The following is a 112971-nucleotide window of genomic DNA, read 5'->3' as shown; positions in this document are numbered from 1 at the left end:
GGCCTCGCCGACGCCCCGCAAAGCGGCATCGATTACCTGACCGCCGCCGGCTGCATCCTGGGCGATGACGGCCGCATCCGGTTCCCCCGCGCGCTGGTCGAGGACACCATTGCCAAGGCAAACCGCTCCGTGACGCTGTACAGCCGCGACGGAAAGACCGACCTGCAGCTGTCCGGCGGCCGGGTGCACTATGGCACCGCCGGCGCCGCAGTCAGCATGGTGGACGTGCATGGCCGCGTGTACCGCGATTCCACCGTTCAGGATCTGCATGACGCCGCCCGGATCTGCGACCAGCTGGACAACATCCACTTTGTCCAGCGCCCGATGGTCTGCCGCGACATTCCCGACAACCTGGAGATGGACCTGAACTCCATCTACGCGACCACCGCCGGCACCACCAAACATGTCGGCGTGTCCTTCACTGAGCCTGACTTCGTGAAGCCCGGCCTGGAGCTTCTGCACATGATTGCCGGCGGCGAGGACAAATGGCGCGAACGGCCGTTTGTGTCGAACTCCAACTGCTTCGTCGTTCCGCCGATGAAATTTGCAACCGAGTCTTGCGAAGTGATGGAGGAATGCATCAAGGGCGGCATGCCGGTGCTGCTGCTGTCGGCAGGCATGGCGGGTGCGACGGCGCCGTCGACCATCGCCGGCGCGATCACCCAGGCGGTTGCTGAATGCCTCGCCGGGCTGGTTTACGTAAACGCCGTAAAGCCCGGTGCGCCCGCAATTTTCGGCACCTGGCCTTTTGGCCTAGACCTGCGCACAGGAGCGATGACCGTTGGCTCCGGCGAGCAGGCGCTGCTGTCCGCAGGCTGCGCCCAGATGCACAAGTTCTACGACCTGCCCGGCGGCGCTGCTGCTGGCGCTTCGGATTCCAAATTGCCGGATATGCAGGCCGGCTGGGAACAGATGTGCTCTGCGGTTATGGCGGGCCTGTCCGGGCTTAACATGGTCTATGAGGCCGCGGGGATGCATGCTTCGCTTCTGGGCTTCTGCCTGGAATCTCTGATCCTGGACAACGACCTTCTGGGCCAGGCGCAGCGCTGTGTCCGCGGCATCGAAGTGAATGACGAAACCCTGGCCCTGGACCAGATGCGCGCCACATGCATGGGCGGACCCGGCCACTACCTGGGCACCGATCAGACCCTCAGCCGGATGCAGGTGGACTATGTCTACCCGGCCCTCGGCGACCGCACCTCCCCGAAGGAATGGGTTGAGCGCGACAAGCCCGATCTGATTGCCAAGGCTACCGCGAAGAAAGAGGAAATCCTGTCCCAGCGGGCCGCCGCGCGGTTTGATGCCGCGACCGACATGGCCATCCGGGAAAAGTTCAACATCCACTTGCCGGCCTGATACCGGCAGATGCACCACCGAAGCGGGCCGGAATTTCCGGCCCGATTTCTTTTTCCCCTGGGACCTGCTTTCTTGTTGGGCCTCCAACGGCCCCCGCAAACAAATCCTGAAAATTTTCTTAACCTGCACCTTGCGCCAACCGAACTCACAGGTTAACGTATTGTAAAGCATCAATAATTGCAGGCACTCCAGATCAAATCGACCCACCAGTTTGCGGTTTTGCGCGCGCACTTTCGCAAAACACGCTTTGCGTATCCGCAATAGGATGCGGGTCAGAACCTCACGCAGCAGTTCAGCTTTGCAGGAATGCAGAGCTCAGTCCTAAATAACGGGCGATTTCCAGATCTTGCGATTTCGCACTGCGATCTTCAAAAACCTTCGATCGAACATGAAAACCGGCAAAATGGACTGAAGCCGTTAACCAATCACGGCAAGGCGGAGGCAGGCCGGGCTGAGGAAACAAAGCCTTCAGGCGAAACCACGTTAACGAGACAGCCAGGCTCCGGCAGCGATTTCAGAAGCAGGCGCAGGTTCCAATCCTTTGCGAAAATAACTCCCTGCCCAACACGTGCAATTTTGCAAAACAATTTTGCGAAACTGCAGCGCGGGACACTTTTCCCGCGCTGCCGCTTTCAAATCAGAAGAACGCCTGCAAACCAGTTTGGGCGCGGCCCAGGATCAGCGCATGGACGTCGTGTGTGCCCTCGTAGGTGTTCACGGTCTCCAGGTTCACCATGTGCCGGATAACATTGAACTCCAGGCTGATACCGTTGCCGCCGTGCATGTCGCGGGCCATCCGGGCAATCTCCAGTGCCTTGCCGCAGTTGTTGCGCTTGATGATCGAGATCATCTCCGGCGCCGCATTGGCCTCATCCATCAGGCGGCCGACGCGCAGAGACGCCTGCAGACCCAGGGTGATTTCAGTCTGCATGTTTGCCAGCTTCAGCTGGAACAGTTGGGTGTTTGCCAGCGGTCGGCCGAATTGGGTGCGGTCCAGCCCGTACTGCCGCGCCGCGTGCCAGCAGGCCTCGGCGGCCCCCATGGCGCCCCAGCTGATGCCGTAGCGGGCTCGGTTCAAACAGCCGAACGGGCCTTTCAGCCCCTGCACGTGCGGCAGCAGCGCATCTTCGCCAACCTCGACGCCATCCATCACAATCTCACCGGTGATCGAGGCCCGCAGGGAGGCCTTGTTTTCAATCTTCGGCGCGCTCAGGCCTTTCAGGCCCTTGTCCAGCACAAAGCCACGGATCTTGCCGCCATGCGCTTCGGACTTGGCCCAAACCACAAACACATCAGCGATCGGCGCGTTGGAGATCCACATCTTGGAACCCGTAAGCCTATATCCGCCCTCAGTTTTTTCAGCGCGTGTCTTCATGCTGGCAGGGTCGGAGCCGGCATCTGGTTCGGTCAGGCCGAAGCAGCCGATCCATTCGCCGGTGGCCAGTTTCGGCAGGTATTTCTGGCGCTGCTCCTCACTGCCGTATGCATAGATGGGATACATCACCAGCGAGCTTTGCACCGACATCATCGACCGGTATCCGCTGTCGACACGCTCTACTTCACGTGCCACCAGACCGTAGGAGACATAGCCGCCGCCAAGCCCGCCGTATTCCTCCGGAATGGTGGTGCCGAGGAGGCCCATCTCGCCCATTTCGCGGAAGATCTCAGGATCAGTTTCCTCGTTCTCATAAGCACTTAGCACGCGCGGCTGAAGTTTTTCCTGCGCGTAGGCCCGGGCCGAGGCGGAGATCATCCGCTCGTCCTCGGTAAGCTGGTCCTCCAGACGCAGCGCGTCTTCCCAGTTGAAACGGCCCAGATCCGGGGCATCCTTGGCGCGCAGGGCGGGTTTGTCGGTCATCTTGTCACCTCAGTGGTTCGCGATTTGGGCAAACCCTAACGGGAGGTGAACGGAAAAAACAGCGAGACTTTCGCAACTATCCATGACAAACACTCATACATGACCGTGCCACGCAAGTTCCTTCCCTCGATTTCCTCGCTGCGCGCGCTGGAAGCGCTCGACCGGCTCGGCAGCGCCTCGGCCGCCGCCGATGAACTGGCGCTGACGCAGGGCGCCGTCAGCCGCCAGTTGCAAACGCTGGAACGGCAATTGGGGATGGACCTGGTGCAGCGCGACCAGAAGCGGCTGACCCTGACAACAGAAGCGCAGAACTACGCGGCTGAGATCCGCCAGGCATTGAACCAGATCGTGCAATCCACCCTGCGGTTGCAGGCCGCACCGCTGGCCGGGACGCTCAACCTGGCGATCCTGCCGGCCTTCGGGATGCGCTGGCTGATGCCGCGGCTGCCGGAATTTGCCCGGCAGCACCCCGATGTGACCATCAATATGGCCACCCGGCTGGAACCATTCAATTTTGCCACCGAACCCTTTGACGCAGCGATACATTTTGGAGATGCATCCTGGCCCGGCACCCAGTCTCTGCTGCTGAAGCACGAACAGCTGCTGCCCGTCTGCGCGCCGCAGCTGCTGGAGGGGCGGACGGTCAATCAACCGAAGGACATCCTGAAGCTGCCGCTGCTGCATATCCAGACCCGGACAACAGCCTGGAAGGACTGGTTTGAACAGCAAGGCATAGCGGCTGGCGCAAATCTCGGCGGGACAATCTATGATCAATTCGCAACCATCACCCAGGCAGCGATGCACGGGCTGGGTGTCGCCTTGATGCCGGATTACCTGGTGGAGCAGGATCTGGCGACGGGCCGCCTGGTGGCGCTTCATCCGGAGCCGGTGGAGACCGCAGGCGCCTATTACCTGGTCTGGCCGGAGCGGAAATCAGACGCCCCGGCACTGGTGAAGTTCCGCAGCTGGCTGGCGGGAAAAGCGCAGCCGGAAGACCCGCTGCCGCGGTGAAACACAGGGGGTGGCATGCGTGCACCCCCTGTACACCCTTAGTGCACCCCCTGGTGCCGTTTCAGCCCAGGCTTCAGCCCAAGGCGTAGCCTGCGCCGCGCACAGTGCGGACCGGATCGTCGCCGCCATGCTGGGTCAGCGCCTTGCGCAAGCGGCCGATATGGACGTCGACGGTTCGGGTATCGACATAGATGTCGCGGCCCCACACCCGGTCCAGCAGCTGCTCCCGGCTCCAGACCCGGCCCGGCTTCTCGATGAAGGTGGACAGCAGGCGGAACTCCGTCGGACCCAGCTTCAGCTGGTTACCGGCCCGGCTGACCTTGTGGGTTTCCGCATCCAAGACGATGTCGTCATACTCCAGCCGCACACCGACAGTGGAGGGCCGGACCCGGCGCAGCTGGCTGCGCACGCGTGCCATCAGCTCCACCACCGAATACGGTTTCACCACATAATCATCAGCGCCGGTTTCCAGGCCGCGCACCTTGTCCACTTCCTCGGACCTTGCTGACAGCATGATCACCGGAATATTGCGGGTCTCAGCGCGGGTCTTGAGACGGCGGCAGACCTCGATGCCGCTGAGGTTGGGCATCATCCAGTCGAGGATAATGATATCGGGCATATCCTCTTCCACCACCAGCAGCGCTTCTTCGCCATCCTTGGCCTTGAGCACGCGGAAGCCGTCAGCTTCGAGATTGTAGGCCAGCACCTCCCGCTGGGCCATTTCGTCTTCTACAACCAGAACGGTGGGCTGGTCGGCAGCCATCGGTCAGATCTCCTGCGGTGTGGTCGAGGTGATGTCGGCTTTCTTGCGGTCTTCCTCCGGCTTTTCGCCGGTGACCAGATAGATCACCTGCTCGGCGATCGCGGTCACGTGGTCGCCCATGCGTTCGGTGTTTTTTGCTATGAAATGCAAATGCATACAGGCCGAAATGTTGCGCGGGTCTTCCATCATGTGGGTCAGGAACTCGCGGAACAGGGCATTGTACATCTGGTCCACGTCGCGGTCGCGGGCAATCACGTCAGCCGCCAGTTCAGCGTCACGCTGGATGTAGGAGTCCAGCGCGTCTTTCAGCATCCGCTCCACCTCGCGCGCCATGCGGCGCAGGGCGGCGGCGCCTTCGCTGGTGTTCGGCCCCTGCGCCAGCACAGTGGTGCGCTTTGCCATGTTTTTCGCATAATCGCCAATACGTTCCAGGTTGCCGGCAATCTTCATCACCGACAGCACCAGCCGCAGGTCGGAAGCGGTCGGCGACCGCAGGGCGATCAGCCGGGCGGTTTCCTCGTTGATCAGCTCTTCCAGCCCGTCGATGGCCTTGTCCCCCTGGCGCACGGTCAGCGCCAGCTCCTCGTCGCGGGTCTCCAGCGCGCGGGCGGCTTCGCGGATCGCGTCCTCGACCAGGCCGCCCATTTTCATGATCCGTGCCTGAATTGCCTCCAGATCACGGTCGAAAGCAGATGCAATATGCTGTGCTACCATTTTGATTTTCCTTGAAATCAGCCGATCCGGCCGGTGATGTAGCTTTCAGTGCGGGGATCTTCGGGGTTGGTGAAGATCTGACCGGTCGGACCGAATTCAACCAGATTGCCAAGATGGAAGAAGGCGGTTTTCTGGCTGACCCGCGCGGCCTGCTGCATCGAGTGGGTAACGATCACCACAGAATACTGGCTGCGCAGTTCGTCGATCAGCTCCTCCACCTGCGCGGTGGCGATCGGGTCAAGCGCCGAGCAGGGTTCGTCCATCAGCAGCACCTCAGGCTCCGTCGCGACGGCGCGGGCGATGCACAGGCGCTGCTGCTGGCCGCCGGAAAGACCGGTGCCGGGGGCGTCGAGACGGTCTTTCACCTCATCCCAGATGGCGCCGCGGCGCAGGGATTTCTCCACGATTTCATCGAGTTCCGCCTTGTTCTTGGCCAGGCCGTGAATGCGCGGGCCATAGGCCACGTTGTCATAAATCGACTTGGGGAACGGGTTCGGCTTCTGGAACACCATGCCGACTTTGGCGCGCAGCTGCACCGGGTCGACGCGCTTGTCGTAGATGTCCTCGCCATCCAGCAGGATGTCGCCCTTCACGCGGCAGATGTCGATGGTGTCGTTCATCCGGTTCAGGCAGCGCAGGAAAGTCGACTTGCCGCAGCCCGAAGGGCCGATGAAAGCGGTGACGGTCTTGTCCTCGATCTCGACGTTCACGTCTTTGATCGCGTGGCTGTCGCCGTAGTAGACGTTCACGTCCTTGGCGGCGATTTTGATGTTCTGGGTTTCCACGGTCTTATCCATCACGGTCATGTCGTTCATTGCACTATGCCCCTTTTACCAGCGGCGTTCAAAGCGGCGGCGCAGGATCACCGCGAGGGTGTTCATGGTCACCAGGAAGAGAAGAAGGATGATGATGCCGCCCCAGGCGCGTTCATAGAACGCCGGGTCGGCGCGTTTGGCCCATTCGTAGATCTGCGCGGGCATCGCCGAGTTTGGCGCCAGCAGGCCGTCGGCCAGGGTTTCCGGCGCGTTGGAGGCGATGAAGCCGACCATGCCGATCAGAAGCAGCGGTGCGGTTTCCCCCAGCGCCTGCGCCAGGCCGATGATGGTGCCGGTCAGGATGCCCGGCGCGGCCAGCGGCAGCACATGGTGGAACACTGCCTGCATTTTCGACGCACCGACACCCAGAGCGGCGTCGCGGATCGACGGCGGCACCGATTTCAGAGAGGCGCGGGTGGAGATGATGATGGTCGGCAGCGTCATCAGAGTCAGCACCAGGCCGCCCACCAGCGGAGCCGAGGTCGGCAGGTGCATGTAGTTGATGAAGACGGCCAGGCCGAGGATGCCGAACACGATCGACGGCACCGCCGCCAGGTTGGAGATGTTCACCTCGATCAGGTCGGTGAGCCAGTTCTGCGGCGCGAACTCCTCGAGGTAGATTGAGGCGGCGACGCCGATCGGCAGCGCAAGCGCCAGCACCACGAACATCATGAACAGCGAACCCAGCATGGAGACGCCGATGCCGGCGGCTTCGGGGCGGGCGTCAGACGCGTCGGCGCCGGTGATGAAGTCGAGGTTGAAGGTCTTTTCCAGCATCCCGGCAGCGGCCAAAGCGTCAACAAGATCAAGCTGTTCGGGCGAGATGTTCTTGTCATTGACGATGCTGTCGCGGGTGACGCGGCCCTTCATGTAGCCATCGACACGGCCGGAGGCGAGGAAGCGGAACTCCACCGTCTGGCCGATCTGGTCCGGGTTGGCGATCACGTAGTCGCGCAGCTGGGCGGCGACGTCCTTGGACAGGATACCGGCCAGTTCCTTGGACTTGAGGCTGGTCTCGATGCCCAGTTGCTCAACTGCGGCTTCCATCGCACCCTTGATGATCGGGGCATAGCCGAAGGTGGTGACCTTTTTGATGTCCTCGATATTGCGTTCGCCCTTCTTGTCGAGCTTTGCTTCCAGCAGCTCCACGTTCAGGGTCACAAAGGTCTGCTGAAAGGCACCGGTGCCCTTGCCGACAATCGTGGTTACCAGGATCATCAGCATCACCAGACCCGCGGTGATGGCGGCGATGCCATAGGCCTTGAACCGGGTTTCGGCGGCATTGCGTTTCTTGGTGCGCGGCGATTTTTCCAGCAGCGAGCCGCCGTGTTTGCGGGGCGCAGTGCCTGCGGGGTTTTGGCTCAGGTCAGTCATTACTCATACTGCTCCCGGTATTTGCGCACGATGTAGAGCGCCAGGACGTTCAGGCCGAGGGTCAGGACAAACAGGGTCAGGCCCAGGGCAAAGGCAACCAGCGTTTCGGGGCTGGCAAAGTCGGTGTCGCCGGTCAGCTGGCTGACGATGCGGGTGGTGATGGTGGTCATCGATTCCAGCGGGTTGGCGGAGAACTTGGCAATCGCCCCTGCCCCCATCACCACGATCATGGTTTCGCCGATGGCACGCGAGGCTGCCAGAAGCACCGCGCCGACAATGCCCGGCAGCGCGGCCGGCATCACCACCTGGCGCACGGTTTCGGACTTGGTGGCGCCGAGGCCCAGCGAGCCGTCGCGCATCGCCTGCGGCACCGCGTTGATGATGTCGTCGGACAGCGAAGAGACGAAGGGGATCAGCATGATGCCCATCACCAGGCCTGCGGTCAGCACCGACGTGGCGCCCGCCATCCACTCGACGCCCAATAGGCCGCCTTTGCCAAAGAGGTCCGCCAGCGCGGGGCCAACGGTCAGCAGCGCAAACAGGCCGTAGACGATGGTGGGGATGCCCGCGAGGATCTCCAGCAGCGGCTTGGCAAAGGAGCGCACGGCGCCGCTGGCGTATTCCGACAGGTAGATGGCGGCAAACAAGCCGACCGGAACCGCAACCGCCAGCGCGATGAAGGAGATGTAAAGCGTGCCCCAAAGCAGCGGCAGGATCGACAGTTCGCTGCCGCCGCGGAAGTTGGGTGCCCAGGTGGAGCCGAAGAAGAAATCGGTCCAGGAATGCAGGCCGAAGAAGTTCTTGGTTTCAAACAGCATCGACAGCACGATGCCGATGGTGGTCAGGATCGCCAGCGAGGCGGCCAGGATCAGCAGCGCCAGCACCGCGCGCTCCACCACGTTGCGGGCGCGGAAATCCTTGTGGGTGCGGCCGTAGGCCCAGGCGAAGCCGCCAAGCGCCAGCAGCGCCACAACCACGGTCATCGCGGTCCGTCCGGTGTTCGAGAGGTTGCGGTAGGCCTGTGCGGCGTTCAGCACTTCCGGACGCACGTCGTCGCCCAGGGCCACGCCCACCTCGCCCATCAGGGCGCGGACGTCCTGCCCGCTGTCAGCGACGTTGCGGGCCTCGCGTGCGGTCAGCAGCCCCTGCTCCACTGCCAGGTCCAGCCCCTCGGCCACCCGGCGCACGTCGCTCATCACCAGACCGATGGTAGAGCTTTCCGGAACCGCCTCAGCCGGGATCATGCCGGAGACGCGGCTCTCGATGAACATGGGCTGGGCCAGAAGCCAGATTGCCAGCGCCCCGATGGCCGGAACAAAGACTGCCAGGGAAACGTGGTAGCCGTAATAGGCGGGAAGCGAATGAAGGTTTTTGACGTCACCCGCAGCTGAGGCTACCGCGCGGCGGCGGCCGCCGAAATAGCCTGCGGCGGAAAGCGCAAGCAGGAGGGCAACGAGCCAGAAAGTGGGCATGAAAAGCTCCGGTTTTGGCGGTGGTGTTTTGGCTGCGGCAGCCCTGCCGCGGAAAGTAAGCGCCGGGGCGGAGGATGGCTCCGCCCCGGCAAGGATCAGATCACAGGCGGGGCAGCTTAGGAGTTGCCGCCCATCACGGCCTCATTGGCAACCGCTTCCTGGGTGTCCGCCAGTTCCGGGTCGGCAACCAGTCCGTATTCGGCCAGCGGGCCGTCTTCGCCGGCAACTTCGTCTGCGACGAAGAACTCAGCGTATTCCTTCAGGCCCGGGATCACGCCGATGTGGGCTTTCTTCACGTAGAAGAACAGCGGGCGGGAGACCGGGTATTCGCCGGTCGCGATGCTCTCGGTCGAAGGCACCACGCCGGACATGGTTGCAACCTGCAGCTTGTCGGTGTTGTTTTCGTAGAAGGCCAGGCCAAAGACGCCGATGCCGTCCTGGTTGCTTTCGATGCGGGCCAGGGTCTCGGTGTAGTCGCCGTCGATGTCGACCGACTTGCCGTCGGTGCGCAGGGCGATGCAGGCTTTCTCGGCCGCTTTCTCGTCGCCGCCGTTGGCTTCCTTGAAGGCTTCAAAGGCGCCGGTTTCCTCGCAGCCTGCCAGGATCACCTTGTCTTCGAACACTTCACGGGTGCCGTGCTTGGTGCCCGGAACGAAAGCCTGGATGTCCACGGCCGGGAAGCCGGCGTTCACGTCGGCCCAGGTGGTGTTCGGGTTGTCCGCCAGCTGGCCGTCGACCAGAACCTTGTCGGACAGCGCCAGGAACCAGTCGGCCGGGGTGAATTCGAAGGAGTTGGCGCTGCTGTCGGAGGCAAACACGATGCCGTCATAGCCGATGCGGACTTCAATGATGTCGGTCACGCCGTTTTCGGCGCAAGCGGCGATTTCCTTGTCCTTGATCTTGCGCGAGGCATTGGCGACGTCGATGGTGTTTTCACCGACGCCTTCGCAGAAGCGCTTGAGGCCAGCGGAGGAGCCGCCGGATTCCACAACCGGGGTCGGGAAATCGAAGTTCTCGCCAAAGGCTTCTGCCACGATGGAGGCGTAGGGCAGAACGGTGGACGAACCGGCAACCTGAACCTGGTCACGCGCGACTGCTGCGGTTGCGGAAACGGCGGCGATTGCCAGGGTGGAAGCGGTCAGTTTCACAAAGGACATTTGTGTCTCCAAGAGTTTCAAAGTTCGATCACCCCCTCGATGATCTTGCCGCCTCTCCTATGGGGTGCTGATGAGGCTTTTGTGACAGGTGTGTAACAGCTGTATGACAAACGCGGTTTTTCCGGAAAAAATTCTGATACAAACCGAAACGCCGCCGCCGGGCGACCGGCAGCGGCGCATGTCATTTCAGCACCGCAGCCCGTGCGGGCGACGAAGCCGCGCTATTCCGGCAGAATGACTGTAAAAACAGCGCCTTTGCCCACATCACTTTCCACCCGCAGCCGCCCGCGGTGGCGGTTGATAATGTGTTTGACAATGGCTAGGCCCAGCCCGGTGCCGCCCATCTCGCGCGAGCGATGGCTGTCGGCCCGGTAGAAACGCTCTGTCAGCCGCGGCAAGTGGACCGGGTCGATCCCCGGCCCGTTGTCAATCACCTGCACGCGGGCGGCGGGCGCACGGACCGCCGGATCGCGCTCGGAATGGGTCAGCACGACACGCACATGATCGCCGCCGTATTTCACCGCGTTCTCCACCAGGTTTGTGAACACCTGCTGCAACTGATCCGGATCGCCGGTGACACTGACCGGTTCCTCAGGGGCTTCCAGCGCCATCGTGGCGCCGCGGGCCTCTGCCACCGGCGCCAGTGTTTTGAGGGTGGAAGCCAGATGGCCGGTCAGATCCACTTTTTCCTTGGGCCGCACCCGCTCTTCGCTTTCCACCCGGTTCAGCGACAGCAGGTCTCCGACCAGGCGGTTCATGCGGCTGGCCTCGCCCTCCATGATCGTCAGGAACCGGTCGCGGGCGGCTGCATCGTCCCTTGCCGGACCGCGCAGGGTTTCGATGAACCCGATCAGCGCGGTCAGCGGCGTGCGCAGCTCGTGGCTGACGTTGCCGACGAAATCGCGGCGCATCTGGCTGGCCTGCTCGCGTTCGGTGGTGTCATCGAAACAGGCCAGAACCGCTCCGCCGCCAACCGCGCCAATGCCGGGCACATAGCGGAGGGTAACCGTATAGGTGGTGTCCTGGGCGCCGTCGTTGGAGAGGTGCCGCGCGGTGCGGGAGTCCTTGTCTTGCAGGCAGGCCTCGATGGCGGTGGCAACGCTGGGCTGGCGCAGGATGGTGGCGAAGTGGCGGCCCTTGACACCCTGCCCCAGCAGCGCATCGGCGGCGCTGTTCACGGCTATGAAACGTTCGGTCTGGTCCACCAGAACCGCAGGCAGCGGGATCGCGGCCAGGAAACCTTCTATCAGCTCGGTCGTCATCTGTTCCCCGCGGTTGAGAGTCCGGCCTGCCTACCGCCGCTCTGTAAAACTGCTATGGCAGCAGCCGTTGAAGCAGCACAAAACCGCGCTGCCTGCGGCGCCGGTTACAGCGGTTTCAATTCCTCCCGGAAGCGGCGCATGTTGTCCTGATAGAGAAGCGCGCTTTGCGTGAGCTTTTCAGCCAGCGCCGCGTCCACTTCGCGCACCACCTTGCCGGGGCTGCCCATCACCAGGGAGTTGTCGGGGATTTCCTTGTTCTCGGTGATCAGGGCGCCGGCGCCGATCAGGCAGTTCTTGCCGATCTTTGCACCGTTCAGGATGGTTGCACCCATGCCGACCAGGGTGTTTTCGCCGATGGTGCAGCCGTGCAGCATTGCCTTGTGGCCGATGGTGCAGTTCCTGCCGATGGTCAGCGGATAGCCCGCATCAATATGCATCACCACGTTTTCCTGCACGTTGGTGCCTTCGCAGATGCGGATTTCCTCGTGGTCGGCGCGGATGGTGACGCCGAACCAGACAGAGGAGCCCGCCTCCATCACCACTTTGCCGATCAGGTTGGCATCGGGCGCCACCCAGGTGTCTTCGTGGATCTGCGGCTGGTGCGCGCCAAGGGCGTAAAGGGTCATGACTGTTCCTCGAACTGGGTTTGCAGAGCGCGCACATGCTCCTGCAGCTTGGGCTGCTGGATGCGGCGCATGCGCTCGGCCTCGACGATGGTTTTCAGCTTGGCCTCGGTCTCGTCCAGGTCGTCGTTGACCAGAACATAGTCATAATAGCCCCAGTGGCTGATCTCGTCCCAGCTTTTCATCATCCGCTTGGAGATCACCTCGTCGCTGTCCTGGGCGCGGGTTTCCAGGCGGCGGCGCAGTTCGGTGATCGACGGCGGCAGGATGAAGATCGACAGCGCGTGCTTGCCCAGGTCGGAGTTGCGGATCTGGATCTCGCCCTGCCAGTCGACGTCGAACAGCACGTCCTGGCCGGCCTCTATGGTGTCCTTCACCGGGCCTGCGGGCGAGCCGTAGAAATTGCCGAAGACGTGGGCGTGCTCCAGCATCTGCCCTTCGGCGACCTGCTGTTTGAAGGCGTCCTCGGACATGAAGTAGTACTCGCGCCCGTGCTCCTCTCCCGGGCGCGGCGCACGGGTGGTGGCGGAGACCGAGAACTTGAGCCCCGGGTCCCAGGCCATCAGGCGGCGTGCCAGGGTGGATTTGCCGGCGCCCGAAGGCGATGAGAGGATGATCAAAAGGCCGCGGCGGTCCGCCATCTGGGCACTCCTTTTCTTATTCTATGTTCTGCACCTGCTCGCGCATCTGGTCGATCACGGTTTTCAGCTCTAGCCCCACCGCCGTCAAGCCAGCATGCTGCGCCTTGGAGCAGAGGGTGTTTGCCTCGCGGTTGAACTCCTGCATCAGGAAGTCGAGCTTGCGGCCCACCGCTCCGCCTTTCTGCAGCAGATCGCGGGCGGCGGATACATGGGCGCCGAGACGGTCCAGTTCCTCGGTCACATCCGCCTTGACAGCAATCAGTGCCAGCTCCTGCGCTACCCTGTCCGGGTCGGCGCCATCAGTGTTGTCCATCACCCGCGCCAGGTTGGCTGTCAGCGTATCGGCCATTTTCACCCTGCGCTCTTCGGCGCGCTCCGCCGCCTGGCCGGTCAGCGCCGCCACCTGTTCAAGCTGGGTGTTAAGAATTACGGCAAGCGCGGCGCCTTCCGCCTCGCGCATCTGAACGAATTCCGCCACAAGGGTTTCCAGTTCCTTGCTGAGCGCGGCGACCAGAGGCGCCGGGTCATCATCGCCCGCGGACTGTTCCAGCACGCCCTTGAAGGACAGAAGTTCGGCCGCAGAAGCCGGACGCACCTCCACCCGGTTCTGCTTGGCGATCGACTGCGCTTCCCCCAGCGCCTTGACCACCGATTTCAGAACTGCGCTATTGACTTGCACTTGCCCGGCGCTGTCCTCGGTGCGGGTGATCCGCAGGGTCAGCGAGACATTGCCCCGTGCCAGTGCCTTGGAAAGGACAGAACGGGTTTGATTTTCCAGGCCTTCCAGCCAATCCGGCACCCTGAGCCGGATATCCAGCCCCTTGGCATTCACCGACCTGAGCTCCCAGCTCCAGCTGTGCTGATCGGAGCTGCCCTGCGCCGAGGCAAAGGCGGTCATGCTGCGGATGGTCATAGGAAGGCCCCCTGTACGCTGGTGATTGATCTGCTCTACTGTCTTGAAAGTACAGGGCGCAAGCGCAATTGCAAAAAACGGGGGCAAGCAAGGGCGTTAACCATTGCTTTAAGATTTAGTCCAAATTTGAATTAGATTGTGTCATCTTAACTTCAGGGTAACCATACCGGCCTTAAGTCTTAAGGCAGCGAAGAGCTGCGCAGGACCACGGGATGTCCGGTGTTGCAGGGGAAATTGAGATGATTTTTGGCAGCCGCAGTGGAGATGGCCTGTCTGACGGACAGGGAAACGTCGTGTCCATGAACCGTTTCCGCAAGGGCGGCGCGCTGTCGCCGCTGCGCCAGGCGGAGGCTTACTGGACTGCGCTGCGCCGGGGCGACGATGTGCCGAGCCGGTCGCAGATCGACCCGCGCGGGCTGGAAAACATCCTGAGCAACACCTTCATTCTGGAACGGATCGCGCCGGGCATCGCCCGTTTCCGCCTTGCCGGATCGCTGGTCAACGAAATGGCCGGCATGGAAGTGCGTGGGATGCCGGTGACGGCGTTTTTCACCACCGATGCACGCAAGCAGCTGAGCAATGCAATGGAGCATATGTTCGACACGCCCGCGGTAGTGGAACTGGAGCTGCAGATAGAGGCGCCGCGTCTGAGTGCGCCGCGCGAAGCCCGCATGCTGCTGCTGCCGCTACGCAGTGATCTGGGCGATATCAGCCGGGTGCTGGGGGTTCTGGTGGCGGACGAGGCCGCTTCTGTCACGTCGCAGCGGTTCTCGATCACCTCGATTGAAATGCGTGCCGTTGGCAAGCCTTCGGGCGCCGCGGAGTTCAAGGCCAAGCCGCGGGCAGATGCCAATGAGGACCGCGCGGATGTGAACCAGCCCAATCCCGGTTTTGCCGAGGTTCAGGCCCGTTTCAAGCCGGAGCGGTCGCTGCTGGAAGAGGCCAAGGCGCTGCTGGACCGCAGCCGGGCTGGTAAACCAGCCGAACCGGCGGACCCTGCCCCTGCCAAGCACAAAGGCGCGCCGCATCTGCGGCTGGTGGTCAGCCGCGACTGATCCAGGCCCGGCACTGGAAGATTTCTGAATTCAAGTACAAGGTCATAGCTGCTTGAATTGACTGCGCCCCGGAGGAGAACCTCCGGGGCGCCTTTTTTCTGGCATGTGCAGAACGCAGCCTGCTGTGCGTCAGCCGGCCTGACGGGCGCTTTGCTCTGCGCGCAGGGCGGACAGTTCTTCGGCCACCAGGAAGGCCAGTTCCAGCGACTGGCTGGCATTAAGGCGCGGGTCGCAAGCGGTGTGGTAACGGTCGCTCAGGTCTTCCTCTGTCACCGCGCGGACGCCGCCGGTGCATTCGGTCACGTCCTGGCCGGTCATCTCGAAATGCACGCCGCCGGGGATGGTGCCCTCGGCCTTGTGGACGCCGAAGAAATCGCGCACCTCGCGCAGCACGCTGTCGAAGGGCCGGGTCTTGTAGCCGGTGGAGGATTTGATGGTGTTGCCGTGCATCGGGTCGCAGACCCAGGTGACATTGGCACCTTCTTCCTTCACCGCCTTGACCAGACGCGGCAGGTGTTCGCCTGCCTTGCCGGCGCCGAAGCGGGCGATCAGGGTCAGCTTGCCCTCCTCGTTCTCCGGGTTCAGGCGCTCCATCAGCACCTTCAGGTCCTCGGCGGTGGTGGTCGGGCCGCATTTGAGACCGATCGGGTTCAGCACGCCGCGGCAGAATTCCACATGGGCGCCATCGGGCTGGCGGGTGCGGTCGCCGATCCAGATCATGTGGCCGGAGCCGGCCAGCCATTTGCCGGAGGTCGAATCGAGGCGGGTCAGCGCCTCTTCATACTCCAGCAGCAGGCCTTCGTGGCTGGTGTAGAATTCGACGGTGGAAAACTCATGGGTGGTGTCGGCGGTGATGCCGGCGGCGCCCATGAAGTCGATGGTGTCCTGAATGCGGGTTGCGATCTCGCTGTACTTCTGGACTTCCTGCTCATCGGTGAAGCCGAGGGTCCAGGAGTGCACCCGGCTCATGTCGGCAAAGCCGCCGGTGGAGAAGGCGCGCAGCAGGTTCAGGGTTGCGGCTGCCTGGGTATAGGCCTGCAGCATCTTCTGCGGGTTCGGGATGCGGGCGGCGGCGGTGAAGTCCAGCTCGTTGATGATGTCGCCGCGGTAGCTGGGCAGCTCCACGCCATCGATGGTTTCGGTCGGTGCGCTGCGCGGTTTGGCGAACTGGCCGGCCATGCGGCCCACCTTCACCACCGGCACCTTGGCGCCATAGGTCAGCACCATCGCCATCTGCAGCATCACCTTGAAGGTGTCACGGATCGCATCGGCGCTGAACTGGTCAAAGCTCTCGGCGCAGTCGCCGCCCTGCAGCAGGAAAGCTTCACCGCGGCCGGCGGCCCCCAGGTGCTGTTTCAGGCGGCGCGCCTCACCGGCAAAGACCAGCGGCGGATACTTGGACAGCTGAGCCTCGACAGCGTTCAGCGCTGCGGCATCGGTGTAATCCGGCATCTGCACCCGCGGCTTATTGCGCCAGTCCGATTTTTGCCATTCGCTCATGACTTTATCTCCGCATCAGAGGTCTTTAGAATATGTTGTGTGCTCTATACAAAATCCGCCGGGGGGAGACCAGTTTAGAATTGCGGAGACTTGACCCCGCGTCCAAGCTGTGAGCACGGTTTTCCGACTTGCCGCGGAGCGTGCTCCCGCGGCCCGACTTGTTTCTTGAAGGACGCCCGCCATGCAGACGCCACGCAAGCCTGCTGTTTCAGGAGTAGCCGCCGGCCAGCCGAAAAGGTTTGTCTTTGTACTCCTCGACAAATTCACCCTGCTTTGCTTTTCGGCCGCCATGGAGTCGCTCAGGATCGCGAACCGGATGGCTGGGAAAGAACTGTATACCTGGTCCGTGGTGGGCGAAGGCGGCGAAACGGTAACCTGCTCCGCGGGCACCGTATTTAAGCTCGATTCGGATTTGGATGAGCTCCAGCGCGACGACACCATCATGCTGTGCGGCGGCATCGATGTTCAGGACGCATCCACCAAGAAAATTCTGTCCTGGCTGCGCCGCGAGGCCCGCAAGGGGCTGATGGTCGGCGGCCTGTGCACCGCCTCCTACACGCTGGCCAAGGCGGGCCTGCTGGACGGCAAGCGGGCCACCATCCACTGGGAAAACGCCGACAGTTTCGGTGAAGAATTCGACGAGGTGGAACTGGCGAAATCGGTCTTTGTCATCGACGGCAACCGGCTGTCGACCGCAGGCGGCACGTCGTCCATCGACCTGATGCTCAAGCTGATTGCCAACGACCACGGCGAGGAACTGGCCAATTCGGTGGCGGACCAGCTGATCTATTCCTCGATCCGCACCGACCAGGACACCCAGCGGCTGTCGATCCCGACCCGCATCGGCGTGCGCCATCCCAAGCTGTCGATGGTGATCCAGATGATGGAGGCCAATATCGAGGAGCCGATCAGCCCGTCGATCCTGGCCCAGGATGTGGGCATGTCCACCCGCCAGCTGGAACGCCTGTTCCGCCGTTACCTGAACCGCTCGCCCAAACGCTATTACATGGAGCTGCGGCTGCAGAAGGCGCGCAACCTCCTGATGCAGACCGATATGAGCGTGATCAACGTGGCGCTGGCCTGCGGCTTTGCCTCGCCGTCGCATTTCTCCAAATGCTACCGCGCCCATTACGACACCACGCCGTACCGCGAGCGCGGCAGCAAGGCGGCGGCGTATAAAGCGTAGGCAAACGCCAGCTGGCCTGTTTCGGGAAGCGGTCAGAGCTTCCCGAAAACAACATCCGAGTTTGTGTTGAGATCGAATTTCAAAACCACGATGCTGTCGCCGCGGTCGTGAAGGAAGGCGTAATAGTAGCAGTAGTTCAACACTTCTTCATTCCAATAGACCCGAACCTCCTTCCTGAAACCGTTCATTAATTCCTGGCGCACCGCAACTCCGCTGCCGGTAAAGTCGCGCGGATAGATTGCCAGCAATTGCTGCTGCGCGCTTTGCAATTGTTCCGGCGTATATTCGTCCCGGCCGCCCAGCCGTGTAATCAGCTGTTTGAAGTCGCGTTCCTTGATGACCGTATCCACAAAGCGCTCATAGGCGTCATAAGACTTGAAGATACTGTCCTGTGCCAAGGCGAACCCAGGGCAGGCCGCCAGAAGGACCGCCGCGAGAAATTTCCTCATACCGATATTCCAATTCCTGCTGCAAACACTTGAAATTCAAGCCGAAGCTAGCGCTTCAGCGGGTTATCCGCAATATCGCGCCTTCGCCTTCGGACGCGAACCAGATACTGCCGTCCGGTGCCTCCTGCACATCGCGGATACGCCCGGTTTCACCGCTCCGCAGCTGTTCGGCCTCCCTCAGGGGGCCTCCCGAAAGCCGGGAAATGTAGTCGAACTTGAGGGAGCCGACAAAGATGTCGCCGCGCCACTCAGGCCACATCCTGCCGGAATAGATCATCATGCCGGAGGGCGCGATCGACGGGTCCCAGTACCATTCGGGTTGCTCCATACCGGGTTTTGCGGTTCCCTCGCCGATCCTCGCGCCGGAGTAGTGGCGCCCGTAAGAGATCACCGGCCAGCCATAATTGGCGCCCCTGTGCACCCGGTTCACCTCGTCACCGCCCCGGGCCCCGTGTTCGGCAACCCAGAGATTGCCTTGCAAATCAAGCGCCATGCCCTGCGGATTGCGATGGCCATAAGACCAGATCTCCGGCTGTGCGCCGGCTGTGCCGGCGAAGGGGTTGCCAGCGGGAATGGTCCCGTCGCGGTTGATCCGCACCACCGATCCCTGATGCAGACGCAGGTTCTGGGCGCTGGGCCGGTCGCCGCGCTCGCCCAGGGAAATGAACAAAGTGCCGTCCCGCGCTTCCACCACGCGGGAGCCGAAGTGGCGGCCGCCACTGGATCCGGGGGCGGCTTCGAACAGGATGCGCAGGTCCGTCAAAGCGGTATTGTCCCTGTTGAGACGGCCCGAAGCCAGCGCTGTCCCTGCGCCGCGCCCCTGCCGCTTGGAGAATGTCAGGAAGACCTCGCGGCTGGTCCGGAAATCCCGCGGCACCATCACATCCAGCAGGCCGCCCTGCCCCGCTGCGACAACGGCAGGTGTGCCCCTCACCTGATTCCTTTTTCCGCCCCGCACATAAAAGAGAACGCCATCACGTTCGGTCACCAGGAAGCCGCCGCCGGGCAGGAAATCAAAGGCCCAGGGCACATCGAACCCGCCGGCCATCTTTGTCACCCGCAGCTGGCCAAGGCTGCTGCCCAGGGTATCCGCTTGAACTGTCGCGGAAAACGGCAGCAGCAGAAACGTGGCCGTCAAAATGAGTAACCGATGCAACATTTCCGCTTCCCCTTTTGTTACTTTAAGCTTAAATTAAACCCAGCTCCGCAGCACATAACCTCAGAATAGCGGAGAATAACGGGACGGACTCTTTGCTATCTCACGCCTCAACAGGACTTTTCTTTTCCAGACGGCTTGCCTAGGGTCCGATGTGAACATTTTTGTTCCAACAATGGGAGTTCTCAAATGAAGAAACTGCTGATGGCCACAGCGGCCGCTGCGCTGACTGCTGGCACCGCATATGCCGGCGGCCATGCCAAGGAAGTGAAACTGGGCGTGCTGTTCGGCTTCACCGGCCCGATTGAATCGCTGGCCCCGGCCATGGGCGACGGCGCCGAGCTGGCCATGGAAGAAGTCACCAAGTCCGGCAAGCTGCTGGACAGCGCCACCGTGACCCCGGTCCGCGCTGACACCGGCTGCATCGACAACGGCCTGGCCGTGGCAAACGGCGAGAAGCTGGTGGCTGAAGGCGTGAACGGCATCATCGGCGGCGACTGCTCCGGCGTCACCGGCGCGATCCTGCAGAACGTGGCGATCCCGAACGGCATGGTGATGATCTCCCCGTCGGCGACCTCGCCGGGCCTGTCGACCATGGAAGACAACGGCCTGTTCTTCCGCACCTCGCCGTCGGACGCGCGTGAAGGCCAGGTGATGGCCGAGATCCTGAAGGAACGCGGCATCAACTCGATCGCCCTGACCTACACCAACAACGACTACGGCAAGGGCCTGGCGGACGCGATCCAGTCCTCGTTCGAGGAAGTCGGCGGCGAAGTCACCATCGTGACCGCGCATGAAGACGGCAAGGGCGACTACTCTGCAGAAGTCGGCGCGCTGGCATCGGCCGGCGGCGACGTGCTGGTGGTTGCGGGTTACCTGGACCAGGGCGGCCTGGGCATCATCCAGGGTTCGCTGGATTCCGGTGCGTTTGACACCTTCGGCCTGCCCGGCGGCATGATCGGCGACAGCCTGCCCGCAAACGTTGGCGCGGACCTCGATGGTTCCTTTGGCCAGATCGCAGGTTCCGACAGCAAGGGCGCGGAAATCTTTGCCGAAATGGCAAAAGAGCGCGGCTTTGACGGCACCTCGGCCTATGCGTCTGAATCCTATGACGCAGCGGCGCTGTTCCTGCTGGCAATGCAGGCTGCCAACTCCACCAACCCGGCGGACTACGTCGGCAAGATCCTGGACGTGGCAAACGCCCCGGGCGAGCCGATCAACCCGGGTGAGCTGGGCAAGGCACTGGAAATCCTCGCCGCCGGCGGTGAGATTGACTATCAGGGCGCAACCGGCGTTGAGCTGATCGGCCCGGGTGAGAGCGCAGGCTCTTACCGCGAGATCGAAGTGAAGGACGGCAAGAACGAAACCCTTCGCTTCCGCTGATAAGCATCTGAAAAGCAACCAAGATAGGTCAGCCCGGGTTCCGCCCGGGCTGTTCTAAATTAAAAACGCCGCGAAAACGCGGCAGGGGATGAAATGACATGATCGTCGTCGAGGACTTGCACAAGCACTTCGGCGGGTTCCACGCGGTTGACGGCGCCTCGCTGGAAATCGCCAAGGGGTCCATAACCGGTTTGATCGGCCCGAACGGGGCCGGAAAGACCACACTTTTCAACGTTATCGCTGGCGTGCTGGAGCCGACCTCAGGCCGGGTCACCATGGACGGTGAGGATATCACCGGCCTGCCGCCGCATGAGCTGTTCCACAAAGGGCTGCTGCGCACCTTCCAGATCGCGCATGAGTTCTCCTCAATGACCTGCCGGGAAAACCTGATGATGGTTCCCGGTGCGCAATCGGGGGAAACGCTGTGGAACACCTGGTTCGGCCGCAAGCGGATCGCCGACGAGGAACGCGCGCTGCGGGCCAAGGCCGATGAGGTGCTGGAGTTCCTGACCATCAGCCACATCGCGGACCTGAAGGCGGGCCAGGTCTCCGGCGGCCAGAAGAAGCTGCTGGAACTGGGCCGCACCATGATGGTGGACGCCAAGATCGTCTTCCTCGACGAGGTTGGCGCCGGCGTGAACCGCACCCTGCTCTATACCATCGCCGACGCCATCAAGCGCCTGAACGAGGAGCGCGGCTATACCTTTGTCGTGATCGAGCACGACATGGAATTCATCGGCCGCCTGTGCGACCCGGTGATCTGCATGGCCGAGGGCAAGAAGCTGGCCGAAGGCACTCTGGACGAGATCAAGGCAAACGAGCATGTGATCGAGGCCTACCTGGGCACCGGTCTGAAAAACAAGGATAAGCTGGAGGCGGACGCATGAGCGATAACCCCTACCAGAACGATCACGGCAACAAGGATGCCTCGATCACCAACACCAAGGGCATTGGCACGATGGAACCGGCTCATCTGAAAAGCGGCCCGACGCATAAGGTCGACGGCGGCCCGTTCCTGATCGGCGACACCATGACCGGCGGTTATGGCAAAGGACCGGACATCCTGCATGACTGCACCATTGCCGTCGACAAGGGCGAGATCGCGGTGATCGTCGGTCCCAACGGCGCCGGCAAGTCGACCGCGATGAAGGCGGTGTTCGGGATGCTGAACGTGCGCTCCGGCGCTGTGCGGCTGGACGGCGAGGACATCACCCAGCTCACCCCGCAGGACCGGGTGGTCAAGGGCATGGGGTTCGTGCCCCAGACCAGCAACATCTTCACCTCGATGACAGTGGAAGAGAACCTGGAGATGGGAGCGTTTATCCGCACCGATGATTTCCGCGACACGATGGAGCAGGTCTATGACCTGTTTCCGATCTTGCGCGACAAGCGCAACCAGCCTGCGGGCGAGCTGTCCGGCGGCCAGCGCCAGCAGGTGGCCGTGGGCCGCGCGCTGATGACCAAGCCGAAGGTTCTGATGCTGGACGAGCCGACGGCAGGCGTTTCCCCCATCGTGATGGATGAGCTGTTCGACCGCATCATCGAGGTCGCCCGCACCGGGCTGCCGATCCTGATGGTGGAGCAGAACGCCAAGCAAGCGCTTGAGATCGCGGACAAAGGCTATGTCCTGGTGCAGGGGCGCAATGCCTATACCGGCACCGGCAAGGAGCTGCTGGCCGATCCCGAAGTGCGCAAATCTTTCCTGGGGGGCTGACAGATGGATCTTCTCAACGCCCTCGTGGCGCTTACCAACTTTGTTATCGTCCCCGGGCTGGCCTATGGCAGCCAGCTGGCGCTTGGCGCGCTGGGGGTGACGCTGATCTACGGGATCCTGCGGTTCTCGAACTTTGCCCATGGCGACACCATGGCGTTTGGCGCGATGGTCACGATCCTGATCACCTGGGCTTTCCAGTCGATGGGGCTGAGCGCAGGCCCGCTGCCGACCGCCCTGCTGGCGCTGCCCTTTGGCATCCTGGGCACCATTGGCCTCGCGCTGCTGACCGACAAGACCGTTTACCGGTTCTACCGCCAGCAGAAGGCGAAGCCGGTGATCTTCGTCATGGTCTCGCTGGGTGTGATGTTCATGATGAATGGCATCGTGCGCTTCATCATCGGCCCCGGCGATCAGCGGTTTGCCGATGGCGAGCGCTTCATCATCAAGGCGCGCACCTTCAAGCAGATGACCGGCTTGGACGAAGGGCTGGCGATCAAGACCACCCAAGGCATCACCGTGATCACTGCGATCATCGTGGTGGCAGTTCTGTTCTGGTTCCTGAACAAGACCCGCACCGGCAAATCCATGCGCGCCTACTCGGACAACGAGGATCTGGCGCTGCTGTCGGGCATCAACCCGGAGCGGGTGGTGATGTACACTTGGATGATCGTGGCGGCGCTGGCGACCATTGCCGGGGTTCTCTATGGCCTCGACAAGTCGTTCAAGCCGTTCACCTATTTCCAGCTGCTGCTGCCGATCTTTGCCTCTGCCATCGTGGGCGGCCTCGGCAACCCGATCGGCGCCATTGCCGGCGGCTTCATCATCGCGTTTTCCGAGGTGACGATCACCTATGCCTGGAAGAAGGTGCTTACCTACGGCCTGCCGGAGAGCCTGGCGCCTGACGGGCTGGTTCAGCTCCTCAGCACCGACTACAAGTTCGCGGTCTCCTTCGCGATCCTGATTGTCGTCCTCCTGTTCAAGCCTACCGGCCTTTTCAAAGGGAAAGCGGTATGACCGAGACCATGAAACATACCCTTCTTTTCGTCTTTGTCGGCGTGATGATCCTGCTCGAGGGCGCCACTGACTTCCTGTTCTTCTCCGGTTCCTGGAACTCGGCGCTGGTGATCCTGAACATGGGGCTGATCTCGGCCATCATGGCGATCGGGGTGAACATCCAGTGGGGGTTTGCCGGGCTGTTCAACGTCGGCATCATGGGCTTTACCGCGCTTGGCGGTCTGGCCGTGGTTCTGGTGTCGACACCGGTGATCCCGGCGGCCTGGTCGTCGGGCGGCGTCAGCATCGTGATGGCCCTGGTTATGGGTGCGCTGACGGTCGTGTCGGCGGTGATGATCACCAAGTTCATGCCTGCCGGCAAACTGCGCACCGCTGTTCTGCTCGCCGTGCTGATCGTGGGATTCTTTGTCTACCGTGCGATCTTCGATCCGGCTGTTGGCTCGGTTGAGGCGATCAACCCGGCGCTTCAGGGCAATATCGGCGGCCTGGGCCTGCCGGTTCTGCTGGCCTGGCCTGCGGGCGGCCTGCTGGCGGCCGGCGCGGCCTGGCTGATCGGCAAGACTGCCCTGGGCCTGCGCTCGGACTATCTGGCAATTGCCACGCTGGGTATTGCCGAGATCATCATCGCGGTGCTCAAGAACGAGGACTGGCTGTCGCGCGGCGTGAAGAACGTAGTCGGCCTGCCCCGCCCGCTGCCCTATGAGGTGGATCTGCAAAACGATCCGTCCTTTGTGGAGCGTGCGGCCAGTTGGGGCATGGACCCGGTCACCGCTTCTACCGTCTATGTGAAGGCCGGTTATGCGCTGATGTTTACAGTAGTACTGCTGGCGCTCCTGTGGATGGCGCAGATGGCACTGAAAAGCCCCTGGGGCCGTATGATGCGCGCAATCCGCGATAATGAGGTTGCGGCAGAGGCGATGGGCAAGGATGTGACCCGCCGCCACCTGCAGATCTTCGTGCTGGGCTCTGCCATCTGCGGCATTGCCGGTGCAATGATGACCACGCTGGACAGCCAGATGACCCCGGGCACCTACAACCCGCTGCGGTTCACCTTCCTGATCTGGGTGATGGTGATCGTCGGCGGTTCCGGCAACAACTTCGGCGCGGTGCTGGGCGGCATGCTGATCTGGTTCTTCTGGATCAAGGTGGAGCCGATGGGCATCCTGCTGATGGAACTTGTCACCTCTGGCATGACAGAGGGCAGCGCCCTGAAGGCGCATCTGCTGGAGAGCGCCTCGCACATGCGGCTGTTCACCATGGGGCTGATATTGCTTCTGGTGCTGAGGTTCAGTCCGCGCGGGCTGATCCCCGAGAAATAAGCAGGCACGGGCCCTGTCTGGCGGATCACCAGGCAGGGCCCTGCTCTTTCATCAGAACCATTCCCGGCAATTCTGGTTTCCTGCTGCCTCGCAGCCATCCCGAAAACGGCGCCGCCTCAGCTTTTTCTCAAAAAGGGGAAACAGCTGCCTCAATTGTCTGCTTAACAGGGCAGAAACAACTAACGAGGCAGGCAGCCATGCATATGACTTTGAAGCTCTTCCTGGTATCCGCTGCCGCGGCCGCTTTGACCGGCTGCGTTTCACCGGAGCAGTTTGAAACCACTCCAGTGCAGGTCCAGAGCAGCAAGGGCATCGTGACCTGTCAGCTTTATACCAAGGACCGGGTTCTTTGGGACCGGGCCATCGACCGCCCCGCGGCCATGTCGGTGCAAGAGGCTGATGCGATCTGCAAACAGGAAGGGCAGCGCCAAAAGGACGGCGGCTGATCCCTCTTATGCGGGGTCCGGTTTCAGTCCTAGCGCCCCTTGAACAGGCTGCCGAGGATGCCCCGGACAATCCGGCGGCCGGTGGTGCCTTTCAGCTCCTTGATCACCGCTTCCGACATGGCAGAGGCAAAGGTGTCCTTTTGCCGGTAGGAACGGGACGTCGACCGGCTGACCCTTGAGCCGGAGTAACGCCGGGCGGCGTTAAACTCCCGCGCCATGGGCTGCGGTGCTTCTTCGGCAACTGTTTCAGCGGCCTCTGCCTCCTGTGCCGCAGCCTGTGTCCGCTGGGCCAGGATCTCATAGGCTGAGCGCCGGTCGACCGGGTTGTCGTATTTGCCGGCCATGTCGGAGGCTTTGAGCATCTCCTTGCGCTCGCCGTCACTAATCGGCCCCAGCTGGGTGCTTGGCGGCCGGATCAAAGTGCGCTCCACCACGCCAGGCACACCTTTTTTCTGCAGCATCGAAGTCACCGCTTCGCCGACGCCGACCTCCCGGATGGCGTCTTCAGTCGAGAACCTTGGGTTTTCCCGGTAGGTTTCGGCCGCCAGCCTCAGGTTCTTGCGGTCCTTGGCGGTAAAGGCGCGCAGCGCGTGCTGGATGCGGTTGCCCAGTTGGCCCAGAATGTCCTCCGGCACATCCGCCGGGTTCTGGGTGATGAAATAGATCCCCACCCCTTTGGAGCGGATCAGGCGCGCCACCTGCTCCACCTTGTCGGTCAGCGCCTTGGGCGCGTCTTCGAACAGCAGATGCGCCTCGTCGAAAAAGAAAACCAGCCGCGGCTTGTCCGGGTCGCCGACCTCCGGCAGTTCCTCAAAGAGTTCGCTGAGGAGCCAGAGAAGGAAAGTGGAATACAGTCCCGGTGCTGCCATCAGCTTGTCCGCGGCGAGGATGTTGATCATGCCCTTGCCCGCCGCATCGCAGCGCATCAGGTCGCTGAGCGCCAGCGCGGGCTCTCCGAACAGGCCCGCACCCCCCTGGTTTTCCAGCACCAGCAGGCGGCGCTGGATGGCACCGATCGACGCCGTCGACACATTGCCGTAGCGCAGCGACAGCTGGCTGCGGTTTTCGCCGATCCAGACCAGCAGCGCCTGCAGGTCCTTGAGATCGAGAAGCGGCAGCCCTTCCTCATCAGCGAGCCGGAAAGCGATGTTCAGAATACCCTCCTGCGCTTCGCTCAGTTCCAGCAGCCGCGCCAGCAGCAGCGGCCCCATTTCGGCAACGGTGGTGCGCACCGGGTGGCCCTGTTCGCCATATAGGTCCCAGAAGGTGACCGGGCAGACGTGGTAGGCGTAGTCCGAAAAGCCGATCTTGCCGGCGCGGGAGGTGAATGCCTCGTGCAGCTTGTGGGTTTCCGTGCCCGCCTTCGCCAGACCGGACAGATCGCCCTTCACATCCGCCAGGATGACCGGCACGCCCGCGTTCGAGAACCCCTCGGCCAGAATTTGCAGGGTGACGGTCTTGCCGGTGCCGGTGGCGCCGGCAATCAGACCATGGCGGTTGGCATATTTCAGGCTCAGCCCCTGCGGTTCGCCATACCCTTCGCCGCCGCCGCCGATGAAAAGACTTTCTGCCATAACTGCCCCGCCCGTTCTTTTCCTGTGGATAACAATACAAAGTTAACTATTGGATGCGATAGTCAATCTTGCCCGCCCCTGCACATGCGGTTGCCGTGGCGGACATTTCCTCCCTGTCAGACTGGGCCGTGCCTCGAGCACGGCCTTCTTTTTAGCGGTGACTGCCTGCAAAGCGCGCATCTTTCGCTGCCAGCTCACCCCTTAGCATGCAATTTTCATTAAAACCGGGCCGTCCGGTTTTTTTTTGAACTTCAATGTTGACCGATGGCCAACCCTTTCGTAACGTCCTACGCAATAACTAAGTCGGCCAGTCCGACGGGGAGATGCAAATACGAGAAAGGGGACCAGATGGTTCCCTTTTTTGTATTTTTTCAGCATCTTCCAAGACTGAGCTGCGTTGCGCGGATTTCCCCGCTGTCCCCTTGTTATGGACCTGACACTGCCCTGGCGGCGTGCTACACGCGTGAGCAGCGTCTTTAGAAAAATGAGGCATTCATGTTGAAGTCCCTGACCCCGATCACGCTTGCCGCGGTGCTGGCCTTGACCGCGCCGCTGGCGGCGCAGGAAGCTGCCACCGAAGAGGCCGGCGCCACCGAACCGGCCGCCGGGGCGGAACCCGCAGAGCAGGCAGAATCCACCGCGGACGAGTTGCTGGATCTGGGTGAGCCGGTCAATGACGGCCCCAAGCTGGGTGAGCGCTACTCCAAGGAAAAACACGGCGACTGGGATCTGGCTTGCATCAGGACCGAGGCCGAAACCGATCCTTGCTCGCTGCTGCAAATCCTGAAGGGGCCGCAAGGCAACCCGATGGCTGAGGTGTCGATGTTCCGCATTGACCAGCAAGGCGGCCAGGCAGTTGCCGGCGCCACCGTGATTGTGCCGCTGGAAACCCTGCTGCCCGCCGCGCTGACCATCTCGATCGATGGCGCGCCGGCCAAGCGCTACAACTATTCCTTCTGCAACCAGCTGGGCTGCGTGGCCCAGATCGGCCTGACCCAAGGCGACATTGACGCATTCAAAAAGGGCAAGGAAGCCGTTCTGTCGCTGCGCCCGGCTCCGGCACCGGATCAGATTGTGTCGATGAAGCTGTCGCTGAGCGGCTTCACTGCGGGCTATGACGTCGTGGACGTCGTCAAGCAGTAAGACCTGTCATCAGCCGAAGAAAACGCCGCGCGCCTCAGGGCCGCGGCGTTTTTTGTTTCCGGGCCGTCAAACCCTGCGCAGCGCCAGCACTGCGTTCAGCCCGCCAAAGGCAAAGGCATTGGACAAGGCGACGTCAACCTTCGCCTCGCGCGCCTCATTCGGAACCACATCCAGCGCGCATTCCGGATCCGGTTCGTCATAGCCGATGGTCGGGGCAATCACCCCGTCGCGCAGCGCCATGATGCAGGCCAAAAGCTCCACCGCGCCGGTGCCGCCGATCAGGTGGCCATGCATCGATTTGGTGGAGGAGATCATCAGATTGTCGGCGTGCGGCCCGAACACATCCGCAACCGCGGCGCATTCGGTCTTGTCATTGGCAGCGGTGCCGGTGCCGTGCGCATTGATGTAGCCGACCTCCGAGGGGTCGACTCTGGCGTCCTGCAGCGCGCCCGCGATGGCCCGCGCGGCCCCCTGCTTGCTGGGCATCACGATGTCGGCGGCATCCGATGACATGGCGAAGCCAGTGACTTCACAGAGGATTTCTGCGCCGCGTGACCTGGCGTGCTCATATTCCTCGAACACAAAGATGCCAGCACCTTCACCCTGCACCATGCCATTGCGGTTGGCGCTGAACGGGCGGCAGGCGTCCCTGGACATCACCCGCAGGCCTTCCCAGGCCTTGACCCCGCCGAAGCACAACATGGATTCCGAACCGCCCGTGATCATCACCGGGCTCATGCCCGAGCGCACCATCTGGAACGCCTGCGCCATTGCGTGATTGGAGGACGCACAGGCAGTGGAGACGGTGAAACTTGGCCCCTTGAGGTTGAACTGCATCGACACATGGCCGGCTGCTGCATTGTTCATCAGCTTCGGGACCACAAAGGGATGCACCCGGTTTTTGCCGTCCTCGTAGACGCTGCGGTAATTTTCATCCAGCGTCTGCATGCCGCCGCCGGAATTGCCGAGAACGACACCGGCCTTGGCCGACAGGTCGCCGTGGAATTCCAGGCCGGACTGACCGATGGCCTCCTTGGCTGCGGTCAGGGTGAACTGGGTGAAACGGTCATACAGGCTCAACTGCTGCCGGTTGAAACGGCCTTCTGCCTCGAACCCGCGAACCTGGCCGCCGATCTTGATCGCCAGCCGCTCCACATCGCGGAACTCCAGCTCACCGATCCCGCAGCGCCCTTCGCGCATGGCAATCAGCGTTTCGGGCACCGAATGGCCCAGCGCATTGATGGTTCCTGCCCCGGTGATGACAACGCGCTTCATACCGGCTTACGCTTTTTCCAGAACCAGCTTGTCGATCCCGGCGATGATGGCCGCGACGTTGGAAATGTCAAAATCGCTCTTCTCGGGTTCATTGGCGTTGAACGGAATCGAAATGTCGAACTCTTCCTCGATCGCAAAGATGCTTTCGACCAGGCCCAGGCTGTCGATGCCGAGGTCTTCCAATGTGCTGTCGAGGGTCACATCCGACGGTTCCAGAACCGCCTGTTCGGCAATGATTGCAATGACCTTGTCCTGCGTGCTCATGTAAGGATCCCCGATTTACTGCCTGAATCTGATGTAGGTATTCGACGGTTACTTGAAAACAGCCTTTTTTAACAATTCGATGTCACGCATCAAACGAGGCAGCCGGCGCTGTGCTTTGTACATCTCGGTGTGGGTTTCCATCTTGACTCCCGGGTAGCCCATGATGACGCGGCCTGCAGGCACGTTGGACAGGATCTTGGTGCCGCCGCCGGAAATCACACCGTCGCCGATGAAGATATTGTCGACCACCCCGGTTTGGCCGCCCAGAACCACGTTGTTGCCGATATCGACGGAACCAGACACGCCGGTCTGGCCGCAGAGCAGGCAGTCGTTGCCGACACGGGTGTTGTGGCCGACGTGCACAAGGTTGTCGAGCTTGCTGCCATTGCCGATCACGGTGTCACGGATGGTACCGTTGTCAATGGTGCAGTTGGAGCCGAGTTCGACGTCATCGCCGATGGTTACGGCGCCCAGAGAGTGGATACGGACCCAGGATTGCGCCTTGGCCTCGCCCTGATCACCCATGGTCTTGCGCGCATTTTCGGCGCCGGAGACCTCAGGTGTGACATAGGAAAAGCCATCGCCCCCGACGCGCGCGCCGGGCTGGGCGCGGAAACGGTTGCCGATGGTGGCGCGGGCGCCGATCGAAACCATTTCACGCAGTAGCGCATCCTCGCCGATCACAGCCTCGGCACCGACATAGCAATGCGGGCCTATCACCGAGCGGGCGCCGATTTTCGCGTTTGCGGCGACTACGGAGAGCGGCCCGACCGAAACGCCCTCGCCCAGTTCGGCGGTGGGGTCAATGACAGCGGACGGGTGGATGCCGTCACCGAACCCTTGGCCGCGGTCCAGCATAGCCGTCACACCCGACATGGTCATCCGCGGGCGCGGCGCAAAAATGACGGCCTTCAGGCCAAAGGATTCCCAGTCCGCACCATCCCACAGGATAGCAGCCTGCGCCTGGCCCTCTTTCAGGCCATCGGCGTATTTCGGCGCCATCGCCATGGCGATCTGGTTCGCACCGGCATCCTGCGGTTCGGCTGCGCCTGCGATTTGCAGGTCCAGGTCGCCCTGGGCCTCGGCACCAAGGGATTCAGCGATCTGGCGGATTGTGAACATGGCAGGCCCTTTCAGAATATCCTGTATGGGCCTGACATTTACCCCTGAAAACTGGGCAGCACCACCCCTGCCCGTTCCAGCGCGGCCCAGACCTTGGCGTCACGGCCATAGACATCGCGGCGGAACTCGGCACGGCCTTTGCCGGACACCACGGCGGTCCGGTAGATGATATGCACCGGTACTTTCTGCTCCAGTTCGACCTTGGTTTCCTTGCCCGACTTCAGGATGCGGTGGAAGAAATCCTTGGGGTTCTCGGTCTGCTTAGCCAGCAGCGCATAGGCAAACTCAAACGGCTGGGCCAGGCGGATGCAGCCATGCGAGAAGGCGCGCACTTCGCGGGCAAACAGGCTCTTCTGCGGGGTGTCGTGCAGATAGATGTTGTATTTGTTGGGGAACATGAACTTGACCAGACCCAGCGCATTGCTGCGGCTGGGGGGCTGACGCATGGAATAGGGGAAGTTCCGCGCGGTATACTGCGAGAAATCTGCCGAACTGCGGTTCACCACCCGGCCGCGCCGGTCGGTGATCTGGATGTGACCGACGGCGTTGGGGTTGCTCTGCAGCTTGGGCAGGTATTCCTTGGTGATGATCGAGCGCGGCACATACCAGCTCGGGTTGATCACCATATGCTCCATCTCGTCGGAGAATTCCGGGCTGCGGCGGTCGTGGGTGTTCTTGCCGATGACCGAGCGGGTCTCGAAGGTCACATCCCCGTTGTCGACGATCTTGGCGGTGAAGTCGGTCTGGTTGACCAGAATATGCCGCTCTCCGCGCTCTGGTGTCAGCCAGCGCTCCCGCTCCATCGCGATAATGACAGACTTCAGACGCGCGCTGACCGGCTTGTTGATCTCATCAATCGTGCCGGGGCCTGCCACGCCATCGGTTTCCAGGCCGTGATCGGACTGGAAGCTCTGCACCGCCTTTTCCAGCGCGGCATCGTAGGTTCGCGCGGCGCTGCGCGGCAGGTAGCCCATCAGCATCAGCCGGTTGCGCAGCGCAATGACGGCCTGGCCCTGATCGCCCCGTTCAAGCTTCTTGGCGTTCACAGCCGGCCCCCAGCCGCCTGCCGCCATCACCTGCTCCAGCCGCAGTTTCTCGCGCATCAGGCCGCGATACTGCGGCGATGCCGGAACCAGGCTGCGCATAAAGGCATAGGGCTGGGTGTCGCGGATCCCGGCCAGAAAGCTGGACCCGTCCACGGTATGTTTCTTGCGCACCATGCCGGCGTCGATCTGCGACGGCACCAGCAGCCCGGTCTGAAGATCGGTGGCGTATTCCACCAAGGCCTGGCTCAGCGCGGCCTCGACATTGCCGACGTCACGGGTGGTCTGCACGTCGCGCATTTGCTGCATCAGCGCGGCAACTTCGGCTGAACGGTCCGGCAGGCCATGGGCCTGGGTTTCATTCAAGGCCGCCAGCAATGCATTACGGCGCTGGCGCGACGCTTCATCCTGGCCGGTCCAGATCGCCTCATAGCCGTTTTCGCGGTAGAACTGCGCAACCGCCTCGCTGCCATAGGCCGCCTCAGCGACCGCTTGGCGGAAAGCTGCCGAAACTTCAGCCTGTGCTGAACCGGGAACAGCCCCGGCGGACAAGCCGCCCAGTGCCAAGGCGAACAGCCCGGCCTTGATCCCTGGCAAGAAGTTTCCTGCAGAAGCACGCGTCATAATTTCCGGTCCTTGCGCCGATTTTTGTCAATTCTGGCAGTGCCTACCTGAAATTCTGGTAAATGCCAGCCGCTGTTGTCCATTCACAATTGCGAAATGTCAGTTTTGATGCAGCAATGCCGCGTCTATGAAACCCGGCTGCAACAGTCGCGGGGAAAAGTTCCCTCCGCCTCCCCTAATGCGCAAAAAATCGCCGAAAACCGGTCTATCCGTTACAGCGCGGCAAAGAAATGTTGGATCAGGATTCTCACTGTGCCATACATGCCGCACGTTAACCTAAAGCGTTAGCGAGCCCGTAACATCGGGCGACTAGGCAGGACTAAAAGCGTACGGGACGGCGCAGTGACAATGGCAAAAACCACGGGCACGGGGATTTCCCGGCGTTCTCTTTTGGGTGTGTTTGCGGCAACCGCAGTGGCAGCAGCCCCGACTTTCTCCAATGCAGCAGGCTTCCTTCGCGGCGGCGGAGATATTCGTCGCATCCGCATGTATTCGGGGCGCACCGGTGAACGCCTGGACATGGTGTATTGGATCGACGGCGACTACATCAAAGATGCAGTCAAGGAAATCAATCACTTCATGCGTGACTGGCGCACTGATGAGGTCAAGAGCATCGACCTGCGCACCATCGACATCATGGCCGCCTCGCACAATCTGCTGGATGTGAACGAGCCCTACATGCTGCTGTCGGGATACCGCAGCCCGAAAACCAACGCCATGCTGCGCAGCCGTTCGCGCGGGGTCGCAAAAAACTCGCTGCACATGCGCGGCCAAGCCGCCGACCTTCGCCTGGCATCCCGGTCGGTATCCCAAATGGCGCAGGCTGCCGAAGCCTGCCACGCTGGCGGAGTTGGTAAATACCATCGTTCGAATTTTGTGCATATGGATTGCGGAGTCGTCCGCACATGGCGCGGCTGACGCTACCAACCATTGCAAGAACGCAAGCCTGCACACCCGGTGCAGGCTTTTTCGTTTCCAGGGCAACTGACTTGGTCTTCGATTTTCGCCCGCGGTCAGGAATTTGGAAACAGGCAGTTTTTCCCGTTGCAGAGGCAACCAAGCGCGGGTATACCCCGGCTTAACAACGCACCTGTAGCTCAGCTGGATAGAGCGCTGCCCTCCGAAGGCAGAGGCCAGAGGTTCGAATCCTCTCAGGTGCGCCATTCCCCCTTGTAAGTTACCCAAAAGACTTGCTGTTTTAAGGCTTCTTAAAGAGCGCCGTGTTAACAACACTGCCTATACTTCACGACGTGGATAGCGAGGCAGAATGGTACATTCCAACTCAATCTTTCGGGCAGCGGAGCCGACGGAACCCCGGCTTCGACTGAATTTGCCCTGCACTATCAACTTGTCCGGATCAGAGCTGGAAGCCACAGTTTACAACATCAGCTACAGCGGTTTTGCTGTGCGCCTTCCTGAAGGTCAGAACACCTTCGCCCTGGCGGAGTTGAAATCTGTCACAATTCAGGAAATCGGCGAGTTTGAAATTCACACCCGGTGGCGCAAGGATGTCAGGATTGGATTCAAGTTCCTAAGCAAGCGCAGCGCCCGTCCGGTACTGGATGCCTATTTTGCCCGGACCGGCGAGTACCCGACGTAATTTCACTGCTGAAGCCGCCCCCCGCCCGGCTGAAATCAACACTGAAGCGCGGCGGACAGGGCTGCCAATATTTCGCTTTGCCGCTTGGTTTTTCCCAGGCTTGGCGGCCAGGTCAGCCAGTATCCGTCGATCGTGTCCAATTCCGGTGCAGACAGACAGACCAATTGCCCGGTCTGCAGCAGATTGGTAGCCAGGGCGCGGGAGCCCAGAACAACCCCCATTCCCAGCCGCGCTGCCAGCAGCGCATGGGCCATGGAATCGGCAGAGACCGGCCCGAGTGCCGGCGCATCCTGCCCCGTTACGCGCGCCCATTCAGCCCAGCCCGGACGTTCTCCGCGCAATTCAATTGCCGGCAAGTTGCGCCAGTCGTCAGCGCAGTCCGGGGCAGCCATAGGCTGAAGCACTTCATTTGCCAGCAAGACACCGTCACGCCCTTGCCAGTTGCCGCGCCCGTAGCGAATGTGCAGTGCCCCATCCGCGGCATCGAAATCCTGCCGTTTGGGTACTGTTTCAATTACCAGCCGCAACTGCGCGTGACTTTCGGAAAACGCTGCAAGGCGCGGCAGTAAAAGCATTTCCAGATGCGAAGGCTGGGCTGCAATACGCAGTTCCCGCACACTGTGCCCGAACAGGTTTTCCGTTCCCTGCTCCAGCGCGCGCAGGGAATCATGCACCAGCGGCAGGTAGCTTTCCCCGTCCACTGTCAGCGACACACCTCGGGCGGACCGAATGAACAGTTGCCGTCCCAGCCATGCCTCCAGGTTGCGGATCCGCTGGCTGACCGCGGCCTGGGTAGCACCGAATTCCTCTGCTGCCGCGGTAAAACTGCCGTGGCGCCCCGCAGCTTCGAAGACCTTGAGCCAGTCCAGCGGCGGCAATCCCTGTTTGGTCACCTTCTTTGACATTAGAAAACCTAACTCTCAAACCCCGATTTCCGTCGTTCTCTTGATGGCTCAGCAGCAGTAGCAAGGCAAGAAAGAACCAGGCCAACCGGAGAAACCCCAATGCCCCGTTCCGTAACCGCCGACGCATCCGGCAGCTTTCTTACCCTGACATTCGAAGATGGCAGCGAGAGCCGCTTCCATGCAATCTGGCTGCGCGACAATGCACTGGACCCCGAAACCCGCGCCCCGGGCAACGGCCAGCGGCTGATTACCATCGGCGACATTCCCGCCGATACCCGGATCAGCACGGCGCTGGTGGAAGAGGGTTCCCTGAATGTCACTTTCGCACCGGAAGGCAAGACCGTCACCTACCCGGGCACGTGGTTGAAGACCTACGCCTATGACGTTGATCAATCACGCGAATTCGGCCGCATGGCGCCAGGCATTGAAACTTGGAACAGCAACCAGCCGGCGCCAACCTTCGACTGGGAGGAGGTACAAGCCTCCGCGCAGGCCAAGCGGGACTGGCTGGATGCCATTGCCCGCCTCGGTTTTGCAAAGCTGGTGAACGGCCCGGTCAAGGAAGGTGCTTTGATCGATTGTGCTGAGATGTTCGGCTTTGTGCGCGAAACCAATTATGGCAAGTATTTCGAGGTCCGCACCGAGGTGAACCCGACCAACCTGGCCTATACCGGCCTGGGCTTGCAGGCGCATACTGACAACCCCTACCGCGATCCGGTGCCGTCGCTGCAGATCCTGTACTGCCTGGAAAACTCTGCTGAAGGCGGTGAGAGCATCGTGGTGGACGGCTTCCGCGCTGCTGAGCGCCTGCGCGCTGAGAACCCGGAGGGGTTTGCGCTGCTGGCGGGCTATCCGGCCCGGTTTGAATACAAGGGCGCAGACGGGGTACATCTGCGTTCGCGCCGTCCGATGATTGAACTGGCGCCCGATGGCGAGATGATCGGGATGCGCTTCAACAACCGCTCCTCGGCGCCGTTTTCCGACATCCCGTTTGACAAGATGCAGGCCTATTACGCCGCCTACCGCCGGCTGGGCGAGTTCATCGACGATCCGGACATGGGGGTTTCCTTCAAGCTGGAGCCGGGCGAGAGCTTCATCGTCGACAACACCCGCGTGATGCACGCGCGCCTGGGCTACTCCGGTTCCGGCTCGCGCTGGCTGCAGGGCTGCTACGCCGACAAGGACGGACTGCTGTCGACCCTGAATGTGCTGAACGCGCAATTGGAGGGCTGATCATGAACAAGCCGGACGTCAGCAAGCTCAACCGCGACAATATCGTCGAATTCATCGGCGGCATCTTCGACCGCCGCGGCGACGAGGAATACCTGGGCGAGCCGGTCACCATGGCCGAACACATGCTGCAAGGCGCCACAATCGCCGAGCAGAACGGCCAGCCGGAAGAAATCATCGTGGGGGCGCTGCTCCACGATATCGGCCATTTCACCAGCGAATTCGGAACCTTCTCGATGGACGACACCGAGGACCGCTTTCACGAGGAAGCCGGGGCTGAAGTTCTGGAACAGTTCTTCCCCTCGGTGATCACCGACTGCGTGCGCTACCACGTGGCGGCCAAGCGCTACCTCTGCGCCACTAAACCGGAGTATTTCAACCGTTTGTCAGAGGCTTCCATCCATTCGCTGAACCTGCAGGGAGGCCCTATGAATGCCGAGGAGGTGGCGGAGTTCGAGAAGAACCCGAACCTCAAGCAAATCATCGCGGTGCGTTATCTGGATGAGGCCGGCAAGCGGGCGGACATGGAAACGCCGGACTACTGGCACTTTGCGCCGATGGTGCAGCGGATGGTCGACAATCACATGGGAGCCAAAGTATGAGCGCGCCTGAGTATATCTTTGAAGCTAGCTCAAAACCCTCGCTGCCCTGGCATGAGGTACCGTTGATCCGGGCGACCGAGGAAAGCGTCAAGGGCTATGGCTGCCTGGTTGAGGATCCCGAAAACTTCGAGATCGAAATCGTGCAGTGGCCCGCCCAGGGCTGGCGGCCGATCGACGAGGGCACCGGCGATGAAGCAGGCTGGGTTGAGGGCACCTTCCGCGGCGACTGGCGCGGCGATGTGCTCTATGGCGAGAACGAAGCGGTCAATGGCAACTATGTGCTGGGCTGGTCCACTGACCCGCAACAGGCCCAAGCGGAGCGCCAGACCGCGCCGCGGGATCAGGTGCTGCTGTGGCACATGAACTATCATCCAGACGGCGGACAGCTGTTCTATCCGCTGGACAACAAGCCCTTCATCATTCCCGCGGCGTTGCCCGGCGATGACCTGAAACCGGAAAAGGTAGTAGCCTTCTGGTGCGATGGCTCCAAGGGGCTCTACATCAACCCGAATATCTGGCACGAAGGGATTTTCCCGGCGGAGGACAGCCAGCGGTTCCTGGACCGCCAGGGCAAGGTGCACGCGCGGGTCAGCTGCGATGTCGGCAAGGAATTCGGTGTCTACCTGTCCTGCCCGCTGCGGCCGGATAAGATCCAAGGCTAAATCACCGCTCTGAAACGCAAAACGGCGCCTCGAAGGGCGCCGTTTTCATTTTTTCATTGGCTGGGATCACGCAAACAGTTCATGTGCCAGTTCCAGCGCGTTGATCAGCGTGTCGACCTCTTCCTTGGTGTTGTAGAGGCCAAAGGATGCGCGGCAGGTGGCAGAGACTCCCAGATGATCCATCAGCGGCCCGGCGCAGTGATGGCCAGCCCGCACCGCGACACCTTTCTTGTCAAGGATGGTGGAGATGTCATGCGCATGTGCAGCACCCTCCATGGTGAAGCTGAAAATCGCTGCCTTTCCAGGCGCTTGCCCCTGCACGTTGATCCAGTTCAACCCGGTCAGCCGCTCCATCGCATAGTCGCGGAGGCCGCCTTCATGCTTGGCGATGTTCTCCATTCCAAGCTCCATCATGTACTCCAGCGCCACACCCAGGCCGATGGTCTGCACGATGCCCGGCGTGCCGGCCTCGAACTTCATCGGCGGATCGTTGTAGATGACCTGCTCCTTGGAGACTTCTTTGATCATGTCTCCGCCGCCGATGAAGGGGCGCATCTCGGCCATGCGCTCAGGCTTGATGTAGATCGCGCCGGACGCGGAGGGGCCATAGAGCTTGTGGCCGGTGATCGCATAGAAATCGCAGCCGATGTCCTGCACATCGACCGGCATGTGCACCGCGCCTTGCGAACCATCAACCAGCACCGGAACGCCTTTGGCATGGGCGCCTTGGGTAATCGCCTTCACATCCACAACCGTGCCCAGCACATTGGAGCACTGGGTAACGGCCACCAGTTTGGTCTTGGGGCCAATCGCGTCGATCACCTTCTGCGGATCAAGGCTGCCGTCATCGGCCACATCGACCCATTTCAGCACCACGCCCTGGCGTTCGCGCAGGAAGTGCCAGGGCACGATGTTGGCGTGATGCTCCATCACCGACAGGACAATTTCGTCACCGGCCTCGAACCGCGGCATCGCCCAGCCGTAGGCAACCAGGTTGATGCCCTCTGTAGTGCCGGAGTTCAGCACGATGGTGTTTTCATCACCCGCGTTCAGGAACCGGGAAATGATACCGCGGACGGCCTCATATTTTTCGGTCGCCAAGTTAGAAAGAAAGTGCAAGCCGCGGTGAACGTTGGAATATTCCTCAGCATACGCTTTGGTCACCGCATCGATCACCGCCTGCGGCTTCTGAGCTGATGCGCCGTTGTCGAGATAGGTCAGCGGCTTGCCGTTTACTTCACGCGAGAGGATCGGGAAGTCGGCGCGGATTTTTTCCAGGTCATACATTGTCGGGAAGTCCCAGATTGGCTGGGCCGATCAGACCCACGATGAAGAGAAGGGCAAAGACCAGGATCATGCTGGCCATCAAAACCACCCCGAGCGAGCGCCAGACGGAGCCGAAGCGATGCGCCGCGTTGACGAAATGCAGGAGGATGAAGAACACAACGATATTGGCCGCTATATTAAGGAGCGCAGCCAGGGAAGGGATCACCAGGAAGACAACCACGATGGCACCGTTCAGGCCCGCCTGCAGCAGCTGCAGCCAGGTGACGAGCGCCAGCAGCGCGGGCAGGTTTCCCTGGCCGCCCAGCCAGCGGCCGGTGGAGGAGAGCATGGCGATGAAGCAGAGCTGCAGCACCAGCACCATGGCGAAATAGGCACCCGGCGTGAACCGCGGCAGCAGGACCTCCGGCGGCAGCGGAAACAGGATTTTCTGCAAGGTGTAGACGCAGGTGTTCAGCACCACGGACAGCAGGAAGGCGGTCCACAGGGCCTCCCTCGGCCAGTCCCGGGCCAGGATTTGCTGCGCCGCATCCCGCGGTGATCTCAGCGTCAGCAGGGCAAAGGAGGCCAGCGCATTCATGGCTTGGCCCAATAGCCCTGGACCATGCCGGATACCCAGAACCAGAAGAACACGGCGCACCAAAGTGCCCCCACCAGGTTCAATGCAGCGCCGGGGCCGATGAAACCGGCCACCAGACCGTTCAGCAGCATCAGCGGGCTGGCCGCCAGGAAAGCCCAGAACAAAGCCAGCCGCGCACGGTAGGCATCGCCCTGCCCGCCCATGGCGCGCGCAATCCAATGGGCAACCAGCGCCAACACATACAGCAGCAGCGGCGCGATGAAGACCAGCGCCAGCAGTGATCCGCCCAGCAGCATGTTCAGCTCCTGGCCGGTCAGATGCGCCTCGCGCGCCAGTTTCGGCATCTGCGCCACAAAGGTCAGCACGCAGCCTGCAATCAGGAACACCAGCAGCCGGTCCTCGCGGGCGCCCATGCTCAGAAGCCGCGCAAAAACCTTGCGCGGCCCCCTGTAGGTCGCCGGGATATCCGTGGTGACGGACATCAGCGGCGCCGGGCCAGCCAGCCTTCGAGGCGGGAGACGATGTCGGCCGCGATCTCGGGGTCCTCGATCTCGTCCACCGCTTCGGCCAGGAAGGCCAGCGTCATGAGGTCGGTCGCATCCGCCTTGTCCACACCGCGCGAACGCAGGTAGAACAGGCCTTCCTCGTCGATGGCGCCGGAGGTGGAACCGTGCGAGCAAGCCACGTCGTCGGCGTAGATCTCCAGCTCAGGCTTTGCCAGGAACTGGCTGTCGTCGTCCAGCAGCAGCGACTGGGAAATCTGATATCCGTCAGTCTTTTGCGCGCCTTCCTTCACCAGGATCTTGCCCTGGAACACGCCGGTGGCACCGTTGCGCAGCACCTTCTTGAACACCTGGCGGCTTTCGCAGTTCACCGCGTCATGGGTGATGAACACGGTGTCATCGTGATGGAAGTCGCCATCGCCAACACAAGCGCCTGCGATATGGGCCACGGCGTCATCGCCGGTCAGCTCGATCACCGCCTCGTTGCGGGTCAGCACGCCGTTCACGGTCAATGTGAAGGACTTGAACACAGATTCTGTGCCCAGACGGGCAAACAGATGAGTAGCCGCGCGGCGCTCGTGGTCGCGGCCCTGGGCGCGCACCAGGTGCATCTTGCCGCCATCGGCAATGTCGATCTCCATGCACTTGTTGAAGCGCGAAGCAGCCGGGCCGTTCTCCAGGACCGTCACCTCGGCATCGCTTTCCACGCGGATCACGTGATGCAGGATCGCGTCGGAGTTTTCGTCCGAATGCACATAGGTGAAGTTGATCGGCTTGGAGACCTTGCCGGTCACCCGGATCGCCACGCCATCGGTGGCAAAGGCGGTGTTCAGCGCCGCCAGCGGGCGTTCCACCGGGGTCTGGCCGCGCGCCTCGAGAACGCCATACAGGTCCTTGGCCCAGTGAATATCCTTGCAGCAGATATCCTCGATCCGGTCGATGGTCAGACCTTCGAGGTCCAGATCATCAGAGGCTTCGGCGTCAAACACGCCATCCACAAAGACGATATTCAGGCGCTCAAAGGCGTTGAACATCGGATCTTCTTCAGCATGGAACACAGCCGCCTTGGGTGCCTCGGCCTGCACCAGGGTGTCCGGCTTGGTGTATTTCCAGTATTCATCGCGGCGCGACGGCAGGCCCATGGTCTGCACCCGGGACAGCGCTGCCTGGCGGGCCGCCTTGAGGCAGCCGCTTTCCGGCAGGGTCAGCGCCATCAGCCGTGCTTGGGTTGCGCTTTGCTTGACTTCGGCCAGGGCCATTTACGCCTCCTCTGCCAGAATGCCGGCGTAGCCGTTGTTCTCGACTTCCAGCGCCAGCTCGGGGCCGCCGGTCTTGACGATGCGGCCGTTTGCCAGGATGTGCACCACGTCGGGTTTGATGTGGTCCAGAAGGCGCTGGTAGTGGGTAATCACCAGGAAACCGCGTCCCTCATCGCGCAGGGCGTTCACGCCTTCGGCCACCAGCTTCATCGCGTCAACGTCGAGGCCGGAGTCGGTCTCGTCCAGGATGCACAGCTTCGGCTCCAGCATCGCCATCTGCAGGATCTCGTTGCGCTTCTTCTCACCGCCGGAGAAACCGACGTTGACCGGGCGCTTCAGCATTTCGGCGTCGATCTTGAGGGTCTTCGCCTTGGCGCGCACTTCCTTCAGGAAGTCGGAGGCCGACAGCTCTTCCTCGCCGCGGGCCTTACGCTGTGCGTTCACCGCGGTGCGCAGGAAAGTCATGTTGCCAACGCCGGGGATTTCCACCGGGTACTGGAACGCCAGGAACATGCCCGCAGCGGCGCGCTCTTCCGGCTCCAGCTCCAGGACATCTTCACCTTCCAGGGTGGCAGAGCCTTCGGTCACTTCATAGCCGTCACGGCCCGACAGCACGTAGGACAGGGTGGATTTGCCCGAACCGTTCGGCCCCATGATGGCATGCACCTTGCCGGCTTCGACCTTCAGGTCGACGCCTTTCAGGATCTGCTTTTCCTCGTCTTCCAGTTTGACGTGCAGGTTTTTGATTTCGAGCATTTTTTCCTCGTCTCACATGTCTTGCAGGCCTGCGGCCCGCGATATTCCCGTGGCCCGTCGGGGCCGCTTCATTCCTATCCCAGCACCACTGCGGTACCGCTGGCCGAGACCATCAGCATGGACTGCCCGACCACTTCATAATCCAGATCAACGCCCACCACGGCGTTTGCGCCCTTGGCCCGGGCACGGTCTTCCAGCTCTGCCAGCGCGGTTTCGCGCGCGTCCTGCAGCTTGCTTTCATACGCGCCGGAGCGGCCGCCGACGATATCGGTGATCGAAGCAAAAACATCGCGCACCACATTGGCGCCCATGATCGCCTCGCCCACCACGATGCCCTTGTATTCGGCAATCTGGTAGCCTTCGACGCTGTTGGTCGTTGTGACGATCATGCTCTTGCCTCCTTGCGGTGATGCCCAAGGGCCTGCCATCAGCCGACAGACCCTTCCAGCGAAATCGCAACCAGTTGCTGGGCTTCCATGGCAAACTCCATCGGCAGCGCCTGAAGCACGTCCTTGCAGAAGCCGTTCACCACCAGGGCCACTGCCTCTTCCTCATCCATGCCGCGCTGGCGGCAGTAGAACAGCTGGTCGTCGTCCACCTTGGAGGTGGTTGCCTCATGCTCCACGCGGGAGGAGTTGTTCTTGACCTCGATGTAAGGAACCGTGTGGGCGCCGCATTTGTCGCCGATCAGCAGCGAGTCACACTGGGTGTAGTTGCGCGAGTTCTTCGCCTTGGGGTGCATCGACACCAGACCGCGGTAGGTGTTCTGCGCCTTGCCGGCAGAGATGCCCTTGGACACGATGCGGGACTTGGTGTTCTTGCCCAGATGCACCATCTTCGTGCCGGTGTCGGCCTGCTGATAGTTGTTGGTGATCGCAATCGAGTAGAATTCGCCCTGGCTGTCGTCGCCGCGCAGGATGCAGGACGGGTATTTCCAGGTCACGGCCGAGCCGGTCTCGACCTGCGTCCACATCACCTTGGCGCGGTCGCCGCGGCAGTCAGCGCGTTTGGTCACGAAGTTGTAGATGCCGCCTTTGCCGTTCTCATCGCCCGGATACCAGTTCTGGACGGTCGAGTACTTCACCTCGGCGTCTTCCTCGACGATGATCTCCACCACCGCTGCATGCAGCTGCGAGGTGTCGCGCTGCGGTGCGGTGCAGCCTTCCAGGTAGCTCACATAGGAGCCCTTGTCGGCGATGATCAACGTGCGCTCAAACTGGCCGGTGTTTTCCGCGTTGATGCGGAAATAGGTCGACAGTTCCATCGGGCACCGCACGCCCGGCGGCACATAGACGAACGAGCCATCGGAGAACACGGCGGAGTTCAGCGTCGCGTAGAAATTGTCAGACACCGGAACCACAGAGCCCAGGTATTTCTTCACCAGCTCCGGGTGCTCTTTGATGGCTTCCGAGATCGAGCAGAAGATGACACCCGCTTCTTTCAGCTCTTTCTGGAAGGTGGTGCCCACGGAGACGGAGTCGAACACCGCGTCCACGGCGACCTTGCGGCCTTCTTCCGGGGTCTCGCCTGCGCCTTCGACTCCAGCCAGAATCATCTGCTCTTTCAGAGGGATGCCGAGTTTTTCGTAGGTCGCCAGCAGCTTGGGGTCGACCTCGTCCAGCGACTTGGGCTTCACTTCCATCGACTTGGGCCGGGCATAGTAATACTGGTCCTGGAAGTCGATCTCCGGGTAGTCGACCATCGCCCAGTCGGGCTCTTCCTTCTGGAGCCAGCGTTCATAAGCCGCCAGCCGCCATTCGGTCATCCATTCCGGTTCTTCGTTTTTTTCCGAGATCAGCCGGACGATATCCGGGGTCAGCCCTTTGGGGGCGTATTCCATCTCGATATCGGTTTCCCAGCCGTATTTGTAAGCGCCGCCTACTTCGCGGACCGCGTCCACGGTTTCCTGGTCAACACCTTCCTTGACTTGGGTCTGGTCCAAAGCGGCCATTGTCTTCTCCTCACTCACGCCGCGCGGGCGCGATGTTTCTTTTCTTTTTGCAGCCACGCATCGGCAAAGCGCAGCACATCTTCTTCCGTCGTCTGGGGCCCCAGCGACACGCGCACCGCGCCCTGTGCCGTAACCTCGTCATATCCCATTGCGGTCAGCACCGCGCTGGCGCGCACCTTGCCGCTGGAACAGGCGCTGCCGGCGCTGATCGCGAAGCCCGCAAGGTCCATCTGCATGACCTGGGTTTCGCCCTTCCAGCCCGGCGTTGCAAAACACAGGGTGTTCGGCAGCCGCTTCTGATCCTTCCCGACAAAAATAGTATGGCTTACGCCAGACACAAGCGCCTTTTCTAGAATATTTCTAAGTTCTGCAACCCTGTCCCAGACACCATTTGCCAGATCTTTTGCAGCCGCTTCAGCTGCGGCGCCGAAGCCCGCGATTCCAATGACATTTTCGGTGCCGGACCGGCGTCCCATTTCCTGGCCGCCGCCCTTAATCTGGGCCGGCAGATCGGTGCCGCGTTTCATCACCACGGCGCCGATGCCCTTGGGGCCGCCCAGTTTGTGCGCCGAAATCAGCGCCATCTGGGCGCCAAGCCAGTTGAACGCCACCGGCAGTTTTCCAAAGGCCTGGGTCGCATCCGTCACCGCCAGCCCCTCCGGCAGCGTCTGCACGATGCCGGTTTCTGAATTTGCCAGCTGCAATGTGGACTGAGCGGGATCGCCGATCTGAACCGCACCGTCGCCTGTCACCGGCAGGTCCTCGGCAGTCCAGGCGCGCACGGCATCATGCTCCACCGGCGCGCCATGAAGGCCGCGGCCGGCCAGAGCCAGCGCCGCGCCTTCGGTGGACCCGGAAGTAAACACGATATCTGCCCCATCCGCGCCAAATGCCGCGGCCACCTGCGCCCGCGCCTTCTCGACAAGAGCCTTGGCGGCCCGGCCCTCAGCATGCACCGACGACGGATTGCCGCAGATCTCCATCGCCGCAATCATCGCTGCCGTCGCCTCAGGGCGCAGCAGAGCAGTGGCATTGTGGTCGAGGTAAACACGTTTCATAGAGTCATCTTTTCGCGGGCAACTGCCGCGTCATAAGGGGTTTTGTACAAATCTGCAAAGGCCTCGGCGTAATCCAGACGAAGCTGGTAACTGTAACCAGGCTGCAGGAAATACGGTGCCTGTCCTGCGGTGTCCTCAAACATCCGAATGAGTAAGTGACCGGGCACCTCGATGTGAGCTTTCGCCGGCCCAGCCAAGACGTTGTACATCCGGCCCCAAAAATGGCGCGACCGCTCCCATGCTTCCCGCGCCATGGCAGTCTTCCGAAACAGAAAAATGTAAACATCAACGGCCGTCATCCCGGCGAAGGCCAGACGCTCTATCCGGGCGCCCCGCCCGGCTTGATCGCTTCCTTTGACTTGGTACCGGTCCACAGACGCCACCGTCCCGAGCTTGGGTGCCAGCGCACCAAAGGCTTCGAAAGCTTCTTGGCTTTGTACGGACAGATCGATTCCATCCAATCCGCAGATAGCGGGATATTGGGAGAAATCCGGGTTCACTGTCAGTCGTCCACCACCGCAAACAGGCTGGGCACCGCCGGGCACGGCGCCAGGTCATTCTTAATCACATCCGACAGCCGGGTTTGGTGCAGGAATACATAGACATGCGCGCTCAGCCCCTCCCACAGGCGGTTGGTCAGCGATTGCGCGCGGCTGCCGGACAAGGCACCGGACGCCCCTGCCCCCTTGTGCATGGCATCTACCGTTTCATCGACCGCCGACAGCACGTCCACCACCCGCACCTCTGATGGCGGCATGGCAAGGCGGTAGCCGCCGCCAGGGCCGCGCACCGACTCGACCAGCCCGGCGCGGCGCAGTTTGACAAACAACTGCTCAAGGTAAGGGAGCGAGATGTCTTGACGCTTGGAAATGTCGCCCAGCGGCACCAGATCGCCCTGCGGCTGCAGCGCGATATCCGCCAGCGCAACCATCGCATAGCGCCCTTTGGTGGAAAGCTTCATATTTTACCCCTCGAAACCAGGGCGCGAGTGCGAAAACATTGACCTTCCCTCCGACTGTGCGTATCTCAGCCTGACGGTGTATGGCGAGGCCAGCGCCCGTGATTAGAACTGTTCTAAGATGCCTGACCGAACCCGTCAAGTATTCTGCCGGCAGACCCGACAACGAGAGTAGGATTTAAACCGCCCATGCCCGAGGTCATCTTTCCTGGACCCGAAGGCCGCCTCGAAGGCCGCTATCACCCGCAAAAAGAAAAAGACGCCCCGATCGCCATTGTGCTGCATCCGCATCCGCAATTCGGCGGCACCATGAACAACAAGGTGGTCTACAACCTCCATTATGCGTTCTACAACATGGGCTTCACGGTTCTGCGGTTCAACTTCCGCGGCGTCGGCCGCAGCCAGGGCGAATACGACCAGGGCGTGGGTGAGCTGTCGGATGCTGCCTCGGCACTGGATTACCTGCAGTCGATGAACTCCAACTCCAAGCATTGCTGGGTTGCGGGCTTCTCCTTCGGCGCCTGGATCGGCATGCAGCTCTTGATGCGCCGCCCGGAAATCACCGGCTTCATCTCGGTTGCGCCGCCGGCCAACATGTATGACTTCTCGTTCCTGGCGCCCTGCCCGTCCTCCGGACTGATCATCAACGGCACCGCCGACCGCGTGGCGCCGCCCGCGGACACCGCAAGCCTGGTCAGCAAGCTGCATGAGCAGAAGGGCATCACCATCACCCATACCGAGGTGGAGGGGGCGGACCACTTCTTCCAGGAGCCGCATATGGACACGATGATCGGCACCGTGACCGACTACGTGAAGCGCCGCCTGACGGAGAATACCCGCTGATGAGCAGCTCCATCGAAACGCTGGCCCAAAAACTGGCGGTCGATACTCTCAAGGTTCAGGACGCCAGCGGCGAAGAGCGGCTGTATGTGGAGGTGGGCCAGGTGCTTGGTGCCGCCTCCCAGTCGCTAGAAGAGGCGTTCCTGACTGAAATCCGCGTACGTCTGGCGGAACGCAAGGCGCGTGACTTTCTCAACAAGAAAGTCGCCGAGCTTCAGGCGCAGCTTGGCGCCAAAGGTGAGGCGTGAGCGCCCGCCTGGAGGCGCAGTTCGCCTTTCTGCTGGAAGCCGACAAGCTCCGCCGGGTTGAACGCCAGAACCTGATCCTCGATTGCAGCCGCTGCGAAAATTCGGCCGAGCACAGCTGGCACCTAGCGCTTTATGCGCTGGTTCTGGCCCCCTTCGCCGCGCCTGGCGTGGATGTGTTCCGCGCCATCCGGATGCTGCTGCTGCACGATCTGGTCGAGATCGACGCAGGCGACCATCCGATTACCGGTGAAGTCGACTGGGACGCGGTGGCACAGGCGGAACAGGCGGCTGCCCAGCGGCTGTTCGGGTTGCTGCCAGCGGATCAAGGCGCCGAGTTCCTGTCCTTGTGGCACGAGTTCGAAGCAGCCGAGAGCCCCGATGCGCAATTTGCCAAGCGGGTGGACCACTGCCAGCCGATCTTTCAGACGCTTTACGGAGCCCGGCCTCTGGACTGGCATATCGATGTTGTCCGGCAGAACCTGTTCGGCGGCCGCGCAGCCGCACTGGAACAGCACCTGCCGGAAGCCTTCCACCACGCCCTGTCGCTGCTGGGCGAGGACACCGGCTATGACTGCAGCCGCTTGACCGCCCGCCTGCCCTTCCTCAATGAGGCCGACAAGCTGAAGCTGGTCACCCGCGCCTCCAAGCTCGGCGACGGCTCACGGCATGAAAACTCGGCCGAGCACAGCTGGCATATAATGCTTTATGCCTGGGTGCTGTCAGAACACAGCACCGGGACAGTCGAGGTCGACCGGGTGTTGCAAATGTTGCTGCTGCATGACCTGGTGGAGATCGACGCTGGCGATGCACCGATCCACGGGGTGGTTGACCCCGCAGCCCTTGCCGCCTTGGCCGCCGAGGAACTTGCTGCCGCCGACCGCCTTTTCGGCTTGCTGCCTGCGGATCACGGCACGCCCATGCGGGCAATCTGGGAAGAGTTCGAGGCCGCGGAAAGCCCGGACGCCGTATTTGCCAAATCCATCGACCGGGTGCAGCCGGTGCTGTTGAATCTGCTGAACGGCGGCGGCAGCTGGGTCGATTATGACGTGAGCCTGCCGCAGCTGGACGCCCGCGTCGGCGGCAAGGTCAGCCGCGGCGCGCCAGAGGTCTGGACCTATGTCCGGGCGCAAGTCGAAACCTGGTTCCGCGAGGCCGGGCGCCTGTAAAGGACTGTGAGCCCCTCCGGCGGGGCTGCACATCACTCCAGAAACGGTTGAAACGGCTGGGTTTCCGCGCCTTCCGGCGTCAGCGTCAGAAATTCTCCCGGCTTCAGCACATTCCAGGCCTCTCCAGTGTCTTCCAGCGGCTCCGAGACCACCGCCCAGCCCCTCATGCTCTGGCTCCAGCGGTAGTAGAGCGACGGCGCAATGCTGTCAGAGGAATAGCGCGCGGCAAAGAGCGTCCTTCCATCCGACATCGCCGCCGAAAGCCGCATGTGCGGCGTAGTCCCGCGCGTCCGGGACAAACCCTCCATCCGGGCAACAGCCCGTTCCAGCGCCCCCTTGGGGTCTGCATCCAGGCCCTCGCGCAGGGCCAGCAGAAACAGTACTTCGCTGTCGGTGGCGCCCCTGCGGTGCTCATACAGTTCATCGGGAATGCACATGTCGGCGTGGCGGCGGAACTTCTCGAAACCGCCGACCTGACCGTTGTGCATGAAGCTCCACCTGCCGGCTGTAAAAGGATGGCAGTTGTTGCGGCTGGTGGCGGAACCGGTGGAGGCCCGCACATGCGCCAGGAACAGCCCGGATTGCACCTGATGCACCAGCGCCCGCAGGTTACAGTCCGACCAGGCCGGATAGACATCACGGTACAGCCCCGGCTCAGGCCGCTGGCCGTACCAGGCAATACCAAACCCGTCGCCATTTGTGGCGGTCTTGCATTCCACCGCTTTTTGGCTTTGCGCGATCAGCGAATGCGCCGGTGTTGATATGATGTCCTCCAAGAAGACGTCGGCACCCGTGTATGCAGCCCAGCGGCACATGCGGCAATCCCCATTCCATTTCCGGGAATCAGATCAGCGTTTCAATCCAGCCCCCATTATTGGGACAACCTCCTAGGAATTCACCAATACACAGTCCAGTGTGCCCGCGCACAATGACGTGTTCATTCGCCTCCGTTTGCGGAATCCAGCCTGCCTGTGCCGCATCGGGACTTCCCCGGACTGAATAGATCGGGTAGGCGGGAAGTCAGACCAGCGGGTTTGCCCGCGGCAAGCGCTTAAGGGAGGCTGAGATGCCGGTTCACTACGTCTACCTGATTATTGCGGTGGCAGCGGAAACCATCGGCACCACGGCACTGCAGGCCAGCCAGCAGTTCAGCAGGCTTGGCCCCTCGCTGATTGTCCTCGTCGCATATGCCTTCTCTTTCTACATGATGGGGCTGACCCTCAAATTCATGCCGGTGGGCATCGTCTACGCCATCTGGTCCGGCCTCGGGATCCTGCTGATCGCGGTGATCGCCTTCATCGTGTTCGGCCAGAAGCTGGACCTGCCTGCCATCCTCGGCATGGTGCTGATCATGTCGGGCATCGTCATAATCCACCTGTTTTCCAAGTCCTCGGGCCACTGATCCGCATTTGCGGGGCTCTCCAGCGGTTTTTCTCTGGCCTTTGTTCGGGGTTCGGGCTATGCGCGGCCCAACTTCCTTACAAAGGCGAACGTCATGGATATGCGCAACATTGCGATCATTGCTCACGTTGACCACGGCAAGACCACCCTGGTTGACGAGCTGCTGAAACAGTCCGGCGCCTTCCGCGAAAACCAGGCAGTGGCGGAACGCGCCATGGACAGCAACGATCTGGAGCGCGAGCGCGGTATCACCATTTTTGCCAAGCCGACCTCGGTCGAGTGGAACGGCACCCGCATCAACATCGTCGACACCCCCGGCCACGCCGACTTCGGCGGCGAGGTGGAGCGGATCCTGTCGATGGTGGACGGTGTGGTTTTGCTGGTGGACGCAGCCGAAGGCCCGATGCCGCAGACCAAGTTCGTGACCTCCAAGGCGCTGGCGCTGGGCCTGCGCCCGATCGTGGTTCTGAACAAGGTGGACAAGCCGGACGCCGAACCCGACCGTGCGCTGGACGAATGCTTTGACCTGTTTGCCTCGCTCGACGCCACCGAAGACCAGCTGGACTTCCCGCATATGTACGCATCCGGCCGTTCCGGCTGGGCTGATGCGGAACTGGATGGTCCGCGCAAGGACCTGCACGCGCTGTTCAACCTGATCGTGAACCACGTGCCGGAACCCAAGCAGATCAAACGCCAGGACGACGATTTCCGGATGCTGGCCACCACGCTGGGCAGCGACCCGTTTGTCGGCCGCATCCTGACCGGCCGCGTAGAATCCGGCAAGCTCAAGGTCGGCGCCACCGTGCAGGCGATCTCCCGCATCGGCCAGAAGATCGAACAGTTCCGCGTCACCAAGATCCAGGCCTTCCGCGGCTTGGCCCAGCAAGACATCGAAGAAGCGCAGGCAGGCGACATCGTCTCCATCGCCGGCATGTCCAAGGCCACCGTGGCCGATACCATCTGCGCGCTGGCCGTGGATGAGCCGCTGGACGCGCAGCCGATCGACCCGCCGACCATCACCGTGACCTTCGGCATCAACGACAGCCCTCTCGCGGGGCGCGACGGCAAGAAGGTGCAGTCCCGCGTCATCCGCGACCGCCTGATGAAAGAGGCCGAAAGCAACGTCGCCATCAAGATCCAGGACACCCCCGGCGGCGAAGCGTTCGAGGTTTCCGGCCGCGGCGAACTGCAGATGGGCGTTCTGATCGAGAACATGCGCCGCGAAGGCTTCGAGCTGTCGATCTCCCGCCCGCAGGTGATCATGAAGGAAGTCGACGGCGTCCGCATGGAGCCGATCGAAGAAGCCACCATCGACGTCGATGACGAATACTCCGGCGCGGTGATCGAGAAGCTGACCGGCGCCCGCAAGGGTGAGCTGGTCGAGATGAAGCCCGCAGGCGCAGGCAAGACCCGCATCATCGCCCACGTCCCCTCGCGCGGGCTGATCGGTTATCACGGCGAGTTCCTGACCGACACCCGCGGCACCGGCGTGCTGAACCGCGTGTTCCACGGCTGGGCCCCGCACAAGGGCGCAATCCCGGGCCGCCGTGCCGGCGTGCTGATCTCGATGGAGAACGGCCAATCGGTGGCATACGCCCTGTGGAACCTGGAAGAACGCGGCAAGATGTTCATCGGTCCGCAGGCTGACATCTATACCGGCATGATCATTGGTGAGCATTCGCGCGACAACGACCTGGAAGTGAACCCGCTGAAGGGCAAGAAGCTCACCAACGTGCGCGCCTCCGGCTCCGACGACGCGGTACGCCTGACCCCGCCGACCGTCTATTCGCTGGAAGAGGCGATCGCCTATATCAACGACGACGAGCTGGTTGAGGTGACACCGAACAACGTGCGCCTGCGCAAGCGCTACCTGGACCCGCATGAGCGCAAGCGGATGTCCAAGGCCGCAAGCTGATCCAGATCCAAAAGGCCGCCCTAGGGCGGCCTTTTCCGTTTCCGCCGCCGCGTGTTAGCCTGCGCCAAACGCGGAGGGCTCAAATGCGGAAACTTCAAGTTCAGGGCGTGCACCACATCACGCTGACCGGCGCGGGCAGGCAGACGTCAATCGACTTCTGGGAGGGGGTGCTGGGCATGCCCTTCATCTTCGACCAGCCCAATCTCGATAACCCGGACGAAGGCCACCTGTATTTCGATCCCGGCGACGGGCGCCTGATCACTGTCTTTACCGATGAAACCCGCACGGCAGACCCCAGCCGCACCCCCACAGAGCCCGGCTGCGTGCACCACCTTGCTTTCAATGTCAGCAAGGCCGCGTTCTCACAGGCAGTGACGCGCCTGGACGAACGCGGCATCAGCCATTCCGGCCCCAAGGACCGCGGCTTCATGGATTCGATCTATTTCAAGGATCCGATGGGCCTCCTGATCGAACTCGCCTGCTACCGGTTCGAACCGCCCGCTTTTTGCAGCCATGCCGACGTCATGATCGAGGCGCACAGGATCCGCGTCGAACGCGGCGACTACAACATTCAGGAGGAACACCTGGCCGACGCCATCGAAACCCTGGTGGCACGCCGCCAGTCCAGCCTGTCGGAAGACCGTTCCGCCAAAAATCCCTACTGAAAAGGGCGCAGCAGCACCGCGCCCCTTTCATCTTTCCGTGAAATACTCAAACGGCGGACCGCTTGCCCGGCGCGCAGGCCCCTACTCGCTGGTCTCGACCACCATCAGCTCGCGCTCGGAAGCGCCGCGCGCGTGGTCCAGCGCTTCCTGGTATTCCGGGCTGTGGTAACAATCGACGGCAGCTTCAACGCTCGGGAACCTGGCCACAACATTGCGCGGCCGCTCCTTGCCTTCCAGCTGCACGAACCGGCCGCCGCGGGCAATAAACTCGCCGCCATGCTTGGCGATGGCCGGGCCTGCCAGTTCGGCATATTTGCCATAGGCGTCGGCGTCGGTAACGGTCACATGTGCAATCCAAAGTGCGGGCATCGGAGCCTCCCAGTTTCATGATCTTTCCGGCAGCTTAGGCAGATTGCCGGAAAGACCAAGTGTTTTTTGACCAAATGGTCAACCAGCCAGCAGTGCCTCCGCGGCCTTGATGGCCTCCTCGGCGCCGGAGAAGTCCTTGCCGCCGCCCTGGGCCATATCCGGACGGCCGCCGCCGCCCTTGCCGCCCACGGCCGGAACCGCGGCCTTGAGCACATCGACAGCTGAGATGTCGCCGGTCAGATCGTCGGTGACACCAGCGGCCACGGCCACCTTGCCGTCTTCCTCGGCGATCAGCAGGATCACACCAGAGCCGATGTTTTGCTTGTGCTTGTCGATCAGGCCGCGCAGGTCCTTGCCGGACACGCCCTGAAGCGCCTGGGCCAGGAACTTCTTGCCGTTCACGTCCTTGGCCTCAGCACCGCCGCCGGAACCGCCGCCCATGGCGATCTGCTGCTTGAGATTGGAGATCTCGTTCTGCAGCGCCTTGCGTTCGTCCATCATCGCCTTGAGGCGGTCCAAGACCTCCGCAGGTTGCGCCTTCAACGCGCCAGCGACCTCAGCCATCCGGCCTGCTTCGCGCTCCAGGTGCTCCACCGCCGCAGCACCGGTCAGCGCCTCGATCCGGCGCACGCCGGCAGAGGACGCGCTATCGCCTAGGATCACGAAGGTGCCGATGTCGCCGGTCTGCTTCACATGGGTGCCGCCGCACAGCTCGATCGAGTAGGTATCGCCGTCGTGGCCCTTGCCGGTCTGTGCACGGCCCATGGAGACAACGCGGACCTCTTCGCCGTATTTCTCGCCGAACAGCGCCTGGGCGCCCAGCTCGCGCGCATCATCCGGGGTCATGATCCGGGTGGAGACCGGCGTGTTCTGCCGAATGAAATCATTCACTTCCGAGCCGACTTTGGCCAGTTCATCCGCGCTCATCGCCTTGTTGTGGCTGAAGTCGAACCGCAGGCGGTCCTCGGCGTTCAACGAGCCCTTCTGCGCCACATGTTCCCCCAGCGCGTTGCGCAGCGCCTCGTGAAGCAGGTGGGTGGCCGAATGGTTGGCTCGGATCTTGCTGCGGCGCGCGTGATCCACTTCCATCGCCGCGCCCTTACCAACGGCAATCTCGCCCTCGGTCACTTCGGCGATGTGCAGGAACAGGCCCTCCACCTTCTTGGTGTCGGTGATGCGGGCCGCGCCGCCCTCAACAGTCAGCACACCGGTGTCGCCCACCTGGCCGCCGCTTTCGCCATAGAACGGCGTCTGGTTCAGGATCACCTGCACCGTGTCGCCCTTGACTGCAGACTGCAGCTGCGCACCGTCCTTGACGATGGCCACGATCTGGCCCTCGGCCTTCTCGGTTTCATAGCCCAGGAAATCAGTGGTGCCGGCTGCGTCAACAATGTCGAAGTAGACCTTCACGTCCGCCGCTTCGCCCAGCCCAATGCCGCCAGCGCGGGACTTCTCTTTCTGCTCTTTCATTGCAGCGTCGAAACCATCGGTGTCGACCTCGATCTCCTTGGCGCGCAAAGCGTCCTGGGTCAGGTCGAGCGGAAAGCCGTAGGTGTCATACAGCTTGAACGCGGTTTCGCCTGGCAGCACGTCGCCCTTGCCCAGATCGGCAGAGGCTTCGTCCAACAGTTTCAGGCCGCGGTCCAGGGTTTTGAGGAAGCGGGTTTCTTCCTGCTCAAATGTCTCTTCGATCAGGGCCTGGCCTTGGCCAAGCTCCGGATAGGCCGCACCCATTTTCTGGACCAGCGACGGCACCAGCTTGTGCATCACCGGATCGGTGGCGCCCAAGAGCGAGGCATGGCGCATCGCGCGGCGCATGATCCGGCGCAGCACATAGCCGCGGCCTTCGTTCGAGGGCAGCACGCCTTCCGCGATCAGGAAGGAGCAGGAGCGCAGGTGGTCGGCAATCACCCGGTGATGCACGTTCTGGTCGCCAAACGGATCGGTGTTGGTGACATTTGCCGAGGCTTCGATCAGCGATTTGAACAGATCGGTTTCATAGTTGTCGTGGGTGCCCTGCAGCAGTGCAGCAATCCGCTCCAGCCCCATGCCGGTGTCGATGGACTGCATCTCCAGATCCACCATCGAGCCGTCCGCGAACTTCTCGTTCTGCATGAAGACAAGGTTCCAGATCTCGATGAACCGGTCGCCGTCTTCCTCCGGCGAGCCCGGAGGGCCGCCCCAGATGTGGTCGCCGTGGTCATAGAAGATCTCAGTGCAGGGACCGCAGGGGCCGGTGTCGCCCATTTGCCAGAAGTTGTCCGAGGTCGCGATCCGGATGATCCGCTCCTCCGGCACGCCCATCTTCTTCCAGATGTCAAAGGCTTCGTCATCGGTGTGATAGACGGTGGTGTAAAGCCGGTCCTTCGGAATGTCGAATTCCTTGGTGATCAGTTCCCAGGCAAAGGGGATCGCCTCATGCTTGAAATAATCGCCAAAGGAGAAGTTGCCGAGCATCTCGAAGAACGTATGGTGGCGCGCGGTATAGCCGACGTTGTCGAGGTCGTTGTGCTTGCCGCCGGCGCGCACGCATTTCTGCGAGGTGGTGGCGCGCTTGTAGTCGCGGGTTTCCACACCGGTGAAACAGTTCTTGAACTGGACCATGCCCGAGTTGGTGAACATCAGGGTGGGGTCGTTGCGCGGCACCAGCGGGCTGGAGTCGACAACTTCGTGCCCCTGTTTGGCAAAGTAGTTCAGAAAGGTTGAGCGGATATCGTTGAGCGTCGGCATGTGCGGGATCTCTTGCGGGCTTAAAACAAGCGTTCCGGGCAGGTTTAACCGTCCGCCTGCGCACTGTCCACAGCGGGAAGCGGCATGGTTCCATGAAAAAGGGCGCAGCTCGCGCCACGCCCTTACCGTTTCCGGTTTTGATCAGATTTTCCAGCGCTTAGGCTTCAAGGATATCGTCCGCATCGTCCGTTTCCGGGCGCTCGAACTCCAGCCCGTGCGACGCACGGATCTTGTCCTCGATGTCAAAGGCAATGGCCGGGTTTTCCTTCAGGAAGGTCTTGGCGTTTTCCCGCCCCTGTCCGATCCGCTCATCCCCGTAGGAGAACCAGGCACCGGACTTGTTGACGACACCGGCCGCCACGCCCAGGTCCAGCAGTTCGCCCATCTTGGAAATGCCTTCGCCGTACATGATGTCGAATTCCACCTGCTTGAACGGCGGCGCTACCTTGTTCTTCACCACCTTGACGCGGGTTGCGTTGCCGACCACCTCGTCCCGGTCCTTGATCGAGCCGATGCGGCGGATGTCCAGACGGACGGAGGAGTAGAATTTCAGCGCGTTGCCGCCGGTGGTGGTTTCCGGGGAGCCGAACATCACGCCGATCTTCATGCGGATCTGGTTGATGAAGATCACCATGCATTTGGAGCGGCTGATGGAGCCGGTCAGCTTGCGCATTGCCTGGCTCATCAGGCGGGCCTGCACGCCGACGTTGCTGTCGCCCATGTCGCCCTCAAGCTCGGATTTCGGGGTCAGTGCGGCCACCGAGTCGACGATCACCATGTTGACCGCGCCGGAGCGTACCAGCGTGTCGGTGATTTCCAGCGCCTGCTCGCCGGTGTCAGGCTGCGAAATCAGCAGCTCATCCAGATCGACGCCCAGCTTGGCCGCGTACTGCGGGTCCAGCGCGTGTTCCGCGTCGACAAAGGCGCAGACGCCACCCTTCTTCTGCTGTTCCGCAATGCAGTGCAGGGTCAGCGTGGTCTTGCCCGAGCTTTCCGGGCCGTAGATTTCGATGATCCGCCCCATCGGCAGGCCGCCGATCCCCAGCGCGATGTCCAGGCCCAGAGAGCCGGTCGAGCTCGCCTCGATCTCCTGCATGGCATTGCCATCGCCGAGCTTCATGATGGAGCCCTTGCCGAACTGCCGCTCAATCTGGGCAAGCGCGCTGTCCAGCGCCTTTTGCTTGTCACCGCTTACTTTATTTTTCATGGTCAAAAGATCCGCCATAGTCCCTTGTCCTTTTCTATGTGTCACACACCGGGGCGCGCGGCAATCACTGCTTTGTTCACCTCTTGTTCCTTATGAGATCAAAAAGAGAACATTGCAACAAGTTTCTGGTGTACCCAGTTCGGGACCGGGATGTTAAAGAATGGTTTATGGTTAATCAGCAGCAAGAAATTTTACCGGGCAGTTAACGGAATGATGATATTTTTCAAGGAACGGCTGGCACTGCTGTCCGTTCCCAAGACTGGCACCACCGCGTTTCAGGCAGCCCTGCGCGACCGCGCCGATCTGGTGATCTCCGACCCGCCGGAGCTGAAACACGCGCCGCTCTACCGCTACAACCGCTGGATCCGGCCGATGTACGAGAAGGTCTGCGGTGCGGAACTGGAAGTCGCAGCCGTGATGCGCGAACCCGTCAGCTGGCTCGGCAGCTGGTACCGGTACCGTCAGCGGCCCGCGCTGGACGGCAAGCCCAACTCGACCAGGGATGTCAGTTTCGACGATTTCCTGCACGCCTACTGCAAGGGCAAGCCGCCCGCCTTTGCCAATGTCGGAAGCCAGGCCAAGTTCCTGGAGGCCCAGCCCAACGGGTGCAAGGTCAGCCATCTGTTCCGCTATGAGGATCCGGACGCACTGAAGCGGTTCCTGGAAGAGCGGCTGGACACGGAAATCCGTCTGGAACGCAAGAACGTCAGCCCGCAGGCGGACCTGACCCTCAGCCCCAATGCAGAGGCCCGCATCCGCCGCAAACGTGCAGAGGAGTTCGAACTTTACGGGACCATTCCCGCCCGCTGAAAGTAAAAGCCGCCGAAACCGGCGGCTTTTACTTTCCTTACTGTGCCTTAGTGCAACTGAGCGTGCACTGTCTCGGTCAACTGGTTGAGAGAGAAAGGCTTGGGCAGGAACACTGAATTCGGTACATCCGGCTCTGCCTCGCCAAAGGCGCCCTCGGCATAGCCGGAGACGAACACCACGCGGGTGTCCGGACGTTCCTTCAGCGCTTCGCGCACCCAGCTGGGGCCATCCATGCCCGGCATCACCACGTCGGTTACAAACACGTCCACCGTCAGCCCCGGGTCTTCCAGCGTGCGCAGCGCATCCTCGGCCGATTCCGCCTCCAGCACCGTGTAGCCGCGCATCCTGAGAGCACGGGACGCAAAGGCGCGCACCGGCGCCTCGTCCTCGACCAGCAGCACGACGCCCTCGCCGTGCTGAGCGGCCGCAGCCTTGTCAGCGGTTGCTTCCGGAACTTCGGCCGTCAGTTGTTCCGCCTGCTGCTTGTAGACAGGGAAGAACAAGGTGAACTGGGTGCCGTGGCCCTTCACAGAATCGACAAAGATATAGCCACCGGTCTGTTTGATAATGCCATAGGCCGTGGACAGGCCCAGCCCGGTCCCTTCCCCCGTGCGCTTGGTGGTGTAGAAAGGTTCAAAAACCTTCTGCAGCTTGTCCGGGGCAATCCCGACGCCTTCGTCAGAGACCTTGACTGTCACCCAGTCGCCGGCCGGCACCGTTGCCCGGTTCCGCTCCAACGGTTTTTCCAGCGAGACAACTTCGGTTTCGACCCGGATCTCCCCGCCTTGCGGCATCGCATCGCGGGCATTCACCACCAGGTTCATCAGCACCTGCTCCAGCTGCCGCTTGTCGGCGCGGATCGACTTCATCACCGGATCATGGCTGAGGGTCAGGGTGACCTTTTCGCCAACCAGGCGGTTCAGCAGATGGGTCAGGTCGGACAGCGTGTCCCGCACATCCAGGGTTTCCGGCTGCAGGGTCTGCTTTCGCGAGAAGGCCAGAAGCTGACTCACCAGCGAGGCCGCCCGGTTGGCATTTTCATGGATCTGGATCAGGTCGCCATAGTCCTGGTCGCCTTGGTCGTGGCGCAACAGAAGCAGGTCGCAATGGCCGGAAATCGCCGTAAGCAGGTTGTTGAAATCATGCGCAACACCGCCCGCCAGCTGCCCGATCGCCTGCATTTTCTGGCTTTGGACAAACTGCGCCTCCAGCGTCTTCAGCTCTGTCGCGTCATTCAGAACCGCAATCAGCAGCGGTGTGCCTTCTTCCACCACGCGGGTAAGCGTGACCTGGACGAACACTTCCTTGTCCGAACGCGACAGCCGCAGGAACTCCGACTTGTTGGGCGCCAGCCCGTCCGCAGTGTCGCGCAGCCAGTCCGACATCGGACGCCCCAGCCCTTCCATCAGCTGGCCCAGCTTCAGGTTGGCGCAGCTCTCGACCCCAAGCAGCCGCAGCGCCATCCGGTTGCTGCTCAGGATCTCCCCCGTCGGCGCAACCTTGAGGAAGGGCACCGGCAGCGCCTCAAACCCGGCCTGTGCGGAGTCAAAACTGCTTTCGTCCACCTCCATCAGGAACAACTCACTGCGGCCTTGGGTGCGGTTTTGCTCGCTGACCAGCACCTGCACCGGCCCTTCTTTCGTGCTGAGCGTGTTGATCTGTCCCGGCAAAACCGGCAGCGCTGGAAACAAGCGGTCAGTGGATTTCACCCGTTCGCCGATCAGGCGGCGGGCAGCTTCGTTCATGAACAGAACCGCACCGGTGCGGCCCACCGTGATCATCGGAACCGGCAGCGCATCGGCACCCCGGCCATTGCCGCCGCGGTCCAGGATATCCTCCACCCGCCACAGGAAGCTGCCGCCGCTCATCTGATGCACGGCCAGCCGCACATGGCCGCGGCGGGTCACGATGTCCTCGCGCGCCGCGCCATCGACGCGGGCACGGCTCTGCAGCCGGTAGAGCACCGCAGAAGGATTGGCCAGGACCGAACGCAGCGTGCCCGCCAGCGTGTCGCGGCTGGCATCCTGAAACCGCTTCACCGCAGCGCCGTTGCAGGCGTGGATCATACCGTCATCATCGGTGACAAAACTGGGAGTTGCGTCCTTTTCGATGAAACCGGTCAGCAGTTCAGCCGCCATGGCGCGCGCATTCAGCCGCATCCGTGTCTGCAGCACCATCAGTGCTGCAACCGCGGCAAGCGTCAGCCCCACCATGATAAAACCGCGGCCCATCCAGTCAGGCAGCGGCAGCAGCCAGGGGCCTGTCATCAGCGTCACCGCCAGCAGAAATGTCGCCGCCAGCCTGGCGTGCTCAGGTGCGTAAACACGCAGTTCCGGAACGGAGGTGTCTTGGCGACCGGACATTACGGCTCCATGGTCAGTAGAGAATGCCGCCATAACGCGGCGGTTTAGGTTAAAACCACGTTAAGAAACACACAGGTTTACCGCCGAAACCCTAACAACCGCGTTTTGCGCGCGTCAACACGGCAACATAGAACCCGTCGGTGCCATCCTGCACTTGCCAGCCGTTCTGATCCGCCAGTTTCCACTCAGGGTTTTCTTCCGTAAACCGTTGAACCTTAGCGCTGTTTTCGCCTGTCAGCATAGAGCAGGTTGCATAGGCCAGTACCCCATCCGGCGTGACCAGTCCGGCGGCCTTACGCAGGATTTCCCCCTGAATACGTTGCAAATCCGCCAGCCCTTCGGCGGTCAGACGCCATTTGCCTTCCGGCGCCCTCCGCCAGGAGCCGGAACCGGAACAGGGCACGTCGCACAGAACCAGATCAAACGGCCCGGAGCGGGCCAGATCAGCGGTTGAAAGCAGCGTAACCTTTGCCGCTGCCCGTGCGGCACGTTCCGGCAGGTCCTTCATCCGCCTGGGGTCGGCATCATGCGCGAAACACTGGATACCAGCCTGGGCCACCATGGCAAGCGTCTTGCCGCCACCGCCTGCACAGTAGTCCAGAACCTTCATCCCGTCCTGCAAAGGCAGCCGCTCCGTCACGGCCTGGCTTGCCGCGTCCTGAAGCTCAACCAAGCCGTCCTGATAGGAATTGGCATTGCGTAGTTTGCGCGCGCCTTCAGTCACCTCCAGCGCGGTTGCCGCGGCCGGATGCGGCTGGGCGGCAATGCCCTCGGCAGCCAATGCCTTCACCGCCTGTTCAACAGTTCCGCGCGCAGTATTCACCCGCAGATGCACCGGCGCCCGGCTGCGCAAGGCCAGCGCCGCGGCTTCGGCCTTGCCTCCCAGGCTGCCGCGAAACTCCGGCCACAGCCAATCGGGAATATCCAGCGCCTCGGCGCCTTCGGGCGGCTCCGGGAACTGGCGTTCCGCGTCTGTCAGCGGCGCGGGCGCATGGCCCTGACCGGTGAAGAATTCATCCGGGTCCTGCCCCGCCTCCCGCAGCGCGCCCAGGATCAAGCCGCGCCCCGTGCGGGAACCGCCAAGCGCGGCGTGCGAGCGCAGGCAGCGCACGGCGCCAAACACATGGTCGCGCACCGCGGCCCGGTCCTTGGACCCGGCAAAACGGCTGCGGCGCCCCCAAGAGGTCAGCGCCTTTTCGGCAGGTTCCCCTGCCACCACCTGATCCAGGATTTCAATGGCCGCCTGCAGGCGGGCGGCGGGGGTCATGACCCTGCCCCGGTGTCACTTGCGGCCATCATGGTGTCAGCCCACCCGGTAATTCGGCGCTTCGCGGGTGATCTGCACGTCGTGGACGTGGCTTTCCTTCAGCCCCGCGCCGGTGATGCGGACAAAGTTGCAGTTCTTGCGCATCTCGTCGACGGTCGCACAGCCGGTATAGCCCATCGCTGCGCGCAGGCCGCCCACCAGCTGGTGGATCACAGCGCTGGCACCGCCCTTGTACGGCACCTGCCCCTCGATCCCTTCCGGCACCAGCTTGTCGCTGGCCGCGTCCTTCTGGAAATAGCGGTCGGCAGAGCCGCGCGCCATCGCGCCCATCGACCCCATGCCACGGTAGGACTTGAAGGAACGGCCCTGATAAAGGATCACCTCGCCCGGGCTTTCGTCGGTGCCGGCAATCATCGAGCCGACCATGGCGCAGGAGGCGCCGGCCGCTATCGCCTTGGCGAAGTCGCCGGAGAACTTGATGCCGCCGTCCGCAATCACCGGCACTTCGCCAGCCGCCGCGGCGCAATCCATGATCGCGGTCAGCTGCGGCACGCCAACGCCCGCCACCATGCGGGTGGTACAGATGGAGCCCGGGCCGATACCAACCTTGACCGCATCGGCGCCCGCGTCGATCAGCGCACGGGTGGCATCACCGGTGGCGACGTTACCGGCAATCACCTGAATTTTGCTGTACTGTGCCTTGATCCGCTTCACCGCGTCGATCACGCCCGCGGAATGTCCATGCGCAGTGTCCACCACCACAACGTCCACGCCTGCGTCGATCAGCGCCTCGGACCGCTCATACCCGCTGTCGCCGACGGAGCTGGCGGCAGCAACGCGCAGGCGGCCCAGTTCATCCTTGCAAGCAGTGGGGTTCAAAACCGCCTGCTCAGTATCCTTGAGGGTCAGAAGACCGGTCAGCTTGCCGTCCTTATCGGAAACCAGCAGCTTCTCAATCCGGCGCGCCTTCATCAGCGACTTGGCTTCTTCCAGATCGGCGGGCTCCTGCAGCATCGCAAGGTTGTCCGAGGTCATCATCACCGACACAGGGGTGCTGGCGTCGGTGGCAAAGCGCATGTCGCGGTTGGTGACGATGCCAACCACGCGGCCCGACCCATCGACAACCGGGAACCCGGTGACGCGGTAGCGCTCCTGCAGCGCCTGGGCGTCTGCCAGGGTCTGGTCCGCGGTCAGGGTGATGGGGTTGTAAACGATGCCGGAGACGAACCGCTTGACCCGGCGCACTTCGCGGGCCTGCTCTTCTGCATTCAGGTTCTTGTGAATGACGCCGATACCGCCAGCCTGCGCCATCGCAATCGCCATCCGTGACTCGGTCACGGTATCCATCGCTGAGCTCAGCAGCGGGATATTGAGGGCGATCGACTGGGTCACCCGCGTGCGCGTATCCGCCGTGTTGGGCAGAACGCTCGACGCGCCTGGCACCAGAAGAACATCATCAAAGGTGAGAGCCTCACGAATCTGCATTGGTCGTCCTCATGCATAACCCCGTTTGGCGGTGACCCTATTGCACAGAAACCACCGGGGGGAAAGAGGCCCGGGGCAAGAATTCCTGCACTGCAGCAAATCTTTGATGCGCAGATGATATGGGTCAAAGCGCGCAGTCCGGCGGAAGCTATCAATAAACTTGCAGAAATGATGCAGGATTTCGCCATGACCGGCCCTTTGAACGACATCACCATTCTGGACCTGACCCATGTTTTGGCCGGGCCATACTGTTCCATGATCCTGTCGGACCTTGGCGCCAAGGTGATCAAGGTGGAACGGCCGGGCACAGGCGACGACACTCGCGCCTTCCCGCCTTTCAAGAACGGACAAAGCGCCTATTTCGCCACCATCAACCACGGCAAGAAAAGCATTGCGCTGGATCTGAAAGCGCCCGTGGACCGGGAAATTTTCGAACGTCTGCTGGCCCGGGCAGACGTGCTGTTGGAAAACTACCGGCCCGGCGTGATGCAGCGGCTTGGCTACGGCTGGGAGAACCTGCACGCCCGGTTCCCGCGGCTGATCTATGGCGCGGTCTCGGGCTTTGGCCACACCGGTCCCGATGCCCTGAAGCCGGCCTATGATATGGTGGTGCAGGCGCGCGGCGGGGTGATGTCGATCACCGGAGAGAAGAACCGCGAGCCGGTGCGGGTCGGCGCCTCGATCGGCGATATCGTTGCCGGCATGTTTCTCGGCCACGGCATTCTCGCTGCGCTGCTGGATGTGCAGAAGACCGGCCAGGGCCGTTTCATCGACGTCGCCATGCTGGACAGCCAGCTGGCCCTGCTGGAGCACGCCATCGCCATCACCTCCGTCACCGGCGAGGCACCGCAGCCCTCCGGCGCGCGGCATCCGTCAATCACCCCGTTTGAGACCTTCCACGCCTCTGACGGGCTGTTCGTGATCGCGGCTGGCAACGACGCGCTGTTTTCCCGGCTCTGCGAGGCCCTGCAGCTGCCGCTGGCCGCGGACCCGCGCTTTGCCACCAACCCGGCGCGCTGCGAAAACGCGCGCCTCTTGAAGCGTTTGATCGAGGCGGTGACATTGGATCGGCCCAAAAACCACTGGATCGCCTTGCTCAGCGAGGCCGGAGTTCCAACCGGGCCGATTCAGACCGTGGATCAAGTATTGCAGGACCCGCAGATCCTTTCCCGCAACATGGTTGTCGACGTGCTGGGCGAGGACGGCCGTCCGCAAAACCTGTCCGCCGGCAATCCCATCAAAATGAGCGGTCTGGCGGATCCGGAAACCCGCCGCCCTGCCCCGCGGCTAGATGGCGACCGGGCAGGGATTCTGGCGTGGCTTGAGGAAGTTGAGGCGCAGACGGGCGGCTGACCTCAGGCCCGCCAAAAAACAGCATCCCAAAGTCATCAAATCTCGGAAAATGGCGCCGGCAGACGGGAAAATGCCGCCCATTGCCTTTCGCTTGCCGCAAAAGACCATATGCTCCGCCTAAATTGCGGAATGAGAAGGCCACAGGCATGACTGACGAACCCCTCGTTGTGTTTACCCCCTCCGGCAAGCGCGGGCGTTTCCCCGTGGGCACGCCGATCCTGACCGCCGCCCGGCAGCTTGGGGTCGATCTCGACTCGGTCTGCGGCGGCCGCGGGATCTGCTCAAAATGCCAGATCACCCCCTCTTACGGCGAATTCCCCAAGCACGGCGTGACCGTGGCCGAGGGCGCCCTGAGCGAGTGGAACAAGGTCGAGCAGCGCTACAAAGACAAGCGCGGCCTGATCGATGGCCGCCGCCTGGGCTGCCAGGCCACCGTGCAGGGCGACATCGTGATCGACGTGCCTCCGGAAAGCCAGGTCCACCGCCAGGTGGTGCGCAAACGCGCCGAGGCCCGCGACATCACCATGAACCCTTCCACCCGGCTTTACTATGTCGAGGTGGAAGAGCCCGACATGCACAAGCCGACCGGCGATATGGAGCGGCTGATCGAAGCGCTGGACGCCCAGTGGAACCTCAAAGGCGTCAAGACCGACCTCCATATCCTGAACGTGCTGCAGCCCGCCCTGCGCAAGGGCGGCTGGAAGGTGACCGTCGCCGTGCATCTCGGCGACGCCAGCCATCCGCCCAAGATCATGCACATCTGGCCCGGCTTCTATGAAGGCTCGATCTACGGCCTGGCGGTCGACCTTGGTTCCACCACTATCGCCGCGCATCTCTGCGATCTGCAAACCGGCGAGGTTGTCGCCTCCTCCGGCATCATGAACCCGCAGATCCGCTTTGGCGAAGACCTGATGAGCCGGGTGTCCTATTCCATGATGAACAAGGGCGGCGACCAGGAGATGACCCGCGCAGTGCGCGAGGGCATGAACGCGCTGTTCACCCAGATCGCGGCTGAGGCGGAGATCGACAAGGCGCTGATCGTCGATGCGGTTTTTGTCTGCAACCCGGTGATGCACCACCTGTTCCTCGGGATCGACCCGTTCGAACTGGGCCAGGCGCCGTTTGCGCTGGCGACTTCCAACGCGCTGGCGCTGCGGGCGAATGAGTTGGATCTGAACATCCACCCCGCTGCCCGCGTTTACCTGCTGCCCTGTATCGCCGGACACGTCGGTGCCGATGCCGCTGCGGTTGCACTGTCGGAAGCTCCGGACAAATCCGAAGACCTGGTGCTGGTCGTGGACGTCGGCACCAACGCGGAAATCCTGCTGGGCAACAAGGAAAAGGTCCTCGCCTGTTCCTCCCCCACCGGCCCCGCATTTGAGGGAGCGCAGATCTCCAGCGGCCAGCGCGCCGCCCCGGGGGCTATTGAGCGCGTGGAGATCAACCCGGTGACCAAGGAACCCCGCTTCCGGGTGATCGGCTCCGAAATCTGGTCTGACGAACAGGGCTTTGCCGAATCCATCGCCACCACCGGCATCACCGGCATCTGCGGCTCCGGCATCATCGAGGCGATTGCCGAGATGCGCCTGGCTGGCGTGCTGGACGCCTCCGGCCTAATCGGCTCCGCCGGGCAGACCGGCTCCGCCCGCTGCATCCAGGACGGCCGCACCAATGCCTACATGCTGTGGGACGGTTCCGCTGACGGCGGCCCGACCATCACCGTGACCAACCCGGATATCCGCGCCATCCAGATGGCCAAAGCCGCGCTCTACTCCGGCGCCCGCCTGCTGATGGACAAGTTCGGAGTCGACAAGGTCGACCGCGTGGTTCTGGCTGGTGCCTTCGGCGCGCATATCTCTGCCAAACACGCAATGGTGCTGGGCATGATCCCCGATTGCGTGCTGGATAAGGTCACTTCGGCCGGCAACGCCGCGGGCACCGGCGCCCGCATTGCGCTCCTGAATACCGAAGCCCGCGGCGAAATCGAGGAAACCGTGCGCCGGATCGAGAAGATCGAAACCGCCGTGGAACCCCGCTTCCAGGAGCATTTCGTCAATGCCTCGGCGATCCCGAACTCGGCCGAGCCCTTCCCGATCCTGGAAACCGTGGTGACCCTGCCGCAAGTGAACTTCAACACCGGCGGCGGCGAAGGCGAAGGCGCTGGAGGCGGCCGCCGCCGCCGCCGCCGCGGCTGATCCCGGCCCGGCAAGAATTTCGCTGCGGCGCCCTTGACCTTAGCGGCGCCGCGGCATAATCCTGCCTTCACAAGCGGGTATGGTGAAATGGTATCATGCGAGCTTCCCAAGCTTAAGGCGCGGGTTCGATTCCCGCTACCCGCTCCAGCCTCCTATATTTTTCAGACAGTTACTACGCATTGCGGTGGTCTTCCCGCCTGACCGCTGAGGCCGCGCGCGCCCCTGCTGTTTGTGGTAGACTGCCCCGGCAGGCCCGCATGTTAAGGGCTGCCAGTTTGGGAGGGTACCAGTATGACACGTCATTATTTCGCCGCCGCACTTCTGTGCGCCTTCAGCGCCGGAACCGCATCCGCAGGTACAACCTGGGAACAGGGTGGCACCGGAACGGGTATCGCAAGCAATACACCCACCGAAATTGCCGACGGCCACATGGTGATTCAGACCAGCAGCTCCTACGAGAATGTCGAAATGGAAGACGCAGAGCACCCGATGAACGGCGCCGCCGGGCCCTGCTTTGGCGCAGTCGAGGCTGCCCCGTCCGGAGTCACTGGCGGCGGCATCTGCGCCTTCACCGACAAGGTTGGCGAAAAAGTGGTGCTGCATTGGCATGCCGAAGGTATGGACGCCTCCGGCGCCCTGACCGGAAGCTGGAAGCTCAGCGGCGGAACAGGCCCCTGGTCCGGGGCGGAAGGCGGCGGCACCTTCTCGTCGCTGACAGATCCGGAAACCGGCAAGTTCGTCAACACCATCACCAGCAATGTGACGCTTCCCTGACACGGGCCGCGGGGCGATCACGCCCCGCCGCTTCTGCAACCTGCGTCAGTTACCGGCCTCGCGCACGAAATCAAGCAAGGCGCGGGTTGACCCATCTTTGCCCTCCGCGCTTTTCTCGCCAGCAACCAGCGGTGCCAGCGTGTTGGCCAGCTCCTTGCCCAGCTCCACGCCCCATTGGTCAAAGGAATTGATCCCAAGGATCACCCCTTCGACAAACACCCGGTGCTCGTAAAGGGCGATGATCTGGCCCAGCACATGCGGCGTCAGCTGCGGGTAGATCAGCGTGGTGGACGGCCGGTTGCCCGGGAACACCCGGTGCCGCGCTTGCCGCTCCAGTTCAGCGCCCTCATAACCCTTGGCCCGCATCAGCACGCAGGCTTCCTCCAGGCTGCGGCCGCGCATCAGCGCCTCGGACTGGGCCAGGCAGTTCGCCACCAGCAGCTTGTGGTGGTGCGCCAGCTCAGGCTCATGGCCCTTGGCCGCCACCAGGAACTCGGCCGGAATGACTGATGTGCCCTGATGCAGCAGCTGATAGAACGCATGCTGGCCGTTGGTCCCGGGCTCGCCCCAGACCACCGGGCCGGTCGGATACGGCAAAGGCGATCCATCCATTGCCACCGACTTACCGTTTGATTCCATCTCCAGCTGCTGCAGATAGGCGGGCAGCCGCCGCAGCCGCTGGTCATAAGGCAACACCGCGCGGGTCGGATAGCCGCAGACCTGATTGTGCCAGATCCCGGTCAGCGCCAGCATCACCGGCATGTTCTGCTGCCAGGGGGCGCTGCGGAAATGGTCATCCATCGACTTGCCGCCCGCCAGAAAGGCGCGGAAGTTCTCCGGCCCCACGGCCAGCATCACACTCAGTCCGATCGGCCCCCAGACCGAATAGCGCCCGCCGACCCAGTCCTCGAACCCGAACACATGCTTGCGCGGAATGCCAAAAGCTGCAGTTTCTTCCTCAGAGGTGGACAGGGCCAGGAACTGCTGCGCAGGGTCACCTCCGCCCGCCTCAATCCAGCGACGCGCGGTCGCCGCGTTGGTCATCGTCTCGATGGTGGTGAAGGTCTTAGAGGCAACAATCACCAAAGTTGTCTTGGGATCAATCCGTTGCAGGATGTCGTGAATGTGGGCGCCATCCACGTTGGAGACAAAATGGCAACGCGGTCCGTCATGATAGGGCGCCAAAGCCAGGGTCGCCATCACCGGCCCCAGATCGGAGCCACCAATGCCGATATTCACCACATCGGTAAAGGCGCCGCCCGGCCCTTGCATCTCACCGGAACGGACCCGGCCTGCCAAGGCCTCCATCCGCTCAACCGTCTTGCGCAGCGGTGCGCGGATGTCCCCGCCATCAACCAGCAGCTCCGGCCCGTCCGGGTCCCGCAACGCGGTGTGCAGAACCGCCCGCTGCTCGGTTTCGTTGATCCGCCCGCCCTGGAACATCGCTTCACGCTTGGCAGCAACATCCCGTTTTTCACACAAGGCCGTCAAAGCGCCCCGCACTTCGGGGGTGATCCGGGTCTTGGAATAATCAAACAGGAGATCCCCGAACCTGACGCTGAACCCCTCGGCCCGGTTCGGGTCCTTATCAAACAAATCAATGATATCCACACTGCACACATCGGAATGCAGCGTCTTCAAAACAGTGAGCATTTCTACCTTTCCTGAAATCAAGGCGCCCAATGGACAGATGCCTCGGACAGAACAGCCTGAATGGGTGCGCTTTCCGGCGGCAAGGACATCGCCTGCTCCAGCGCCTTGCGCTTGGCCTCGCCGAAGATCACCAAATGCTTGGCAATTGCCGCGTCCAGCACCCGCGCCGTCAGGCTGACCCGCGCTTCAGGCTGGCTGTCAGGCCGCATAACCGCCAGCGGCGGCGCGTCACCGGCCAGCGCTGCCTCTATCCCGGAAGCACCAGGAAACAGCGAGGCCGTATGCATGTCCTCGCCCATGCCCAGCAGCAGAACAGACAGCGGCAATTCCGGCACCACCCGGCTTTCGAGCTCTGCCAGCACCTCCTCCGGCTCGCGCTCCGGCACATGGAACGGCAGGAACTGCGCCTTTGCCGCCCGGTTCTGCAGCAACCTCTGGCGGATCATCGCCGCGTTGGAGCGGGCATGCTCCTGCGGCACCCAGCGCTCATCCGTTGCCATCACATGCACCCGGTCCCATTCGATGTCCGCGGCGCAGAGATCGTCGAAAATCAGCCCCGGCGTGGTGCCGCCCGCAACCGCGAACGACGCTGTGTCATGATGCAGAAGATGGGTTTTCAGATCCCCGGCAATCTCATTAGCGACTTCGATCGCCAGCATGTCCTGATCAGGGTATTCGTTGAATTTCATGGGTTTATCCCCCTCCATTCCCGCCCATCGCGGCGCATCAGCAAATCGGCATCCTCCGGGCCGGTGGTACCGCTAACGTAGGGTTTAGGCACATCGCCTCTGGATTTCCAGCCCTCAATTATCGGATCAGTCCAGGCCCAGGCTGCCTCAACCTCGTCCCCCCTCATAAACAACGTCTGGTTGCCGCGCACAACATCCATGATCAGCCGTTCATAAGCATCCGGCGGATCGCCGCCCTCCGGCCCCAGCGCCTCGGCAAAGCTCATGTCCAGCGGCACGTCGATCAGCCGCATGCCGCCCTGCCCCGGCTCCTTGATGGTCACGCTGAGGGTAATGCCCTCATTCGGCTGCAGGCGGATCTTCAGGTGGTTGGCATGGCGCCCGGCCTCCGCCCCGAAGATCGAATGCGGCGCGTCCTTGAACATCACGTTGATGATCGAGGACCGGTTCACCAGCCGCTTGCCGGTCCGCAGGTAGAACGGCGTGCCGGCCCACCGCCAATTGCTGATATGCGCCTTCAGCGCCACATAGCTCTCAGTCGTGCTGCGCGGGTTGCCGACCAGCCCGCGGTAGGACGGATGCGGTGCCTCCGGGTCCAGATTGGCCTGGTACTGGCCGCGCACGATGTGATGCGGCTCCACCGGGTCCAGCGCCCGGATCACCTTCAGCTTTTCGTCACGCACCGCATCCGGGTCGAACTTGGCAGGTGGCTCCATCGCAATCAGGCACAGAAGCTGCATCAGGTGGTTCTGCATCATGTCGCGCATTGCACCGGCGCGCTCGTAATATTCCTCGCGCCCCTCGACGCCGACGGTCTCCGCCACGGTGATCTGGATGTGGTCGACATACTGGCTGTTCCACAACGGCTCAAACAGCATATTGCCGAAGCGGACCGCCATCAGGTTCTGCACCGTCTCCTTGCCCAGATAGTGGTCGATCCGGTAGATCTGGCCTTCCTCGAAATGGCCCGCCAGGGTCCGGTTCAGCTCCCGCGCGGACGCCAGATCGCGGCCGAAGGGTTTTTCCACCACGATCCGGGCATCCGCATTGGCCAGCCCGTGCCTGTGCAGCCGCTCGGCCAACGGGCCGAACAGGCCGGGTCCGACCGAGAAATAGAACATGCGGATCGGTACTTCCTCCGCCGGGCGCAGCTGCCGGCTCAGCTCCTGCCAGCCCTCCTCGCCCAAGGCATCCAGCGCAACGTAGCTCACCCGCTCCAGAAACGCCTCCAGCGCGCCGCCGCCGCAGGCCTTGGGGCCAGCATGCGCGCGCAGGGCCTCTGCTACCACCGTCCGGTATTCCTGGCTTGTCAGGCTGGTGCGCGCAGCGCCGATGATCCGCTCATCCCCGGTCAGCTGGCCGGCGCAATGCCGGCGGAACAGCGCAGGCAGAATCTTGCGCTGCGCCAGATCGCCAGTGCCGCCGAAAATCACCAGGTCAAACGGGTCGACCGGTATCACACGCGAAACCATTCTTGTTCTTCCTGTCTTCGCCGGTGCAGGCGCGGCACACTGCCGCTCACATCCCTGTCATGTGCCCGCCCGGCTGCTTTCATTTCCTGCCCAGTATAAGGTAGCTTCCGGCGAAAGGCACTGCCCCAAAGGACATCCGCATGAAAGACCTGCAAAAATCTGCCGCGAACATAGGCAAATTCCAAGACGCCTTTGTGACGGCAGACGGTCAGCAGCGCGCCTCTGTGCCGCTCAGCCATCCGGAGACCCTTTGGTTCAATACCGGCACCCTGTGCAATATCGAATGCAGCAACTGCTACATTCTGAGTTCCCCAACCAACGACGCACTGGTCTATCTGACCACAGCCGAAGTGAAGAGTTACCTGGACCAGATCGCAGATCGCAACTGGCCGGTGCGGGAAATCGGTTTCACCGGCGGCGAGCCGTTCATGAACCCGGACATGATCCCAATGACCCGCGCCGCTCTGGAGCGCGGGTTCGAGGTGCTGATCCTCACCAACGCCATGCGCCCGATGATGCGCAAGACGGTCAAGGCGGGCTTGCTGGCCCTTCAGGAGGAGTTCGGGGACAAGCTGACACTGCGGATCTCAGTCGACCACTACAGCGAGGCGCTGCACGACAAGGAGCGCGGCGCGGGCAGTTTTGCGAAAACCATCGAAGGCATGGAGTGGCTGCGCGATAACGGCTTCCGCATGGCCGTCGCAGGCCGCACCGTCTGGGGGGAGAGCGAAGCTGAGGCCCGGGCCGGCTATGCCGAGCTGTTTGCCGGACACGGCTTTGCCATCGACGCGCAGAACCCGGGCCAGACCGTGCTGTTCCCGGAAATGGACGAAAGTGTGGAAGTGCCTGAAATCACAACCGCTTGCTGGGGAATCCTGAACAAGTCCCCGGACAGCGTGATGTGCGCGTCCTCACGCATGGTTGTGAAACGCAAAGGCGCAGACACACCCGCCGTGCTGGCCTGCACCCTGCTGCCCTATGCGCCCGAGTTCGAAATGGGCGCAACCCTGGCCGAGGCGGAGCGCCCGGTTCAGCTGAACCACCCCCATTGCGCGAAATTCTGCGTTCTGGGCGGCGCCAGCTGTTCGGCCTAAGCGCTAACCCGGAAGCACAGCAGCTTTGACCTGATCCCGGCGGGATGGCACCATGGGAAATAATCCCTGTCCGGTGTTGTCCAATGCGTTTCCTGTTTGCTTTGTTTTTGTGCCTTCTTCCCCTCTCCAGCGCCGCGCAGAACCGGATGGCGCTGGTCATCGGCAACAACAGCTATTCCGACGTCCCGGTGCTGGCCAAGGCACGCGCCGACGCGCAATCCATCGGCACCAAACTGAATGAGCTGGGCTTCACCGTCACCACGGCGCTGGATCAGGACCGCCGCGGCCTGAACCGGAAAATCTCCGAATTCACCGCCCGGCTGGAACCGGGTGACGCGGCTTTTGTTTTCTTTGCCGGGCACGGAGTGGAGATTGACGGCGAGAACTACCTGCTGCCGACGGATATTGCCGCCCCCAGCGCCGGTGGCAGCGAATTTGTGAAATCCGAGTCCATTGCGCTGTCGGATCTTCTGGACCGTGTCCGTAAGACCGGCGCCCGTTCCGCCGTGGTGATCATCGATGCTTGCCGCAACAACCCGTTCAAGCTGGTCGAGGGCCGCAGCATCGGCACCACCCGCGGGCTGGGCCGGATTGCGGCACCGCAGGGCACCTTCGTGATTTTCTCTGCCGGGGCGGGCCAGCTGGCGCTGGACCGGCTGAACGAAGAAGACACGGCTGAAAACTCCGTCTTTACCCGCGCCCTGCTGCCGCTGCTGTCCGAACCGGGGCTGGAGCTGCGCACGCTGGTTGCTGGCCTGCGGCGCGAGGTGCGCGATCTGGCCCTGACTGTCCAGCACAGCCAGGTGCCTGCCTATTATGATGAAATGCTGGGAGAGTTCTATTTCACGCAAGCCGCCGCGCCATCGGAACCTGCACAAGCGCTTGCCGGCACAATGCAGACTGACTTCGAACTCGCCCGCTCTATCGGCACTCCCCAAGCTCTCGACAGCTTTCTGGAGCGCTACTCCGGCCGGCAGGATGAATACACCTACACGGTGGCGCTGCAACTGAGGCAAAACCTCGAAACGGCGCAGTCCCTGCCGCAGGCGCCTTTACAACAGATGCCAGGCCCCTCTGAGGTTCCGGTCATACCGGACTCAAGAGAGGTGATGCGTGAGACACAGGCGGCGCTGAACGATATCGGCTGCCAGGCTGGCCGCCCGGACGGGATTGCCGGGCCAAGAACCCGCAGCGCCTTTGCGGCTTACCTTGCGGCTGCGGACACAGACCTTGGCGCCGACGATCTGGGCACAGCCCACGCGCTGGAGGAACTGCGCCGGAAGTCCGGGAAAATCTGCAAAACTGCGTCCAAACCCGCCGCCGCCCCAACTCCGGCGACCTCAGCGGTAGCGGCACCTTTTTCACTAGCGGGGGCCTGGAAGTACAAGGCAACCTGCGCCCTGGTGATCAAGGTCACGGGGAATGTCCATTACACGCATGCAGGCGGCAGCAAGTACCACGGGCGGCTCAGCGATTCACTCGGCCAGAACGCCAATTCGGAGGTCTACCTGAACGGCCAGCAGATCAGCGGCACGGATTACTTCCCCGGCATCACCGTCACCTGGCGCGGCCGCCTGGCTGCGGACGGCCGAAGCTTCACCGCCAGCGGCTCCACCGGCTGCGCGGTCTATGCCTGGCGCTGACCCGCCCTAATGGATCTGGAATTCTCCGACCACATTGCGCCACTCGCCCGGGCCGATCATCTTGCGGTGATTGAACCGCACCGAATGCAGCGGCCCCTCGATCTCGCGCTGCCAGAATTCGATGAACTCAAACAGCCGCGGGTGGTCCGGCGCCAGGTCGTACTGCTGCCAGACAAACGTGTTCAGAACATGGATATGATCCGGCATGTGATAGGTGAATTCCGCCGTGGTCAGCCCGTATCCCTTGAGCATCAGCTCGGTTTCGCTGGTCTCCATCTCTAGCCTCCAATTCTTACCCCCTCCTTCTGATGCTAGGGTGCAATTGGTTAATTTCCTCAAAAACAGTGCGTTACCGATGCGTGAACGGCTGGAGTCCGGCTTTCAGGGGCTGTGTGCTTGCGCCCCATATACGGTCTCTGATAGGGTGCGAACACAATATATAGACCCAGAAGAAAGAGCGGGCAGCCAACGTGAGCGATACGCCGGAAACTCCTGAAAACATGGACGAAAACCTGCCGGAACGCCCGGCTTATGACGGGCCGACCGTTTCCATCGAAACCGAGATGCGCAACTCGTATCTCGACTATGCGATGTCGGTCATCGTCAGCCGTGCAATTCCGGACCTGCGGGACGGTCTGAAGCCGGTTCACCGCCGCATTCTTTATGCGATGCACGAATCCGGCAACACCCATGACAAGGCCTACCGCAAGTCTGCGCGTCCCGTGGGCGACGTGATGGGTAAATACCACCCGCACGGCGACAGCGCGATCTATGACGCGCTGGTGCGGATGGCGCAGGATTTCTCGATGTCGCTGCCGCTCTTGGACGGCCAGGGCAACTTCGGCTCGATGGACGGCGATAACCCGGCGGCCATGCGCTATACCGAGGTCCGCATGGACAAGCCCGCCGCGGCGATCCTGGCGGATATCGAGAAAGAAACCGTTGATTTCCAGGACAACTACGACGGCAAGGACCGCGAGCCGACCGTGCTCCCGGCCCGTTTCCCGAACATGCTGGTCAACGGCGCCGGCGGTATTGCGGTCGGCATGGCCACCAACATCCCGCCGCATAACTTGGGTGAAGTGGTCGATGCCACATTGGCACTGATCGAAGACCCGGATCTGACCAGCGAACAGCTGATTGACTACATCCCCGGCCCCGACTTCCCGACCGGCGGCGTGATGCTGGGCCGCTCCGGCGCCCGCAAGGCCTATCTCGAGGGCCGCGGCAGCGTGATCATCCGCTCGAAAACCCGCGTCGAGGAGATCCGCAAGGACCGCTATGCCATTGTCGTGGATGAGATTCCCTATCAGGTGAACAAGGCCGCGATGATCGAAAAGATCGCGGAGCAGGTCCGCGAAAAGCGGATCGAGGGCGTGGCCCACGTGCAGGACGAATCCGACCGCAACGGCGTGCGTGTGGTGGTCGAGCTGAAACGCGACGCCACGCCCGAGGTGGTGCTGAACCAGCTGTTCCGCTTCACCCCGATGCAGACCTCCTTCGGCTGCAACATGCTGGCGCTGAACGGCGGTCGGCCTGAGCAGCTGACACTGCGCAAGTTCCTGACCTCCTTCATCGATTTCCGCGAGGACGTGGTCGCCCGCCGCACAGCTTACGAGCTGCGCAAGGCCCGCGAACGCAGCCATATCCTCTGCGGCCTGGCCGTTGCCGTCTCCAATGTCGATGAAATCGTCGCCACCATCCGCTCCTCTGCTGATGCTGCCGAGGCGCGCGAGAAGCTGATGACCCGCCGCTGGCCGGCCGCCGACATCGCGGATTACATCCGCCTGATCGACGACCCGACCCACACGATGAACGACGACGGGACCTATAACCTGTCCGAAACCCAGGCCCGCGCCATCCTGGAGCTGCGCCTGCAGCGCCTGACCCAGATCGGCGTGAAAGAGGTCACCGACGAGCTGGAAGAACTGGCCCGCAAGATCAAGGAATACCTTGAGATTCTGTCCTCGCGCGAACGCATCATGGGCATCATCGGCGACGAGCTGCGCGAAGTGCGCGACAACTTCGCCGTGCCGCGCCGCACCGAGATCGTCGACTGGTCCGGCGACATGGAGGACGAGGACCTGATCGAGCGCGAGGACATGGTGGTGACCGTGACCTCCGGCGGCTACATCAAGCGCACGCCGCTGGCCGACTTCCGCGCCCAGAAGCGCGGCGGCAAGGGCGTCTCGGGCATGCAGACCAAGGAAGAGGATGTGATCACCACCCTCTTCGTTGCCAACACCCATACGCAGCTGTTGTTCTTCACCACCGATGGCATGGTCTACAAGCTCAAGACCTGGCGCCTGCCGCAGGGCGGCCGCACCTCCAAGGGCAAGGCAATCGTCAACATCCTGCCGATCCCGACCGGGGTTTCCATCGCCGCCATCATGCCGGTCGATGTGCCGGACGAGGAATGGGAAAATCTGCAGGTGGTCTTTGCGACCTCCGGCGGCGACGTGCGCCGCAACCGTCTGTCGGACTTCACCAACGTCCGCCGCAACGGCAAGATCGCGATGAAACTGCCGGAGGACGGCTCCGTCAAACTGGTGAACGTGCGCATCTGCTCGGAAGACGACGACGTGATGCTGTTCACCAATTCGGGCCGCGCCATCCGCTTCCGCTCCACCGACGTGCGAGTGTTCAACTCGCGCGAATCCACCGGTGTCCGCGGCATCAAGCTGACCGGCGAGGACGATGTTGTCTCAATGTCGGTGATCCGCCACTCCAAATACACGCCGGAGCAGCGCACCGCCTACCTCAAGATGCGCCGGGCAATGGCCGGCCTGACCGACGATGCCGAGGCCTCGGACGAGGAGGCGCCGGAGGATCCGAACTTCTCGACCGAACTCTATGCAGAGATGTCGGCAGCGGAGAACCTGATCCTGACCATCACCGCGGGCGGTTCCGGCAAGCTTTCGTCCTCGCACGACTACCCGGTGCGCGGCCGCGGCGGCATGGGCGTGACAGCGATGGATAAGGCGATGCGCGGCGGCGAGATCGTCGCCTCCTTCCCGGTTGAGCTGGACGATCAGATCATGCTGGCCACCTCCAAGGGCCAGTCGATCCGGGTACCGGTCGATGGCATCTCCTTCCGCTCGCGCTCGGCCGGCGGCGTGCGGGTGTTCAACACCGGCAAGGGAGAGGAAGTGGTCTCCGTCGCCTGGATCGCCGAAAACGGCGAGGACGAGGACGGCGGCGAGGAATAAGCTCCATCCCATTGAAAACATTGAACGCCGTCCCGTTGCCGGGGCGGCGTTCGCATTGTTAACGGCCCCCTAACGGATGTTAGCTATTCTTACGGGCAAGTTCTGATTTCTCATGAAGGGAACGCCCCAATGAACTTGTTCCACTGCTCCATCGACCTGCATCACGAGGCCAAGGCGTTAATCGCCACGGCCGACATCGGCCTCTACCGTCCCTTCCTGGTTCCGGAACGGGCGGAGCGGATGGCGCTGATCTGACGGCTGACGCCTCAGGTCAGGGTGGTTCCCAGAACAAAGCTGGCAAAGATCAGATAGGCTACGGCTGTATGCATCGGATTACTCTCTTACTCACACCCCCATGAGACTCCGAGAATACCATTAAAATGCGGCATTTCCGGGGCAGCGGAATTTCCGGCGCCGCCAGAAGGCCTTAGCCGTGCCGCGATGCCGATTCAGAGATCGTAGAGCAGGCTGAACTTCTCTTCGAGATAAGCCAACAGCGGCGCGTGGCCGGGCTCCATGCCGGACGCATGCACAATGGTATCGCGCGGGCTGCGCAAGCCGCCGTGCTGCTGCAGGTTTTCTTTCAGCCAGGCGGTTGCGCCGTTGGTGTCGCCCTCTGCCAGCTGCGTATCCAGCCCCGGAACATCCCGGCGCAGCGCCTGGTACAGGCAGCCGGCATAGACATTGCCCAAGGTGTAGGTCGGGAAGTAGCCGAACAGGCCCACCGACCAGTGAACGTCCTGCAAACAGCCGTTCGACGGTTTGTCGACGGCATAACCGAAATCCGCTTCGAACCGGTCGTTCCAGGCCGCTTCCAGATCCTTCACCGCCAAATCGCCGCTCATCAGCGCGCGCTCCAGGCCGAACCGCATCATGATATGGAGATTGTATTGCAGCTCATCCGCTTCCGTCCGGATATAGCCCTTATGCACCGCGTTCACGGCGGCATAGAAGGCGTCCGCATCCGCAACACCAAAGTCGCCAAAGGCGTCTTTCATCTCCTGAAACAGCCAGCCGGTAAAGGCGCGGCTGCGGCCGATCTGGTTTTCATAGATCCGGCTCTGGCTTTCATGCACCCCCATCGACACGCCGCTGCCCAGCGGGGTCAGCAGGTAATCGCGGCTGATGTTCTGCTCATAGGCCGCGTGGCCCACCTCATGGATAGTGGAATAGAAGCAGTTGAACGGGTCTGTCTCGCTGGTCCGCGTGGTGATCCGCACATCCAGCCCCGCGCCGGAACAGAACGGATGCACCGCCTTGTCGACCCGGCCATGGGACATGTCATAGCCGAATTGCTTGGCGAGCTTGCGGGTCAGCTTCATCTGCGCGGCTTCGTCGAAACTGCCGGTCAGCCCCTTCGGCGCGGGTTTCTCCAGCACCTTGGCGCGCAGTTCCACCAGTCCGGGGCGCATGGCGTCGAAGATTTCTGCGATAGCCTCCCCGGTCATGCCGTGCTCATAGTCCTCGACCATGGCGTCATAGACGTCGCCGCCAGCGGCCAGCGCCTGGCCCTCCTGGCGCTTCAGGGAAACCACTTCCTCCAGCACCGGCAGGAAGGCTGCCACATCCTCATCCGCCCGCGCGGCGGCCCATTGGCCCTGCGCCTCGGATGTCACCTGGGCGATTTTCTTGGCCAGATCGGCGGGCACCTTGACGGTGCGTTCATAGCTGCGGCGGATTTCCCGCAGCTGGGCTTCACCCGCTTCATTCGGGGCAACCGCCTGCTCCAGCCACTCCGCCACCCGCGGATCACTTCGGCGGGCGTGCAGCACCGCCTCCATCGCGGCCATTTCCTCGCCTCTCTGCGGCGCCGCCCCGCGCGGCATCATGGTTTCCTGGTCCCAGCCCAGACGGCCCGCAATCTGCCCCAGCGCCTGGGTTTCGCGCTGGAAGGCCATCAGTTCGTCAAATGCGCTCATGGGTCAGTGGTCCTTGATCGAGGTTGCAATGGGATAGGCCGACAGAAAGCGCGCGCGCAGGATCAGCACCCAGACGCCGATTGCCACCAGCTGGTGCGTGATCGCCGCGTGCAGCGGCGCGGCGTAAACCACGGTCACGATCCCCAGCAGCACCTGCACGGAGAGCGCCGCAAAGACAGCGTTAAAGGCAAAGCGGGTGCGCGCATGGGCAGAACCGCGGCCGCGCAGCCAGGCCACCACGGCGAAGGCAAACAGCAGGTAGCCCGCCACCCGGTGGATGAACTGCACCAGGCCGGGGTTTTCAAAGAAGTTCTTCCAGACCGGCTCGAGCATGAAGGGGTTCGGCGGGATCACCTGCCCGCCCATCAGCGGCCAGTCGGTATAAGAGCGTCCTGCGTCGATGCCCGCCACCAGCGCCCCCAGCAGGATCTGCAGGAAGGCGAAATGCATCAGGCCGGTGGACAAGCTGAACAGCTTGGCCTCTTTGGCGCGGCGCGCCTGCATCAGCTCGCGTTCCTCGCGGCCCAGCATCAGCACATACCAGGCGATGAAGCCAAGGATCACAAAGGCCAGTCCCAGATGCACCGCCAGCCGGTAAGAGGCCACCGCAGTCATCCCCTCGCCCTGGGTGACGCCGGATGCCACCATCCACCAGCCGATGGCGCCCTGTACCCCGCCCAGAACGCCGGGCAGCAGCAGCCGGCCAGTCCAGCCCGCCGGGATCTTACGTGCGATCAGGAAACCCAGGAAACCGAGCGCCCAGACCACGCCGATGAAACGGCCCAGCTGGCGGTGCCCCCATTCCCACCAGTAGATTTCTTTGAAATCAGACAGTTCCATCCACTGGTTCTGGATGCGCCACTGGTCGATCTGCTTGTACTTGTCGAACTCTGCCTGCCATTCCGCCTCGGACATCGGCGGGATCGCCCCGGTCACGGGGCGCCATTCGGTGATCGACAACCCGCTGTCGGTCAGTCGGGTCAGCCCGCCCACCACGATCATCGCCACCACCAGCGCAAACAGCACCATCAGCCAGGCGCGGATCGCCTTGCGGGCGCCGCCGCGGCCGCGGTCGATCAGCCCCGGCTGCGCCGCTGGCGCGTCCTTCTTCTCGCCCTCGACCTCTTCGAAAATGCTGCGCTTGCTCATGCTTGCCTCTTTGTCTGTGGTGCCAAGCTAGGGGCGGGTAATCTAAAGGTCCAGAGCGGCTTACTCGCCGCCGCGCTCTTTCCAGCGGACCATCTGGCGCATGATCCCGTGCAGCATCTGCACGTCAGAGCGGGTCATCCGCATCCGGGACCACAGGTTGCGCAGGTTGGTCTTCATGCCTTCGGCCTTTTCCGGCGGGAAGAAGAAGCCTGCTTCGTCCAGCCGGTCCTCGTAATGCTCCACCAGTTTCTCGACCTCGACACCGGTGGCCCAGTCGCCCTTGCGGCCCAGATCGGTGGTTTCATGCAGCACGTCGCCGGACTGGCGCATCCATTCATAGCCCGTCAGCAGCACGCATTGGCCGAGATTGAGAGAGGCATAAAGCGGGTTCACCGGCACCGAGATGATGGCGTTCGCCTTGGCGATATCCTCATTCTCAAGGCCCGCACGTTCGGGGCCGAACATCACCGCGACCTTTTCGCCCGCTGCGATCTTCTCTGCCGCGATCTGCATGGCGCGTTCGGGGCTGTAGACCGGCTTGGTCAGGCCGCGCTGGCGGGCAGTGGTGGCAAACACATAGGTGCAGTCGCCCAGCGCCTCAGGCACATCGGCGCAGATCTGCGCCTCGTCCAGCAGACGCCCCGCGCCCGAGGACATCGCCACCGCCTTGGGGTTCGGCCATCCGTCGCGTGGCGCCACGATGCGCATCCGGTCCAGGCCAAAGTTCCACATCGCCCGCGCGGCGGCGCCGATATTCTCGCCCATCTGCGGGCGGACAAGGACGAAGGCGGGCTGGGGCGTATCGGTGGGCATCGTGTTCTCCGGCAAAATCGGCACTGCTGTACTGCCCGCGCGGCGGCGGGGCAAGGTCCAGCGCGGGTTTGGGCTGCATTTACCGGGGCTTCACCGCCGCAAATCCTTGCGTCCTGCCGGAAATCGGCTAAACACCGTCAAACCGCCTGAACAATGGAGCACCGCCATGGGAAGCCCCTCTGACGCACCGGAGCAGCCGCAGATCTATCTGATCTCCCCGCCGAGTTTCGAGCTGGGCAAATTCCCCGCTCAGCTGGCGCGGGTGCTGGATGAGGTCGACGTCGCCTGCGTGCGCCTGGACCTGTTCAGCCGCGATCAGGACACGCTGAGCCGCGCGGGTGATGCGCTGCGCGAAGTGACCATGGCCCGCGACGTGGCGCTGGTGATCTCCGATCATCAGATCCTGGCGGAACGGCTGGGCCTGGACGGCGTCCATCTGACCGATGCATCGAAATCCATCCGCACCGCGCGCAAGGCGCTGGGGCCGGATGCCATTGTCGGCTGCTTCTGCGGTGCCTCGCAGCATGACGGCATGGTGGCCGGCGAGGCGGGAGCGGATTACGTGAGCTTTGGCCCGGTCGGCACCTCCGGCCTGGGCGACGGCGCGCAGGCGGAGGCCGATCTGTTCCAGTGGTGGTCGCAGATGATCGAGGTTCCGGTTGTGGCCGAGGGCGGGCTGACCGAGGATCTGGTGCGCGGCATTGCGCCCTTTACCGACTTCTTTGGCATCGGCGATGAAATCTGGCACGCAGAAGACCCGCTAGCGGCGCTCAAGGTGCTGATGCGGGCGATGGGCTGACCCGTCCCACGGTCACAGGAACACCCGCTCCACAAACCAGTAGCTGCCGATCATCGCAATGGTGACTGAGGCCGGGATTGCCACCCGGCCGCGGTATTTCGGGTGCCGCCCGAACCAAAGCCGCACGCCCAGATAGGCCGCGGCAATCACCGCCAGCTGCCCCAGTTCCACCCCGACGTTGAAACCGATCAGTGCGGGCAGGAACTGGCTGGGCGGCAGACCGAATTCCCCCAGCACAGTAGCAAAGCCCAGGCCGTGCAGCAGGCCGAAGCCGAAGATGACAAAACTCCGCCATGCGTGCAGTTTGCGGGCAAAGATGTTTTCCACCGCAACAAAGACAATCGACAGCGCAATCAGCGGCTCGACGATGGCCGGGTACACATCGACCATGCCCAGCGCCCCCAGCGCCAGGGTGATGGTATGGGCGACGGTGAACAGGCTCACCTGCAAGAGCAGAGGTTTCACCCGCGGACTGAGGAAGAACAGCCCCAGCACAAACAGGATGTGATCCAGCCCTTTGGGCAGGATGTGGGTGAAGCCGACAGGGATGTACTCCATGAAAGCCTCAACCGGCGCCTTGGCTGCACCTCCCCGCAGCGGGATTGGCGGCGAGGTCTCCCCGCCTTGCAGGTAGCCGGTATAGGGCTCCTCCACCCCGTTCTGCCGCAGCACCACCCCGCCGGAGCCCGCGGGCCAGGTTATGCGCAGACTGCCAGTTCCGGCGGGAACATCTCCGGTCAGTTCCAGGAACGAGGCCCGCGGGAGGCTTGCATCACCTACGTCGGGGATAGTGATCCTTGTGACAACCAGCACAACCGGGCCGCCGGCCTGGACTCTGAACGTCTCCAGCCACTCCTCCGCAAAGAGCGTCACCATCGGCTCCAGCTCCTGCGCTTCCAAGGCGCGCAGCTCGTCATAGTCTGCCGCCTGCGGAGTCTGGTTGGTATCCGACAGCCCGTCCAGATTGATGCCCGCAACAAAGGCTTCGATGTTCAGCCGCAGTTTCAGGGTGAGCTGCCGGTCAGTGACGGTGAAATCAGCGATGGCCGGGGTGACCTCATGCGCGCGGACACTTGCCCCCCCTATTGCCACCACACAGAACAGCAGCGCAAATAGTGCCCGCAGCCAAGTCATACCACGCCTGACAGCCAAGGACCCCTTCATGCACTACCGCCTGTTCTGCTCAATTCTCTGTGCCGGGCTGACCCTTGGGGCCGCACCGCTATTATCCCACGAGTTTTGGATCGAGCCGGAGAAATATCAAGTGGAATCCGGAGGAGCGGTGGTGGCAAGGCTGCGCAACGGGCAGGAATTCAAAGGTGCCGAGCAGCCCTATCTGGATCACCGGATCGCCCGGTTCGAGGTGATGCAGGGGGAAGCGGCCTCTCCCTATCTTGGCCGGATGGGGGATATGCCTGCCTTTGCCGGGGACACGATACAGGACGGGCTGGCAGTGCTGATCCATCAGACCCGGCCGCAGACCCTGACCTATGACAGCTGGGAGGAGTTTCAGGCTTTTGTCGATCACAAAGGGTTTGCCGGGGTTCCTGAAGCGCATCAGGCACGCGGCCTGCCGGATGCAGGCTTTGCCGAGCAATACACACGTTACGCCAAGGCGCTGGTGGCAATTGGCGATGGCAGCGGCGCGGATCTCTCCACTGGGCTGGAGACAGAGATTATCGCTTTGGCCAATCCCTATACCGATGACATGACAGCAGGGCTTCCGATCCGTTTGCTCTATCAGGGCTCTCCCCGGCCAGAGGCGCAGGTTGAAGTCTTTGCCAAAGCCCCGGATGGCGCAGTAACCATCAGCACCCAGCTGACGGATGCCAAGGGTGAGACTGTTGTCAGCGTAGCTCCGGGGAACAGCTACCTGCTGGACGCCGTGGTCCTGCGCCCTGCCCCGGACAGCAAAGATTACGTTTGGGAAAGCCTTTGGGCTGCCCTGACATTCGCCGTGCCACCCCGGTGAAGCCGCTTGCAGAGGCCTGCCAAAGGCGGCAATAGGTCAATATGACACAAGCCCCTAACTCTCAGACACCCGCCATCCTGTGCATCGGGTCGGTCCTTTGGGACATCATCGGCCGCTGCACCAGCGAAATGCAGCGCGGCTCCGACATGCCCGGGCGCATCACCCGCCTGCCCGGCGGCGTTGCGATGAACATCGCCATGACCCTGTCACGCTTTGGCATGACACCAGCGCTTCTGACCGCGGTTGGCCGCGATCCCGAAGGCGACGAGCTGATCCATGCGTGCGGCCACTTCGGCCTGATCACCGATCACATCTACCGCTCCGAGGATCTGCCCACCGACCGCTACATGGCAGTGGAAGGCGCCAACGGGCTGATTGCCGCCATTGCCGACGCCCATTCGCTGGAGGCCGCGGGCGACAAGATCCTGCGGCCGCTGTCCGACGGCTCGCTGGGCACCGAGGCCGCGCCTTACGCAGGCCAGGTGGCGCTGGACGGCAACCTGACCTTGTCGCTGCTGGACGACATCGTCGCCAGCCCGGCCTTTGCCAAGGCCGACCTGCGCGTCGCGCCTGCCTCGCCGGGCAAGGCGGAACGGCTTCGCCCGTTCCTGACCCGCACCCGCGGCACGCTGTATGTGAACCTGGAAGAGGCCGGCATCCTGTGCCAGGGGGAGTTCACCGACAGCGAAACCGCCGCCCAGGCGATGCTGGACCGCGGCGCCGCGCGGGTGCTGGTCACCGATGGCGGCTCCTCTGCCACCGTGGCCGATGCCCAGGGCACCATCACCCTGCACCCGCCCCGCGTGACCGTCGCCCGGGTGACCGGCGCAGGCGATACCTTCATGGCCGCCCATATCGTTGCCGAGGCACGGGGCGAAGACCGCAAGACCGCATTGGCCTCAGCCCTCAAGGCTGCGGCAACCTATGTTTCAGGAGAACCCCCGCTTTGATCGAGATTCAGTATTCCTCCGAGGTCCAGGCCGCCAAGGCCGCAGGACAGGCCATCGTTGCGCTGGAAAGCACCATCATCACCCACGGCATGCCCTACCCGCAGAATGTCGAAGTCGCTGCACAGGTAGAGCAGGACATCCGCGATGCCGGCGCCGTGCCGGCCACAATGGCGGTGATCGACGGCGTGCTGCATGTGGGGCTGGAACCCGATCAGCTGCAAGCGCTGGGACAGGCCAAGGGGGTCGCCAAGATCTCCCGCGCCGACATGCCCGCCTGCATCGCCACCGGCGGCACCGGCGCGACCACTGTGGCAGCGACGATGATCGCCGCGCGGCTGGCAGGGATTTCCGTTTTTGCCACCGGCGGCATCGGCGGTGTCCACAAGGGCGCTGAGACCTCTTTCGACATCTCCGCCGACCTGATGGAGCTGGCGCAGACCCCGGTCACCGTTGTGGCCGCGGGCGCGAAGGCGATCCTCGACCTGCCCAAGACGCTGGAAGTGCTGGAAACCCAGGGCGTGCCGGTGATTGCCTATGGGCAGGACAGCTTCCCCGCGTTCTGGTCGGCCCAGTCGGAGCTGAAGGCACCGCTGCGCATGGACGAACCGGTCCAGATCGCCCGCGCTCATGCCACCCGCCAGGCGATGGGGCTGCCCGGCGGCCAACTGGTTGCCAACCCGATCCCGGCAGACGCCCAGATCGCGGCCGAGGAACTGGCCCCGGTGATCGCCCAGGCCCAGTCCGAAGCCGACGCCCAGGGCATCGCCAGCAAGGACGTGACGCCCTTCCTGCTTGCCCGGATTTTCGAGCTGACAGAAGGCCGCTCGCTCACCGCGAACATCGCGCTGGTGCGCAACAATGCCCGGCTCGCGGCAAAGATCGCACAGGAACTCAACAATCTCGCACAATGAGTTGATTTTTGGGGCGGAAACCATTGCTCCGCCCCAAAACAGTGCCTAGGTTCCAGCGGAATTCCTGGAAAACCGATCTATGACCACGCCATTCGACGAAGAACCCCACCGCCGCCGCGGCCTGTTTGCCAGCCTGCGCGCCTCTTTCCTTACCGGCATCGTAGTGATTGCCCCGGTGGGCCTGACCATCTGGCTGTTGTGGTCGGTGATGGGCTGGATCGACAGCGTGGTGCTGCCGCTGGTGCCCCATACCTTCCGGCCCGAACAGTACATCGGCATCAACCTGCGCGGTGTCGGGCTGATTATCTTCCTGCTGTTCACCATTGTCGTCGGCTGGATCGCCAAAGGCCTGATTGGCCGCTCTCTGATCAGTTTCGCCGAAAGCCTGGTGGAGCGGATGCCGGTGGTGCGCACGGTCTATTCCGGTATCAAGCAGATCTCAGAGACCGTCTTTGCCCAATCCGAGCGCAGCTTTGAAAAGGCCTGCCTGGTGCAATACCCGCGCAAGGGAATCTGGGCAATCGGTTTCATCTCCACCAATGCCAAGGGCGAAATTGCCAAGCGGGCCGAAACCAGCGGCGGGCTTGTCAGTGTTTTCCTTCCGACCACACCAAACCCCACATCCGGCTTTCTGCTGTTCGTGCCGGAGGAGGACGTGATCGAGCTGGAGATGTCGGTGGAAGACTCGGCCAAGCTGGTGATCTCAGCGGGACTCGTTTACCCCAATCCCAAGGACCCCACCAAGCCGGTGCAGAACGGCAAGAAGCCCAAAGCGCTCGAAAAGGAAAGCGTCTGACCTAACCGAACATCGCAGGCAGATCAGCTGAGGAGCGCACGCCGAGGTTTTTCCGGTCCCGCACAAGGAATGCCTCCGCCGCATCCCGTCCCGCCTGTTTCAGCCGTGCCAGGATCTGCGGCACTGGGATCAGCTTGGTGGTGACCGACAGCTGCGTCATAAGGGCGTCATCGGCAATCATGTGAACCCGCACTTGTTTCATCCGGCCGGGCTTCAGGGTGCCGTCCGCCAGCAGGCGCTGCACGAAATTGATGGCCCGCAGCTCCCGCAGCAGCGAGGAGTTGAAGCTGATCTCATTCACCCGGTTGCGGATCTGCTGCGGCGTCTTGGGGATTTCGTCGCGCTCCAGCGGGTTGATGTTCACGATCACCACATCCCCCGGCAGCGGATCCCGGAACAAGGGGAACAGCGCCGGGTTGCCGGTATAGCCGCCGTCCCAATAGGCCTCAATGCGGCCGGTTTCCGGATCCTCGATCTCAACCGCCTGAAACAGGTCCGGCAGGCAGGCAGAGGCCAGAACCGCATCAGTGCTGATCTCTTCCCCCTCGAAGATGCGGATCTTGCCGGTGCGGACGCAGGTTGCGCAGATGAACAGCTCCGGGCCTTCACCGGCACAGACCTCTGCAAAATTGAACTGCTCCACCACCTCGCGCAGCGGGTTCTTGTAGAACGGACCGTAGTGATAGGGGGAGATCACCTGGCTGAGGCTCTCCAGCGGCGAAAACGGCATTGCCGCATCCAGTGCGCCAGCCCAAGCCACCGCATCAAACCGCGTCAGCCAGTGATTGAAGCGCATATCGCCCACGGCGCCCATCCGCGCCCACAGCCCGTCCAGCGCTGCTTTGGCGCCTGCGCGCCCGCCCTGCACCATGCCGGACTTGAACGCGGCCCCGTTCAGCGCCCCGGCAGAGGTTCCGGTGATGCCCGCAACCTCGATCCCCTCCTCTTCCAGCAGCCGGTCGAGCACACCCCAGGTGAACGCCCCGTGCGCGCCGCCGCCCTGCAAAGCCAGATTAATCTGCACCGCCAAGATCCACCTGCCTATTTCACCTTTGTGAAAATACTCCGGGGGTGAATTGCCCCCTCAGGGAGCAAGAGGGGGCTGGCCCCCTCCCGCCCTATCGTCAGTCGTTTACAATGCGGTCCAGCCGCCATCGACGCTGATGGTTGTGCCAGTGATCTGCGCCGCAGCGTCAGAGCACAGGAACGCCGCGGTGCCGCCCAGCTGCTCCACCGTGGCAAACTCGCGGCTCGGCTGGCGTTCCAGCATCACCTTCTTGATCACCTCTTCCCGGCCCATGTTGTACTTCTCCATGGTGTCGGGGATCTGCGCCTCGACCAGCGGTGTCAGCACATAGCCGGGGCAGATCGCATTGCAGGTGATCGGCTCTTCCGCGGTTTCCAGCGCCACCGTCTTGGTCATGCCCACCACCCCGTGCTTGGCCGCCACATAAGCCGCCTTGTAAGGCGAGGCGGTCAGCCCGTGCGCTGACGCAATATTCACGATCCGGCCCCAGCCGGCCGCGCGCATTTTGGGAAGCGCTGCCGCCATTGTGTGGAAATTCGAGTTCATGTTGATGGCGATGATCGCATCCCATTTTTCCTGGGGAAACTCGTCGATCGGCGACACATGCTGAATGCCCGCGTTGTTGATCAGGATATCGCAGGCCCCGGCCTTTTCGATCAGCGCGCGGCAGTCCGCGCCCTTGGACATATCGGCCTGAACGTACTGGGCCTTGACGCTGAACTCACGGGCGAGTTCAGCTGCCAGCGCGTGATCCTCCTCCCGGTCGGTGAAGGAGTTCAGGACGACATTGGCTCCTGCCCGTGCCAGTTCGCGCGCGACCCCCAGGCCGATGCCTGAATTCGATCCGGTGATAACGGCGGTCTTTCCTTGCAAGGTCATCGCTTCCTACCTCATGGCTGACTGAAACTGCCGCCACTGTGCCATGCTGCAGATGCAAAAGAAACGCGTAAGACTACGGATGCCGCCATAGCCCAATCCCGGCAAATTCATCAGGTGAAAAGGCAGAGAACCGGGCACAAAAAAACGCCCGCACGAGGCGGGCGTTAGTTATTGAGGCAGGTTTCATACAGGCAAGAAACCTATCGAGCAGTGACCCCTTTATAAGCAATTTCCGGCTTTCGTCCAAGCTAAAAGTTTGAAAAGACGAAAAAGCGCACGTAGCGTGCGGAAGCAAGAAAATAAGGGCAGAGCGGGATTGTTGTGAAACTGCGAATAGAAAATTTCCGGACTCTTCAAACGGCGCTGGCTGGAATCACCCTGGCATTTGCCGCGAATTTCGCGCAGGCAGAATCGGCCCATGGCATAGCTATGTACGGCGCCCCTGCACTGCCACCGGATTTTGTGTCTTTACCCTATGCGAACCCGGATGCTCCGAAGGGCGGCAAGGTTGTGTTCGGCAACACCGGAGGTTTTGACAGCCTCAATCCGTTCACCCTAAAGGGGACCACTCCCTGGCAGCTGAGGTTCTGGGGATACGAGAGTCTGATGGGCCGGTCCTGGGACGAACCCTTCACCCTTTACGGTCTTCTGGCCGAATCGATTGAGGTGCCAAAGGACCGCTCCTGGGTCAAATTCACCCTGCGGGAGGCGGCCCGATTCTCTGACGGCAGCCCGGTGACCGTCGAGGATGTGATCTGGTCTTACGAGACCTTGGGCACCAAGGGCCACCCGCGCTACCGCGGGTTCTGGACCAAGGTGGAGAAGATCGAACAAACCGGCCCGCGCAGCATCCGCCTGACCTTCAATGTGGAGGACCGCGAGCTGGCGCTGATCGCCGGGCTGCGCCCGATCCTCAAGAAGGCGCAATGGGAGGGCAAGGCGTTCGGCAGCGACGAGGTCGAAGGTGCCCCCATTGGCACCGGCGCCTATGTGGTCAGCGCCTATGAGCCAGGCCGCTTTGTCACGCTCACCCGCAACCCGGCCTATTGGGGCAAGGACCTGCCCCTGCGGCGCGGCACCCAGAACTTCGACGAGCTGCGCATCGATTTCTTCGGCGATGAAACCGTGCTGTTCGAGGCGTTCAAGGCCGGGGAGCTGAGCGCGGTGCGCGAGTTCAATGCAGACAAATGGGACAGCGCCTACAATTTCCCCGCGATCACACGCGGCGATGTGGTCAAAAGCGAGATCCCGCACCAGCGCCCCTCCGGCATGACCGGTCTGGTGATGAACACCCGCCGCGCACCGCTGGATGACTGGCGGGTGCGCGAGGCGCTGCTGTTGGCCTTCAACTTCGAATACATCAACGGCACGGTGACTGGCGGCACCCAGCAGCGGATCATCTCCTATTTCTCCGGGTCGGTGCTGGGCATGCAGCCCGGCGCGGCGGAGGGCAAGGTCCGCGCGCTGCTGGACCCGTTTTCGGACTCCCTGCTGCCCGGCACGCTGGAGGGCTACACCCTGCCCCAGGGCGACGGCAGCAAGCGCAACCGGGGCAACCTGCGCAAGGCGATGAAGCTGCTGGAAGAGGCCGGCTGGACCGTCACCGACGGCGTTCTGCGCAATGCGGATGGCACCGCGCTGGCGCTGAATGTTCTGATCCGGCAGGGCGATGGCGAGATGAAGACCGTCACAGAGATCTACGCCCGCGCGCTGGAGCGGCTGGGCGTCACCCTGACCGCCGAGACCGTGGACAACGCCCAATACGCCGAACGGGAAAACGCCTATGACTTCGACCTCACCCGCTTCCGCCGGGAACTGTCGCTGAGCCCCGGCAACGAGCAGCGTTACTACTGGGGCAGCGAAGGTGTGGATCAGCCCGGCAGCCGCAACCTGATGGGCATGGACAGCCCGGCAGCGGAGGCGATGATAGACGCGATGCTGACGGCAACGGAGCCGGAGGATTTCACCGCCGCGGTGCGGGCGCTGGACCGGGTGCTAACCGCCGGGCGCTATGTCATTCCGTTCTGGAGCTTCGACACCGGCCGCATCGCCCACATCAAGGAAATGCGCTTTCCGGACAGGCTGCCGATTTACGGCGACCGGACCGAGTTCATGCCGGACGTCTGGTGGTATCAGGCAGACTGACCTGACCGGGCAGCGTGCAGGTCTGCTGAACAGAGTTGACAGCTTTGCCATATTTCCATATTTCGCGAAATATGGAAATTGAACTGTCCGATAAGCTCGCCGCCTTGGCGCATCCGAACAGGCTGGCACTGTTCCGGCTGCTGATGCGGCGCTATCCGGATGGGGTACCGGCCGGCGAGATCGCACAGGCGCTGGACTACAAGGCAAACACCGCCTCGGCTTATCTGTCAGCCCTGAAACAGGCTGGGTTGATCACCCAGCAGCGCACCGGCACCTCGCTGATGTATGCCGCGGACCTGCAAGGCCTGCGCGGCATGTTCGACGGCCTTTTGACCGGCTGCTGCCAGAACCGGCCCGATATCTGTTCGCCGCTCATCTGTGAAGAAATGACCGTGCCAACGCCAGACCGCCCGTTCAATGTCCTGTTCATCTGCACCGGAAACTCTGCCCGCTCGCTGCTGGCAGAGGCCATTCTGAACCAAGAGGGCGGCGGCAAGTTCCGCGCCTTCTCTGCCGGAACGGAGCCGTCGCCGGGACCACGGCCCGAGGTGATAGCCCTGCTGCAGGCCAAGGGGTTTGACACCAGCAGCCTGCGCTCCAAGGACCTGGATGAATTTTCCAGGCCGGATGCGCACCAGATGGATTTCATCTTCACCGTCTGCGACCATGCCGCAAACGAGGAATGCCCGGCCTGGCCCGGCCAGCCGATGAGTGCCCACTGGGGCCTCGCCGATCCGGTCAAGGCTGAGGGCACTGACGCCGAACGCCGCCTCGCCTTCCAGCAGGCCTATGGGCTGCTGCGCAACCGGATCAAGGTCTTCGCGGATCTTCCCTTTGAAACCCTCGACCGCATGTCGCTTCAGCACCAGGTTGACGATATCGGCCGCTTGAACTCATCCGAATAATCGAAAGCACGGACACACAACATGAACATCCTGGTCCTTTGCACGGGCAATTCCGCGCGCTCCATTTTGCTGGAGTCGATCTTCAACACGCTGGGCGCAGGCCGCACCCGCGCCTTCTCGGCCGGCTCCAACCCGACCGGCAAGGTGCATCCGCAGTCACTTGTTCTGCTGGAGGAACTGGGCCACGACACTGCCGGCGCCCGCTCCAAGAGCTGGGATGAATTCGCCGAAGCAGATGCGCCGGAGATGGATATGGTCATCACCGTTTGCGCTTCCGCCGCTGGCGAGACCTGTCCGGTCTGGCCCGGCGCGCCGGTGCGCGCCCATTGGGGGGTCGAGGACCCGGCAGCGGCGGAACAGCCGGAATGGGACTCCGCCTTCCGCACCGCCTATGCCACGCTGGAAAAACGCGCCAAGGCGCTGCTGGAGCTGCCGTTTGAAACCATGTCTCCCGCCGAACTCTCCCAGCAGCTCAAGCGGATCGGAGAGATCGCATGACTGCACAGAAACTGCTGGCTGAGGGGCTGGGCACTGCCATGCTGCTGATCAGCGTGGTCGGCTCCGGCATCATGGCCGAGACCCTGGCCGACGGAAACGTGGCGCTGGCGCTGCTGGCTAATGCAATCGCCACCGGCTGCATGCTTTATGCCATTATCACCACGCTTGGCCCCGTTTCCGGCGCCCACTTCAACCCGGCGGTGACGCTGGCTTTTGCCCTGCGCGGCGAGCATTCCTGGGGCGCAGTTACGCCCTATGTCCTGGTGCAGATCGGCGGCGGCATCCTGGGGGTCTGGGCCTGCCATGTGATGTTCGACCTTGCAATTCTGCAAAGCTCAGCCACCATGCACCGCACCGGTACCGCCCAGTGGTTCGCCGAAATACTGGCCACCTTCGGCCTTTTGTTCGTGATTTTCGGCGGATTGCGCTCCCGGCCCGAAGCGGTGCCAGCCCTGGTCGGGCTCTACATCACCGGCGCCTATTGGTTCACCTCCTCGACCAGCTTTGCCAACCCCGCGGTCACCATTGCCCGCGGTTTCAGCGACACCTTTGCCGGCATCTATCCGGGACACATTCCGATGTTCCTTCTGATGCAGCTGATCGCAGTTGGCATCGGCCATTTGGTGCTGACAAGACTGTTCGCACCGCGCTGACAACCAGCAAAAATCCGCTCACGCACGCCGCCCCAGGCCCCTACCTTGGGGCGGAAGTTACAAAATGACACGAAAAGTGTTACGATGAGGGTCCATCAACCATAAAACCGTTTGTCAGGGAGTGCCCCCCATGCCTGTACAAGCAGCAGCTGCCAGCTGGATTGACAGGATGCCCCGCATCAAACAGCGCTTTCCGCATTTGAAAGCCAGCAACGCGCCTTCGATACTGGATGACCGGGACAGATTTGTTGCCTATCTGGCACGGACCCATCACCTCACCTTGAATGAAGCCAAAGAAGAGGTGGACGACTTCCTGTATATCGAAAGCCTGCTGAGAGAGCTGGACGGCCGCCCGCACTGATCCCGCCCGCTCTTTTCCTGATATTTCAGGCCAGCGACGTTACCCAGAGGATTGTCGCATCCTCGGGGCTGACCGAAATCACGTTGTGCCCCATCGCCGCATCGTAATAGGCACTGTCGCCGCGGCGCATCTCCACCGGTTCATAGAACTCCGTGTAAAGCTTGACCACACCGGTCAGCACATAGAGGAATTCTTCGCCATCGTGGCGCACCCAGCCATCGAATTCGTCCATCGACCGCGCCCGCACCCGCGCCCGGTAAGGCAGCATCTGCTTACGTGTGAGGCCATCTGCCAGCAGCTCGTGCTCATATGTCGCGGTGGCATGGGCTGAGCCGTCCCCGGATTTCGTGATTGTCATCCGGCCGTTCACCTGGTCCCGCTGCGGCGGCGTGAACAGCTGCGGGATGGAGATCTGCAAGCCTTCGGCCAGCTTCTTCAACGCCTCGTAAGTCGGTGACATCTGGCCGTTTTCGATCTTGGACAGGGTCGAGCGCGCCAGCCCGGCCTGATTGGCCGCATGTTCCAGCGTCCAGTCCCGCGCCTTGCGCAGCTCGCGCACGCGGGCGCCCAGGTCCAGGGGTTCGGCTTGATCGTCACCGCCGTTGGCGCGGGCGATGGTGATCAGGGATTTCGGGTCGCGGCTTTTCATGAGAACTCTATAAGCCGCACCCGCGCGCCTTGCAACGCAGGACCGTGCGGGCTAGCCATTTGCCATGCTGTCGGTTTTTGATCAGGGGCCGTTCGCGCCCTGCCCTTCGCCCTTCAATCTTGCAGCCCATGTGCTGCGCCATGCTGCGCGGCTGGCGGACAAGACCGCGCTGTCGGTGCTGGACGGCGATGGCCGCGAGGAATGGAGCTATGCCCGGCTGGAGGCCGCCGTGCGCGGCACCGGCACCGGGCTGCTGCAGGCGGGCCTGGTGCCCGGCGACATCGTTCTGATGCGGCTGGGAAACACGGTGGAGTTTCCCATCGCCTATCTCGGCGCCATCGCCGCAGGTCTGGTGCCGGTGCCGACCTCTGCCCAGCTGACAGAGGCGGAAACCGCGCGGATAGTCGCAGATCTTGATCCGGCTGCGGTGCTGCGGGACCCGCTGGTGGCCTGCACGAGTCACCGCCGGCAGATCACGGCCGCAGACCTCCTGGATATGCACCGGCTTCCTCCGTGTGACTACGCCTTCGGCGACCCAGGGCGGCTGGCCTATGTGGTCTACACCTCCGGCACCAGCGGAAATCCGCGTGCAGTGGCCCATGCCCACCGCGCGGTCTGGGCGCGGCAAATGATGGTGGACGGCTGGTACGGGCTGACAGAGGACGACCGGCTGCTGCACGCCGGCGCCTTCAACTGGACCTATACCCTCGGCACCGGGCTGATGGACCCCTGGGCGGCGGGCGCCACCGCCCTGATCCCGGCCCCCGGCACACCGCCGGAGGATCTGCCCGCCCTGCTGCGCCAGCACCGTGCGACAATCTTTGCCGCAGCCCCCGGCGTTTACCGCAAATTCCTGCGCGGCGGCACGCTGGACCTGCCTGATCTGCGGCACGGGCTTTGCGCAGGTGAAAAGCTTTCCCGCCACCTTCACGAAGCTTGGGAGGCTGCGACTGGCTGCGGCCTCTATGAGGCTTTCGGGATGTCCGAGTGCTCGACTTTCATTTCCTCCTCGCCGTCGCACCCTGCGCAGGACGGCGCCTTGGGCCGGCCGCAGCCAGGCCGGAAGGTTGCCATTCTAGGTGCCGACGGCCCGGTTCCGATGGGCGGGGAAGGCACCATCGCCATCCACCGCTCCGACCCCGGCCTGATGCTGGGCTACTTGAACGCGCCGGAGGAAACCGCGGCCCGCTATCAGGGCGACTGGTTCCTGACCGGCGATCAGGGCGCAATGTCTGAGGACGGCCAGATCCGGTACCTGGGACGCAGCGACGACATGATGAACGCGGGCGGCTACCGGGTGTCGCCGATTGAGGTTGAGACCGTCTTGGCCACCCATCCCGGCATCACCCAGGCAGGCGCCGCTGCGGTGGAGGTGAAGGAAGACACCTATATCATTGCCGCCTTCTATACCGGTCCCGAAGAGTTGAAGACGGAAGACCTGCAGGCCTTTGCATCCGAACGCCTGGCCCGCTACAAGCAGCCCCGCGCTTACGTCCATCTGGACGCGCTTCCCACCGGCGCCAACGGCAAACTGCTGCGCCGCGCCCTGCCTGCCCTGTTCAAAGGATGACCCAAATGCCCGCCGTCAAGCTCGACATCCTGTCCGACCCGATCTGCCCCTGGTGCTATATCGGCAAGACCCATCTGGACAAGGCGCTGGCAGAGGTGCCGGATCATCCGTTCGTCATCGAGTGGCACCCCTTCCAGCTGAACCCCGACATGCCGCGCGAAGGCATGGACCGGCGCGAATACCTGGAGCGCAAATTCGGCGGCAAGGAGGGTGCGGTGAAGGCCTATGCCCCGGTGGTGGAACACGCCGAAAAGGCCGGGCTGACGATCAATTTCGAAGCCATGAAGCGCACCCCCAACACGCTGGACGCCCACCGGCTGATCCACTGGGCCGGGGTCGAGGGAAAACAGACGCAGGTCGTTGATGCCCTGTTCAAAGCCTATTTCGTGGACGCCCGGGATATTGGCGACCACGCCGTCCTGGCGGAGGTTGCGCAAGAGGCAGGCATGGAAGCGGACGTCGCCGCCCGCCTGCTGGAAGGAGACAGCAATGTGCAAGCCATTCGCGACCGCGACGCCCATTCCCGCAAGATGGGGGTGAACTCGGTCCCGACCTTCATCGTTGCCAACCAGCACGCGGTGCCCGGCGCCCAGCCACCGGAACTGTGGAAGCAGGTTATCGAAGACATTATGCAGCAGCTGAAAGCTGCAGAGGCCGAATAGGCGGGCGGGAATTACTTAGCATCGCAACTATGCACAGCAACCTGTGCAGCCGGGCGCTGGCACGGCTGGCAGGTTTGTGGTAGCGGAAACGAACAGCTCCCAGACCGGCCTCATTCCCCGGATCCATCTGAAGAGCTGTTAGAGGTTTCAGATGTCACAATCCCCCGACCATGGCATGGCCAAGGCTGAGTTCATCGCTCTGATTGCGATGATGTTTGCCACCATTGCGCTGTCAATTGACGCCATGCTGCCTGCATTGCCGGAAATCGGCCAGACGCTCAGCCCGGACAACCTCAACCGCGCACAGCTGGTGCTGACGTCCTTTGTGCTGGGTATGGGTCTTGGCACCTTCTTCACCGGCCCGCTGTCCGATGCCTTTGGCCGCAAGCCTGTGGTGGCTGCGGGCTGCGCCCTTTATGTGCTGGCCGCGCTGACCGCCTGGCTGTCCCCTTCGCTGGAGGTTTTGCTGATCTCGCGCGTGCTGATGGGAATTGGTGCCGCTGGTCCGCGCATCGTAGGCGTTGCCGTTGTCCGCGACGTCTATTCCGGCCGCGAGATGGCCCGGCTGATGTCGATTGCCATGATGATCTTCATGATTGTTCCGGCCATTGCCCCGTTGATGGGCGCAGGCATCATCGCGCTGTCCGGCTGGCGCGCCATCTTCCTGTTGTTTGCTCTTTTTGCCGCCGTCATTGTCCTGTGGACCAGCGTCCGCCTGCCGGAAACGCTGGCACGTGAAGACCGCCGTGCCTTTCGCGCGCCATTGCTGATTTCAGCGGTCAAGGAGATGATGGCGCACCCCACGGTGCGGCTGTCGATCATGGTGCAGACGCTCTGCCTGGGCATGCTGTTCACCATGCTGACCATGGTGCAGCCGGTCTATGACATCATCTTCGGGCGCGGCGACAGCTTTCCCTACTGGTTCGGGCTGGTCGCAGTGATTTCCGGCACCGCCAGCCTGCTGAATGCCGCTATCGTGGTCCGGATCGGCATGCGCCGCATCGTCACCGTTTCGCTGGCCGCCCAGATCCTGATCACCGGCACAATGCTGCTGATCAGCGGCTGGAGCCTGCCGGATCCGTGGATGTTCGGCCTGTTTGTGGCCTGGCAGGCCAGCGTCTTCTTCATGGTCGGCACCACCGTCGGCAACCTCAATGCCATGGCGATGGAGCCGATGGGCCATATCGCCGGCATGGCGGCATCTGTGATCGGGGCGATCTCAACCGTTCTGGCCGCAGCCGTCGCCGCACCCGTCGGGCTGCTGTTTGACGGCTCGCTGGTGCCGCTTGCGGCAGGACTGCTGATCATGGCCTGTATCGCGTTCCTGCTGATGCTGCAGATGGCCAAGGCTGAGGCGCGGCTTCCCGCTGAATAACAGCCTTGCCCGGATAACGCCCCCTGCATAACCTTCCCCTGAAACGGGGGAGGTTTTTCATGGGTTACGACTACGATCTCGGCAGCCATTCCTGCCCGGTGACAACCGCTTCGCCTGAGGCGCAGCTCTGGTTCGACCGGGGACTGGTCTGGACCTACGGCTACAACCACGAGGAAGCCATCGCCTGCTTCCGCCGCGCGCTGGAACACGACCCGGACTGCGCTATGGCCCATTGGGGTGCAGCCTATGCGGCCGGTCCGAATTACAACCTGCCCTGGGATCTGCGCGACGCCAAAAGCCGCGCTGAAGCGCTGGCGGAGGCCTATGACGCGGCGCAGTCCGCCCTAGCCTGCATCGGCGGCTGCACGGAGTCCGAACAACTGCTGATCCGCGCCATCCAATCCCGCTATCCGCAGCGCGAACCCGGTGAGGACATGCACGCCTGGGACTATGACTTTGCCGAGGCGATGCGAGCGGCCTTTGCCGCCTGCCCGGATCACCTGGACCTGCGCACGGTATATGCAGAGAGCCTGCTGAACCTGACGCCCTGGAAAATGTGGGACCTGAAGACCGGCGAGCCCGCCGAAGGTGCGGCCACGCTGGAAGCGCAGGAGGTCCTGGAATGGGCGATGGACAGTGATCCGGCGGCGATGCAGCACCCGGGGCTGCTGCACCTCTACGTGCATCTGATGGAAATGTCGCCCACACCCGAAAAGGCGCTGAAGGCTGCGGACGCCCTGCGCACATTGGTGCCTGACGCGGGCCACCTGGTGCATATGCCGACCCATATCGACGTTCTGTGCGGTGATTACCGCAGCGTGGTCTACTGGAACCAGAAGGCGATAGAGGCGGACCTGAAATTCTATAAGCGCGAAGGCGCCTTCAACATCTACACCGGATACCGCCAGCACAATTACCATTTCGTGATCTACGGCGCGATGTTCCTGGGCCAGCTGGAACCGGCGCTGGCGGCCAATCAGGGGATTCTGGACACTACCCCGCCGGAAATGCTGCTGGTCGAAAGCCCGCCCATTGCGGATTTCTTTGAAAGCTACTTGGCGATGCACCCGCATATCCTGGTCCGCTTCGGGCGCTGGGAGGAGGCGATGGCGCTGGAGCTGCCGGAGGATCAGGACCTTTACTGCACCCTGACAGCCAACACCCATTACGCCCGCGCCATTGCTTATGCGGCCACTGGCCGGGTGGCACAGGCTGACGCGGAGGAGCAGTTGTTTCTGGCAGCCAAGTCCCGGGTGCCGGACAGCCGCCGGCTGCACAACAACAAGGTCGTTGATCTGCTTGAAATCGCAACAGAAATGCTGCGCGGCGAGATTGAATACCGAAAGCAGAACTATGACGCGGCCTTTGCCCATTTGCGCCGCTCGGCGGAGCTGGACGACAACCTGCCCTATGACGAACCCTGGGGCTGGATGCAGCCCACCCGCCACGCGCTGGGGGCGCTGCTGTTCGAACAGGGCCACGCTGAGGAAGCCGAGGCCGTCTATCGCGCGGACCTTGGGCTGGACGATACCTTGTCTCGCGCCTCTGTGCATCCTGGCAATATCTGGAGCCTGAAGGGGCTGCATGATTGCCTGAAGGCCCGCGGCGAAAGCGTTGAAATCAGGCACATTAAACAGCAGTTGGACCTGGCGCTGGCGCGGGCTGACCGGGCCGTGGGCGCATCCTGTTTCTGCGCCCAGGCGGCGATGGCGCCCAGCCCCTGCTGCAGCTGAGAAAATTTCTTGAGAAAGAAATTTGCCAAGGAAATTCGAATTTCCTTGGCGCCTTTTATCCCGCCTTGGCTTTCTTCTTCTCGGCCACGACCTTCTCTGCCAGATCGCGGGCGATGGCGAAGGCGCCCTTGATCTTGTCGGCGTCCTTCTTCCAGTCCCGGCGCACGACGATCTTGTTGTCCTTCACCTTGGCCAGCCCGTTCTGTCCTTGGATGAACTCCACCAGCCCCTGCGGCGACGCGAATTTGTCGTTGTGGAACTGGATCGTCGCCCCCTTCGGCCCGCCATCCATCTTGGCGATGCCAGCGCGCTTGCACATCGCCTTGATGCGCACCACCAGCATCAGCGTGTTCACTTCCTTGGGCAGCTTGCCGAAGCGGTCGATCAGCTCTGCGGCAAAACCTTCCAGCTCCACCTTGGTCGAGAGCGAGGACAGGCGGCGGTAGAGGCCCAGGCGCACATCCAGATCCGGCACGTAATCCTCGGGGATCAGCACCGGCACGCCGAGGTTGATCTGCGGTGCCCATTGATCGTCGGCGTCAGAGAGGCCCTCCATTTCACCCGCCTTGATCTTGGCAATCGCCTCCTCCAGCATCGACTGGTAGAGCTCATAGCCAACGTCACGCATCTGGCCGGACTGCTCCTCGCCCAGAAGGTTGCCGGCGCCCCGGATATCAAGGTCTTGCGAGGCAAGGGTGAAGCCCGCGCCGAGCGTATCCAGCGAGCCGAGGACCCGCAGGCGTTTCTCAGCCGCCGGTGTCAGACGCTGGCGCGGCTTGGTGGTGAGATAGGCATAGGCGCGGGTCTTGGAGCGCCCGACGCGGCCCCGGATCTGATAGAGTTGCGACAGGCCGAACATGTCGGCGCGGTGCACCACCATGGTGTTGGCGGTCGGAATATCCAGCCCGCTTTCGACAATCGTGGTGGCCAGCAGCACATCGTATTTGCCGTCATAGAAGGCGTTCATCCGGTCGTCGAGTTCCCCCGCCGCCATCTGCCCGTGCGCCACCACATAAGACAGCTCCGGCAGCTGCGCCTTCAGGAACTCTTCAACGTCCGGAAGATCGGTGATGCGCGGCACCACATAGAAGCTCTGCCCGCCGCGGTAATGCTCTCGCAGCAGCGCCTCGCGGATCGTAACGGTATCGAATTCGCTGACATAGGTGCGGATTGCCAGGCGGTCCACAGGCGGCGTGCCGATAATCGACAGGTCGCGTACCCCGGTTAGGGACAGCTGCAAGGTCCGCGGGATTGGGGTGGCCGTCAGGGTCAGCACATGGATGTCGCTGCGCAGCTGCTTCAGCCGCTCCTTATGGGCCACGCCAAAGTGCTGTTCCTCGTCAATGATCAACAGGCCGAGGTTCTGGAACTTGATGTTCTTGGCCAGAACCGCGTGGGTGCCGACCACGATGTCGACGGTGCCCTTGGCCAGCCCTTCGCGGGTCTGGCTGGCTTCCTTAGTGCTAACAAAGCGCGACAACTGCCTGACCTGCAACGGGAAACCGCGGAACCGTTCGGCAAAAGACGCGGCATGCTGGCGCGCCAGCAGAGTCGTTGGCGCAACCACCGCCACCTGCAGGCCCGACATTGCGGCGACAAAGGCCGCGCGCATCGCCACCTCGGTTTTTCCAAACCCCACGTCGCCGCAGATCAGCCGGTCCATCGGCTGGCCGGAGTGCAGATCCTCCATCACATCCTCGATGGCGCGCAGCTGGTCGTCGGTCTCCTGATAGGGGAAACGCGCCGAAAACTCCTCCCACGCGTGCGGCGGCGGATCCATCACCGGCGCCTTGCGCAGGGCGCGCTCGGCGGCGATGCGGATCAGCTTGTCCGCCATCTCGCGGATGCGTTCCTTGAGCTTGGCCTTCTTGGCCTGCCAGGCGCCGCCGCCAAGCCGGTCCAGAAGCCCTTCCTCGTGGCCGTATTTGGACAAAAGCTCGATGTTTTCGACGGGGAGGTACAGCTTCGCCTGTTCGGCGTATTCCAGCAGGATGCATTCATGGGCGGCGCCCGCGGCGGTGACCACTTCCAGCCCCTTGTAGCGGCCGATGCCATGGTCCACATGCACCACCAGATCGCCGGGCGTGAGCGACTGGGTCTCGGTCAGGAAGTTCTCCGCCTTGCGGCGTTTCTTCGGCGCCCGGATCAGCCGGTCACCCAGCACGTCCTGCTCCGAAATCACCGTCATGTCCGGCGCCTCAAAACCGTGCTCCAGCGCCCAGACCGCCAGATGCAGGCCGGTTTTGCCGATGCGTGTACCGTCCATCACCGGGATAGCTTCCGCTAGCCCCTCATCTTCGATCAGCCCGGTCAGACGCTCCCGTGCGCCTTCTGAATAAGAGGCAATGAGCACCGGCCCCGTCGGCATCCGCGACTTAATATGCGCCGCCAAAGCACCAAAAAGGCTGACATTTTCCTGCTGCCTCTCCGGCGCAAAGTTGCGCCCTATGCGTCCGCCTGCATCCGCCACGCCAGGGCCGGAGGCCTGCGGCAGAGGATGGAACTGCACGACGCGCATGTCCGCAACCGCCGCCTCCCAGGCCGCATCGTCGAGATACAGCAGGCCCGGCGGCGTCGGTTTGTAGACGGTGTCGATCCGCCCCTTCTGCTCCAGCGCATGTTTGCGCGTGCCGTACTGGTCCTCGATGCTGTCCCAGCGCGCCAGCCGCGCGGGCGTCATCTGATCGTCCAGCGTGACCGTTGCCTGCGGCAGGTAGTCGAAAAGCGTCTCCAGCTTCTCATGGAAGAACGGCAGCCAGTGTTCGATCCCCTGATGCTTGCGGCCCGCACTGACGGCCTCATAAAGCGGATCATCGGTTCCGGCGGCGCCAAATTCGATCCGGTAGTTCTGGCGGAACCGGGTGATTGCCGCCTCGTCCAGGATCACCTCGGAAACCGGCGCCAGTTCCACCACCTCCAGCTTCTCGGTGGTGCGCTGGGTGGCGGGGTCAAAGCGGCGGGCGCCATCCAGCACATCCCCGAAAAGGTCCAGACGCACCGGGCCGCTTTCGCCGGGAGGGAAGATGTCGATGATGCCGCCGCGAATGGCATAATCGCCCGGTTCCATCACCGTCGGGCTTTGGAAAAACCCCATCCGCACCAGGAAGTTGCGCAGTGCATCTTCATCCACACGCTGATCAACCCGGGCGGTAAAGGCCGCCTCGCGCAGAACTTCCCGCGCGGGCACCCGCTGGCTCGCGGCGTTGAGCGTGGTCAGCAGCACAAACTGACTGGGCATCTGATGCACCAGCGCCGCCAGGGTCGCCATCCGCGCTGCGGAAATGTCCGCATTCGGCGACACCCGGTCATACGGCAGGCAATCCCAGCCCGGAAACACAAACACCGGCATATCGGGCGCAAAGAAAGCCAATGCGGCGCGCATCGCCTCCATCCGCTTGTCATCACGCGCCACATGCAGCACCGGCGCGCCGGATTTCTGCACTTCCTTCAGGATCAGCCGGGCGTCAAACCCTTCGGGCGCGCCGCCCATGGTGATTGCACGCTGTGCCATGCGGTTTCCTTTCCGGGACTTCCTCCGGGGGTGGCCCGGTTCTTACAGGGCTCCGATTGCCAGGTTCTGGTACATCCCCCAGAACGCCGTGACCAGAATGGAGACCGTTCCGACAAACTGAATGTACAGTCGGCAAAACGCCAGCCGCCTGCGCAGGTCCTCGCCTGCGGCCTGTTCCCGGGCGATCCGGCGGGCAGTGAAAAAACTGATCAGTCCCACGACCGACATCGGAAAGGCCAGCAGGAATACGGCCTGGGCAATTTCCATCAGGTAGACAAACCCCAAAGTGGCCAGCGCCGAGAGGACAAAACAGGCAAGGGCCACAATCCACGGCCCTGAAACTTCAGCGATGTACAGCATACGGTTCACGTTGACCCGGGTGATATCCTCCAGGTCCCGCTCTGCCTGGCCGCCGCGGCGGCGCGCCCGGTAAACCATGTCATATGGAACACCCAGTATCCAATGGCTGGCCGAGGACCACATTACCGCAAGCGAAATCCAGTACCACAGGTTTGAGAACGACCGCAGGTCAATCATCTCATAGATAATTTCAAGCAGGTCCACTCCAGCCCCCGTCTGCCGCTGCCGGCCCTTGGGGCCTTTTCTTGTAACCGGCCCTATATCAACCGGGAAGCGCCCGCAGGCAAGCCCGCAGGGCGCACAAGTTTCCCGGCGCGGCGAATGTGCCTCTTGTTCCCGGGGCGGCTTCCATGCCACCCATGGGCCAGCCAAAACGAGAGACCGCCATGAAGCCTACCGTCGCGCCCTTTCCCGCCGCCCGCCTGCGCCGCACCCGTGCCAGCCAGGCGATCCGCAATCTGGTGCAGGAAAACACCCTGAGCCCGTCCGATTTCATCTGGCCTGTGTTTGTCCGTGACGGCGAAGGCCAGGAGGAGCCGGTAGCCTCGATGCCCGGCGTGATGCGCCGCTCGGTGGACAGGATTGCCGAAGCCGCGGTTGAGGCCCAGGTGCTGGGGATTCCCGCGATATGCCTGTTCCCCTACACCGATGCCTCGCTCAAGACCGAGGATTGCGCCGAGGCATGGAACCCGGACAACCTGACAAACCGGGCGATCCGCGCCATCAAGGATGCAGCACCGGATATCGCGGTGATGACCGACGTGGCGCTGGACCCCTATAACATCAACGGTCACGACGGCTATGTGGTGGATGGCGAGATCGTCAATGACGCCACCGTCGAAGCACTCGTCAAGATGACCCTGGCCCAGGCCGATGCCGGCGCCGACATCATCGGCCCTTCCGACATGATGGACGGCCGCATCGGAGCCATGCGCACTGCCCTGGAACAGGCGGGCCACCACAATGTGGCGATCCTCTCCTACTCGGCCAAATACGCCTCAGCCTACTATGGGCCGTTCCGCGATGCGGTCGGCGCCTCCGGCGCGCTGAAGGGCGACAAGAAGACCTATCAGATGGACCCGGCCAACAGCGACGAGGCGCTGCGGCTGATCGAGCGCGACCTGCAGGAAGGCGCCGACATGGTCATGGTGAAGCCGGGCATCGCCTATCTGGACATCTGCCAGCGGGTGAAATCGGCCTTTGGCGTGCCGACCTACGCCTATCAGGTCTCCGGTGAATACGCGATGATCCAGGCCGCGGCGCAAAACGGCTGGGTGGATGGCGAAAAGGTGATGATGGAAAGCCTGATGGCATTCAAACGCGCGGGCTGCAACGGCATCCTCACTTACTTCGCTCCCGCCGCGGCGCGTCTGCTGAACGGCTGAGCCGCCAAGCCAGGCCGTGATGATCACTTCAGCGGGAAGCCGCCAATATCTGCGTTGCCGCGGATGACAGGCAGCGGTTTTCCGCGTATAACCCTGGCCAGAGCCGGACCAAACCGGCCTTGGAGCAATTCATTACAGGCACCTGAAAAATGAGCGAGATTTCCTCTACCCGCATGACCCGCCGCGGTTTTGCCCTGACCGCTTTGGCCGGCGCAGGCGTCACTGCCGCCTGCGGCAATGGCGTCGGCAACACAAACGCAGCCACCATCGACGCCCGTGTCGATGCCACGCTGAACCACATGTACAACCAGTACCCGAATACCCGCACCCTGGCGGACAAAGCTTCCGGCATGCTGGTGATGCCACTGGTGACTGAGGCGGGCTTTGTCTTTGGCGGCGCCTACGGCCGCGGTGCGCTGCGGATCAATGACGTGACCGTCGACTACTACGCCACCTACAAGGGCAATGCCGGCATTCAGATCGGCGCCCAGCAATATGCCCACGTGCTGTTTTTCATGACCCAGGACGCGCTGTCCGGATTCCGCCGCTCGCAGGGCTGGGCGGCTGGCGCCGATGCCGAGTTTGTCATCATGAACGAAGGCGAGTCTTTGCGGGCCGATACCAATACGCTGACCTCGCCGGTGCTGGCCGTGGTCTTTGCCCAGGCAGGCCTGCGTGTGGGTGCCACCCTGGAAGGCACAAAATACACCCGCATCATTCCTTAAGCGGAAACAGGCGGCAGAACCCGCCTTTTCTTCTGGCTTGAAATATCCCCGCTGGAGGCATGGCCTTTCCATCCGGAAAGGCCATTTTCATGTCAGCCGTCCAGCTTGCGCAGCCGCTTGAACAGTGACGAGGTGTCCCAGCGCCCGCCGCCCATCTTCTGCACCTCCTTGTAGAACTGGTCCACCAGCGCCGTCACCGGCAGGCTTGCACCAGTCTCATCCGCGGCATCCAGGCAGATGCCCAGATCCTTGCGCATCCAGTCCACTGCAAAACCGTGCTCGAAATGATCGTCCAGCATGGTCTCATAGCGGTTGGCCATCTGCCAGCTGCCTGCGGCGCCCTGGCTGATCACCTCAACCACCGCACGCCCGTCGAGGCCGGCTTTCTCGGCAAAATGCAGCGCCTCGCTGAGGCCTTGCACAAGGCCCGCAATGGCGATCTGGTTGCACATCTTGGTCATCTGACCTGCGCCGCTCTCTCCGATGCGGCGGCAGATGCGGGCATAGGCATCAATCACCGGCTCCGCACGGGCATAGGCGTCTTCGTCACCGCCGCACATGACGGACAGCACGCCATTCTCCGCCCCTGCCTGGCCGCCTGAAATCGGCGCATCGACAAAGGCAATCCCCTGCTCCGCCGCGGCGCCAAAAAGCTCCCGCGTGACCTTGGCCGACACCGTGGTGTGATCGGTAAACACCGTACCCTTGGCCATACCGGCAAACGCCCCGTCCGCGCCCAGGCAGACCGAGCGCAGATCGTCGTCATTGCCGACACAGGCCATCACGAACTCCGCGCCCGAGGCCGCTGCCCGCGGGGTCGCCGCAAAGTGGCCGCCATGCTCCTTGGCCCAGGCCTTGGCCTTGGCCTCGGTGCGGTTGTAGACGGTGACCTCATAGCCCGCGGCCTGCAGGTGCCCCGCCATCGGATAGCCCATGACGCCAAGCCCCAGAAACGCGATTTTTGCCATCTGCTTTTCCCCTGATCTGTCTTCGCATATGTTGGCGCCAACCCTAACACCGCCGCCGCGGGGCGCAATCTGCCATGCGGCTGGAAATGACAAAAACCCAAGGGAAAACAACCGCTGATGGGACATCTTTTCCGCTGGCTGCTGCGCCTTGCTGCGGGCCTGATTCTGCTGAGCGTCCTGGCCGCCGCACTGGTCTATTACCTCGCCTCGCAGTCGCTGCCCGAATACGAAAAGGACCTGGCCCTGCCCGGCCTCTCCTCGCCTGTGGAGATCGTGCGCGACAACGCCAATGTTCCGCATATCTTCGGCAGCTTCGGCGCCAGCGACGAGGACGTTTATTTCGGCCTCGGCTATGCCCACGCGCAGGACCGTCTGTGGCAAATGGCAGTGATGCGGCGCACGGCACAGGGACGCCTGTCGGAAATCTTCGGCACCCGCACGGTGGAGACCGATACCTACCTGCGCCGCCTCGACCTCTACAATCTGGCGCGGCAATCGGTGGAGGTGCAATCGCCTGAGGCGCTGGCCGCGCTCAAGTCCTATGCCGACGGGGTGAACGCCCGACTGCTGGAAATCAACGAAGACGCGCTTGGCCGCGGCGCGCCGGAAATGTTCCTGTTTCAGATGCCGCTAGCCCCTTGGCAGCCCGCCGACAGTATCGCGATCATGAAGCTGATGGCGCTGCAGCTTTCGGGCCACATGCGGGAAGAGATCCTGCGCGCCCGCACCTCGCTGGCGCTGAATGATGCGGACCGTATCCGGGACATCCTGCCGGATGCCCCCGGCAAAGGCGTGACCGCCCTGCCCGAATACGCCGAATTGGTACCGGGCGCCCGGCAATTTGCGGCGTCGCAGCCCTCAGGGGATGATAGTCTTCTGTTCCCGGTGGCCCCGCGCGGTCTCGCTGGTGCCTCCAACGCCTGGGCCGCCGCGCCCAGCCGCTCGGCGGCAGGCGGAACGCTGCTGGCGAACGATCCGCACCTCGGCCTCAGCGCCCCGGGCGTCTGGTATCTCGCCCGGCTGGAACTGGGCTCCGGCGGGGTGATCGGCGGCACCATTCCCGGCATCCCGGCGGTGATCACCGGACGCTCCGACGCGTTGGGATGGGGGGTCACCTCCTCCTACATGGACGACCAGGACCTGTTCATCGAGAAGCTCAACCCGGAAAATCCGCAGGAATACCTGAGCGTCGACGGCTACAAGAAATTCATCACGCGCCCCTCGATCATCAAGATCAAGGACGAGGCCCCCGTCACCCTGACCCTGCGCTGGACCGAGAACGGCCCGGTGCTGCCCGGCTCCATGTTCAACCTGGCTGAAATCACCCCGCCCGGCCATGTGGTCTCGCTAGGCTGGACCGTGCTCAGCCCCAAGGACACCTCGATGAGCGCCGCCATCGGCCTGATGCGCAGCGCTTCGGTACAGGAGGCGATCAGCGCGGGCGAAGATTTTGTTGCCCCGGCGCAGAACCTGACGCTGGCGGACAAGGACACCGTCGCGCTCAAGACCGTCGGAGCGTTTCCGCTGCGCGACGCGGCGCATCAAAGCAAAGGCCGGATGCCCAGCCAGGGCTGGCGCCCGGAAAACCTCTGGCAGGGCCGCGCGCCCTATACGGAAAACCCCGAGTTCGTCAGCCCGGCTGGCGGCATCCTGGGCAACACCAACAACAAGATCCTCGACCGACCTTTCCCCCGGCACGTCTCCTTTGACTGGGGCGACACCCAGCGCATCCACCGTTGGGAGAAGCTGATGCAGAACCGCGAAGTCCATACCCGCGACAGCTTCATCGAGGCGCAGCTGGACACGGTTTCCTACACCGCCCGCACCCTGCTGCCGCTGATCGGGGCGAACCTGTGGTTCACCGGTGAGGCCGCCCCTGCAGGTACCCGCGAGCGCCAGCGCCAGATTGCCCTCACCCTGCTGTCGGAGTGGAACGGCGAGATGAACGAGCATCTGCCGGAGCCGCTGATCTATGCCGCCTGGCTGCGCGCCCTGCAGTCCCGGCTGATCACCGATGAGCTGGGCCCGGTCGCCAAGTCCTTCCGCCATGTGGAACCGCTGTTCATTGAGCGTGTCTTCCGCAATGTCGAAGGTGCAGCCGCCTGGTGCGACGTTCGCCAGAGCGCGCCGGAGGAAACCTGCACCGACATGGCCCGGCTGGCGCTGGATGATGCGCTGATCTGGATCGAAGAACGCTACGGGGACGCGCTGGAATCTCTCCGCTGGGGCGACGCCCACCAGGCCGTGCAGGACCATCCGGTTCTGGGCGATGTGCCGCTCTTGCGCTATTTCGTGAATATCCGCCAGTCCACCAGCGGCGGCGACAACACCCTGCAGCGCGGCAAAAGCTCCGGCAAGGACCCGGATCCCTACCAGAACATTCACGCGGCCGGCTACCGCGGGGTTTATGATTTTGCCGACCCGGACAGCTCCGTCTTCATTACCGCCACCGGGCAGTCCGGCCACCCGCTGTCGCGCTACTATGACGACATGGCCCAGCTGTGGCGCCGGGGAGAATACATCCCGATGTCACTGGACGAAGAACTGGCTCGCGCCGCAGCTGTCGGCATAACCAGGATCACCCCCCGCCAATAAGAACGGGGCAATAAAAAACGGGCGCTGCGGCGCCCGTTTTTCTTTCTGAATGGTGCAGGCTTCACAGCCTCTCGAACTTGGCCTTCTGCCGGTCGGTCCACAGCACGGTAATGTCAAACCCGGTCTCGGTCTGCTCCTCGCGCTGCACCAGATCTTCCTTGAACAGCCAGGCGCGCTGCTTGCCTTGCGCAAAGGTAAGCTGCAGCAGTTCCTCGTGCCGCACCCCCTGCAATTTCTCAGCAATGTCGGCTAGCAGGCCGTCCAGCCCCTCGCCGGTCAGGGCGGAGATCGCATGGATGCCTTCCTCGCGCGCAGCACGCTGACGCCGAGCCTCGGCTTCGTCCTCCGGCAGCTGGTCCAGCTTGTTCCACACCTCGATCCGAGCGCGGTTTTCGTCCACGCCCAGCGACGTCAGGATCGCCTCCACATCTTCTGCCTGCTGCTCGCTTTCATCATGGCTGATGTCGCGCACATGCAGGATCACATCCGCCGCCAGCACCTCTTCCAGCGTGGCGCGGAAGGCGGCAACCAGTTCCGTCGGCAGGTCCGAGATGAAGCCCACCGTGTCGGACAGGATCACCTCCGGCCCGTCGGGGATCTGCACCCGCCGCATGGTCGGGTCCAGGGTGGCAAAGAGCATGTCCTTGGCCATCACCTCAGCGCCGGTGAGCCGGTTGAACAGCGTCGACTTGCCGGCGTTGGTGTAACCCACCAGCGCCACGATCGGATACGGCACCTTGGCGCGCGAGGCGCGGTGCAGAGTCCGGGTTTTCACCACCTTGTCCAGCTGCCGGCGCAGCCGCACCAGCTGGTCGTCGATGGCACGCCGGTCAGCCTCGATCTGGGTTTCACCGGGTCCGCCGACAAATCCCAGGCCGCCGCGCTGGCGCTCCAGGTGGGTCCAGGCCCGCACGAGCCGCGTCCGCTGGTAGCTGAGCGCTGCCATCTCGACCTGCAGCACGCCTTCACGCGTCGCCGCACGGTCCGAGAAGATCTCCAGGATCAGCCCGGTCCGGTCGAGGATCTTGACCTTCCAGGCCTTCTCCAGATTGCGCTGCTGCACGGGGGAAACCGGCCCGTCGATCAGGACCAGTTCAATGTCATTCGCCTTCAGGATGCCTGCCAGCTCTTCGATCTTGCCGGAGCCGAACAGCATCCCCGGGTGAGCCTTGGGCAGGCGCACCACATTTGATCCAATCACGTCAAGATCGGGCAAGGCCGCTGCCAGCGCAACGGCCTCTTCCAGCGCGGGAGCAGCCTCGCGGCGCCCGCTGTCTGATTTGATTTCCGGATGCAGGACCCAGGCGCGGGTCTGCTTCCTGTCATGCTCCATCAATTGGAGTCTTCACCCTCATAGAGACTGATCGGCTGGGCCGGCATGATGGTCGAAATCGCGTGTTTGTAAACCAGCTGCGACTGTCCGTCGCGGCGCAGCAGCACGCAGAAGTTATCGAACCAGGTGATCACACCCTGCAGCTTGACCCCGTTGATCAGAAAGATTGTAACCGGAACCTTGGTTTTGCGAACGTGATTCAGGAAGGCATCCTGAAGATTCTGTCTGTCCGAAGCCATTTTTTATTATCTCGCCTTTGTTCTTGCTGCGCGCTGCGGACCAGCACGCACGTTAAAATTCAGTATGGACAAAGAAAAAATAAGTTTCCAGCCGAAAAACACTTTTCACTTCCGCGGCAATCAGCTGCGCCAGAGGTTCGGGGACAGCAGCGCAATGAAGGCCAGCGTCTCCAGCCGTCCCAGCACCATCGCAATGCACAGGATCAGCTTGGCCGGGTCGGTCAGCAGGTTCAGCACAATCGGCGCGCTGCTGGCGCTTTCGGTCAGAGGACCGGTGGTGGACAGCGCCGCGATTGCCAGCACCAGCGACTGTTCGAAGCTGGATCCGACAGCGGCCAGCGCGGTGCTGACCAGCGCCAGCGACAGGGCAAACAGCATGAAGAAAATCCAGGCGACAAAGGCGCCGTTCTTCTGCAGACGCTTGGTCCGGTCGCCTTCGCCGCTCACTGAACTCGGGTGCACCAGCCGCTCCATTTCGCGCAGCCCGTTGAGGTAGAGCGCATAAACCCGCAGCAGCTTGACCCCGCCCGCCGTAGTGGCCACGCCACCGCCGAACACCGCCAGCCCGAGCAGGATCATGCCCGGGGTTTCCAGCCCGGACCAGGTGCGGGCCGCTTCCCAATGCAGGCTCTCGAACCCGGTGGTGGACAGGAAGGACATCACCGTGAACACCGTCCCCCAAAGTGCCCTCAGCGCCTGCAGCAGATCCTCGCCTGCGTCCACCTCATAGGCCGCCACCCAGTGGCGCAGGAACAAGAGCAGCGGCACACCGAAGACAATCAGCAGCCCGGTGCGGAATTCCGGGTCCTTGTCCAGGCGCCCCTGCCCGGATGTCACCGTATCGCTGGAGAAGGTCAACCGCGACAAGGCGAAGAACATGAACAGGAACATCACCATCTCGCCGGCGATGCCGCTGGCCGCGTTCTCCACTCCGCCAGTGGCGGAAATGCCGGAGGTCGCCATCACCGACATCGCATGGCTGAGGCCGGTCAGCGCCTGTTCCCCGGTGATCATCAGCAACAGCCACAGAACCATGGTCAGCCCGGCATAGACCGGCGCCAGAGTGCGGGTGACCAGCACCAGCTGGCGCCGCGGATCCGCCTTTTCCATATGGCCCGGCCCCGCAGTGCCGCCGCCCGGCTCGCCCTTGGCGGTGACCTCGAAACCGCCCAGCGACATCGGCGCCAGCACCGCCGAGGCGGCCACCCACATCAACAGCCCGCCCATCCAGCCAACCATCGCCCGCCACAGATGCACGCTGGGCGGCAGGCGGCCCGGATCAGCCCAGATATCGGCGCCGGTGGTGGTGATGGCGCTGACCATGTCGAAATAGGCATTCACATAGCGGGTGCTGATCAGCGCCTCCTGCACCGGCACCGCCAGGAACAGCGGCAGCACCGTGAAGGTGGCCAGCAGCGACAGCAGCTGCCCCGGCATCCCGTAGCGCGGCACCCGGTTGCCCATCGACAGGGCAATCAGCACCACCAGGATCAGCCCCGCCAGGCCGGCGTAGAAGAAGCTCTGCGATGTATGATGATCGTCCAGCACCAGCGCGTGCACGGCCGGCAGCCACATCGCCAGCGAGGCGATTCCCCAGATCAGCAGGAACAGCGGCAGGCGCAAGACGCCGATGGGGGCTTGGACCACGCGGCGCATACTAGAAGTAGTCGATCGACACCTGCAGGAGCCGCTCCACCTCGGGCACGTCATCGGCCATAGCAAACAGCGCGATCACGTCGCCCTCTTCGATCCGGGTCTCGCCCGACGGGCGCAGCATCTCGCCGTTTTTCAGGATGCCGCCGACCAGAACGCCTTCGGGAAAGTCGGTCTCGCGGATCATCTGTCCGGCGATCGGCGAGGTCGACAGCACTTCCGCCTCGATCATCTCGGCCTCGGCATCGCCCAGCGAATAGACTTGCCGCACCCGGCCATAGCGGATGTGGCGCAGGATCGAGCTGACGGTGGTGGAGCGCGGGTTGATATAGGCGTCGATCCCAAGGTGCGGCAGCAGCGGCACCAGGGTCGGGTCGTTGATCAGCGCGATCGCCAGCGGGCAGCCCTCGGCCTTGGCCCGCACCGCGGCCAGCATGTTGACCTTGTCGTCATCGGTCACCGCCAGCAGCGCATCCGCCTTGTCGATGCCTGCCTCGATCATCAGCGACCGGTCCAGACCGTCGCCGTTCAGCACGATGGTGCGCTCCAGTTCCTCGGCGGCGCGTTCAGCGCATCTGCGGTCCCGCTCGATCACCTTGGCGCGGATTCTTGCGGTGCTGCTCTCCAGCGCCTTCGCCACTTCCAGCCCCACGTTGCCGCCGCCGACCACAACCACCCGGTCCTGGCGTTTTTCCTTCTTGCCGAAGACCTCGATGGTGCGGGGCACGTCATCCACGTGGGAAAACACATAGCAACTGTCGCCCACGAACAGCTGGTCGCCCGGCTCCGGCGCAAACAGGGTACCGTCGCGGCGGACCCCTACCACAATCGCGCGCAGGGTGGAGAACAGATCGGTCAGCTGGCGCAGCGGCGTATTCACCACCGGGCATTCGGCATCGATCTGGATGCCCAGGAGCTGCGCCTTACCGCCCATGAAGGTTTCGGTGTCAAAGGCAGCCGGTGCCGAAAGCCGCTGCATCGCCGCCGCGGCCACTTCGCGTTCAGGGCTGATCACCACGTCGATCGGCAGATGCTCGCGCTGGTAAAGGTCAGAATAGATCGCGGTCAGATAGCTCTTTGCCCGCAGCCGGGCGATCTTACGCTGGATCTTGAACACCGAATGCGCCACCTGGCAGGTCACCATGTTGACCTCGTCCGAGTGGGTGGCGGCAATGATCATGTCGGCATCCTGCGCTCCGGCCCGCTCCAGAACGTCCGGGTAGGAGGCAAAGCCGTGAATGCCCTGCACGTCCAAAGTATCCGTTGCGCGCCGCACCAGGTCCGGATTGTTGTCGACCACCGTGACATCATTGTGCTCACCGGACAGGTGCCGGGCGATCTGCCAGCCGACCTGGCCCGCGCCGCAGATAATGACCTTCATTTACATGTCCCTTGGCGGAGTTTCGGGCAGAGTTCTGCGTGATGTGAATGACAGATGCCGCTTTCACGGTCAAATTAATTGTAACTTCCTCAGTTTGCGGCCATTCTTGCTCCATGCGACAGAGTGTGACGATCCCCGCGGGCGCGGCATTGCTGGCACTCGCAGCGGCCTGCGGACCGCTGCCGGTCTACTACAAGCAGGGGGCTGAGGTATCGCGTCTGCAAAGCGATGAGCTGACCTGCGCTACCCAGGCGCTGAAGGATGCCCCCGTTGCCAATGAAATCCGCCAGCACCCGCCTGTCTACTACCCGGGCCGCCAGGTCTGCCACGGCGGCAACTGCTATTACCGGCCCGGTTATTGGGTGGATGGCGGTATCTACACGGTCGATGTGAACAAGCCCTTGCGCCGTCGGCTGGAGAAATCCTGCATGGCCTCCAAAGGGTATCAGCAGATCGCACTGAAGCGCTGCACCCAGCGCAGCGCGGCGGCCCCCGCCGGCCCGCGCCTGGCACCGCTGACCGAGGCGTCCTGCGCACAGCGCAACCGGGATGGCAGCGTCATCATCCGCACCGGCGGCTGAGCGCCCGGCCTCCCCGCAGCTGTGAACAGCCGTTTTACGGCGGGACACTTTTGATTTGCGGTCTAAGTTCAAGTAAGCTGAACCCGATTGTTTTTTGACCAGTATTCTCAAAAGAGAAAGGTACCCGATGCGGATTCATTTCCTGTTCGCCGCGCTGCCCGTGGCAGCCGTTACCGCAGCCTGTGAACCAACGGCCCCGATCGCGCCGCCGCCGAGCGCTGCACCGGCCGCCCGGCGGGCCAATAGGTTCAACGGTTGGGGCCGCCGGAGCCGGGGCCTGGGCTGGCGTGGCCGTCGATGCAGGCCGCGTGGCGGGTGCGCTGTAAGTCGCGGGAGCAGGGGCGGCGGCCCG

The 112971-nt window shown here is 62.7% G+C and carries 103 protein-coding genes and 2 tRNA genes (1 of these 105 only partly in view); 50 read left to right on the top strand and 55 right to left on the bottom strand.

The genetic code is table 11. The features are described from left to right. On the top strand, positions 1 to 1356 hold the 3' portion of the coding sequence (locus AB1A62_RS12930; protein WP_366661875.1) for a trimethylamine methyltransferase family protein. 195 nt of this gene lie to the left of the window's left edge; 1356 of the gene's 1551 nt are visible here — the last part of the coding sequence; its start codon lies off the left edge, out of view; the stop codon is at positions 1354 to 1356. A 637-nt stretch (positions 1357 to 1993) separates the two neighbouring features. Here the strand turns inward: AB1A62_RS12930 and AB1A62_RS12925 are convergent. Continuing rightward, the gene (locus AB1A62_RS12925) at positions 1994 to 3214 is read right to left on the bottom strand and encodes an acyl-CoA dehydrogenase (protein WP_366661874.1); all 1221 of its coding nucleotides are present in this window, start codon (positions 3212 to 3214) and stop codon (positions 1994 to 1996) included. Between the two features lie 99 nt (positions 3215 to 3313). Here AB1A62_RS12925 and AB1A62_RS12920 point away from each other — a divergent pair, with 99 nt between their 5' ends. Then, entirely contained in the window at positions 3314 to 4225 is a 912-nt protein-coding gene (locus tag AB1A62_RS12920; RefSeq protein ID WP_366661873.1) for a LysR family transcriptional regulator, read from the top strand. A 73-nt stretch (positions 4226 to 4298) separates the two neighbouring features. Here AB1A62_RS12920 and phoB read toward each other — a convergent pair whose 3' ends face one another. The 10 genes from phoB to AB1A62_RS12870 form a co-directional block, all read right to left on the bottom strand. Beyond that, complete coding sequence (gene phoB, locus AB1A62_RS12915) at positions 4299 to 4988, bottom strand: phosphate regulon transcriptional regulator PhoB (protein WP_039183088.1); 690 nt, start codon at positions 4986 to 4988, stop codon at positions 4299 to 4301. A 3-nt stretch (positions 4989 to 4991) separates the two neighbouring features. Then, entirely contained in the window at positions 4992 to 5702 is a 711-nt protein-coding gene (gene phoU, locus AB1A62_RS12910) for a phosphate signaling complex protein PhoU (protein WP_174146963.1), read from the bottom strand. 17 nt (positions 5703 to 5719) lie between these two features. Further along, positions 5720 to 6517 carry a phosphate ABC transporter ATP-binding protein PstB gene (pstB, locus tag AB1A62_RS12905; protein ID WP_366661872.1) on the bottom strand — a complete coding sequence of 266 codons (798 nt, stop codon included), beginning with the start codon at positions 6515 to 6517 and terminating at the stop codon, positions 5720 to 5722. A 15-nt stretch (positions 6518 to 6532) separates the two neighbouring features. Further along, positions 6533 to 7891, bottom strand: coding sequence for a phosphate ABC transporter permease PstA (gene pstA, locus AB1A62_RS12900; RefSeq protein WP_366661871.1), 1359 nt, complete (start codon positions 7889 to 7891; stop codon positions 6533 to 6535). After that, positions 7891 to 9363: a phosphate ABC transporter permease subunit PstC gene (gene pstC, locus AB1A62_RS12895; protein ID WP_366661870.1), complete on the bottom strand. Its 1473-nt coding sequence runs from the start codon at positions 9361 to 9363 to the stop codon at positions 7891 to 7893. Before pstC ends, pstA begins: the two co-directional genes overlap by 1 nt. A gap of 116 nt (positions 9364 to 9479) precedes the next feature. Beyond that, a complete protein-coding gene (locus AB1A62_RS12890) occupies positions 9480 to 10520 on the bottom strand; it encodes a substrate-binding domain-containing protein (RefSeq protein ID WP_366661869.1) in 1041 nt (346 codons plus the stop codon). 221 nt (positions 10521 to 10741) lie between these two features. Beyond that, complete coding sequence (locus AB1A62_RS12885; protein WP_366661868.1) at positions 10742 to 11782, bottom strand: ATP-binding protein; 1041 nt, start codon at positions 11780 to 11782, stop codon at positions 10742 to 10744. Positions 11783 to 11886: 104 nt separating this feature from the next. After that, the gene (locus AB1A62_RS12880) at positions 11887 to 12408 is read right to left on the bottom strand and encodes a gamma carbonic anhydrase family protein (protein ID WP_366661867.1); all 522 of its coding nucleotides are present in this window, start codon (positions 12406 to 12408) and stop codon (positions 11887 to 11889) included. Next, complete coding sequence (gmk, locus tag AB1A62_RS12875; protein WP_174146970.1) at positions 12405 to 13046, bottom strand: guanylate kinase; 642 nt, start codon at positions 13044 to 13046, stop codon at positions 12405 to 12407. Before gmk ends, AB1A62_RS12880 begins: the two co-directional genes overlap by 4 nt. A 16-nt stretch (positions 13047 to 13062) precedes the next feature. Further along, positions 13063 to 13959, bottom strand: coding sequence for a YicC/YloC family endoribonuclease (locus tag AB1A62_RS12870; RefSeq protein ID WP_366661866.1), 897 nt, complete (start codon positions 13957 to 13959; stop codon positions 13063 to 13065). 299 nt (positions 13960 to 14258) lie between these two features. Between AB1A62_RS12870 and AB1A62_RS12865 the strand changes: the two genes are divergently transcribed. Beyond that, positions 14259 to 15014, top strand: a complete 756-nt coding sequence (locus tag AB1A62_RS12865; protein WP_366661865.1) for a PAS domain-containing protein — start codon at positions 14259 to 14261, stop codon at positions 15012 to 15014. Between the two features lie 129 nt (positions 15015 to 15143). Here the strand turns inward: AB1A62_RS12865 and AB1A62_RS12860 are convergent, their stop codons facing one another. Then, positions 15144 to 16514 carry a class II 3-deoxy-7-phosphoheptulonate synthase gene (locus tag AB1A62_RS12860; RefSeq protein WP_366661864.1) on the bottom strand — a complete coding sequence of 457 codons (1371 nt, stop codon included), beginning with the start codon at positions 16512 to 16514 and terminating at the stop codon, positions 15144 to 15146. A gap of 181 nt (positions 16515 to 16695) precedes the next feature. On the opposite strand from AB1A62_RS12860, the gene AB1A62_RS12855 reads away from it, so the two are divergent. Continuing rightward, positions 16696 to 17700, top strand: a complete 1005-nt coding sequence (locus AB1A62_RS12855; protein ID WP_366661863.1) for a GlxA family transcriptional regulator — start codon at positions 16696 to 16698, stop codon at positions 17698 to 17700. 32 nt (positions 17701 to 17732) lie between these two features. Here the strand turns inward: AB1A62_RS12855 and AB1A62_RS12850 are convergent, their stop codons facing one another. Both AB1A62_RS12850 and AB1A62_RS12845 read right to left on the bottom strand, forming a co-directional pair. Continuing rightward, the gene (locus AB1A62_RS12850; RefSeq protein WP_366661862.1) at positions 17733 to 18149 is read right to left on the bottom strand and encodes a hypothetical protein; all 417 of its coding nucleotides are present in this window, start codon (positions 18147 to 18149) and stop codon (positions 17733 to 17735) included. Positions 18150 to 18204: 55 nt separating this feature from the next. Beyond that, a complete protein-coding gene (locus AB1A62_RS12845) occupies positions 18205 to 19287 on the bottom strand; it encodes a PQQ-dependent sugar dehydrogenase (protein WP_366661861.1) in 1083 nt (360 codons plus the stop codon). Between the two features lie 207 nt (positions 19288 to 19494). Here AB1A62_RS12845 and AB1A62_RS12840 point away from each other — a divergent pair, with 207 nt between their 5' ends. The 6 genes from AB1A62_RS12840 (at position 19495) to AB1A62_RS12815 (ending at position 25181) form a co-directional block, all read left to right on the top strand. After that, positions 19495 to 20688: an ABC transporter substrate-binding protein gene (locus AB1A62_RS12840; RefSeq protein ID WP_366661860.1), complete on the top strand. Its 1194-nt coding sequence runs from the start codon at positions 19495 to 19497 to the stop codon at positions 20686 to 20688. A gap of 98 nt (positions 20689 to 20786) precedes the next feature. After that, the gene (locus AB1A62_RS12835) at positions 20787 to 21575 is read left to right on the top strand and encodes an ABC transporter ATP-binding protein (RefSeq protein WP_027237606.1); all 789 of its coding nucleotides are present in this window, start codon (positions 20787 to 20789) and stop codon (positions 21573 to 21575) included. Further along, positions 21572 to 22402, top strand: coding sequence for an ABC transporter ATP-binding protein (locus tag AB1A62_RS12830; protein ID WP_366661859.1), 831 nt, complete (start codon positions 21572 to 21574; stop codon positions 22400 to 22402). Before AB1A62_RS12835 ends, AB1A62_RS12830 begins: the two co-directional genes overlap by 4 nt. 3 nt (positions 22403 to 22405) lie before the next feature. Beyond that, positions 22406 to 23416 (top strand): branched-chain amino acid ABC transporter permease, encoded by a 1011-nt coding sequence (locus tag AB1A62_RS12825; protein WP_366661858.1) that lies wholly within the window; start codon positions 22406 to 22408, stop codon positions 23414 to 23416. Then, complete coding sequence (locus AB1A62_RS12820; RefSeq protein WP_366661856.1) at positions 23413 to 24735, top strand: branched-chain amino acid ABC transporter permease; 1323 nt, start codon at positions 23413 to 23415, stop codon at positions 24733 to 24735. The genes AB1A62_RS12825 and AB1A62_RS12820 overlap by 4 nt, the downstream gene beginning before the upstream one ends. Positions 24736 to 24938: 203 nt before the next feature. Further along, entirely contained in the window at positions 24939 to 25181 is a 243-nt protein-coding gene (locus tag AB1A62_RS12815; RefSeq protein WP_366661854.1) for a hypothetical protein, read from the top strand. A 29-nt stretch (positions 25182 to 25210) separates the two neighbouring features. On the opposite strand, the gene AB1A62_RS12810 is transcribed toward AB1A62_RS12815, so the two are convergent. Beyond that, positions 25211 to 26755 (bottom strand): helicase HerA-like domain-containing protein, encoded by a 1545-nt coding sequence (locus AB1A62_RS12810; protein ID WP_366661853.1) that lies wholly within the window; start codon positions 26753 to 26755, stop codon positions 25211 to 25213. Positions 26756 to 27250: 495 nt separating this feature from the next. Here AB1A62_RS12810 and AB1A62_RS12805 point away from each other — a divergent pair, with 495 nt between their 5' ends. Continuing rightward, positions 27251 to 27898, top strand: coding sequence for an invasion associated locus B family protein (locus AB1A62_RS12805; protein WP_366661852.1), 648 nt, complete (start codon positions 27251 to 27253; stop codon positions 27896 to 27898). Positions 27899 to 27964: 66 nt separating this feature from the next. Here AB1A62_RS12805 and AB1A62_RS12800 read toward each other — a convergent pair whose 3' ends face one another. Genes AB1A62_RS12800 through AB1A62_RS12785 form a run of 4 tightly spaced genes read right to left on the bottom strand, consistent with a single transcriptional unit; the run spans position 27965 to position 32226 of the window. Beyond that, a complete protein-coding gene (locus tag AB1A62_RS12800; RefSeq protein ID WP_366661851.1) occupies positions 27965 to 29173 on the bottom strand; it encodes a beta-ketoacyl-[acyl-carrier-protein] synthase family protein in 1209 nt (402 codons plus the stop codon). A gap of 6 nt (positions 29174 to 29179) precedes the next feature. Next, positions 29180 to 29437, bottom strand: coding sequence for an acyl carrier protein (locus AB1A62_RS12795; RefSeq protein WP_366661850.1), 258 nt, complete (start codon positions 29435 to 29437; stop codon positions 29180 to 29182). Positions 29438 to 29485: 48 nt separating this feature from the next. Continuing rightward, complete coding sequence (gene lpxD, locus AB1A62_RS12790) at positions 29486 to 30559, bottom strand: UDP-3-O-(3-hydroxymyristoyl)glucosamine N-acyltransferase (protein ID WP_366661849.1); 1074 nt, start codon at positions 30557 to 30559, stop codon at positions 29486 to 29488. 38 nt (positions 30560 to 30597) lie between these two features. After that, positions 30598 to 32226, bottom strand: a complete 1629-nt coding sequence (locus AB1A62_RS12785; protein WP_366661848.1) for a L,D-transpeptidase family protein — start codon at positions 32224 to 32226, stop codon at positions 30598 to 30600. A 348-nt stretch (positions 32227 to 32574) separates the two neighbouring features. Here AB1A62_RS12785 and AB1A62_RS12780 point away from each other — a divergent pair, with 348 nt between their 5' ends. The 3 genes from AB1A62_RS12780 to AB1A62_RS12770 all read left to right on the top strand — a co-directional run bounded on the left by AB1A62_RS12780 (position 32575) and on the right by AB1A62_RS12770 (position 33826). Then, the gene (locus AB1A62_RS12780; RefSeq protein ID WP_174146989.1) at positions 32575 to 33144 is read left to right on the top strand and encodes a DUF882 domain-containing protein; all 570 of its coding nucleotides are present in this window, start codon (positions 32575 to 32577) and stop codon (positions 33142 to 33144) included. A 168-nt stretch (positions 33145 to 33312) separates the two neighbouring features. Then, positions 33313 to 33389: transfer RNA gene (locus AB1A62_RS12775), tRNA-Arg, on the top strand. Positions 33390 to 33493: 104 nt separating this feature from the next. Further along, positions 33494 to 33826, top strand: a complete 333-nt coding sequence (locus AB1A62_RS12770) for a PilZ domain-containing protein (protein ID WP_366661847.1) — start codon at positions 33494 to 33496, stop codon at positions 33824 to 33826. 35 nt (positions 33827 to 33861) lie between these two features. On the opposite strand, the gene AB1A62_RS12765 is transcribed toward AB1A62_RS12770, so the two are convergent. Continuing rightward, positions 33862 to 34704, bottom strand: a complete 843-nt coding sequence (locus tag AB1A62_RS12765; protein WP_366661846.1) for a LysR family transcriptional regulator — start codon at positions 34702 to 34704, stop codon at positions 33862 to 33864. Positions 34705 to 34830: 126 nt separating this feature from the next. Between AB1A62_RS12765 and AB1A62_RS12760 the strand changes: the two genes are divergently transcribed. The 3 genes from AB1A62_RS12760 to AB1A62_RS12750 are packed head-to-tail and all read left to right on the top strand — an operon-like array spanning position 34831 to position 37225. Next, complete coding sequence (locus tag AB1A62_RS12760) at positions 34831 to 35964, top strand: gamma-butyrobetaine dioxygenase (RefSeq protein WP_366661845.1); 1134 nt, start codon at positions 34831 to 34833, stop codon at positions 35962 to 35964. A 2-nt stretch (positions 35965 to 35966) separates the two neighbouring features. Further along, positions 35967 to 36563: an HD domain-containing protein gene (locus AB1A62_RS12755; protein WP_366661844.1), complete on the top strand. Its 597-nt coding sequence runs from the start codon at positions 35967 to 35969 to the stop codon at positions 36561 to 36563. After that, a complete protein-coding gene (locus tag AB1A62_RS12750) occupies positions 36560 to 37225 on the top strand; it encodes an ureidoglycolate lyase (RefSeq protein ID WP_366661843.1) in 666 nt (221 codons plus the stop codon). The genes AB1A62_RS12755 and AB1A62_RS12750 overlap by 4 nt, the downstream gene beginning before the upstream one ends. Positions 37226 to 37291: 66 nt before the next feature. Here the strand turns inward: AB1A62_RS12750 and AB1A62_RS12745 are convergent, their stop codons facing one another. From AB1A62_RS12745 to AB1A62_RS12700, 10 genes are all read right to left on the bottom strand, one after another. Then, on the bottom strand, positions 37292 to 38512 hold the full coding sequence (locus AB1A62_RS12745) for a cysteine desulfurase (RefSeq protein WP_366661842.1): 1221 nt from the start codon (positions 38510 to 38512) through the stop codon (positions 37292 to 37294). Then, the gene (locus AB1A62_RS12740) at positions 38505 to 39089 is read right to left on the bottom strand and encodes a YIP1 family protein (RefSeq protein ID WP_366661841.1); all 585 of its coding nucleotides are present in this window, start codon (positions 39087 to 39089) and stop codon (positions 38505 to 38507) included. Before AB1A62_RS12740 ends, AB1A62_RS12745 begins: the two co-directional genes overlap by 8 nt. Next, positions 39086 to 39571 carry a YIP1 family protein gene (locus tag AB1A62_RS12735; protein ID WP_174146997.1) on the bottom strand — a complete coding sequence of 162 codons (486 nt, stop codon included), beginning with the start codon at positions 39569 to 39571 and terminating at the stop codon, positions 39086 to 39088. Before AB1A62_RS12735 ends, AB1A62_RS12740 begins: the two co-directional genes overlap by 4 nt. Further along, entirely contained in the window at positions 39571 to 40851 is a 1281-nt protein-coding gene (gene sufD, locus AB1A62_RS12730) for a Fe-S cluster assembly protein SufD (protein WP_366661840.1), read from the bottom strand. Before sufD ends, AB1A62_RS12735 begins: the two co-directional genes overlap by 1 nt. Next, positions 40852 to 41607, bottom strand: coding sequence for a Fe-S cluster assembly ATPase SufC (sufC, locus tag AB1A62_RS12725; RefSeq protein WP_366661839.1), 756 nt, complete (start codon positions 41605 to 41607; stop codon positions 40852 to 40854). It lies immediately after the preceding gene. Between the two features lie 74 nt (positions 41608 to 41681). Then, positions 41682 to 41996, bottom strand: a complete 315-nt coding sequence (locus AB1A62_RS12720) for a YbjQ family protein (protein ID WP_039123659.1) — start codon at positions 41994 to 41996, stop codon at positions 41682 to 41684. 38 nt (positions 41997 to 42034) lie between these two features. After that, positions 42035 to 43558 carry a Fe-S cluster assembly protein SufB gene (gene sufB / locus AB1A62_RS12715; protein ID WP_174147001.1) on the bottom strand — a complete coding sequence of 508 codons (1524 nt, stop codon included), beginning with the start codon at positions 43556 to 43558 and terminating at the stop codon, positions 42035 to 42037. Positions 43559 to 43572: 14 nt separating this feature from the next. After that, positions 43573 to 44616, bottom strand: a complete 1044-nt coding sequence (locus AB1A62_RS12710; RefSeq protein WP_366661838.1) for a cysteine desulfurase family protein — start codon at positions 44614 to 44616, stop codon at positions 43573 to 43575. Further along, positions 44613 to 45116, bottom strand: coding sequence for a hypothetical protein (locus tag AB1A62_RS12705; protein ID WP_366661837.1), 504 nt, complete (start codon positions 45114 to 45116; stop codon positions 44613 to 44615). The genes AB1A62_RS12710 and AB1A62_RS12705 overlap by 4 nt, the downstream gene beginning before the upstream one ends. 2 nt (positions 45117 to 45118) lie before the next feature. Further along, positions 45119 to 45577: an Rrf2 family transcriptional regulator gene (locus AB1A62_RS12700; RefSeq protein WP_019296280.1), complete on the bottom strand. Its 459-nt coding sequence runs from the start codon at positions 45575 to 45577 to the stop codon at positions 45119 to 45121. Positions 45578 to 45763: 186 nt separating this feature from the next. On the opposite strand from AB1A62_RS12700, the gene AB1A62_RS12695 reads away from it, so the two are divergent. The 3 genes from AB1A62_RS12695 to AB1A62_RS12685 are packed head-to-tail and all read left to right on the top strand — an operon-like array spanning position 45764 to position 47828. Further along, positions 45764 to 46417: an alpha/beta hydrolase gene (locus tag AB1A62_RS12695; protein WP_366661836.1), complete on the top strand. Its 654-nt coding sequence runs from the start codon at positions 45764 to 45766 to the stop codon at positions 46415 to 46417. Further along, complete coding sequence (locus AB1A62_RS12690; protein ID WP_366661835.1) at positions 46417 to 46662, top strand: hypothetical protein; 246 nt, start codon at positions 46417 to 46419, stop codon at positions 46660 to 46662. The genes AB1A62_RS12695 and AB1A62_RS12690 overlap by 1 nt, the downstream gene beginning before the upstream one ends. Beyond that, positions 46659 to 47828 carry an HD domain-containing protein gene (locus tag AB1A62_RS12685; RefSeq protein ID WP_366661834.1) on the top strand — a complete coding sequence of 390 codons (1170 nt, stop codon included), beginning with the start codon at positions 46659 to 46661 and terminating at the stop codon, positions 47826 to 47828. Before AB1A62_RS12690 ends, AB1A62_RS12685 begins: the two co-directional genes overlap by 4 nt. Before the next feature lie 32 nt (positions 47829 to 47860). Here the strand turns inward: AB1A62_RS12685 and AB1A62_RS12680 are convergent, their stop codons facing one another. Next, positions 47861 to 48643: a class II glutamine amidotransferase gene (locus tag AB1A62_RS12680; protein ID WP_366661833.1), complete on the bottom strand. Its 783-nt coding sequence runs from the start codon at positions 48641 to 48643 to the stop codon at positions 47861 to 47863. A 251-nt stretch (positions 48644 to 48894) separates the two neighbouring features. Between AB1A62_RS12680 and AB1A62_RS12675 the strand changes: the two genes are divergently transcribed. The 3 genes from AB1A62_RS12675 (at position 48895) to AB1A62_RS12665 (ending at position 51809) form a co-directional block, all read left to right on the top strand. Next, positions 48895 to 49230: an SMR family transporter gene (locus tag AB1A62_RS12675; protein WP_366661832.1), complete on the top strand. Its 336-nt coding sequence runs from the start codon at positions 48895 to 48897 to the stop codon at positions 49228 to 49230. 93 nt (positions 49231 to 49323) lie between these two features. Beyond that, positions 49324 to 51144 (top strand): translational GTPase TypA, encoded by a 1821-nt coding sequence (typA, locus tag AB1A62_RS12670; protein ID WP_366661831.1) that lies wholly within the window; start codon positions 49324 to 49326, stop codon positions 51142 to 51144. A gap of 83 nt (positions 51145 to 51227) precedes the next feature. Then, positions 51228 to 51809 (top strand): VOC family protein, encoded by a 582-nt coding sequence (locus AB1A62_RS12665; protein ID WP_366661830.1) that lies wholly within the window; start codon positions 51228 to 51230, stop codon positions 51807 to 51809. Positions 51810 to 51890: 81 nt separating this feature from the next. Here the strand turns inward: AB1A62_RS12665 and AB1A62_RS12660 are convergent, their stop codons facing one another. From AB1A62_RS12660 to recA, 3 genes are all read right to left on the bottom strand, one after another. Then, positions 51891 to 52178 (bottom strand): DUF1330 domain-containing protein, encoded by a 288-nt coding sequence (locus AB1A62_RS12660; RefSeq protein WP_174147010.1) that lies wholly within the window; start codon positions 52176 to 52178, stop codon positions 51891 to 51893. Positions 52179 to 52256: 78 nt separating this feature from the next. Further along, positions 52257 to 54908: an alanine--tRNA ligase gene (gene alaS, locus AB1A62_RS12655; RefSeq protein ID WP_366661829.1), complete on the bottom strand. Its 2652-nt coding sequence runs from the start codon at positions 54906 to 54908 to the stop codon at positions 52257 to 52259. 157 nt (positions 54909 to 55065) lie between these two features. Then, positions 55066 to 56133, bottom strand: coding sequence for a recombinase RecA (recA, locus tag AB1A62_RS12650; RefSeq protein WP_366661828.1), 1068 nt, complete (start codon positions 56131 to 56133; stop codon positions 55066 to 55068). Between the two features lie 192 nt (positions 56134 to 56325). Between recA and AB1A62_RS12645 the strand changes: the two genes are divergently transcribed. After that, on the top strand, positions 56326 to 56925 hold the full coding sequence (locus tag AB1A62_RS12645; protein ID WP_366661827.1) for a gamma-glutamyl kinase: 600 nt from the start codon (positions 56326 to 56328) through the stop codon (positions 56923 to 56925). Between the two features lie 47 nt (positions 56926 to 56972). Here the strand turns inward: AB1A62_RS12645 and AB1A62_RS12640 are convergent, their stop codons facing one another. The 3 genes from AB1A62_RS12640 to guaB form a co-directional block, all read right to left on the bottom strand. Then, the gene (locus AB1A62_RS12640; RefSeq protein WP_366661826.1) at positions 56973 to 59288 is read right to left on the bottom strand and encodes an ATP-binding protein; all 2316 of its coding nucleotides are present in this window, start codon (positions 59286 to 59288) and stop codon (positions 56973 to 56975) included. A 91-nt stretch (positions 59289 to 59379) separates the two neighbouring features. Next, positions 59380 to 60555 carry an RsmB/NOP family class I SAM-dependent RNA methyltransferase gene (locus tag AB1A62_RS12635; RefSeq protein WP_366661825.1) on the bottom strand — a complete coding sequence of 392 codons (1176 nt, stop codon included), beginning with the start codon at positions 60553 to 60555 and terminating at the stop codon, positions 59380 to 59382. A gap of 36 nt (positions 60556 to 60591) precedes the next feature. After that, positions 60592 to 62040, bottom strand: a complete 1449-nt coding sequence (gene guaB, locus AB1A62_RS12630; protein ID WP_366661824.1) for an IMP dehydrogenase — start codon at positions 62038 to 62040, stop codon at positions 60592 to 60594. A 186-nt stretch (positions 62041 to 62226) separates the two neighbouring features. Between guaB and AB1A62_RS12625 the strand changes: the two genes are divergently transcribed. The 4 genes from AB1A62_RS12625 (at position 62227) to AB1A62_RS12610 (ending at position 66362) form a co-directional block, all read left to right on the top strand. Continuing rightward, positions 62227 to 63393 (top strand): CaiB/BaiF CoA-transferase family protein, encoded by a 1167-nt coding sequence (locus AB1A62_RS12625; protein ID WP_366661931.1) that lies wholly within the window; start codon positions 62227 to 62229, stop codon positions 63391 to 63393. Positions 63394 to 63539: 146 nt separating this feature from the next. Then, positions 63540 to 65588 carry an ASKHA domain-containing protein gene (locus AB1A62_RS12620; protein ID WP_366661823.1) on the top strand — a complete coding sequence of 683 codons (2049 nt, stop codon included), beginning with the start codon at positions 63540 to 63542 and terminating at the stop codon, positions 65586 to 65588. Between the two features lie 73 nt (positions 65589 to 65661). Next, positions 65662 to 65735: transfer RNA gene (locus AB1A62_RS12615), tRNA-Gly, on the top strand. Between the two features lie 144 nt (positions 65736 to 65879). Further along, a complete protein-coding gene (locus tag AB1A62_RS12610; RefSeq protein WP_366661822.1) occupies positions 65880 to 66362 on the top strand; it encodes a hypothetical protein in 483 nt (160 codons plus the stop codon). Between the two features lie 45 nt (positions 66363 to 66407). On the opposite strand, the gene pgi is transcribed toward AB1A62_RS12610, so the two are convergent. Genes pgi through zwf form a run of 3 tightly spaced genes read right to left on the bottom strand, consistent with a single transcriptional unit; the run spans position 66408 to position 70176 of the window. Continuing rightward, a complete protein-coding gene (gene pgi, locus AB1A62_RS12605) occupies positions 66408 to 68015 on the bottom strand; it encodes a glucose-6-phosphate isomerase (RefSeq protein ID WP_366661821.1) in 1608 nt (535 codons plus the stop codon). A gap of 17 nt (positions 68016 to 68032) precedes the next feature. Next, positions 68033 to 68704 carry a 6-phosphogluconolactonase gene (gene pgl / locus AB1A62_RS12600; protein WP_366661820.1) on the bottom strand — a complete coding sequence of 224 codons (672 nt, stop codon included), beginning with the start codon at positions 68702 to 68704 and terminating at the stop codon, positions 68033 to 68035. Further along, entirely contained in the window at positions 68701 to 70176 is a 1476-nt protein-coding gene (gene zwf / locus AB1A62_RS12595) for a glucose-6-phosphate dehydrogenase (RefSeq protein ID WP_366661819.1), read from the bottom strand. The genes pgl and zwf overlap by 4 nt, the downstream gene beginning before the upstream one ends. A 140-nt stretch (positions 70177 to 70316) precedes the next feature. On the opposite strand from zwf, the gene AB1A62_RS12590 reads away from it, so the two are divergent. Together AB1A62_RS12590 and AB1A62_RS12585 are read left to right on the top strand one after the other, a co-directional pair. Then, a complete protein-coding gene (locus AB1A62_RS12590; protein WP_366661818.1) occupies positions 70317 to 71270 on the top strand; it encodes a radical SAM protein in 954 nt (317 codons plus the stop codon). Positions 71271 to 71416: 146 nt separating this feature from the next. Continuing rightward, complete coding sequence (locus AB1A62_RS12585; protein WP_366661817.1) at positions 71417 to 72913, top strand: caspase family protein; 1497 nt, start codon at positions 71417 to 71419, stop codon at positions 72911 to 72913. Positions 72914 to 72919: 6 nt separating this feature from the next. Here AB1A62_RS12585 and AB1A62_RS12580 read toward each other — a convergent pair whose 3' ends face one another. Beyond that, positions 72920 to 73189: an usg protein gene (locus AB1A62_RS12580; protein WP_065267285.1), complete on the bottom strand. Its 270-nt coding sequence runs from the start codon at positions 73187 to 73189 to the stop codon at positions 72920 to 72922. Positions 73190 to 73413: 224 nt separating this feature from the next. Here AB1A62_RS12580 and gyrA point away from each other — a divergent pair, with 224 nt between their 5' ends. Both gyrA and AB1A62_RS12570 read left to right on the top strand, forming a co-directional pair. Further along, positions 73414 to 76122, top strand: coding sequence for a DNA gyrase subunit A (gyrA, locus tag AB1A62_RS12575; RefSeq protein WP_366661816.1), 2709 nt, complete (start codon positions 73414 to 73416; stop codon positions 76120 to 76122). Positions 76123 to 76251: 129 nt separating this feature from the next. After that, positions 76252 to 76377, top strand: a complete 126-nt coding sequence (locus tag AB1A62_RS12570; protein ID WP_366661815.1) for a DUF6614 family protein — start codon at positions 76252 to 76254, stop codon at positions 76375 to 76377. A gap of 194 nt (positions 76378 to 76571) precedes the next feature. On the opposite strand, the gene AB1A62_RS12565 is transcribed toward AB1A62_RS12570, so the two are convergent. The 3 genes from AB1A62_RS12565 to AB1A62_RS12555 are packed head-to-tail and all read right to left on the bottom strand — an operon-like array spanning position 76572 to position 80003. After that, entirely contained in the window at positions 76572 to 78041 is a 1470-nt protein-coding gene (locus tag AB1A62_RS12565; RefSeq protein ID WP_366661814.1) for a carboxypeptidase M32, read from the bottom strand. A gap of 3 nt (positions 78042 to 78044) precedes the next feature. Beyond that, positions 78045 to 79190 carry a heme A synthase gene (ctaA, locus tag AB1A62_RS12560; protein WP_366661813.1) on the bottom strand — a complete coding sequence of 382 codons (1146 nt, stop codon included), beginning with the start codon at positions 79188 to 79190 and terminating at the stop codon, positions 78045 to 78047. Between the two features lie 60 nt (positions 79191 to 79250). Next, the gene (locus AB1A62_RS12555; protein WP_366661812.1) at positions 79251 to 80003 is read right to left on the bottom strand and encodes an RNA methyltransferase; all 753 of its coding nucleotides are present in this window, start codon (positions 80001 to 80003) and stop codon (positions 79251 to 79253) included. A 166-nt stretch (positions 80004 to 80169) separates the two neighbouring features. On the opposite strand from AB1A62_RS12555, the gene AB1A62_RS12550 reads away from it, so the two are divergent. Further along, positions 80170 to 80802, top strand: coding sequence for a thiamine phosphate synthase (locus tag AB1A62_RS12550; protein ID WP_174147030.1), 633 nt, complete (start codon positions 80170 to 80172; stop codon positions 80800 to 80802). Positions 80803 to 80814: 12 nt separating this feature from the next. Here AB1A62_RS12550 and AB1A62_RS12545 read toward each other — a convergent pair whose 3' ends face one another. Next, entirely contained in the window at positions 80815 to 81966 is a 1152-nt protein-coding gene (locus AB1A62_RS12545) for a HupE/UreJ family protein (protein ID WP_366661811.1), read from the bottom strand. Here AB1A62_RS12545 and AB1A62_RS12540 point away from each other — a divergent pair. The 4 genes from AB1A62_RS12540 to AB1A62_RS12525 all read left to right on the top strand — a co-directional run bounded on the left by AB1A62_RS12540 (position 81965) and on the right by AB1A62_RS12525 (position 85431). Then, entirely contained in the window at positions 81965 to 82774 is an 810-nt protein-coding gene (locus tag AB1A62_RS12540; RefSeq protein WP_366661810.1) for a DUF4198 domain-containing protein, read from the top strand. The two genes, AB1A62_RS12545 and AB1A62_RS12540, sit on opposite strands and share 2 nt — an antisense overlap. 41 nt (positions 82775 to 82815) lie before the next feature. After that, on the top strand, positions 82816 to 83724 hold the full coding sequence (locus AB1A62_RS12535) for a PfkB family carbohydrate kinase (protein WP_366661809.1): 909 nt from the start codon (positions 82816 to 82818) through the stop codon (positions 83722 to 83724). After that, positions 83721 to 84635: a pseudouridine-5'-phosphate glycosidase gene (locus tag AB1A62_RS12530; protein ID WP_366661808.1), complete on the top strand. Its 915-nt coding sequence runs from the start codon at positions 83721 to 83723 to the stop codon at positions 84633 to 84635. Before AB1A62_RS12535 ends, AB1A62_RS12530 begins: the two co-directional genes overlap by 4 nt. 79 nt (positions 84636 to 84714) lie before the next feature. Continuing rightward, complete coding sequence (locus tag AB1A62_RS12525; RefSeq protein ID WP_366661807.1) at positions 84715 to 85431, top strand: DUF502 domain-containing protein; 717 nt, start codon at positions 84715 to 84717, stop codon at positions 85429 to 85431. 1 nt (position 85432) lies between these two features. Here the strand turns inward: AB1A62_RS12525 and AB1A62_RS12520 are convergent, their stop codons facing one another. Both AB1A62_RS12520 and AB1A62_RS12515 read right to left on the bottom strand, forming a co-directional pair. After that, the gene (locus AB1A62_RS12520) at positions 85433 to 86461 is read right to left on the bottom strand and encodes a patatin-like phospholipase family protein (RefSeq protein ID WP_366661806.1); all 1029 of its coding nucleotides are present in this window, start codon (positions 86459 to 86461) and stop codon (positions 85433 to 85435) included. Between the two features lie 102 nt (positions 86462 to 86563). Next, complete coding sequence (locus AB1A62_RS12515; protein WP_366661805.1) at positions 86564 to 87337, bottom strand: 3-hydroxybutyrate dehydrogenase; 774 nt, start codon at positions 87335 to 87337, stop codon at positions 86564 to 86566. A gap of 327 nt (positions 87338 to 87664) precedes the next feature. On the opposite strand from AB1A62_RS12515, the gene AB1A62_RS12510 reads away from it, so the two are divergent. From AB1A62_RS12510 to AB1A62_RS12490, 5 genes are all read left to right on the top strand, one after another. Next, positions 87665 to 89482, top strand: coding sequence for an extracellular solute-binding protein (locus AB1A62_RS12510; RefSeq protein WP_366661930.1), 1818 nt, complete (start codon positions 87665 to 87667; stop codon positions 89480 to 89482). A 71-nt stretch (positions 89483 to 89553) separates the two neighbouring features. Further along, entirely contained in the window at positions 89554 to 90387 is an 834-nt protein-coding gene (locus tag AB1A62_RS12505) for a helix-turn-helix domain-containing protein (protein WP_366661804.1), read from the top strand. 21 nt (positions 90388 to 90408) lie between these two features. Continuing rightward, positions 90409 to 90885 carry an arsenate reductase ArsC gene (locus AB1A62_RS12500; protein ID WP_366661803.1) on the top strand — a complete coding sequence of 159 codons (477 nt, stop codon included), beginning with the start codon at positions 90409 to 90411 and terminating at the stop codon, positions 90883 to 90885. Further along, positions 90882 to 91538, top strand: a complete 657-nt coding sequence (locus tag AB1A62_RS12495) for an MIP/aquaporin family protein (RefSeq protein WP_366661802.1) — start codon at positions 90882 to 90884, stop codon at positions 91536 to 91538. Before AB1A62_RS12500 ends, AB1A62_RS12495 begins: the two co-directional genes overlap by 4 nt. Before the next feature lie 130 nt (positions 91539 to 91668). Beyond that, a complete protein-coding gene (locus AB1A62_RS12490) occupies positions 91669 to 91899 on the top strand; it encodes a hypothetical protein (RefSeq protein WP_222502496.1) in 231 nt (76 codons plus the stop codon). Between the two features lie 25 nt (positions 91900 to 91924). On the opposite strand, the gene AB1A62_RS12485 is transcribed toward AB1A62_RS12490, so the two are convergent. Further along, positions 91925 to 92548 (bottom strand): XRE family transcriptional regulator, encoded by a 624-nt coding sequence (locus tag AB1A62_RS12485; RefSeq protein WP_366661801.1) that lies wholly within the window; start codon positions 92546 to 92548, stop codon positions 91925 to 91927. A gap of 64 nt (positions 92549 to 92612) precedes the next feature. Between AB1A62_RS12485 and AB1A62_RS12480 the strand changes: the two genes are divergently transcribed. From AB1A62_RS12480 to AB1A62_RS12465, 4 genes are all read left to right on the top strand, one after another. After that, the gene (locus tag AB1A62_RS12480; RefSeq protein ID WP_366661800.1) at positions 92613 to 94118 is read left to right on the top strand and encodes a class I adenylate-forming enzyme family protein; all 1506 of its coding nucleotides are present in this window, start codon (positions 92613 to 92615) and stop codon (positions 94116 to 94118) included. Beyond that, positions 94115 to 94780: a DsbA family oxidoreductase gene (locus AB1A62_RS12475; RefSeq protein WP_366661799.1), complete on the top strand. Its 666-nt coding sequence runs from the start codon at positions 94115 to 94117 to the stop codon at positions 94778 to 94780. The genes AB1A62_RS12480 and AB1A62_RS12475 overlap by 4 nt, the downstream gene beginning before the upstream one ends. A 151-nt stretch (positions 94781 to 94931) precedes the next feature. Further along, a complete protein-coding gene (locus AB1A62_RS12470) occupies positions 94932 to 96155 on the top strand; it encodes a multidrug effflux MFS transporter (protein WP_366661798.1) in 1224 nt (407 codons plus the stop codon). Between the two features lie 59 nt (positions 96156 to 96214). Next, positions 96215 to 97888, top strand: a complete 1674-nt coding sequence (locus AB1A62_RS12465; RefSeq protein ID WP_366661797.1) for a tetratricopeptide repeat protein — start codon at positions 96215 to 96217, stop codon at positions 97886 to 97888. Positions 97889 to 97943: 55 nt separating this feature from the next. Here AB1A62_RS12465 and mfd read toward each other — a convergent pair whose 3' ends face one another. Then, on the bottom strand, positions 97944 to 101399 hold the full coding sequence (mfd, locus tag AB1A62_RS12460) for a transcription-repair coupling factor (RefSeq protein ID WP_366661796.1): 3456 nt from the start codon (positions 101397 to 101399) through the stop codon (positions 97944 to 97946). A 42-nt stretch (positions 101400 to 101441) separates the two neighbouring features. Continuing rightward, the gene (locus tag AB1A62_RS12455) at positions 101442 to 101963 is read right to left on the bottom strand and encodes a component of SufBCD complex (protein WP_366661795.1); all 522 of its coding nucleotides are present in this window, start codon (positions 101961 to 101963) and stop codon (positions 101442 to 101444) included. A 182-nt stretch (positions 101964 to 102145) separates the two neighbouring features. On the opposite strand from AB1A62_RS12455, the gene hemB reads away from it, so the two are divergent. Together hemB and AB1A62_RS12445 are read left to right on the top strand one after the other, a co-directional pair. Beyond that, positions 102146 to 103144 carry a porphobilinogen synthase gene (gene hemB, locus AB1A62_RS12450; protein WP_366661794.1) on the top strand — a complete coding sequence of 333 codons (999 nt, stop codon included), beginning with the start codon at positions 102146 to 102148 and terminating at the stop codon, positions 103142 to 103144. Positions 103145 to 103293: 149 nt separating this feature from the next. Further along, a complete protein-coding gene (locus AB1A62_RS12445) occupies positions 103294 to 103869 on the top strand; it encodes a YSC84-related protein (RefSeq protein WP_366661793.1) in 576 nt (191 codons plus the stop codon). A gap of 92 nt (positions 103870 to 103961) precedes the next feature. Here the strand turns inward: AB1A62_RS12445 and AB1A62_RS12440 are convergent, their stop codons facing one another. Continuing rightward, positions 103962 to 104963: an NAD(P)-dependent oxidoreductase gene (locus AB1A62_RS12440; protein ID WP_366661792.1), complete on the bottom strand. Its 1002-nt coding sequence runs from the start codon at positions 104961 to 104963 to the stop codon at positions 103962 to 103964. On the opposite strand from AB1A62_RS12440, the gene AB1A62_RS12435 reads away from it, so the two are divergent. Continuing rightward, on the top strand, positions 104955 to 107432 hold the full coding sequence (locus AB1A62_RS12435) for a penicillin acylase family protein (RefSeq protein WP_366661791.1): 2478 nt from the start codon (positions 104955 to 104957) through the stop codon (positions 107430 to 107432). The two genes, AB1A62_RS12440 and AB1A62_RS12435, sit on opposite strands and share 9 nt — an antisense overlap. 61 nt (positions 107433 to 107493) lie before the next feature. Here the strand turns inward: AB1A62_RS12435 and hflX are convergent, their stop codons facing one another. The 4 genes from hflX to trkA form a co-directional block, all read right to left on the bottom strand. Continuing rightward, on the bottom strand, positions 107494 to 108765 hold the full coding sequence (hflX, locus tag AB1A62_RS12430) for a GTPase HflX (RefSeq protein ID WP_366661790.1): 1272 nt from the start codon (positions 108763 to 108765) through the stop codon (positions 107494 to 107496). Further along, positions 108765 to 109004 carry an RNA chaperone Hfq gene (hfq, locus tag AB1A62_RS12425; protein WP_005611588.1) on the bottom strand — a complete coding sequence of 80 codons (240 nt, stop codon included), beginning with the start codon at positions 109002 to 109004 and terminating at the stop codon, positions 108765 to 108767. Before hfq ends, hflX begins: the two co-directional genes overlap by 1 nt. A 120-nt stretch (positions 109005 to 109124) precedes the next feature. Further along, positions 109125 to 110660 (bottom strand): potassium transporter TrkG, encoded by a 1536-nt coding sequence (locus AB1A62_RS12420; RefSeq protein ID WP_366661789.1) that lies wholly within the window; start codon positions 110658 to 110660, stop codon positions 109125 to 109127. Between the two features lies 1 nt (position 110661). Continuing rightward, positions 110662 to 112038, bottom strand: a complete 1377-nt coding sequence (gene trkA, locus AB1A62_RS12415; RefSeq protein ID WP_366661788.1) for a Trk system potassium transporter TrkA — start codon at positions 112036 to 112038, stop codon at positions 110662 to 110664. Positions 112039 to 112151: 113 nt separating this feature from the next. Between trkA and AB1A62_RS12410 the strand changes: the two genes are divergently transcribed. Continuing rightward, entirely contained in the window at positions 112152 to 112619 is a 468-nt protein-coding gene (locus tag AB1A62_RS12410; protein WP_366661787.1) for a hypothetical protein, read from the top strand. Positions 112620 to 112971 lie beyond the last annotated feature (352 nt).

This window comes from Leisingera sp. JC11 (assembly GCF_040704725.1).
Taxonomy (GTDB): Bacteria; Pseudomonadota; Alphaproteobacteria; order Rhodobacterales; family Rhodobacteraceae; genus Leisingera.
This window is presented reverse-complemented; position numbering and strand designations above follow the sequence as displayed.

Coding starts and splice junctions, on each gene's coding strand:
- AB1A62_RS12925 (WP_366661874.1), bottom strand. CDS start 3,214: ATGACCGACAAACCCGCCCTGCGCGCCAAGGATGCCCCGGATCTGGGC.
- AB1A62_RS12920 (WP_366661873.1), top strand. CDS start 3,314: ATGACCGTGCCACGCAAGTTCCTTCCCTCGATTTCCTCGCTGCGCGCG.
- phoB (WP_039183088.1), bottom strand. CDS start 4,988: ATGGCTGCCGACCAGCCCACCGTTCTGGTTGTAGAAGACGAAATGGCC.
- phoU (WP_174146963.1), bottom strand. CDS start 5,702: ATGGTAGCACAGCATATTGCATCTGCTTTCGACCGTGATCTGGAGGCA.
- pstB (WP_366661872.1), bottom strand. CDS start 6,517: ATGAACGACATGACCGTGATGGATAAGACCGTGGAAACCCAGAACATC.
- pstA (WP_366661871.1), bottom strand. CDS start 7,891: ATGACTGACCTGAGCCAAAACCCCGCAGGCACTGCGCCCCGCAAACAC.
- pstC (WP_366661870.1), bottom strand. CDS start 9,363: ATGCCCACTTTCTGGCTCGTTGCCCTCCTGCTTGCGCTTTCCGCCGCA.
- AB1A62_RS12890 (WP_366661869.1), bottom strand. CDS start 10,520: ATGTCCTTTGTGAAACTGACCGCTTCCACCCTGGCAATCGCCGCCGTT.
- AB1A62_RS12885 (WP_366661868.1), bottom strand. CDS start 11,782: ATGACGACCGAGCTGATAGAAGGTTTCCTGGCCGCGATCCCGCTGCCT.
- AB1A62_RS12880 (WP_366661867.1), bottom strand. CDS start 12,408: ATGACCCTTTACGCCCTTGGCGCGCACCAGCCGCAGATCCACGAAGAC.
- gmk (WP_174146970.1), bottom strand. CDS start 13,046: ATGGCGGACCGCCGCGGCCTTTTGATCATCCTCTCATCGCCTTCGGGC.
- AB1A62_RS12870 (WP_366661866.1), bottom strand. CDS start 13,959: ATGACCATCCGCAGCATGACCGCCTTTGCCTCGGCGCAGGGCAGCTCC.
- AB1A62_RS12865 (WP_366661865.1), top strand. CDS start 14,259: ATGAACCGTTTCCGCAAGGGCGGCGCGCTGTCGCCGCTGCGCCAGGCG.
- AB1A62_RS12860 (WP_366661864.1), bottom strand. CDS start 16,514: ATGAGCGAATGGCAAAAATCGGACTGGCGCAATAAGCCGCGGGTGCAG.
- AB1A62_RS12855 (WP_366661863.1), top strand. CDS start 16,696: ATGCAGACGCCACGCAAGCCTGCTGTTTCAGGAGTAGCCGCCGGCCAG.
- AB1A62_RS12850 (WP_366661862.1), bottom strand. CDS start 18,149: ATGAGGAAATTTCTCGCGGCGGTCCTTCTGGCGGCCTGCCCTGGGTTC.
- AB1A62_RS12840 (WP_366661860.1), top strand. CDS start 19,495: ATGAAGAAACTGCTGATGGCCACAGCGGCCGCTGCGCTGACTGCTGGC.
- AB1A62_RS12835 (WP_027237606.1), top strand. CDS start 20,787: ATGATCGTCGTCGAGGACTTGCACAAGCACTTCGGCGGGTTCCACGCG.
- AB1A62_RS12830 (WP_366661859.1), top strand. CDS start 21,572: ATGAGCGATAACCCCTACCAGAACGATCACGGCAACAAGGATGCCTCG.
- AB1A62_RS12825 (WP_366661858.1), top strand. CDS start 22,406: ATGGATCTTCTCAACGCCCTCGTGGCGCTTACCAACTTTGTTATCGTC.
- AB1A62_RS12820 (WP_366661856.1), top strand. CDS start 23,413: ATGACCGAGACCATGAAACATACCCTTCTTTTCGTCTTTGTCGGCGTG.
- AB1A62_RS12815 (WP_366661854.1), top strand. CDS start 24,939: ATGACTTTGAAGCTCTTCCTGGTATCCGCTGCCGCGGCCGCTTTGACC.
- AB1A62_RS12810 (WP_366661853.1), bottom strand. CDS start 26,755: ATGGCAGAAAGTCTTTTCATCGGCGGCGGCGGCGAAGGGTATGGCGAA.
- AB1A62_RS12805 (WP_366661852.1), top strand. CDS start 27,251: ATGTTGAAGTCCCTGACCCCGATCACGCTTGCCGCGGTGCTGGCCTTG.
- AB1A62_RS12800 (WP_366661851.1), bottom strand. CDS start 29,173: ATGAAGCGCGTTGTCATCACCGGGGCAGGAACCATCAATGCGCTGGGC.
- AB1A62_RS12795 (WP_366661850.1), bottom strand. CDS start 29,437: ATGAGCACGCAGGACAAGGTCATTGCAATCATTGCCGAACAGGCGGTT.
- lpxD (WP_366661849.1), bottom strand. CDS start 30,559: ATGTTCACAATCCGCCAGATCGCTGAATCCCTTGGTGCCGAGGCCCAG.
- AB1A62_RS12785 (WP_366661848.1), bottom strand. CDS start 32,226: ATGACGCGTGCTTCTGCAGGAAACTTCTTGCCAGGGATCAAGGCCGGG.
- AB1A62_RS12780 (WP_174146989.1), top strand. CDS start 32,575: ATGGCAAAAACCACGGGCACGGGGATTTCCCGGCGTTCTCTTTTGGGT.
- AB1A62_RS12770 (WP_366661847.1), top strand. CDS start 33,494: ATGGTACATTCCAACTCAATCTTTCGGGCAGCGGAGCCGACGGAACCC.
- AB1A62_RS12760 (WP_366661845.1), top strand. CDS start 34,831: ATGCCCCGTTCCGTAACCGCCGACGCATCCGGCAGCTTTCTTACCCTG.
- AB1A62_RS12755 (WP_366661844.1), top strand. CDS start 35,967: ATGAACAAGCCGGACGTCAGCAAGCTCAACCGCGACAATATCGTCGAA.
- AB1A62_RS12750 (WP_366661843.1), top strand. CDS start 36,560: ATGAGCGCGCCTGAGTATATCTTTGAAGCTAGCTCAAAACCCTCGCTG.
- AB1A62_RS12745 (WP_366661842.1), bottom strand. CDS start 38,512: ATGTATGACCTGGAAAAAATCCGCGCCGACTTCCCGATCCTCTCGCGT.
- AB1A62_RS12740 (WP_366661841.1), bottom strand. CDS start 39,089: ATGAATGCGCTGGCCTCCTTTGCCCTGCTGACGCTGAGATCACCGCGG.
- AB1A62_RS12735 (WP_174146997.1), bottom strand. CDS start 39,571: ATGTCCGTCACCACGGATATCCCGGCGACCTACAGGGGGCCGCGCAAG.
- sufD (WP_366661840.1), bottom strand. CDS start 40,851: ATGGCCCTGGCCGAAGTCAAGCAAAGCGCAACCCAAGCACGGCTGATG.
- sufC (WP_366661839.1), bottom strand. CDS start 41,607: ATGCTCGAAATCAAAAACCTGCACGTCAAACTGGAAGACGAGGAAAAG.
- AB1A62_RS12720 (WP_039123659.1), bottom strand. CDS start 41,996: ATGATCGTCACAACGACCAACAGCGTCGAAGGCTACCAGATTGCCGAA.
- sufB (WP_174147001.1), bottom strand. CDS start 43,558: ATGGCCGCTTTGGACCAGACCCAAGTCAAGGAAGGTGTTGACCAGGAA.
- AB1A62_RS12710 (WP_366661838.1), bottom strand. CDS start 44,616: ATGAAACGTGTTTACCTCGACCACAATGCCACTGCTCTGCTGCGCCCT.
- AB1A62_RS12700 (WP_019296280.1), bottom strand. CDS start 45,577: ATGAAGCTTTCCACCAAAGGGCGCTATGCGATGGTTGCGCTGGCGGAT.
- AB1A62_RS12695 (WP_366661836.1), top strand. CDS start 45,764: ATGCCCGAGGTCATCTTTCCTGGACCCGAAGGCCGCCTCGAAGGCCGC.
- AB1A62_RS12690 (WP_366661835.1), top strand. CDS start 46,417: ATGAGCAGCTCCATCGAAACGCTGGCCCAAAAACTGGCGGTCGATACT.
- AB1A62_RS12680 (WP_366661833.1), bottom strand. CDS start 48,643: ATGTGCCGCTGGGCTGCATACACGGGTGCCGACGTCTTCTTGGAGGAC.
- AB1A62_RS12675 (WP_366661832.1), top strand. CDS start 48,895: ATGCCGGTTCACTACGTCTACCTGATTATTGCGGTGGCAGCGGAAACC.
- typA (WP_366661831.1), top strand. CDS start 49,324: ATGGATATGCGCAACATTGCGATCATTGCTCACGTTGACCACGGCAAG.
- AB1A62_RS12665 (WP_366661830.1), top strand. CDS start 51,228: ATGCGGAAACTTCAAGTTCAGGGCGTGCACCACATCACGCTGACCGGC.
- AB1A62_RS12660 (WP_174147010.1), bottom strand. CDS start 52,178: ATGCCCGCACTTTGGATTGCACATGTGACCGTTACCGACGCCGACGCC.
- alaS (WP_366661829.1), bottom strand. CDS start 54,908: ATGCCGACGCTCAACGATATCCGCTCAACCTTTCTGAACTACTTTGCC.
- recA (WP_366661828.1), bottom strand. CDS start 56,133: ATGGCGGATCTTTTGACCATGAAAAATAAAGTAAGCGGTGACAAGCAA.
- AB1A62_RS12645 (WP_366661827.1), top strand. CDS start 56,326: ATGATGATATTTTTCAAGGAACGGCTGGCACTGCTGTCCGTTCCCAAG.
- AB1A62_RS12640 (WP_366661826.1), bottom strand. CDS start 59,288: ATGTCCGGTCGCCAAGACACCTCCGTTCCGGAACTGCGTGTTTACGCA.
- AB1A62_RS12635 (WP_366661825.1), bottom strand. CDS start 60,555: ATGACCCCCGCCGCCCGCCTGCAGGCGGCCATTGAAATCCTGGATCAG.
- guaB (WP_366661824.1), bottom strand. CDS start 62,040: ATGCAGATTCGTGAGGCTCTCACCTTTGATGATGTTCTTCTGGTGCCA.
- AB1A62_RS12625 (WP_366661931.1), top strand. CDS start 62,227: ATGACCGGCCCTTTGAACGACATCACCATTCTGGACCTGACCCATGTT.
- AB1A62_RS12620 (WP_366661823.1), top strand. CDS start 63,540: ATGACTGACGAACCCCTCGTTGTGTTTACCCCCTCCGGCAAGCGCGGG.
- AB1A62_RS12610 (WP_366661822.1), top strand. CDS start 65,880: ATGACACGTCATTATTTCGCCGCCGCACTTCTGTGCGCCTTCAGCGCC.
- pgi (WP_366661821.1), bottom strand. CDS start 68,015: ATGCTCACTGTTTTGAAGACGCTGCATTCCGATGTGTGCAGTGTGGAT.
- pgl (WP_366661820.1), bottom strand. CDS start 68,704: ATGAAATTCAACGAATACCCTGATCAGGACATGCTGGCGATCGAAGTC.
- zwf (WP_366661819.1), bottom strand. CDS start 70,176: ATGGTTTCGCGTGTGATACCGGTCGACCCGTTTGACCTGGTGATTTTC.
- AB1A62_RS12590 (WP_366661818.1), top strand. CDS start 70,317: ATGAAAGACCTGCAAAAATCTGCCGCGAACATAGGCAAATTCCAAGAC.
- AB1A62_RS12585 (WP_366661817.1), top strand. CDS start 71,417: ATGGCGCTGGTCATCGGCAACAACAGCTATTCCGACGTCCCGGTGCTG.
- AB1A62_RS12580 (WP_065267285.1), bottom strand. CDS start 73,189: ATGGAGACCAGCGAAACCGAGCTGATGCTCAAGGGATACGGGCTGACC.
- gyrA (WP_366661816.1), top strand. CDS start 73,414: ATGGACGAAAACCTGCCGGAACGCCCGGCTTATGACGGGCCGACCGTT.
- AB1A62_RS12570 (WP_366661815.1), top strand. CDS start 76,252: ATGAACTTGTTCCACTGCTCCATCGACCTGCATCACGAGGCCAAGGCG.
- AB1A62_RS12565 (WP_366661814.1), bottom strand. CDS start 78,041: ATGAGCGCATTTGACGAACTGATGGCCTTCCAGCGCGAAACCCAGGCG.
- ctaA (WP_366661813.1), bottom strand. CDS start 79,190: ATGAGCAAGCGCAGCATTTTCGAAGAGGTCGAGGGCGAGAAGAAGGAC.
- AB1A62_RS12555 (WP_366661812.1), bottom strand. CDS start 80,003: ATGCCCACCGATACGCCCCAGCCCGCCTTCGTCCTTGTCCGCCCGCAG.
- AB1A62_RS12550 (WP_174147030.1), top strand. CDS start 80,170: ATGGGAAGCCCCTCTGACGCACCGGAGCAGCCGCAGATCTATCTGATC.
- AB1A62_RS12540 (WP_366661810.1), top strand. CDS start 81,965: ATGCACTACCGCCTGTTCTGCTCAATTCTCTGTGCCGGGCTGACCCTT.
- AB1A62_RS12545 (WP_366661811.1), bottom strand. CDS start 81,966: ATGAAGGGGTCCTTGGCTGTCAGGCGTGGTATGACTTGGCTGCGGGCA.
- AB1A62_RS12535 (WP_366661809.1), top strand. CDS start 82,816: ATGACACAAGCCCCTAACTCTCAGACACCCGCCATCCTGTGCATCGGG.
- AB1A62_RS12525 (WP_366661807.1), top strand. CDS start 84,715: ATGACCACGCCATTCGACGAAGAACCCCACCGCCGCCGCGGCCTGTTT.
- AB1A62_RS12515 (WP_366661805.1), bottom strand. CDS start 87,337: ATGACCTTGCAAGGAAAGACCGCCGTTATCACCGGATCGAATTCAGGC.
- AB1A62_RS12505 (WP_366661804.1), top strand. CDS start 89,554: ATGGAAATTGAACTGTCCGATAAGCTCGCCGCCTTGGCGCATCCGAAC.
- AB1A62_RS12500 (WP_366661803.1), top strand. CDS start 90,409: ATGAACATCCTGGTCCTTTGCACGGGCAATTCCGCGCGCTCCATTTTG.
- AB1A62_RS12495 (WP_366661802.1), top strand. CDS start 90,882: ATGACTGCACAGAAACTGCTGGCTGAGGGGCTGGGCACTGCCATGCTG.
- AB1A62_RS12490 (WP_222502496.1), top strand. CDS start 91,669: ATGCCTGTACAAGCAGCAGCTGCCAGCTGGATTGACAGGATGCCCCGC.
- AB1A62_RS12485 (WP_366661801.1), bottom strand. CDS start 92,548: ATGAAAAGCCGCGACCCGAAATCCCTGATCACCATCGCCCGCGCCAAC.
- AB1A62_RS12480 (WP_366661800.1), top strand. CDS start 92,613: ATGCTGTCGGTTTTTGATCAGGGGCCGTTCGCGCCCTGCCCTTCGCCC.
- AB1A62_RS12475 (WP_366661799.1), top strand. CDS start 94,115: ATGACCCAAATGCCCGCCGTCAAGCTCGACATCCTGTCCGACCCGATC.
- AB1A62_RS12470 (WP_366661798.1), top strand. CDS start 94,932: ATGTCACAATCCCCCGACCATGGCATGGCCAAGGCTGAGTTCATCGCT.
- AB1A62_RS12465 (WP_366661797.1), top strand. CDS start 96,215: ATGGGTTACGACTACGATCTCGGCAGCCATTCCTGCCCGGTGACAACC.
- mfd (WP_366661796.1), bottom strand. CDS start 101,399: ATGGCACAGCGTGCAATCACCATGGGCGGCGCGCCCGAAGGGTTTGAC.
- hemB (WP_366661794.1), top strand. CDS start 102,146: ATGAAGCCTACCGTCGCGCCCTTTCCCGCCGCCCGCCTGCGCCGCACC.
- AB1A62_RS12445 (WP_366661793.1), top strand. CDS start 103,294: ATGAGCGAGATTTCCTCTACCCGCATGACCCGCCGCGGTTTTGCCCTG.
- AB1A62_RS12435 (WP_366661791.1), top strand. CDS start 104,955: ATGGGACATCTTTTCCGCTGGCTGCTGCGCCTTGCTGCGGGCCTGATT.
- AB1A62_RS12440 (WP_366661792.1), bottom strand. CDS start 104,963: ATGTCCCATCAGCGGTTGTTTTCCCTTGGGTTTTTGTCATTTCCAGCC.
- hflX (WP_366661790.1), bottom strand. CDS start 108,765: ATGGAGCATGACAGGAAGCAGACCCGCGCCTGGGTCCTGCATCCGGAA.
- hfq (WP_005611588.1), bottom strand. CDS start 109,004: ATGGCTTCGGACAGACAGAATCTTCAGGATGCCTTCCTGAATCACGTT.
- AB1A62_RS12420 (WP_366661789.1), bottom strand. CDS start 110,660: ATGCGCCGCGTGGTCCAAGCCCCCATCGGCGTCTTGCGCCTGCCGCTG.
- trkA (WP_366661788.1), bottom strand. CDS start 112,038: ATGAAGGTCATTATCTGCGGCGCGGGCCAGGTCGGCTGGCAGATCGCC.
- AB1A62_RS12410 (WP_366661787.1), top strand. CDS start 112,152: ATGCGACAGAGTGTGACGATCCCCGCGGGCGCGGCATTGCTGGCACTC.